The organism is Actinoallomurus soli, assembly GCF_024055715.1.
Classification (GTDB): Bacteria; Actinomycetota; Actinomycetes; order Streptosporangiales; family Streptosporangiaceae; genus Actinoallomurus; species Actinoallomurus soli.
The window spans coordinates 171315-286657 of record NZ_JAMXMV010000011.1; the positions used below are offsets into that span (position 1 = coordinate 171315).

41 protein-coding genes (2 of these 41 cut by a window edge) are annotated in these 115343 nt (G+C 72.3%); 16 read left to right on the forward strand and 25 right to left on the reverse strand.

The window, feature by feature from the left end:
* The 4 genes in view from NDW01_RS26230 to NDW01_RS26245 are tightly spaced (at most 55 nt apart) and all read left to right on the forward strand, a layout consistent with a single transcriptional unit that may run on beyond the window.
* Nucleotides 1-938, forward strand: the 3' portion of a protein-coding gene (locus tag NDW01_RS26230) for an ABC transporter permease (protein WP_252824902.1). The gene continues 79 nt to the left of window position 1, outside the view; only the last 938 of its 1017 coding nucleotides appear in the window; its start codon lies off the left edge, out of view; it ends in the stop codon at nt 936-938.
* Nucleotides 935-1978, forward strand: coding sequence for a phosphotriesterase family protein (locus NDW01_RS26235; RefSeq protein WP_252824905.1), 1044 nt, complete (start codon nt 935-937; stop codon nt 1976-1978). Before NDW01_RS26230 ends, NDW01_RS26235 begins: the two co-directional genes overlap by 4 nt.
* Nucleotides 1979-2021: 43 nt before the next feature.
* Nucleotides 2022-2768, forward strand: a complete 747-nt coding sequence (locus tag NDW01_RS26240) for a glutamine amidotransferase (protein ID WP_252824908.1) — start codon at nt 2022-2024, stop codon at nt 2766-2768.
* Nucleotides 2769-2823: 55 nt separating this feature from the next.
* Nucleotides 2824-3525 carry a TenA family protein gene (locus NDW01_RS26245; RefSeq protein WP_252824910.1) on the forward strand — a complete coding sequence of 234 codons (702 nt, stop codon included), beginning with the start codon at nt 2824-2826 and terminating at the stop codon, nt 3523-3525.
* Between the two features lie 258 nt (nt 3526-3783).
* On the opposite strand, the gene NDW01_RS26250 is transcribed toward NDW01_RS26245, so the two are convergent.
* On the reverse strand, nt 3784-4683 hold the full coding sequence (locus tag NDW01_RS26250) for a LysR family transcriptional regulator (RefSeq protein WP_252824912.1): 900 nt from the start codon (nt 4681-4683) through the stop codon (nt 3784-3786).
* 134 nt (nt 4684-4817) lie between these two features.
* Between NDW01_RS26250 and NDW01_RS26255 the strand changes: the two genes are divergently transcribed.
* Both NDW01_RS26255 and NDW01_RS26260 read left to right on the forward strand, forming a co-directional pair.
* Nucleotides 4818-5645, forward strand: a complete 828-nt coding sequence (locus tag NDW01_RS26255) for an inositol monophosphatase family protein (RefSeq protein ID WP_252824914.1) — start codon at nt 4818-4820, stop codon at nt 5643-5645.
* A 41-nt stretch (nt 5646-5686) separates the two neighbouring features.
* On the forward strand, nt 5687-6283 hold the full coding sequence (locus NDW01_RS26260; protein ID WP_252824917.1) for an NADPH-dependent F420 reductase: 597 nt from the start codon (nt 5687-5689) through the stop codon (nt 6281-6283).
* Between the two features lie 44 nt (nt 6284-6327).
* Here NDW01_RS26260 and NDW01_RS26265 read toward each other — a convergent pair whose 3' ends face one another.
* The gene (locus NDW01_RS26265) at nt 6328-7746 is read right to left on the reverse strand and encodes a sialidase family protein (RefSeq protein ID WP_252824920.1); all 1419 of its coding nucleotides are present in this window, start codon (nt 7744-7746) and stop codon (nt 6328-6330) included.
* 290 nt (nt 7747-8036) lie between these two features.
* On the opposite strand from NDW01_RS26265, the gene NDW01_RS26270 reads away from it, so the two are divergent.
* The gene (locus NDW01_RS26270; RefSeq protein WP_252824933.1) at nt 8037-9929 is read left to right on the forward strand and encodes an exo-alpha-sialidase; all 1893 of its coding nucleotides are present in this window, start codon (nt 8037-8039) and stop codon (nt 9927-9929) included.
* Between the two features lie 47 nt (nt 9930-9976).
* Here NDW01_RS26270 and NDW01_RS26275 read toward each other — a convergent pair whose 3' ends face one another.
* From NDW01_RS26275 to NDW01_RS26295, 5 genes are all read right to left on the reverse strand, one after another.
* Nucleotides 9977-10417, reverse strand: a complete 441-nt coding sequence (locus NDW01_RS26275; RefSeq protein WP_252824935.1) for a YybH family protein — start codon at nt 10415-10417, stop codon at nt 9977-9979.
* A 71-nt stretch (nt 10418-10488) separates the two neighbouring features.
* On the reverse strand, nt 10489-11904 hold the full coding sequence (locus NDW01_RS26280) for a hypothetical protein (protein ID WP_252824946.1): 1416 nt from the start codon (nt 11902-11904) through the stop codon (nt 10489-10491).
* Nucleotides 11905-12459: a hypothetical protein gene (locus NDW01_RS26285; protein WP_252779285.1), complete on the reverse strand. Its 555-nt coding sequence runs from the start codon at nt 12457-12459 to the stop codon at nt 11905-11907.
* Nucleotides 12456-16751: a CHAT domain-containing protein gene (locus tag NDW01_RS26290; protein WP_252824948.1), complete on the reverse strand. Its 4296-nt coding sequence runs from the start codon at nt 16749-16751 to the stop codon at nt 12456-12458. Before NDW01_RS26290 ends, NDW01_RS26285 begins: the two co-directional genes overlap by 4 nt.
* A 165-nt stretch (nt 16752-16916) precedes the next feature.
* Complete coding sequence (locus NDW01_RS26295; RefSeq protein WP_252824950.1) at nt 16917-17618, reverse strand: GNAT family N-acetyltransferase; 702 nt, start codon at nt 17616-17618, stop codon at nt 16917-16919.
* Nucleotides 17619-17853: 235 nt separating this feature from the next.
* On the opposite strand from NDW01_RS26295, the gene NDW01_RS26300 reads away from it, so the two are divergent.
* Complete coding sequence (locus NDW01_RS26300) at nt 17854-20697, forward strand: acyltransferase family protein (protein WP_252824953.1); 2844 nt, start codon at nt 17854-17856, stop codon at nt 20695-20697.
* A gap of 8 nt (nt 20698-20705) precedes the next feature.
* Here the strand turns inward: NDW01_RS26300 and NDW01_RS26305 are convergent, their stop codons facing one another.
* From NDW01_RS26305 to NDW01_RS26315, 3 genes are read right to left on the reverse strand one after another with little or no spacing between them, the layout of a single operon-like run.
* Nucleotides 20706-21179 carry a hypothetical protein gene (locus NDW01_RS26305; RefSeq protein ID WP_252824955.1) on the reverse strand — a complete coding sequence of 158 codons (474 nt, stop codon included), beginning with the start codon at nt 21177-21179 and terminating at the stop codon, nt 20706-20708.
* Nucleotides 21176-22588 carry a sensor histidine kinase gene (locus NDW01_RS26310; protein WP_252824957.1) on the reverse strand — a complete coding sequence of 471 codons (1413 nt, stop codon included), beginning with the start codon at nt 22586-22588 and terminating at the stop codon, nt 21176-21178. The genes NDW01_RS26305 and NDW01_RS26310 overlap by 4 nt, the downstream gene beginning before the upstream one ends.
* Nucleotides 22585-23259, reverse strand: a complete 675-nt coding sequence (locus NDW01_RS26315) for a response regulator transcription factor (protein ID WP_252824959.1) — start codon at nt 23257-23259, stop codon at nt 22585-22587. Before NDW01_RS26315 ends, NDW01_RS26310 begins: the two co-directional genes overlap by 4 nt.
* A gap of 113 nt (nt 23260-23372) precedes the next feature.
* On the opposite strand from NDW01_RS26315, the gene NDW01_RS26320 reads away from it, so the two are divergent.
* Nucleotides 23373-24197, forward strand: coding sequence for an SGNH/GDSL hydrolase family protein (locus NDW01_RS26320; protein WP_252824962.1), 825 nt, complete (start codon nt 23373-23375; stop codon nt 24195-24197).
* Between the two features lie 195 nt (nt 24198-24392).
* Here the strand turns inward: NDW01_RS26320 and pruA are convergent, their stop codons facing one another.
* Nucleotides 24393-26018 carry an L-glutamate gamma-semialdehyde dehydrogenase gene (gene pruA, locus NDW01_RS26325; protein WP_252824964.1) on the reverse strand — a complete coding sequence of 542 codons (1626 nt, stop codon included), beginning with the start codon at nt 26016-26018 and terminating at the stop codon, nt 24393-24395.
* A 39-nt stretch (nt 26019-26057) separates the two neighbouring features.
* Nucleotides 26058-26984: a proline dehydrogenase family protein gene (locus NDW01_RS26330; protein ID WP_252824966.1), complete on the reverse strand. Its 927-nt coding sequence runs from the start codon at nt 26982-26984 to the stop codon at nt 26058-26060.
* Between the two features lie 118 nt (nt 26985-27102).
* On the opposite strand from NDW01_RS26330, the gene NDW01_RS26335 reads away from it, so the two are divergent.
* The 5 genes from NDW01_RS26335 (at nt 27103) to NDW01_RS26355 (ending at nt 34359) form a co-directional block, all read left to right on the forward strand.
* Nucleotides 27103-28269, forward strand: coding sequence for a PucR family transcriptional regulator (locus NDW01_RS26335; RefSeq protein ID WP_252824968.1), 1167 nt, complete (start codon nt 27103-27105; stop codon nt 28267-28269).
* A gap of 164 nt (nt 28270-28433) precedes the next feature.
* On the forward strand, nt 28434-29990 hold the full coding sequence (locus tag NDW01_RS26340; protein WP_252824970.1) for an alpha-L-arabinofuranosidase B: 1557 nt from the start codon (nt 28434-28436) through the stop codon (nt 29988-29990).
* A 238-nt stretch (nt 29991-30228) separates the two neighbouring features.
* Entirely contained in the window at nt 30229-31665 is a 1437-nt protein-coding gene (locus NDW01_RS26345) for an arabinofuranosidase catalytic domain-containing protein (protein WP_252824972.1), read from the forward strand.
* Between the two features lie 85 nt (nt 31666-31750).
* Nucleotides 31751-33046 (forward strand): poly(ethylene terephthalate) hydrolase family protein, encoded by a 1296-nt coding sequence (locus NDW01_RS26350; protein WP_252824975.1) that lies wholly within the window; start codon nt 31751-31753, stop codon nt 33044-33046.
* 128 nt (nt 33047-33174) lie between these two features.
* Nucleotides 33175-34359 (forward strand): cytochrome P450, encoded by a 1185-nt coding sequence (locus NDW01_RS26355; RefSeq protein WP_252824978.1) that lies wholly within the window; start codon nt 33175-33177, stop codon nt 34357-34359.
* 72 nt (nt 34360-34431) lie between these two features.
* On the opposite strand, the gene NDW01_RS26360 is transcribed toward NDW01_RS26355, so the two are convergent.
* Nucleotides 34432-35397 (reverse strand): quinone oxidoreductase family protein, encoded by a 966-nt coding sequence (locus NDW01_RS26360; RefSeq protein ID WP_252824982.1) that lies wholly within the window; start codon nt 35395-35397, stop codon nt 34432-34434.
* A 79-nt stretch (nt 35398-35476) separates the two neighbouring features.
* Between NDW01_RS26360 and NDW01_RS26365 the strand changes: the two genes are divergently transcribed.
* Entirely contained in the window at nt 35477-36073 is a 597-nt protein-coding gene (locus NDW01_RS26365; RefSeq protein WP_252824984.1) for a TetR/AcrR family transcriptional regulator, read from the forward strand.
* 30 nt (nt 36074-36103) lie between these two features.
* Here NDW01_RS26365 and NDW01_RS26370 read toward each other — a convergent pair whose 3' ends face one another.
* From NDW01_RS26370 to NDW01_RS26390, 5 genes are all read right to left on the reverse strand, one after another.
* On the reverse strand, nt 36104-36847 hold the full coding sequence (locus tag NDW01_RS26370; RefSeq protein WP_252824986.1) for a ferredoxin reductase: 744 nt from the start codon (nt 36845-36847) through the stop codon (nt 36104-36106).
* On the reverse strand, nt 36817-37416 hold the full coding sequence (locus NDW01_RS26375; protein WP_252824989.1) for a sulfite oxidase-like oxidoreductase: 600 nt from the start codon (nt 37414-37416) through the stop codon (nt 36817-36819). The genes NDW01_RS26370 and NDW01_RS26375 overlap by 31 nt, the downstream gene beginning before the upstream one ends.
* A gap of 42 nt (nt 37417-37458) precedes the next feature.
* Nucleotides 37459-38256: a family 1 encapsulin nanocompartment shell protein gene (locus NDW01_RS26380; RefSeq protein WP_252824991.1), complete on the reverse strand. Its 798-nt coding sequence runs from the start codon at nt 38254-38256 to the stop codon at nt 37459-37461.
* Entirely contained in the window at nt 38253-39335 is a 1083-nt protein-coding gene (locus NDW01_RS26385) for a Dyp-type peroxidase (protein WP_252824993.1), read from the reverse strand. The genes NDW01_RS26380 and NDW01_RS26385 overlap by 4 nt, the downstream gene beginning before the upstream one ends.
* A gap of 106 nt (nt 39336-39441) precedes the next feature.
* On the reverse strand, nt 39442-39891 hold the full coding sequence (locus tag NDW01_RS26390) for a luciferase domain-containing protein (protein WP_252824995.1): 450 nt from the start codon (nt 39889-39891) through the stop codon (nt 39442-39444).
* A gap of 264 nt (nt 39892-40155) precedes the next feature.
* Between NDW01_RS26390 and NDW01_RS26395 the strand changes: the two genes are divergently transcribed.
* Nucleotides 40156-42192, forward strand: coding sequence for a substrate-binding domain-containing protein (locus NDW01_RS26395; RefSeq protein WP_252824997.1), 2037 nt, complete (start codon nt 40156-40158; stop codon nt 42190-42192).
* A 96-nt stretch (nt 42193-42288) separates the two neighbouring features.
* On the opposite strand, the gene NDW01_RS26400 is transcribed toward NDW01_RS26395, so the two are convergent.
* The 7 genes from NDW01_RS26400 to NDW01_RS26430 form a co-directional block, all read right to left on the reverse strand.
* Complete coding sequence (locus NDW01_RS26400) at nt 42289-44484, reverse strand: BTAD domain-containing putative transcriptional regulator (RefSeq protein WP_252825000.1); 2196 nt, start codon at nt 44482-44484, stop codon at nt 42289-42291.
* 87 nt (nt 44485-44571) lie between these two features.
* On the reverse strand, nt 44572-45969 hold the full coding sequence (locus NDW01_RS43970) for an RICIN domain-containing protein (RefSeq protein ID WP_308211782.1): 1398 nt from the start codon (nt 45967-45969) through the stop codon (nt 44572-44574).
* A 24-nt stretch (nt 45970-45993) separates the two neighbouring features.
* The gene (locus NDW01_RS26410) at nt 45994-49374 is read right to left on the reverse strand and encodes a thioesterase domain-containing protein (protein ID WP_252825002.1); all 3381 of its coding nucleotides are present in this window, start codon (nt 49372-49374) and stop codon (nt 45994-45996) included.
* A gap of 395 nt (nt 49375-49769) precedes the next feature.
* Complete coding sequence (locus tag NDW01_RS26415; RefSeq protein WP_252825004.1) at nt 49770-50504, reverse strand: type VII secretion system-associated protein; 735 nt, start codon at nt 50502-50504, stop codon at nt 49770-49772.
* Nucleotides 50505-50689: 185 nt separating this feature from the next.
* Nucleotides 50690-114535, reverse strand: coding sequence for a protein-glutamine glutaminase family protein (locus tag NDW01_RS26420; RefSeq protein ID WP_252825018.1), 63846 nt, complete (start codon nt 114533-114535; stop codon nt 50690-50692).
* A 9-nt stretch (nt 114536-114544) separates the two neighbouring features.
* On the reverse strand, nt 114545-114907 hold the full coding sequence (locus NDW01_RS26425) for a hypothetical protein (protein WP_252825020.1): 363 nt from the start codon (nt 114905-114907) through the stop codon (nt 114545-114547).
* Nucleotides 114900-115343 carry the 3' portion of a YbaB/EbfC family nucleoid-associated protein gene (locus tag NDW01_RS26430; RefSeq protein WP_252825022.1) on the reverse strand. The gene runs 33 nt beyond the window's last position, so only the last 444 of its 477 coding nucleotides appear in the window; its start codon lies off the right edge, out of view; it ends in the stop codon at nt 114900-114902. The genes NDW01_RS26425 and NDW01_RS26430 overlap by 8 nt, the downstream gene beginning before the upstream one ends.

A 115343-nucleotide genomic window follows, 5' to 3' on the forward strand; every position in this document is an offset into this window, starting at 1 on the left:
TGGCCATGGCCGGCGTCACCGTCGTGCTGTTCCTCTGTTTCGGGATCGCCGCACCCAACTTCCTGACCTTCGGCAACATCTCCAACCTGGCCACGCAGGTGGCGATCACCCTGATCGTCGCGGTGGCCATGACCTTCGTGATCACCACCGGGCAGATCGACCTGTCGGTGGGCTCCACGGTCGCGTTCGTCGCCACCCTCACCGCCGAGATGCTCCGCGCCGGATGGGACTCCTCCCTGGTGATCATCGCGGCGCTGCTGGCCGGGCTCCTCTGGGGCGCCGTCAACGGCTGGCTGTCGGCGTACCAGAAGATCCCCCCGTTCATCGTCACCCTCGCCACCATGTCGGTGATCCGCGGCCTGGCGCAGCTGTGGACGAAGGGGTTCTCCGTGCCGATCGACCGGCGGCTGTACGTCGCCAGGATCGGTGCGGCGAAGTTCCTCGGTTTCTCCGCGCTGGCCTGGATCGCGCTGGCCGCGGTCGTGCTCGGAGCGGTGATGCTGTCCACGATGCGGTTCGGCAACTACGTCAACGGCATCGGCTCCCAGGAGGAGTCGGTCCGCCGCGCCGGCGTGAACACCGACCGAATCAAGATGATCACGCTGATGCTGGCCGGTCTGGCGGCCGGAGTGGCGGGTCTGCTCACCGCTGCCCGGCTGGGCTCCGGCTCGGCCAACTCCGGGCAGGGCTTCGAGCTGACCGTGATCGCCGCGGTCGTCCTCGGCGGCACGAACCTGTTCGGCGGCCGGGGGACAATGGTCGGCACGATCATCGGAGCGGTCATCACCGGTGTGATCGCGAACGGCCTGACCCTGCTCGGCGTGAGCCCGTTCCTGACCCCGATCGTGACCGGTCTGGTGCTGCTCGCCGCGATCTGGATCAACCTGCGGGGCCGTACCATCGCCGACCTGTTCGCCCACCTGACCCGCAGGCCATGACCGGCACCACGGTGACGACGGTGACCGGGCCCGTACCCAGCGCGGAACTCGGCCTCACCCTCACCCACGAGCACCTGCGCAACGACGTGCGCAAGGCGGTCACGGCACCGGACGACCCGCGGCTGGGCTTCCTGCGCGACGCCCGGACCACCCCGGCTCTGGCCTGGCTGCTGCGTGAGCAGCCGTACGCCTGCCTCGACCACTGCGTACTCGACGACCTCGACGCGATGCTGGCCGACCTACGCGCGTTCGCCTCCGCCGGGGGAGGCACGATCGTCGACGTCACACCAGGCGGCCTCGGTCGCGACCCGCTGGCGCTGCGTTCGCTCGCCGAGCGCAGCGGCCTGCGGATCGTCATGGGCTCCGGCTGGTACCTGCAGGCGCACCACCCGGCGCACCTGTCATCGGCCGGGGAACGCCGCCTCGCCAGGGAACTGGTGGCCGAGTTCACCGGAGGGGCCGACGGCACCGGGATCCTCCCGGGCGTCATCGGGGAGATCGGTGTGTCACCGGACTTCACCGAGGACGAGCACACGGCGTTGCGCGCCGCCGCGCGCGCCCAGCGCGAGACCGGAGTCCCTCTCTACGTCCACCTGCCCGGCTGGCAGCGCCGGGCGCATGAGGTCCTCGACATCGTGCTGGGCGACTACGGGGTACCGCCCGGCGCCGTGGTGCTCTGCCACATGGATCCCTCGCACGACGCCCCCGACTACCAGTACGCGGTCGCCGACCGTGGTGTCTGGCTTGAGTTCGACATGATCGGAATGCCGTTCCGGTATCCGGGAGAGGGACAGTCCCCGGCACCGCACGAGACCGCGCGCGCCATCGCGCGGCTCATCGGACGCGGGCACGGCGAACGCCTGCTGCTCAGCCACGACGTGTTCCTCAAGAGCATGCTCACCACGTACGGCGGCAACGGTTTCCGGTACGTCCCGACCCTCTTCATCCCCCGGCTGGTCGAACACGGCATCGCCCCCGAGGTCGCCGAAGACCTCCTGCGAGCCAACCCCGCCCGGCTGTTCGACCATGCGGCGTCCTGACCGAGCACCGGTCCCGAACCACAAGAAATAAGGAGTACACACAGTGAGTCGCGTGCTGATCGCGGGCGAGAGCTGGATCACCCATTCCATCCACGTCAAGGGGGTGGACTCGTTCACCACGAGTTCCTACGCCGAGGGCGTCGGGCCGCTGCGCCGCGCGCTGGAGAGCCGCGGACATGAGGTCGTGCATCTGCCGGCCCACCTGGTGCCCGCGCAGTTCCCCGGTGACGCCGCCGCGCTCGCCGAGTACGACGTGGTCGTGCTCTCCGACATCGGTGCGAACTCTCTGCAACTCTCCCCGGAGGTGTTCGAGCGGGCACGGCCGGGCGCCGACCGGATCGACGCGCTACGCGGCTGGGTCGGCGACGGCGGTGGCCTGCTGATGATCGGCGGCTACCTCTCCTTCACCGGTTTCGAGGCCAAGGCCGCCTACCGCAACACCGTGCTGCACGACGTACTGCCGGTCGAACTGCTCCCCGAGGACGACCGCGTCGAACTGCCCGCGGGTGCGCGTCCGCAGGTCACCGGCGCGGGCCACCCCGCGCTCGGCGGAGTCACCGGCGACTGGCCGTCGCTCCTGGGCTACAACCGCGTCCGGACCCGGCCCTGGGCGGAGATCCTGGCCACGCTCAACGGCGACCCCCTGGTCGCCGTCGGCGACCACCTCTCGGGGCGTGTGGCCGTGTTCACCTCCGACTGCTCGCCGCATTGGGCGCCGACGTCCTTCTGCGAGGAGTGGGACGGCTACGCCGACCTGTTCGGTGGCCTCATCGAGTGGCTCGCCCAGTGAGTGAGCGAGACGAAGGCGCAGTGCCTCCGACCACCTCCCCGAGGAAGGAAGGCTCGTGACCGAGCAGAGCCGGCGGATCGACGAGCGGAACACCCGCGGTCACTCCCGCGACGGGATGATGAGCCGATCCCGGCGGCTGCTCGGCTCGTGCGCCGAGACCATGGAACGGGCGCTCGGCATGCGGTTCGTCGAGGAGGTCGCCGCCGGAACCATCGGCGACGCGGCCTACGCCGACTACCTGGCGATCGAGGAGTCCTTCGTCGAGACGGCCGCCCGCCTGCACGGCCTGGCCGTGTGGGACGCCCCGGACCGGACGGCGATCGAACGCAACGCGCGGGCGGTCCACGCACTGACGACCGAGCAGGCGGACTACTTCCGCGCGGCCCGCGCCGCCTGGCCCGTCCCGGCCCGCCCTGACGCGGTCTGGCGGGCGGGCGTGCTGTCGGAGTTCGCGCTGGCCGCCGCGCGTGAGGGCGGGTACCCGGCCGTGATGACCGTCCTCTTCGCCGCGGAGAGCTTGTATTCGACCTGGTGCACCCGCGCGCACGAGCAGGGCGATGTCCCGTCCGGACCGATCGGCGAGTGGGTGTCCCTTCACGCCGACGCGGAGTTCCGCGCCGGCGTGGACGCGCTCGCCGCACAGGTCGACGCGTTGCCCGACGACGTCCCGGACGAGTGCCTGGCCCGCTGGTTCAACGGAATGCTCGAAGCCGAGATCGCCTTCCACGACGCCGTGTTCCTCCACGAATCGGGGTGAGACGGCCCGCCGCCCGGCGGCGGCACGCTGCGACGGGAATGGGTCGTGCACGGACCTGTCGGCGGCCGGGAAGCCGGCGTTCTCGACCGGGGCGCCGGTGGTGGAGGAGGCGGGCATGCTGGATCTCGGATTCGGCGACGGCGGCGACGCGCTCTGGCTCGCCGGCCAGGGGTGGCAGGTCACCGCCACCACGTCCTGCTCATCCGCCGCACCGTTGGTGACCGGACGGTCGTCGCCGCCGGAGGCGCGGACGAGCAATCACCCTGGAGTCGCCAGCGCGGTCCGTGCCAGGTCGCGTAGCCAGACGTGGGCGCGGTCGGTGTCGTAGCGCTGATGCCACGACAGGTACACCGGGGCCGGCGGCAGTTCGAGGGGCAGTGGGAGCAGGGCCACGCCGAGGTCCGCGGCCGCTGAGCGCGCGGTGGATTCGGGGGCTGTGGCAAGGAGGTCGGACCCGCGCACGAACTCGAACGCGGCCGCCTGGGTGGGCGCGGTCGCCACCACGCGCCGGGTGAGGCCGAGCCGCGTGAGAGCGTCGTCGAAGGCGTTGCCGAGCGTTCCGCGCCGCGAGATGGTGATGTGCTCGGCCGCGGCGTACTGCTCGGCGGTGACGGCCTCGACACGGGTGAGCGGGTGCCCCCGCCGCACGACGATGACGTGGGGGCTCTCGGCCACCCGCTCGGCACGGATGTCGGACTCGGTACGGGGGTTCGCGTTGGCCTCGAGGTCGACCTCGCCGCGACGCAGTTCGGGAGTGTCGATGCTCGACTCCGCGATGAAGCGCAATCGCACGCCCGGCGCCTGCTCGCGTACCGCCGCGAGTAGGGCGGGGCCGCCGCGGGCGACGAGTGAATCGTGCCAGCGGAGTGTGAAGGTGCGCTCCAGCGTGGTCAGGTCGAGGTCGCGGCTCGGCGCCAGCACGCCCTGGACCTGCTGCAGCAGTTCGTGCACCTGTTCCCGGACGGCGATCGCGTACGGCGTCGGGGTCATCGTGCGCCCGGTGCGCACCAGGATCTGATCCCCCGTCGTGCGCCGGATCCGGCCGAGGCTTCGGCTCATCGCGGGGGCGGTGACGTGCAGGCGCTCGGCCGCTCCCGCCACGCTGCCCTCCTCGAGAAGCGCGTCGAGCGCGGCGAGCAGGTTCAGATCCAATTGCACGCGAGTCATCCTAGCCGTGCTTTACATGCAGTTGTGGTTAACGATGGGCCGGGCATACCGTCGAGAACACGGGCGCAACGAGCACGGTTCCGCCCGAACCACCTCCTCTCCTCTGCTCTGACGGGAGTACCGCCATGCCCGAATCGATCCAGGACACCGCCACCGCCGCCGGGCCCGCGTCCGACGCCGACCTGCTCGCGCAGACCGCGGCCGCCGTGCGCGCGGCCGGCTCGGTGCTGCGAGAGCGCTTCGGCGACGTGGTCCGCCACCAGACCCGGGACGAGCTGATGAGCGCGCTCGCCGCCAATGACGACGCGGCCCTCGACGTCCTTCGCCCCCGCCTCTCGCGCCTGCGCCCGGACGCCCGCTGGGTGGAGGAGGAGCTCGAGGGCGGGGCCCTGCCTCCCGGCGAATGGTGGGTCGTGGATCCGGCCGAGGGCAACGTCAACCATCTGCACGGCCTGCCGGAATGGGCGGTGACCGCCACCCTGGTGCGCGACAACCAGCCGGTGCTCACCGCGGTCCACCTGCCGCTGACCGGCCAGACCTACACCGCGCTCGCGGGCGCCGGCGCTCACCTCGACGGCCTGCCGCTGCGCGTGTCCGAGACCACGACCCTCGGCCTGGGCATCGTGGCCACGAGCCAGGCCAGGCCGGACGAGGACGAGGCGACCGTACGGCGCGTCGGCGCCTCGATCACCGCCATGCTCCTCGACGCGCTCGTGGTGCGGACGTCCGTACCCGCGACCCTGCACCTGCTGAACGTGGCCGCCGGCCGGATCGACGCCTTCTGGCAGTTCGCCGGGGCCCGCGCGGACCTGCTCCCCGGCGCGCTGCTCGTCACCGAGGCCGGCGGACGGATCTCCGACGCCGAGGGCCGCCCCTGGACACCGGAGAGCGGGAGCCTCCTGGCCGCCGCGCCCGGCGTGCACGCCGAAGCCGTCGCCACGCTCTCCCGCTGACCGCCCACGAGGACCACGAACACCGGAAGGACCGGATCACCATGACCACGATCGCCGTTCTCGGAAACGGCCGCGTCGGCGGCACCCTGGCCAGCGGCCTCACCCGGGCCGGGCATGAGGTGAGAGTGGCGGACCGCACGCCGGGCTCCGCCGCCGACGCGGCCCGGACGGCGCGGATCGTCATCAACGCCACGCCGGGCGACGGCTCGCTGGAACGGCTCGTCGCACTGCGCGAGGACCTGCGGGGAAAGATCCTCATAGACGTCTCCAACCCCACCGCCGACGGACCGGACGGGCTGCCCGCCGGCCTGCTCTACCCCGGTTCGAGCCTCGCCGAGCAACTTCAGCAGGCGCTCCCCGGCACGCGCGTCGTCAAGACGCTCAACACGATGCTCTACCCGGTCATGACCGCGCCCGCCGCGCTCGGCAGGCCGCCCACCGCCTTCCTCTCCGGCGAGGACCCGGAGGCCAAGCAGGTCGTCCGGGGAATCCTCGCGGACCTCGGCTGGCACCAGGAGTGGATCATCGATCTCGGCGGCATCGCGACCGCGCGGGCGACCGAGGCCGCGATCCTGTTCGTACCGCACGTGATCCGCTCCAGCGGATTCGCGCCCTTCGCGGTCTCGATCGCCCGCTGACGGCCCGATGCTCCTCTTCCTGACTCAGGTCCGTATTGGAGCCGTTACCTGGCGGTCGGCGGTGTGACGGCGGCGCCGGGGTGGACGCCGGTGGAGTAGACGGGTCCGGTGACGGCGCGGACGGGGCCGCCGGTGATGGGCAGGCCGCCGTTGGGTACGTACGTGGCCTCGTCGAAGGTGCTGCCGGAGGGCGCGTTCGCGACCTCGACGGCCGGCCAGGCGCGTCCGCCGGTGACGGAGGTGGAGATGTAGTCGCCGACCATGCGGCCCTGGCTGGTGTCGGCGATCCACGACAGCGTCATCGGCCCGGCGACCTGGATGGGGGTGCTCCAGGTCGAGCCGCCGTTGGTGGAGGAGGTGTATCCGACGGTGAGCCCGCAGGTGGCGGCGGTGCAGTTCGCGGTCGGATAGCGGTAGTAGGTGAGGCCGAGCCTGGCGGTCGATCCGGAGGTCGCGCCGTCGACGCCGATGCCGGGGATGAAGTGGTCGCCCCCGTCGCTGGTGACGCGGGTGACGGGTCCCCAGGTGGTCTCGCTGGTCGACTTGCTCATCACGATGTCGTTGGCGGGGCAGCCGGACTGGAACCGGCAGTCCTGCCAGGCCACGTACGCGGTTCCGGCCGCGTCGATCTCGGCGGAGGGCAGCGTCTCGGAGCGCAGGTCCCCGGCGACCTGATGGTCCTGAGCCGTGGCGACCAGCACCGTGGAGCTCCAGTTCGAGCCGCCGTTGGTGGAGCGGAACGAGCGGATCTGACCGCTGTTGCTCAGATACGGCACCAGAACGGTGCCGTTGGGGCGTACGACGGGCTGACCGCCGAGGCCGGTGGCGCTGGTGGAGTGGACGGTCCAGGACGCGCCGCCGTTGCCGGAGGTCGCCATCTTGACGGCGTTACCGGCGCCGTTGTCGTCGAACTCGGTGTAGCAGGTGCCGTAGTACGGGCTGGAGGCGGTGTTGTCGCAGGCGATCCAGTTCTTGTCCAGGCTTCCGCCGGTGGCCGTGGTGACCGGGTTGGTCCAGGTCAGGCCGCCGTCGGTGGACCGGCTCGTCACGACGGCCGCGCCGGTGACGCCACCGCTGTCGGTGAGCGCGAGCGAGGAGATCATCCAGGTGTTGTGCCTGGCGTCGTAGGCGACGGACTCGTCACTCGTCCGGTCGTACGGGCCGTTGCCCTGGAACTTGGTGAGGCCGGGCAGGAACCCGTGGGTCCACGTGGAGCCGCCGTTGGTGGAGGTGGCGAATCCGGCTCCGGAGGCTCCTCCGTCGTAGAACCTGCCGACCTGGAACGCGGAGACGATGGTGCTGCCCGCGGAGAACGTGTCCGGCTCGACCTCGGTCCGGTGCTGGCTCGTGGTGTTGGTGTACGGGTCGGTGCTCACCTGGGTGAGCGCGACGTTCGCCGACGCCGGTCCACCGCCGAGAAGTAAGACCGCTGCCGCGATCGGGGCGGCGAGAGGGAGAGTCACGACTTTACGCGTGCGGAAACGCCGGCTCACGGCAACCTCCTGAACGCTGCGGCGCTGAGGCCGGCACGGGGCGGGGCCGGCGGGGTCACTCAGGCCGAGCGCCCCCAAATGTGAATCGCACCGGGTTTCGTGTCAATGGCCGACATCGGGGCCGAGGCTTCCTTTCCTTCTTTGACCACAGGCGGCCATTGGGGAACTCCGGGATTGTCCGTCCCTCACTGGTGGATCTACGTTCCGCCCGGGTGCGAATCTCGCGCCCCTCAGGCGAAGGAGCCTGATCGGAGGTAGGGATGCGAAAACGTGGTGCCTTGAGCCTGGTCGCCGCAGGCGGCCTGCTCATCGGCGGGCTGACCATGCTCATGCCGGGAGCGAACGCCGAGCCGTTCGGCTACGCGAAACTCAGCGCGGTCCAGAGACGACATGTCTCAGGGGCCCTGGCCGATGCGCTGGGCCCGCAAAGGCTGAAGAACAACGCGGTCACCGCCGCGAAGGCGACGGCCGCGTCCGGCTGCTACGGCAACCACGGCGACAACGTCAAGGTCAACCAGAACTGCATGAACATCTCCGACCCCGACCTGGCCGGGCGCGGGCAGGCACAGAACGAGACGTGGGTCGCGGTCAATCCGAACAACTCCAAGCAGGTCATCGCGACCTACAACGACTATCGCCGCGGTGACGGCACCTGTGGTGTCACCTACTCCCGCGACGGCGGACGTACGTGGGTGGACGCGACGGCCCCGAACGGGTTCGTCCGCGGCACGGCCTACGGCGACAAGCCCCGTGAATACTTCCAGTCCGGCGGGGACACTTCAGTGGCCTGGGACACGCGCGGGAACGCCTACCTGTCGTGCCAGGAGTTCAAACGCGGCAACGGCGTCTCCCCGGACGCCGACCAGTCCAGCGGCTTCTACGTCTACCGCTCGACCGGATCCGGCGGGGCCTCGTTCAACTTCGCGGGCCGTCCGGTCGCCGAGCACGACGACACCGCCGGCGCGGGGAACTTCCTGCTCGACAAGCAGTTGCTGACGGTCGACGACCACGTCCGCAGCCCCTACCGGGACCGCGTCTACGTGACCTGGACGACCTACCCCGAGGACGGCACCGCCTACATCTACGAGGCGTATTCCAGCGACTACGGCGAGCACTTCAGCGCCCCCGTGCTGGTCAGCTCCGACTCGGCGCTGTGCCCGCAGGGCTATGGCATCCCGACCCCGCACGGGCGCTGCAACGACAACCAGTTCTCCCAGCCGGTGACCGCTCCGGACGGGAGCCTGTACGTCGCGTGGGCGAACTACAACACCGCGAATCCCGGCAAGGACAATCGCTTCCAGGTCCTGCTCGCACGCTCGGTCGACGGAGGCAGGACCTTCTCCGCCCCCGTCAAGGCCACCGACTACTACGAGTTGCCCGACTGCGACACCTACCAGGGCGACGGCAAGGACCCCGGCCGCGACTGCGTGCCGGAGAAGGGAGCCGGGACCGACTCGGTCTTCCGCGCCACCAACTATCCCAACGTCACGGTCGACCCGGCGGATCCCAAACGCGTGGTCGTCACCACCGGCTCCTACATCAACCGCGACTCCAACGAGGCGGTCGGCTGCACGCCCGCCGGACTCACTCCCGCCGAGGAAGGTCTGGGCAGCCTGTACGACGGCGTCAAGAGCGGCGGATGCAACAACGGGATCGTGATCTCCAGTTCCACCGACGGTGGCGCCTCGTTCACCGGCACCGCCACCGACGTACGGAGACTGCCCGTCATCGGCGACAACACCGCACAGGCCCGCAGCGACCAGTACTGGCAGGGCACCGTCTTCAGTCCCCGCGGCACGCTCGTGACCGCCTACTACGACCGGGAGTACGGCTCGGACGAGAGCACCGGCTTCTCCGACGTCACCGTGACGACGTCCACGGATCTGACCCACTTCGCCAGCAGGCGGGTGACCTCCTCCAGCATGCCGCCGCCGAGCCAGTTCAACGGTCAGTTCTACGGCGACTACATCATGGTCGACGCCACCGCCACGACCGCCTACCCGGTCTGGTCCGACACCCGTAACGCCGCCCTGTTCCCGTGCCCCGGGACCGGCACCCCCGGCAACCCGCCGAGGCTGTGCCGAGCCTCGGCCACCAACGCCTCGATCGCCAACGACGAGGACATCTACACCGCCGCGGTCCCCATCCACTGACCGGGCATCCGGGCGGGGCCGGCCGGCCCCGCCCGAGCCCCCGCCCTTCAGGGCCGAAGGTCCGTCACTCCCCTGCCGCTCACCACTTCGAGCGGCACGGAGACCTGGTCGTGTGCGATCAACCAAGTGCCGTCGACCTTCCGGAAGCAGAAGGTGGCCCGGACCCACATGCCGCTCGTCGCCGTCCCGTTCTTCAGCGTGCCGCTGAGCCGGCCGAAACCGTGCCCGAACGCGACGTCATCGCCCACGGTGATCGCCAGGTCGCGGACCTCATAAGTCACGTCCTGGAAGAAGGCGAAGACGTTCGCCCAGTTCCTCATCTTCGCCGCGGTCCCTACGTGCTGCAGCGGCGGATCGATGTCGAAGGACACGACGTCCGTTGCGTAGAGTCGCTGCAGAGTTCCGAGATCCTTGGCCCGGATCCCGTCGACGATCTCGTCGACCCGCCGCCTGATCTCGGCTTCGTCCGCCTCGCGTTGCGTCGGCATCTCCGCCGTCCCTTCCCTCCGGTGTGCGGTTTCGGCTGCTCACCGGTACGACGACGCAGCGCTGCGGAATGTCAGGCCTGCGGCTGCTGGCCTTCAGGCCGGTACCGGTAGGCGGGTGACAGCGGCAGGTCGCCTCGATAGAGGAAGAGACCGATCTCGTGCCAGAGCTCCCGTTCGGCGTGCAGGCTCTCCGGCGCCTGGAGCCCCATCGCCTGGATGACGAGACGCCGGTGAAGGTCGAATGCCGACCTGAGCTGGTCGGCGTAGGTGAGTGCGGCTTCGCAGGCGCCGGCGTATGCGCCGACGGACAGAGTAGTGATCCCGACAACGATCGCGATGGCCATCGCAGTACGCCTGACGATGGACTCGACGCCCGCCGCGTCGGTGAGCGGTTCGCAGATCAACACCAACGCGATGGCGAGGAGTGCTGTCATCGCGGTCGCCGCGATGATGCGATGACGCAGGCGAAGGAGGCCGCAGGCGCCGATGAGAACGGCCGCGCATGCCGTCCAGAGCAGTGGACGCCCACTCAGTGACGCGTGGACGGCCGTCCAGATCGCCATCGGCAGCCCGGCCACCAGCAGGTAGGTGGCGAGGGTGAGCATCAGGTCCACTGATGCCTTGGCATCTTTGAGACTGGCGGCGAACGCGTCGGGCAGCAGAGGCTGGAGCCGGGACCAGATGACGACCGGGTCAAGGCCGTATCGGATGCGGGGATGCTGCTCTGCGGCCAGCAGGATGTTGCCGATCCTCGTGGGAACGACGTCGACGGGTTCGTCGGGGTACAGCAGGAACAGGCGCTGCTGGATGAGCGCACGGCGCGTGCGCACCTCCCGCAGGCGTTGCTCCACGAGTTCCGTGGCGGTCGTGACCAGCGCCGTGAACCGGCGAAGGCTCGTATCGGTCTCCGTGCCGGCCAGCAGTGCTGCGAGAGCGGACAGGCGCGCGCCGATCTCCGGAAGAGCGGCCGCTGCCTCTTCCACGGGCAGGAGCGCCGTTCGGGCGAGGGCGTCCTCGATCGCCTGGAGCTCGTTCTCGGCGTCCCCCGCGTACGGTCTCCCGGTCACCTGTGGCCGTGGCAGCGCTTCGGCGGCCTGGCCGAGCATGGCCTCGATCTCCTCGAGACGATCATCGGCGTCCATGTCCTCCGCCCGCCGTTCGCGGTGCCGGCCCGCGAAGGCCCGGGCGATGACGGCGATGGGGCCCGTCCTGCTCCACCGTCCCTGGAAGACCTGATCCAGTCCTGGTCGCAGGTTGGTGAGGACGAACGACCAGAAGGCCACGGCGATGAGAAGTCCGGCGATCAGGACCGCCTGGGCGACCCCCGTCTGGCCGCTCCAGAGTTTCACAGCGCCCCCCATGCCGCGACCGGTCGACGCAACGATCACGATCACCGTCGTGAGGGTGACCAGGGTCGGCAGAAAGGTCGAAAGCAGGGCGCGCTTGTCGAAGTACCCGGTTACTTCTTTCAGGATGCTCGCGAACATTCAGCCGCCGTCCAGCTCCATGGCGCCGTGGAACCACACGCGCCGGCAGTCGGGGGGCCGGTCACCGGTCGAGCGCGGCAGCCGATACGAAGGTGGTGCACATTTACGGCAGACATAGCGGCGTGACGGCAGACTGGGCGCTGCGCCCAGGCGTTCCGATGTCTCGCCGAGCAGTTCGAGCGGCAGGGCGGCGGCGGCCTCCCTCCGGGTCAGAACGCCGTACGGCCGGCCGTCTCGTTCGACCAGCGCCCCGGGAATCCCCGGCAGGAGGCCGAGGAGCTCCGCCAGGTCCAGAAGCATGGACTCCTCCATCAGTTCACCGTCCGGTTCGACGGTGAGCAGGTGAGGGAGACGCCCGGCCTGGTCGGCCAAGGAGCCCGGGTGTTCGGCGAGGGACTCCAGTTCCGCCCGGGTCACGACGCTGAGGGGCCGATCCTCGGACAGGAGAACCGTCAGCGGCCGCAGGTCCGGCCTGCGCAGAATGAGGGAGGCCGGATCGGCTGCGGACGTACAGGAGACGCTGTCGGGGATCACAGCGATTCGTACAGGGATCATTTCGCCTGCCAATCTCCTACGAGGATGAAGGCGGCCCAGTGATAGGGGTCCGCGAACGGGCGACGTCCGTAGTCGATGACGGGCGGGGCTTCCGCTTTGAGCCGCAACAGTCGCAGCCGCCGCTCGATGGCGGCCGGCCGGGCGTCCGGCTCGGAGGCCAGGAGGTCCTCATAGCAGCCGATGGCGCGTGCCAGGTCACCGGCGCGTACGGACAACTGGGCGATGGCGAGGCGGGACTCACCGGGGTCGTTGTCCATGCGCGCCGCAACGCGTTCGATGGCTTCACCGATGGTGAGGTCCCTGATCCACAGCTGAGCCGCGCGCAGTGCCGCTGCGGCCTGCTCGGAGGAGTTGAGGAGCCGGTCGTAGAACTCCTCCATGAGCAGCCCGGTGGACAGGTCGTCGACCGCCCACAGGCTGACCACGAGGGATACCGCGCCGGCCGTCATGAAGGCCCGGGCGAGTCCCATCACCTCCTCGCCGGGCCAGTGCTCGCCCAGCCCGCTCTCGCACGCGCTGAGGGTGACGAGGCGTGCGTTGAGCCGGAGATCGTAGACCTCTTCGGCGGTGAGCCAGGTCGCGGAGGTGTCGCCGAAGGCCACACCCGACAGGTTCGAGTATCCCTGGTCGAAATAGGCGTGGCAGGCGAGATGGATCACGTCGTGGTCGGGCCCGCCGGTCGCGGTGAGAAGGGCCTTGGTGGCGGACGCTCCGAGGTACGGCCGGGTGCCCAGCAATGCCGCCACCGCCCGTGCCTCGCTACGGGCATGGACGAGGTCGCTCCGGGAGTCGCCCACAACCAGTGCGGCCGACGTGCTCGATGGAGAACGCTGCGCGTTGCGGGCCCGGCACTGGGCGAGGACCGACGCGCTCGGCAGATAACAGGTCGGGTTACGCTCGATCAGCGGCACGCCGTCCACGGTCACGGCGTGCAACGGCAGATGGTGCAATGGCCCGGCCGGCACGAAACAGACCAGGTCGCCGGGCTCGGAGGCGTCGCGGATCGCGTTGCTCAGCGGTGCCAGCAGCTCGCTGAGGCGGGTACCGGTCGTGGGCGTGCCGACGAGATCACGGGCCGCCGCGAGCAGATCCTGGTCAGGGGCGTCGAAGACCTCGGCCCGGACTCCCCCGTCCGCGGTCACCAGGAGAGCGAGATAGGCCTCATCCGCCAACGCCGCCATTTCGACGAGCAGGACTCGTGGCCCGCCGGGGTCCGTCTCCAGGAGCCGCCGGATCTCCTCCACCGTGCTCACCCGTCCGGCGACCGACTCGCGGGACCCGAGCGTGTGCTGCATGAGCCGCTGCTCCAATCCGCGCAGCGCCTGGCTCTCCTGGGATATCTCATCCGCGATGCGCTGGGAAGAGACCGGACGCTCGTCCCCGAGGTCGCGTCCCAGAGCCGCCAGCTCCCGCAGCGTCTCCGTCTCAGAACCGTTACCCGTGACCAGCGACAGCAGCAGTCTTCGGCGTTCGCGAGAGGCTTTCACGGCGGCGGCGAGTTCGGCGGCCCGCGCACCGTACAGGGGGTGTCCCACGGACAGGGTGTCCACGAACGCCCTGGCCCGGCCCCGTTCCATCAGCTCCAGCGCGGTGTCGATCCGGCCGGTCAACACCGCCGACGACACCGCCGTCCGGAGGAGGTGGAGGTGCCTCATCTGCCAGCCGATCCGGTCCTCTTCCGCCCGAAGCCGGCCGCGTACCCCGTCGTAGAGGTCGATCGCGTGAACCAGCGCGTCCAGGGCCGCGGCGTGCCGGTCGAGGTGGGCCAGGCTGACACCGCGCAACCCGTGCCAAGCGGCGTGTTGCGCCAGCTGGCCGTCTGGGCCCGGAGGGTGATCGCTCAGTACCCGCAACGCCTCCTCATGCGCTTGACGAGTCTGCAGTGTGCTCGCCAGGTTGGCCGCGTTGATCGCTTTGTACCTGACCGGGACATTGTCCATCTGCAGCGTTTCTCGCAGGATCTGCTCCGCCCTGCCTTGATCTCCTTGGAGCAGCCTGATCGTGGCTTCGAGATTGGCGATCTCTACCGCCTCGATCGTATCGTCCGGTTTCCGTACTCCTTTCAGCACTTCAAGGGCCTGCTCGTACTCCCCGGTGTCCCGAAGCAGTTTCACCGCGAGGATCTGGGAACTCCGCCGATGGACATCCACCATGATGTCTTCGACGCTTCGGAGCTGCTCGAGCGCCATCCGCTGATCACCGATACGGGCCGTGATATCGGCCCGTAGAACGCCGGCGAATGAACGTACGCTCTTCTGCACGGCCACAGAAAGCTCCATGTGGTCCATGTCGATGCCGATGAAGTCGCGGCCATCGCGCTCCACCTCTTCAGCCCGTCGCCGGGTCAGCTCGCTGCTGCTCCAGTTCGGCAGGTCCGCCAGATAGGGGAACACGGACTCGGCGGCCAAGAGGTGGTCCATCGCGCGTTGCACCTCTGAGCGGCGCAGGAGAACGTCCGCCAGCAACAGATCGACGTGGGCCGCGAATATCGGCAACTTCAAGGGAGTGAGCATCGCCCGTGCCGCCTCCAGCACCGTAGTGCTCTCCTCGAACATTTGGCGCGGATTCAGTTCGGCGTGATACCGCACGATACGGTCAAGGACCGGCTGCAGACCTGGGATGATCTGCAGCATCCGCACGAATGGCTCTGAGCCGGAATGGGTCACGGTCAGGAGCGCCTGCGATAGGTCCAGAATGCAGACCGCTTGCTGGAACAACCAGCGCAGTGCGTTCAGCGGCCGATCGTTACCCGGGGGCGCCGCCTCGACGGCGGCGATGAGATCGCGGAGACCGTCCAAGATCCGGCCCCCACTGAACGACCGGTTCCAGCCCTGCTCCTCGTCGCCATAAGCAGTGGTGACGTAGGCCATGCCGTGCAGCATCAACGCATGCCAGTCGTCGGGCCGTTGAGCCAGTACCCGCTCCAACTCCTCCATGGCGGCGACCGGGCTGGCCTGATCCAGCAGCACGTGCGCCAGCACTCGCCGTGCCCGCGGATCGCCCGGATGCCGGGCGGTGAGCTCCCTCAGCAGCCGAGCCGCCGCGTCGAGACCTTCCTGGTCGAGGCCACCGGCCCGCATTCGTTCCAGAACGTCCACGGCAGGGCCGACCCGGTCGAGCGAGACCAGACATCCGGCCAGGGGCAGGTGGATCAGACGCTCGTCGAGCCCTGCCTCAACAGCCCTCGTGAACGCGCCCAGAGCCGTTCGGTGATCGCCTGCTTCGGACAGGCGCATGCCAAGGACGGCCTGGAGGTCGGCGAACTGCGACAGCCGCTCGTCGGCGACGGCATCGCGCGCCGCCTGCAGAGCCCGCTCGGGGCCTTCCGTCTGTTCGAGCAGAGCCAGCCGTTCGACGACGACCGTGGTCATCAGATCGTCTGTCGGAACCTCCTCAAGGTAGGCCTCCTGCCTGCTCGTCGCGGGCCTCTCGGCCAGCCGGTCCTTCTCGGAGAGTGTCAGCTCCACGCAGGCGTCCATGTCCCTGAGAGCGTCCTGGAGCCGACCGACCTCGCGACGTATGCGGGCCCGGCTGACAAGATGTCGCGGCTCCTGCGGCTCCAGGCGTATCGCCTCGTCCACCGCTTGGAGCGCATCCTCGCGCTGCCCGAGCTCCAGCAGTGCCGCCGCCTTGATGACGTGGCTTGTCGCCCGCTCCGGGAGAACGGCGATGAAGCGGTCGAACAGGTCGACGGTCTCAGCGAACCGTCCCAGCCGGAAGGCCGCATAGGCGCCGGCGAACAAGGCGGACTTGTCTTCGGGGACGATGCGGAGAGTGAGGTCTGCCATCGCGGCGGCCTGTTCGTACTGCTTCTCCTGATAGGCGGCGAGCGCGGTCGATCCGAGGGCGGCGGCCACGTCCTCCGGGGCCAAGGACTCCTCGATCTTCGGTAGCCCTCGATCCGCGTGCTCGAATTCGCACCATATCTGGACGAATTCCCGTGCGTGCTCGACCGCGCCCTCGAAGTCGGCCGATCTGCGGTCGAGCAGGACCAGGTTGACCAAGGCCAGAAGTTCGCCGTGGGCCACACCGGCTGCGCGTGACGTGTCGCGCAGCAGCTCGAATGTCGCCCGGTATCCGGTCGCGTCTCCCACGTGGCCCTGGAGGTATCCCAACAGGGTGCTCAGCTCGGCGTGGACCACCACATCTTCGAACGTCCGGTCTTCACCGGACGCGACGAGCTCTTGGACGCCTTGCCGCAGAAGCGCTATCGCGGCGTCGATCCGGCCTTCCTGCACCAATGAGCGCGCCCGGCCGACATACGCCGTCGCTATCGGGTGAGGCTCGCCCATCGCCGTATCCCATCGCCGACTCCTTGGTTGGACGCGAACCGCGGCCCTTTGGTTGCGCACGGGTTCGGCGGCTCTGCGCTGAGCTTGGGCGCCTCGGTGAACAGGCCGGGGGCCTCCGCGACGATGGTTACGGCGCCTCCGTGCGGACCAGCGTGTCCGAGGCCGTCACGGCGTGCGGAACCCGCGGAAGGTCACGTGTCTGCGGACCTCGAAGCCGAGCCGCTCGTACAGTGCGATCGCACCGGTGTTCGCCTCGGCCACGTGGAGGAAGGGGCGTTCGCTCCGCGCCAGGATGCGGGCCACCAGCGCGCGGACGAGGCGGGCGGCGTGGCCGCGCCCGCGCGCGTCGGGGGCGGTGCAGACGGCGCTGATCTCCGTCCATCCCGGAGGCCGGAGCCGTTCGCCCGCCATCGCCACCAGCCTGCCGCCGTCGCGGATGCCGAGATAGGTGCCGAGTTCGCGGGTGCGCGGCCAGAACGGCCCCGGTCGCGTCCGCTCGACGAGGTCGAGCATCTCGGGCACGTCGTCCGCGCCGAGTTCGACCACGCCGGTGTCGGTCTCGGCGGGGCGATCGGGGCTGCCGCCGTCGGGCCAGAGCAGCTGGAGGCCGTCGAGGACGAAGACCGGCTCCCAGTCCGGCGGCGGGAGGACCGGGCAGCTGAACAGGTCGGCGAACTCACCACGGCCGAGCAGCCGGGCGAGATCGGCCCACTCCCCCGGATCCGGGTCGGTGGACACCGCGGAGAAGGTGGCGACTCCCGGCAGATAGGTGGCGGCCCCGCCGCGCCGTCGGGCGAGGTGGGCGTGATGACCGCGGAGTGACTCGCCCACCGGGTCGTCGAGTACGGCGGCGTCGCGGTCGGCCATCGTGCGGTGCCTCTCGTGGGTCGTGTCCGGAGATCAGACGACCAGGATGCCACCGGGTGCCGCTACGTCCTCGACTCGCCCCGACGGCGGCGTGAGGGCCGTCCCTTTCCGGAGAAACGGACACCGGCGTAGGTCTTGACAGGAGCCGACGCGGAGCCGACTCGGTGACAACGTTGTCATCTGCGCTGCGCGCCTTAGCTCCTCCGGTCGCTCGCCGGGGATTGGAACTCCGTTCATGGCAGATCAGCCGAATGTTCGTACGCCCTCACGACGATCCTTCCTCGCCGCCGGATCGACGCTCCTGGGCGGCTTCGGCCTCGGGCTCCTGAACCCCGGGACGAGCTCCGCCGCCGAGCGCGCCGGCGCCCCCGCCGGGCGTACGGCGGAGGAGCTCGCCGCGTACCGTCCCGTCGCGGTCTCCTCGACGGCCTACGCCCCCACGCCCGGCGCGTTCGTCGTGGACAGGCTCGCCTCCCCCGGGGTGCGGGGCACCGGATGGCGGGCCGCGGACGGCGACCCGCAGTTGATCGCGGTCGACCTGCAGGCGGAGTGCCAGGTCACGTCGATCCGCCTGACGTTCGAGGCGGCGGACGGCGACCCGGTGTTCGTTCCGCCCTCCACGGGCAACCCGAACGAGGGCACCACCGGCAAGGAGATCCTGTCGAGCTACGCGCGCGACTTCGTCGTCGAGACCTCACGGGACAACCGGTCGTGGACGACCGTGCACCACGCGACCGACGGCACCGGCGGCGTGGTGAACATCGACCTGGCCGCGCCGGTCGCCGCGCGGTGGGTGCGGATGACGGCGCGCAAGCGTTCCGGCTCCAACCCGCTCGGCCTCAACGGCTTCGAGGTGTACGGCGTCGAGCCGGGGCACCGGCCCTCGGCCACCGGGTGGACCGGCTGGGGCACGCACCACCATGAGGCTCCGGCCTTGGAGGTCGCCGCGGACGGCACGGTCCCGCTGGAGTCGGGCTGGACGCTGACCCTGGACGACTGGGCCGGCGGCGAGGGCGCGGACCTGTCCCGTACCTCCGTGGACACCAGCGGATGGCTGCCCGCCACCGTGCCCGGCACGGTCCTCGCCTCGCTGGTCGAGCAGGGACACCTGCCCGACCCGGTCGCCGGGCTGAACAACCTGCGCGTCCCCGAGGCGCTGTCGCGCCACTCCTGGTGGTACAAACGCGACTTCGACCTGCCGCGCGGCCTGCGCACCGGGCCGGGACGCCGCGTCTGGCTGGAGTTCGACGGCGTCAACCACCAGGCCGACATCTGGCTCAACGGACAGCACGTCGGCGGGTTGACCTACCCGTTCGCCCGGTCGGCCCACGACGTGACGTCACTGCTCGCCGAGCGCGGCGGGCAGGCGCTGGCGGTGAAGATCACGCCGATGCCCGTCCCCGGCAGCCCCGGGGACAAGGGCCCGGCCGGGAGTTCCTGGGTCGACGCCGGCGCCCAGATGATGAACCTCAACTCCCCGACGTACCTCGCCTCCTCCGGCTGGCGCTGTCCTCCGGCAGCCCGCTGCTGCGGGTGGAGCCGTACAACGGCCCGCGGACCCTGGCCCGGTGACGGCCGCGCCCCGGAACGCCGGCGGAGCGGGCGGTTACGACACGACTGCGACCTGACGGGGACGGCGCCTCCACACGGGTCCGGCACGGTCGGCGCCATGACGCGAGTTCAGCCGACCGGAGATGCCAGGCCTTCCAGGGACGCCCGGCCGACCAAAGGCGCTCGGGCGACCCGGGACGCTGAGCCATCCAACGGCGCTCAGCCATCCAAGGGTGCTCAGCCATCCAAGGGTGCTCGGCCATCCAAGGGTGCTCGGCCGACCGGAGACGCTCGGCCGTCCGAGGGCGCTCGGCCGTACGGCGCGGGCAGGCCGCACCTGCCCGCGCTGGACGGGCTGCGGGGTGTCGCGATCGCCGGAGTGCTGCTGTTCCACACCGGGCACCTGTCCGGCGGCTTCCTCGGGGTGGACCTGTTCTTCGCTCTGTCCGGCCACCTCATCACGGACCTGCTGCTGCGGGAGATCGAGGCGACCGGCACCGTGTCGCCGGCCGCGTTCTGGGGCAGGCGGATCCGCCGGCTGCTGCCCGCGCTGGCGGCCATGCTGGCCGGCGTCACCGTGCTGGTCCGCGTGGTGGGGCCGCCCGACCTGGTGCGCACCACGCTCGCGGACGGCCCATGGGTGCAGGTGAACCTGGTCAACTGGCACCTGCTCGCGGAGTCGGCGAGCTACTGGGACCGGTTCGGCGCGGCCCGCGTGTTCGAGCACCTGTGGAGCATCGCGGTCGAGGAGCAGTTCTACCTGGTGTGGCCGCTGCTCCTGCTGCTCATCGCCCGACGCGGGCGGCGGGCCGGTGACCGGGCCGCGGTGGCCGCACGACGGGTGGGCCACCGGGTGGCGGTGACCGCGGCCGTGGGCTCGGCCGTCTCCCTGGCGCTGATGGTCGCGCTCGCCGACCCGGCGGACCCGACCCGCGTGTACACCGGCACCGACACCCGGGCGTTCTCTCTGCTGCTGGGCGCCCTCGTCGCCACTCCCCCGGCGCGCGCCGTCGTGGCCCGCGCGGCCGGCCGGTGGGCGGGCGCGGCGTCGGCGGCCCTGGCGGCCGGGCTGGGCACGGCGTGGTGGCTCGTCGACGGCGTGACGGCGCCCTGGCTGTTCACCGGCGGGCTCTTCGCGCACTCGTTGGCCTCGGCGCTGCTGGTCGGGCTGTGCGTACGGGCGCCGCGGACGCCGGTCGCCAGAATCCTCGCCCTGCGACCGCTGCGGTGGCTCGGGCTGATCTCCTACAGCCTGTACCTGTGGCACTGGCCCGTCTTCGTGCTGCTCTCCCCGCAGCGGACCGGCCTCGGCGGGTGGGCCCGTACGGGGGTGGTGTGCGCCGTCTCGATCGGCCTGGCCGCGCTGTCGAAGTACCTGGTCGAGGACCCGATCCGGTTCCGCGTCACGTGGGCCGGGGGGCGAAGGGGGGTGCTCGCCTTCGCCGCGGTCATGGCGGGGCTGGCGGTGCTGTGGTCGGCGCCGCCCGCCCCGGCCCCGGCGCCCATCGACGTCACCGACCTGGGCTGATCACCTGATCACCTGATCAGCGGGCAGGTCCGGAGCCGGTCCGACTCGGGGGTGGGCAGGGTGAAGCGGACCTGCACCTTCGTGTTCCTCGACCCGCCGCCCTGTACGTGGACGCCCAGCACGGTGCACACGATCTGGTCGATGCCCAGGGGCGTCACGTCCCGGATCGTCAACGGCACCATCAGCCGGATCAGGGCGGGCCCGGTGCTCACCACGACCGTCATCGTCGAGCTCGACGCGATCTCCGTGTGCAGGCCGGACTCGCCGGGTCCGAACAGCAGCAGCGACAGGGCCTCGGGGATCGTGCCCAGGCGGCCGGTCCGCCGCAGCTGCGGCCGGAGCCGCTCGTGCCCGTCGACGAAGTACAGCGTCACGCCGGGCGCCACGCCCGTGGGCGCCCGGCCCGCGTCGGCGGGCCCGGACGGCCGGACGCCGCAGGCGCCGAGCAGCAGGACCATCACCGCCGGCCAGATCCGCTTCACGCGTCCTCCAGGTTCCGCGGCAGTCGCAGGACGAACCGCGCACCGCCGCCGCTCGTGTTGCCCGCGGTCAGGTCGCCGCCGTGCAGGCGGGCGTTCTCCAGCGCGATCGCCAGGCCGAGTCCGCTGCCCGGCGTCCGTGCGCGGGCGGCGTCGGCCTTGTAGAACCGGTCGAACACGCGCGGCATCACATGCTCGGGCAGGCCCGGTCCGCCGTCGGTGACCTCGATCCGTACCTGCTCCGGTGACACCGAGACGGCCACGCGCACCGGCGGTCCGCCGTGCCGCAACGCGTTCCCGACCAGGTTGGCGACGATGACGTCGAGCCGGCGCCGGTCCAGCCTGAGCAGGACCTCCTCCGGCGCCGCCAGGTCGACCCGGTCCAGCCAGCCCCGGGCGCGCAGGCAGTCCCGTACGGCGCCGGCCACGTCGACCTCCTCCGGCCGCAGCCGGGCGGTGCCGGCGTCGAAGCGGGACACCTCCATCAGGTCCTCCACCAGCCGGACCAGCCGGTGGGTCTCGGTGATCGCCAGCTTCGCGGACTCGCGGGCGTCCGCCTCCATGCCGGCGGTCGCGGTCGCCAGCACCTCCACCACCGCCGTCAGCGTGCTCAGCGGGGTGCGCAGCTCGTGGGAGACGTCCGCGGCGAACCTCCTCGCGTCCGCCTGCAGCCGCCGCATCGTGGCCATGGACGTCTGCACCGACTCGGCCATCTCGTTGATGGTGACGGTCAGCTCGGCCAGTTCGTCGGCGCCCTGGGGCGGTGACCGCGCGGCGAGGTCACCGGCGGCCAGCCGGCGCGCGGTGTCGCGGAGCTCGCGCACCGGGCGCAGCACGCTGCGCGCGGCCAGCAGCGCCAGCAGCACCGCCGGCGGCAGCGCGAGCGCGGCGGTACCGGCCGCCGACCAGGCGAGGCCGTCGATCTGCCGGTCGACGCCGGTGAGGTCGCGCACGGCGTACACCTCGATGCCGGACGGAGTGCGCGCGCCGTCCGGCCCGGTGATCTCGATGGGGATGCCGACCAGCAGCCACGGCCTGCCGCCCGCGCTGATCCGCTGCGTGACGAGGCGGTTCCGGGTGCGCACGGCGGCGCGCAGCGCCGCGGTGACCAGGCCGGTGTCGGCGCCGTCCGCGGACCGCAGGTTCCGGTAGGTCACCAGGGTGTCCGGGCCGACGGCCGCACGCAGCCGGTCGAGCGCGTCCTGGTCCGGCGGATAGGTCAGCTGAGGGGTGATCGCGCCGATCTGGCCGGCGATGCTCTCGGTGAGGCGCCGCTGGGTCGAGGTGACCAGCGCGGTGCTCGCCGAGCCGGCACTCGACCAGGCCGCCGCCGCGGCACCGAGCACGGTGACCAGCACGAAGGTGAGCAGCAGCCGGGCGCGCAGACCGCGCGGCCACAGCCGCCCGGTCATACCGGTCCGAACCTGTAGCCGAAGCCGCGTACGGTCTGCACGTACTCCGGGCTCGCCGGATCGGCCTCGATCTTCGCCCGGAGCCGCTGCACGCAGTTGTCGACCAGCCGGGAGTCGCCGAGGTAGTCCTGCTCCCACACCTCCTCCAGCAGCCGCTGCCGGGTGAACACCCGCCCGGGCGCCCGCGACAGGGTCAGCAGCAGCCGCAGCTCGGTCGGCGTCAGCGTCACCGGGTCGCCGTGCAGCGAGACCGTCAGTGCCGTGGTGTCGATGGACAGGTCGCGGTGTACGCGTACGCCGTCGGGAGCGCCGGTGCTGCGGCGCAGCACCGCGCGGATCCGCGCGTCGAGCACGGTCGGCCGCGCCGGCTTGACGACGTAGTCGTCCGCGCCGGCCTCCAGGCCGCCGACGACGTCGAAGTCGTCACCACGCGCGGTGAGGATGATCACGGGCACCGCGCCGACCGCCCGGATGCGGCGGCACACCTCGATTCCGTCGATGCCCGGCAGCATGAGGTCGAGCACCACCAGGTCCGGCGTCGCCGACCGCAGCGCGCGCAGACCGTCCTCGCCGGTGCCCGCGGTGCGGACGTCATGGCCGTGCCGGCACAGCGCGAGCTGGAGCCCGCGCCGGACCAGAGGATCGTCCTCGATGAGCAGAATCGCCGCCACCCGTCCAGAATGGACGATGCCGGGCGGACTCGGCGGCGGCGACGGACTCCTGCGACACGATCGCGACACGACGGCGGAGGCGCCGGGACACCGCCGCGGCATCGTTCGGACCCATGACCAAAACGCGGACTCCTCTCCTCGGCCTGACCAAGACGACAGGCGCCGCCCTCGGCCTGGCCAAGACGGCAGGTGCCATCCTCACCCTGACCGGTCTGCTCCTGCCGGCCGCCGCCTGTTCCAGCGGTACGCCCAGGGCGACCGGCACGCCCCGGCCGGCCGGCGCGACCGCCCGCCCGGCCCTGTCCAAGGTCCTGTTCCTCGGCGACTCCATCGCCGCGGGTGAGGCGCTGCCCCTGACCGCCGCGTTCAAGGCCGGCGGCGTCGGGTTCCAGTCGATCGCCGCCGACGGCGGCGGGAACGTCGTAGGACCGTTCTCCGAACACAACTGGACGAAGCTGCCCGGACAGATCGCCTCCGCCGCGCCCACCGTGCTCGTCTACCAGATCACCACCTACGACTGGGGCGGCCCACGGACGCAGCAGGCCGCCTACGAGAAGCTGCTGACCACCGTGACCGGGGCGGGCGCGAGACTCGTCTTCGTCACCGCGCCGCCGATCAGGCCCGACGACTTCTACCGGCCGCACCTGGCCGACCTGGCCCGCGCCCCGGGCGCCGCCCGGGCGGTCGCGGCCCGGGCCTCGGGCCGGGCCACCGTCCTCGACGCCGGCGCGGTGTGGGGCCACACCTACCAGCGGATCGAAGACGGCAGAACCTACCGCAGCACCGACGGCATCCACACCTGCCCGCAGGGCGCCGCGCGCTTCACCGGCTGGCTGCTCACCGAACTGGCCAAGCTGTTCCCCGGCTTCACCCCGCCGGCTCCGCAGTCCTGGGCCAACACGGGCTGGTCCGGCAACGCCCGCTTCCACGGCTGCTGATCCCCGGCCCGTCCCCGCGGATTCGACGGCCGACGCCTCTCTAGACGGTGCGTTCAGGCCGGTGATGCGACCGGTAGGTCAGACGTTGCACCGGGTCTTCCGGTACCGGCCGGCTTCCGGTACCGGCCGGCGGATGTACGGCCGCCGGCGCAGGTCCCGCACGTCGTTGGGCGGGACCTGCGGGCTCGGCGAGGGTCAGCCCATGTGCGGGTAGCGGTGACCGGTCGGCGGGACGAAGGTCTCCTTGATGGTCCGGGTGGACGTCCAGCGCAGCAGGTTCTGCGCGGAGCCGGCCTTGTCGTTGGTGCCCGAGGCGCGTCCGCCGCCGAAGGGCTGCTGGCCGACGACCGCGCCGGTGGGCTTGTCGTTGATGTAGAAGTTGCCGGCGGCGAACCGCAGCGCCTCGGTGGCGCGGGCGATGGCGACCCGGTCCCGGGCGAAGATCGCGCCGGTCAGGGCGTACGGGCTGACCGACTCCATCTGGGCGAGCATCGGCTCGTAGGCGGCGTCGTCGTAGACGTGGACGGCCAGGATCGGGCCGAAGAACTCGGTGCGGAACACCTCGTCCCCCGGGTCGTCGCAGACCAGCACGGTCGGGCGGACGAAGTAGCCCTCGGTGTCATCGCAGGTCCCACCCGCCAGGACGTCGATGGCGGGATCCTTGGCCGCGCGTTCCAGGACGTCCTTGAGCCGGCCGAAGGACCGGGCGTCGATCACCGCGCCGCCGAAGTTGCGCAGGTCCCGTACGTCTCCCATGGTGAGCGCCTCGGTCTCGGCGACCAGTTCGTCCCTGATCCGCTCCCAGAGGGAGCGCGGGACGTAGGCGCGGGAGGCCGCGGAGCACTTCTGCCCCTGGTACTCGAACGCGCCGCGGATCAGCGCGGTGACCAGCGCCGCCGGGTCCGCCGAGGAGTGCGCGACGACGAAGTCCTTGCCGCCGGTCTCGCCGACCAGACGCGGATAGGAGCGGTAGCCGGAGAGGTGCTCCCCGACGGTGCGCCACAGGTGCTGGAAGGTCGCGGTCGAGCCGGTGAAGTGCACGCCCGCCAGGTCGGGGTCGGTCAGGACGACGTCGGAGACGGCGCGGCCGTCCCCGGTGACCATGTTGATCACGCCGGGCGGCAGCCCGGCCTCCTCCAGCAGCCGCAGGGTGAAGTGCGCGGCGAACTGCTGGGTGGGCGACGGCTTCCAGATCACGGTGTTGCCCATCAGGGCGGGCGCGGTCGGCAGGTTCGCGGCGATCGCGGTGAAGTTGAACGGGGTGACCGCGTAGACGAAGCCCTCCAGCGGCCGGTGGTCGGCGCGGTTCCACACGCCGGGCGACGAGACGGGCTGTTCGGCCAGGATCTGGCGGGCGTAGTGAACGTTGAACCGCCAGAAGTCGGCCAGCTCGCAGGGCGCGTCGATCTCGGCCTGCTGGGCGGTCTTGGACTGGCCCAGCATGGTCGCGGCGGCGATCGTCTCCCGCCAGGGCCCCGACAGCAGGTCGGCGGCGCGCAGGAGGATCGCCGCCCGGTCGTCGAAGTCGAGCGCCCGCCAGCCGGGGGCGGCCCGGCGGGCGGCGTCCAGGGCGTCCCGCGCGTCGGCGTGGTCGGCGTTGGCGGTGGTGCCCAGCACCTCACGGTGGCTGTGCGGCTGGACGACCGGGATCCGTTCGCCGCCGCCCATTCGTTCCCGGCCGTCGATCGTGCAGGTCAGCTCGGCGCCGCCGGCCGACAGCTCGGCCAGCCGGGCCTCCAGCCGGGCGCGCTCGGGGCTGCCGGGCCGGTAGTCGTGCACCGGCTCGTTGGCCGGGGCGGGGACGCAGGTGATGGCGTCCATCGAACCTCCTGGGTCAGTGGCGGGTGAAGGAGTGCAGGATCAGTGGCGGGTGGTGAAGGAGCGCAGGAAGAAGGCGAGATTCGCCGGCCGCTCGGCCAGCCGGCGCATGAAGTAGCCGTACCAGTCGGCGCCGTAGGGGACGTACGCGCGGATCCGCCGTCCCTCGGCGGCCAGCCGCCGCTGCTCGGCGTCGCGGATGCCGTACAGCATCTGGAACTCGTAGGTGTCGGCTGAGCGGCCGTGCCTCTCGGCGAGCCGGAGGGCCAGCTCGATCATCCGGGGGTCGTGCGAGGCGACCATCGGGTAGCCGTCTCCGGCCATGAGGATCCGCAGGCAGCGCGCGTAGGCCAGGTCCACGTCCCGCTTGCTCTGGTAGGCCACGGAGGCGGGTTCCTTGTAGGCGCCCTTGACCAGGCGCACCCGCGATCCCTCGACGGCCAGGGCACGTACGTCGTCCTCGGTGCGCAGCAGGTACGCCTGCAGGACGGCGCCCGTACGCGGGAAGTCGCGGCGCAGCTCCGCGAGGATCCCCAGGGTGGAGTCGACGGTGGTGTGGTCCTCCATGTCGAGCGTGACGGTGGTGCCGATCGCCTCGGCGGCCTCGCACACCCGGCGGGCGCCCGTCAGGGCGAGGTCGTGGCCGCCGGGCAGACCCTGACCGAACGCCGAGAGTTTGACCGAGACCTCGGCACGCCCGCCCAGCCCCGTGCCGCCGAGCGCGTCCAGCAGCGCGAGGTAGGCGTCGCGGTTGCGGTGGGCCTGCGCGACCTCGGTGATGTCCTCGCCCAGGTGGTCGAGGGTGACCTCGATGCCGTCGGCGGTCAGCGCCTCGACGACCTGCAGCGCCTCGGGCAGCCCGTCCCCGGCGATGAAACGGTCGACGACCGGCCGGGTCACGGGGGTCCGGCTCACGAGCCGGTGCATCCGGTCACTGCGCGAGGCGGCGAGCAAGACAGGGCCCAGCACTGGCGACCTCCCAGGTCAAGCAGGGGTTATCGATGCCTCGAAGGTAGGAGCCGCGCGGTGCGGTCGCCATCGACAGCGGTCACGATCTCGGGCACCGCGCCTTGTACATTTGTATGAAATGAGCGATTACCAGAGCCTGGTGGACGAGGTGTCGGCGCTTCTCCAGGCACCGGTGACGCTGGAGGACCGGGAGTTCACCCTCATCGCCTTCAGCTCCCACGAGGACGACCTGGACCCGGTCCGTACCCGCTCGATCCTGCGCCGTCGCTCCACCCCGGCGGTACGCGCCTGGTTCGAGGGCTTCGGGATCGCGCACGCGACCGGCCCGACCCGCACCCCCGCGGACCCCGCCGCGGGGATCCGCGCCCGGTTGTGCCTGCCGGCCCGGCACGAGGGCGCCCTGTACGGCTACCTGTGGCTGCTGGACGACGGCGCCGTCGACCCCGCCGATCCCCGCATGACCCGCGTGATGGCCCTGGCGACCCGGGCCGGACGGCTGCTGGCCGCCGACACCTGGCAGGGAGAGGCCGCGCCGCGGGCCTTCGCGCAGCTGCTGTCGGGCTCGGCCGCGGAGCGCGCCGAGGCCGCCCGGACCCTCGGCGCCCTGCGGCATCCGGCCTCCACGTCCGCGTCCGTCACCGTCGTCTGGGTGAGCCCCGCCCCGTACCTCGCCGCCCGGCTTCCGTACGGCGTGCCGGCCCATCGGAGCGAGGGCGGCCTGGCGCTTCTCGTGCCGCTGCCGGACCGCACCGGCACCGCCTCCGCTCGGGCGATCGCCGCCGCGCTGCTCGATCCGGGAACCGGCTCACACCGGGCGCTCGCGGGCGTGGGCGGCGCCAGGACGGACCTGCTCGATGTACCGCACTCCTGGCGGGAGGCCCGGTCGGCCGTACGGGCGGCCTGCGCCGAACCGCGGCTCGGGCCCGTGGCGTGCTGGGACGAGCTGGGCGCCTACCGGCTGATCGCCGCGCCCCCGATGGCGACACCCGTGGCGCCGCCCGCCGACCCGGTACTGATCCCGCTCCTGGGCCCCGCGCGCGCCGAACTGCTGCGCACCGCCGAGACGTACCTGGACCACGCCGGCCATGCCCAGCGCACCGCCGAGGCCCTGTCGGTGCACCGGCAGACCCTGTACTACCGGCTGTCCAGGATCAAGGCGCTGACCGGCCTGGACCTGGACTCCGGAGCGGACCGTCTCCTGCTGCACCTGGCCATCAAGACCTTCCGCCTGGCCACCGCGCCCGAGGCCCCGGCCGGCGCCCGGGACCCGGACGCCGAGAACTGAAAACGGCGCCCGGGCGGAGAAGACGGGGGCGCTGACGCTTTGACCGGAAAAGCGTCAAGTAAGCGGTGAAAGGTCGTTGACACCCCGAAAGCCGCGATTTACCGTCCATGCGATCACTTCCGAACACGGTTCGGTATTTCGAACAGTGGAGGCGACGTCGCGAAATGAAGGTTCTGTCACAACTTCGCCGTGCGCGAAAAGCACTGATCTCGGCGGGCGCGGCGGTCGCGCTCGCCGGCGGCCTCCAGGCCGGCATACCCGCCTCCTCACAGGCCGCGACGTCGCAGCCCTGTGACATCTACGCGAGCGGCGGCACGCCCTGCGTCGCGGCGCACAGCACGACCCGTGCGCTGTACGCGTCCTACAACGGGCCGCTCTACCAGGTGCGCCGCTCCTCGGACAACACCACGCGCGACATCGGCGTGCTGAGCGCCGGCGGGGTCGCCGACGCCGCCGCACAGGACTCGTTCTGTTCCGGCACGAGCTGCGTCATCACCGTCATCTACGACCAGTCCGGCCGGGGCAACAACCTCACCCAGGCACCCGGCGGCGGCGCGGCCGGCGGGCCGGACAACCTCGCGAACGCCACGGCGGCGCCGACCACGGTGGGCGGCCACAAGGCCTACGGCGTCTACGTCGCGCCCGGCACCGGCTACCGCAACAACCACACCAACGGCATCGCGACCGGTGACCAGCCGGAGGGGATGTACGCCATCTTCGACGGCACCCACTACAACGGCGGCTGCTGCTTCGACTACGGCAACGCCGAGACCAGCAGCAACGACACCGGCAACGGCCACATGGAGGCCATCTACTTCGGCAACATCAAGGTCTGGGGTTACGGCGCGGGCAACGGCCCGTGGATCATGGCGGACCTGGAGAACGGCCTGTTCTCCGGCGTGAACCAGCACTACAACGCCAACGACCCGACGATCAACTACCGGTACACCACCGCCATCATCAAGGGCGAGCCGAACCACTGGGCCATCCGGGGCGGCAACGCCCAGTCGGGCGGGCTGTCGACCTTCTACAACGGCGTACGGCCCAACGTCTCCGGCTACAACCCGATGCACAAGGAAGGCGCCATCATCCTCGGAATCGGCGGCGACAACAGCAAGGGCGCCGCCGGCACGTTCTACGAGGGCGTCATGACCTCCGGCTACCCCTCGGACACCACCGAGAACGCGGTACAGGCCAACATCACGGCCGCCGGTTACGCGACGTCGAGCGGCGGCGGTGGCACGGGCGGAACGCTCACCCCCGGCTCGTCGGTCTCCCTGCGCGCGACGACGGCCTGCTGCACGGACCGCTACATCCGGCACCAGAACGACCAGGCCGTCACGTCGGTGATCAACTCGTCCAGCTCGTCCCTGGACAAGAACGACGCCACGTGGATCGTGCACAGCGGACTGGCCAGCAGCTCGTGCGTGTCGTTCGAGTCGAAGAACTACCCCGGTGACTACCTGCGGCACCAGAACTTCCAGGTGTACCGGCAGACCAACGACGGGAGCGCGCAGTTCGCCGCGGACGCCACCTTCTGCCCGCAGAGCGGCAAGAACGGCCAGGGCGTCTCGCTGGCCTCCTACAACTACCCGGACCGGTTCATCCGGCACTACAACAACACCGTCTACGTGGCCAGCAACGGCGGCTCGCACACCTTCGACAGCTCGACCTCCTGGACCGACGACGTGAGCTGGGTCGTCGAGGCCCCCTGGGCCTAGACACCGGCCGCTCGAACGGAGCCGTCCCCGGTCCCCGGGGGCGGCTCCGCGCCGTTGAAAGACGGATGAAAGGCCACGCCCGCTCGCCGGCGGCGTCCGTCCGCCGCGACCAGCGGCATCGGCGGGCGTCCCTCGTGGGGCGTTCACGGCACCTTGACACCGTTCGCCCGGCACTCATACTCCCGCTCAGATATCCAGTATCTCGGCATGTGTTCGAGATATCGAACAGGGAGCATACGTGCGACAGGGCAACTCTCCACCTCGCCGGTGGTGGCGCGCCACGGCCACGGCCGCCGGCGCCGTCACGCTCGCGCTCGCCGGCGCCGCGGCGGTCGGAACGCAGATGGCATCGTCGGCCACGACAGGCTGCCGGGTCGACTACTCGATCAGCTCGCAGTGGTCCGGAGGCTTCACCGCCGCCGTGACGGTCACCAACCTCGGCGAGGCGGTCAACGGCTGGCGACTCACGTGGAGCTTCCCGGCCGGGCAGACCATCAGCCAGCTGTGGAACGGGTCCTCCACCCAGTCGGGTGCGCAGGTGACCGTCACCAACGCCTCGTACAACGGCGCCATCGCGAGCGGCGCCGGCGTCGACCTCGGGTTCAACGGCACGTGGACCGGCAGCAACCCGGTCCCGACCTCGTTCGCCCTCAACGGCACGACGTGCACGGGCAGTGTCACCGGAACGCCCACGGACACGCCCACCCCGCCGCCGTCCTCCCAGCTGCCGTGCGACATCTACGCGAGCGGCGGCACGCCGTGCGTCGCGGCGCACAGCACGACCCGTGCGCTGTACGCGTCGTACAACGGGCCGCTCTACCAGGTGCGCCGTTCCTCGGACAACACCACCCGCACCATCGGCGTGCTGAGCGCCGGCGGAGTCGCCGACGCCGCCGCGCAGGACTCGTTCTGCTCCGGCACGACCTGCCTCATCACCGTCATCTACGACCAGTCCGGCCGGGGCAACAACCTCACCCAGGCGCCTCCCGGCGGGTTCTCCGGCCCGGCCGCGGGCGGCTACGACAACCTCGCGAACGCCACCGCCGCACCGACCACGGTGAACGGCCACAAGGCCTACGGCGTCTACGTCGCGCCCGGCACCGGCTACCGCGACAACACCACGAACGGCATCGCGAAGGGCGACCAGCCGGAGGGGATGTACGCCGTCTTCGACGGCACCCACTACAACGGCGGCTGCTGCTTCGACTACGGCAACGCCGAGACCAACAGCCGGGACAACGGCAACGGGACGATGGAGGCCATCTACTTCGGCAACATCAAGGTCTGGGGCTACGGCACCGGCAACGGGCCCTGGATCATGGCCGACCTGGAGAACGGCCTGTACTCCGGCCGGAACGCCGGTTACAACGCGAACGACCCCACCATCGGCCACCGGTACACGACCGCCATCGTCAAGGGCGAGCCGAACCACTGGGCCATCCGGGGCGGCGACGCCCAGTCGGGCGGGCTGTCCACGTTCTACGACGGGCAGCGCCCCAACGTCTCGGGCTACAACCCGATGAAGAAGGAAGGCGCCATCATCCTCGGAATCGGCGGCGACAACAGCCACGGTTCCGCGGGGACCTTCTACGAGGGCGTCATGACCTCCGGCTACCCCTCGGACGCCACCGAGAACGCGGTGCAGGCCGACATCACGGCCGCCGGTTACCGCTGACCCCGCCGCGGCCCGCCGTCCCGTACGCGCCGGGGGCGGGCCGCGCGCCCTCTCCACCCACGGCACCGACGAGGAGATCTCCCTCATGGCAGAACAGACCCCACCACCTCAGGCACCGGCGGGCGCCCCGGCCCGCCGGATCCGGTCCGGCTCCCGCGCCCGGACGCTGCGGTCGGCCGTCGCCGCGATCGCCGCCCTGGCGGCGATGATCGCGCTGACGGTCGCCACCTGGCCCGCGTCCGCCGCCGGCAATCCGTACCAGCGAGGTCCGGACCCCACCTTGGCCAGTGTCGCGGCGAGCCGGGGGACCTTCGCCACCGCGCAGGTCAGCGTGCCGGCCGGCAACGGCTTCAACGGCGGCACGATCTACTACCCGACCGACAGCAGCCAGGGGACCTGGGGCGCGGTCGCGATCGTGCCCGGCTACACCGCGCTGTTCGCCAACGAAGAGGCCTGGATGGGGCCCTGGCTGGCGTCCTTCGGGTTCGTCGTCATCGGCATCGAGACCAACAGCCGCACCGACTTCGACACCGCGCGGGGCACCCAGCTGCTGGCCGCGCTGGACTACCTCACCCAGAAGAGTCCCGTACGGGACCGGGTCGACTCCGCCCGGCTGGGCGTGATCGGGCACTCCATGGGAGGCGGCGGCGTCGTCTACGCCACCGAGCACCGGCCGTCGCTGAAGGCCGCGGTCGCTCTCGCGCCCTTCTCCCCCTCGCAGGACATGTCGACCGACCACGTGCCGACGATGGTCATGGGCGGGCAGAACGACACGGTGGTCACCCCGTCCTACCTCGACGGCCTGTACGCGACCATGCCCGCCTCGACGCAGAGCGACTTCGTCCAGCTGGCCGGCGCCGACCACGTGGCCTACACGCACCCGAACACCACCGAGATGCGGCTGCTCATCCCCTGGCTGAAGATCTTCCTCGACGACGACACGCGCTACACGCAGTTCCTGTGCCCGCTGATGGACTCGACGGGCGTCTCGGCGTACCACAGCAAGTGCCCGTACGTTCCGCCGGGTGGATCGACGTCCACGCCCACGCCCACTCCGACGATCACTCCGACGCCGCCGCCCTCCGGCGGGGCCTGCAGCGCGACCTACCGCACCGTCAACTCCTGGTCCGGCGGATACCAGGGTGAGGTCACGGTGACGGCGGGCGACGCGGCGATCAACGGGTGGACCGTCCGGTGGAACCTCGGCGGAGGCCAGACCGTCACCCAGGTCTGGAACGGCACGCTGAGTACGAGCGGCTCCACCGCCACCGTGGCGAACGCGTCGTACAACGGCTCGCTCCAGGCGTCCGCGTCGACCACGTTCGGGTTCCTCGCGAACGGAACGCCGTCGACGCCGGCGCTCGCCTGCACGAGTCCCTGAGGACGACCGTCACACCGCCGGTTGCGGCCATCCTTTTTGGCCGCAACCGGCCGAAAGATCCGTCTCGTCCGTATTTGAGCCTTACGATCCGGCGCGTCGAAAGACTCAACAGCGCGAACGGGAGGGTCATGACTGCGGAGTTGACGGACGAGGATCTCCTCCGGATGGACCGGCTGCCGATGGCCGACGACCGCGGCGAGGGCTACGCGATCCTGCGCGCGGCCGGGCCCGTGGTGCGGTCCGACGCCGGGTATCTCGTCACCACACGCGAACTGGCCGAGCACGTGTTCAAGCACCCCGGGACGTTCTCGTCGCAGCAGGCGTTCGACACGCTCGGCAGCCCCGTTCCGCTGGTGCCCATCGCCTTCGACCCGCCGGACCACACCCGCTACCGCCGCCTGCTCCAGCCGTTCTTCACGCCCCGCGCGGCGGCGTCCCTGGAGCAGGCCGTACGTGACCAGGTGACCGCGCTCGTCGACGCCGTCGCCGGACGCGGCTCCTGCGACGTGGTCGCCGAGCTCGCGCGGCCGGTGCCGGCGGCGGTGTTCCTCACGCTGTTCGGGATGCCCGCCCGCGACCTCGACCGCCTCCTCACCTGGCGCGAGGTCATCATCCAGATGGCCGACCTGTCCGGTACGGCCGAGGCGCCCCCCGAGGTGACACGGTCGGCGGGCGAGTTGTTCGCCTACGTCAGCGCGCACGTCGCCGAGTGCCGGGCGGGCCGGGCCGGCGGCCTCCTGCGGGACCTGTTCGACGACGACTCGGCGGACGAACCGCTCACCGACCAGGAGGCCGTCGGCCTCTGCTTCCTCTTCGTCCTGGCGGGCATCGACTCCGTGACCAACGCGCTGAGCCTGATGTTCGCCAAGCTGGCGACGCGCCCGGAACTGCGCCGCCGGCTCGCCGGGGACCCGGCCGCGATCCCGGCGGCGATCGAGGAGATGCTGCGGATCGACCCGGCCAACGCCGTCGTCCCCCGGGTGGCCACCAGGGACGTCGTCCTCGATGGCGTGCACATCCCGGCGGGCTCCCCCGTCGGAGTGGCCGTCGGCGCCGCCAACCGCGACCCCGGGGAACTGGCCGACCCGGACGCCTTCGACCCGGGCCGCGAGTACAACAACCTCACCTGGGGCAGCGGACCGCACCGGTGCCTCGGCGTCCATCTGGCCCGGACCGAGCTGCGGGTCGTCCTGGAGGAGTGGCACCGGCGGATTCCCGAGTACGAACTCGCTCCCGGCGCCCGGCCGCAGGTGGTCTGGCCGACCGGGGTCATCGGCATCGACAGCGTTCCCCTGGTCTTCCCGGCCGGGTAGGCGCCCGACCACGGCCCGGTACGGCGGTGGTGAGCCTCCGTACCGGGCCGGGCGCGGACCGCGGACCGGAGTTCAGGGGACGAGGAGGAGCTTGCCGGTGGTCGCGCGGGACTCGATGTCGCGGTGCGCCCGCGCGGCGTCCTTCAGCGGGTAGCGCCTGCCGATCTCGACCCGGAGCCGTCCCTCCCGCACCAGGTCGAAGATCTCCGCGCTGTGGCGCAGCAGCGCCTCACGGGTCGGGATGTGGTCGTGGAAGACCGGATAGCAGATCTTGATGCTGTTGGGCAGATCGGTGATGGTCACGACGGGGAGCGAGCCGATGAGGACGCCGTAGTACAGCAGCGTGCCGTTCCTGCGCACGACCCGCATCGACGCGCGGAACGTCGTCTCTCCCCCTCCCTCGAACACGGTGTGCACGCCCTCACCGCCGGTCAGCTCCAGGACCGGTTCGACGAAGGCGCCGCCGGTGGAGACCACGACGTGGTCCGCCCCGATCCGGCGGGCCAGGTCCGCCTTCTCGGCGGTCGAGGTCACCCCGATCACGCTCCCGCCGCGCGCCTTGATGAGCTGGATCAGCTTCTGGCCGAGCCCGCCCGCCGCCGCGTGGACCAGCGTCACCTGCCCCGGCTCGACCGGCGCGGCCTCGGTGACGAAGTGGTGCGCGGTGATGCCCTGCATCATCACGCTCGCCGCCACCTCGTCGGAGATGTCATCCGGTACGGGCACTGCGCTCGCGGCCGGCAGCACCAACTGCTCGGCGTACGAGCCGTAGGCGTAGACCCAGGCGACCCGGTCGCCGACGCGGACCCCGGTCACGCCCTCGCCCAGCGCACTGACCCGTCCGGCCCCCTCCACACCCGGGACGAACGGCGCCGGGCCCACCGCCGTACCGCTCCGCCGCGTGCCGGTGTCCATGAAGTTGACCCCGGCCACCGCGACGTCGACGCGGATCTCACCGGGACCCGGAACCGGTGTCGGGCGCTCCCCGATCCGCAGTTCCTCCGGGCCGCCGAGCCGTTCAACGATGATCGCCTGCATTGTCCTGCACCTTCCTGTCGGTTCGGCGCCCACACTCGCCCGAATAAAATGGACCGGCAAGTCCAGAACCGGGGGTGCCATGCTGACCGCCAAGGGAGCCGCGACCCGGCGCCGCATCATCGAGGGCGCGGCCGCCGAGATCCGGGAGAACGGCATCGCCGGACTGACGCTGGACGACGTCCGCGCCCGCACCGCGACCAGCAAGAGCCAGATCTTCCACTACTTCCCCGGCGGCAAGGAGGAGCTCCTGCTCGCCGTCGCCGCCCGCGAGGCGGACCAGGTCATCGAGGACCAGCAGCCGCACCTCGGCGACCTGACCACCTGGCAGGCATGGCAGGACTGGCGCGACGCGGTGGTCCGGCGGTACGAGCAGCAGGGCGTCGACTGCCCGCTGGGAATGCTGATCACCGAGCTCGGCCGTACGACTCCGGCGGCGCAGGCGCTCACCGCACGGCTGCTCGACCGGTGGCAGGCGGCCCTGCGGGCGGGGGTCGCGCGCATGCAGGAGACCGGCGAGGTCGACCGGCGGCTGGACGCCGACCGCACCGCCGCCGCGCTGGTCGCCGCGGTGCAGGGCGGGGTGGTCATCCTGATGTCGACCGGCCGGATCACCCACCTGGAGGCCGCCCTGGACACCTCTCTGGCGCTGCTGCGCCACAGCGCCGTCCAGGTGTGACCGCGGCCGGCGGCCGGGAGGACGCGGGAGTCAGGCTCCCGTGGGGCCGAATCGCTCGGTCTTGATCTTGCGTGCGTCGTGGCCGAGCGCCAGGAGGATGTCGGCGGCGGACTCGACGAACCCGGTCGGTCCGCAGACGAAGCAGTCCGGCGCGAACTCCGCGGGCCAGCCGCCGGAGTTCAGGTCGGCGACGGTGAGTCTCCCCGGCGGGCGGGACGAGCCCTCGGGCGTCGCACGGGTATAGATGGGGGTGACGTCGACGCCGGGGTCGGGCCGGCGCAGCTCCGCCGCGTAGTACCGGTCGGCGGGCGTGCGCACCGAGTAGACGAGGCGGAACGGCGTACTGCTGCCGGCCTGGCGGCGGGCCCGGATCATCGCCATGAGCGGCACGATCCCCGACCCGCCGGCCACCAGCAGCACCGGATTCGTCTCGGCGGGCCGCCAGACGAACCACCCGCCGATGGGACCGCGGAGCTCCACCGGATCGCCTGGGGACAGTCCCTCGGTGAGGTAGGAGGACACCTCGCCGTCGGCGATGTCCTGCACGGTCAGCTCGACCCGGTCACCGTCGGCGGGCGCGGCCAGCGAGTAGCTGCGCTGGGCGCTGTAGCCGTCCTCGGCGGTGAGCCGTACGTCGACGTGCTGCCCGGCCAGGTGACCGGGCCAGCCGGGCACGTCGAACACCAGGGTCCGGGCCGTCGCCGTCTCCGCGCGCGTCTCGGCGAGCCGGGCGACGCGCCAGGTCAGTCGCCCTGGTACCGCTGCTCGCGCCATGGGTCTCCGTAGTCGTGGTAACCGGCCGTCTCCCAGAAGCCCGGCTCGTCCTCGTCGAGCAGCCGGATGCCGCGCACCCACTTGGCGGACTTCCAGAAGTACAGGTGGGGGACGAGCAGCCGGGCCGGGCCGCCGTGCTCGGAGGCGAGGTCCGCGCCGTCGTAGCGGTACGCGATCCACGCCTGCCCGTCCAGCAGGTCCTCCAGCGGGAGGTTGGTGGTGTAGCCGCCGTAGCAGTGGATCAGCGCGTAGTCGGCCGCGGTGTCGACGTCGGCCAGCAGGGTGTCCAGTGAGACGCCCTCCCACCGGGTGCCGAGCTTGGACCACTTGGTGACGCAGTGGATGTCCACCGTCGGCGTCTCACTGGGCAGCGCCATCAGTTCCCGCCAGTCCCAGCGGTGCTCCTCCCCCGTCTCGGTCGTGACGGTGAACTCCCACTCCTCCCGGCGCACCCGGGGCGTCGGACCGGCCGACAGGACCGGGAAGTCCTCGGTCAGATACTGCCCCGGCGGAAGCTCGACCTCCGCCCGCCGGCCCCGGCCGTGGAATCCCGGTGACACGATGCCCATCATCGGCTCCTCTCGCTGGTTCCCCCGTGACGCGTCCGGCGGCTACGCCGTCAGCGTCACCACGGCCTCGCCGGTGTACGCCAGGAACGTCAGGGTCTCCTGGAAGTACAGCTGGACGGTGTCCGCGTCGTGGGACAGGTAGCCGATGGACAGGTCCTCGCCGATGCGCAGTTCGAAGTCGCCGCCGCGCGTCGACAGCAGGAACGCTCCATCGATTGCGGGCGCCCAGACGATCTCCCCGTCCAGGACGCGGGCGATGTGCTCGTGGATCGGGTAGCCGTGGTCGGAGGTCTCGTTGACGGCGGTGTAGGCGTCGGCGCTGAGCACCAGCGCGTACGGCCCGCCGACGCCCGCCAGCCGCAGGGCGCTCACCGCCCGGCTGACGGCGTCCGGGTACTCGCGCACGTCACCGGGCAGGGCCAGCACCGGATTCGCGGAGGTCTCGCGGAGCCCGGTGATGCCCCCGGCGGCGTAGCCCTGGAAGATCGCCCGGTCCTCGGCGAACGCGATCCGCCGGGCGGCGTCCTTCACCGGCTGCCAGTCGGCGTCACGCGCGCCGCGCTCGACCGCGTCGACCTCCCGGCGGTCGACGGTGAACGGCACCCGCAGCTCGATGAGCGGCTGGGACCGCCGGGTGTACGCGGCGATGCCCTCGGCGGGCGCGGCGATCGGGTCGAGGTGCCCGGTGGAGACGGCGGACAACTCGATCCCGCCCGGGTCCGGGACGTCGACCACGCGGCGACCGGCGACGTGCCGGCGGAAGGTCCGCCGCGCCTCCTCTTCCAGGTCGGCCCACGCGGCGTCGGAGATGGGCGCGAGTTCGCGGTGCAGGTTGTTCAACGGAAGGTGCTCCTGTTCAGACCGCCGATTCCCAGCGAACCGTCGGAGGGGCTGTGCGGCCCGTCGGGGGCCGTGTCCGCCGTGACCGCGGCGGCGTCCGTACCGAAGTCCTCGGTCGCGGCGGCGCCTTCGGTGGCCTCCGGCGGGAGGTCTTCGAGGAAGTCGGAGGTCGGCACGAAGAAGAGCGTGCCGGTCACCGGGGTGGAGAAGTCGAGGATCCGGTCGTGGTTCCCCGGCGGGTCGCCGATGAACATGTTCTGGAGCATCTTCTCGGTGACCGACGGCGTGCGGGCGTAGCCGATGAAGTAGGTGCCGAACTCCCCGCGGCCGGCGTTCCCGAACGGCATGTTGTCGCGCAGGATCTGGCGTTCGGTGCCGTCGGGGTCGGTGATGGTGGTCAGGGCGACGTGGGAGTTGGACGGCTTGACGTCGTCGTCCAGCTCGACGTTCTCCAGCTTCGTACGGCCGATGATCCGCTCCTGCGCCTCCACCGGCAGGGCGTTCCATCCCTCCAGGTCGTGCAGGTACTTCTGCACGATCACGTAGCTCCCGCCGGCGAAGGCGGGGTCCTCGTCGCCGATCAGGACCGCGGTCGCCGCGGCGGGGCCCACCGGGTTCTCGGTGCCGTCGACGAAGCCGAGCAGATCGCGCACGTCGAAGTACATGAACCCCTGCACCTCGTCCTGGACCGTGACGGCGCCGCGCAGCCGGTTCATGATCTGGGACGCCAGTTCGAAGCACAGGTCGAGCTTCTCGGCGCGGAGGTGGAAGAGCAGGTCGCCCGGGGTCGCGACCGCGCGGTGCACGGCCCCGGCCACCTCGCGGAACGGGTGCAGCTCGGCGGGCCGTGGACCGTCGAACAGGCGGTCCCAGGCGTCCGCCCCGATGCCGGCGACGCAGCTCAGCCTGCCGTCCGGCACCCGGAAACCCACCGACCGCGTCAGCCCCGCCAGGTCGGCCAGCAGGTCCCGTACCTTCGGCTCACCGCCGGGATCGACCGTCAGCACGAGGAAGACGGCGGCGGTCGTCAGCGGACTCAGCACCGGCTGCGGCACGCCGGCCCCCTCGGACTCCGCCATCCGGTTCCCCCCTTTTACGCACGCTTCGCGAAGCTTCAGACGCTTCGCCAAAGCGTGCCATGGGGAGACTCGCCCCCGCTCCCCGGGGTGGCTCGTACGGCGCCGGTCAGGCGGGTGTGTTCGCTCTGCGGCGCACCACCCGGCGATGCCGTCGCCGGGACGGTCCGGAATCGCGCTCCGTGACGTACAGGGGGCAGGTCGTGATCGTACGGCGGAGCGGGCCGGTTCCCGGATCGTTGGCCTGGATCGCCAGGCTGACCAGGGACTGCAACAGGAAGAGATCGCCGTCGGTGTCCAGGCGGACCTGCACCCAGCCGGTGACCGTGGGGAGGTCGACGCGGCCCGAGGCGGTCAGAGCGGTGCCGAGCCTGGAGATGACCTCCTGAGTGAGGAGGACCTCCGCCAGGCCCTCCCGGTGAAGATGAACGATCTGCAGGCCGCGCAGGGCCAGGGCACGGCCGGGCGGACAGTCGGCGCGGCACTCCGTCAGCGGCCAGTCCCGGAATCGGTCGATCACCAGGTCGGCGTACGAGATGGTGCGGTGTCCTGGGCTCATGGATGCCAGAGTGACGGAATACCCGACGGTAGAGCGGATCAGCGGATGACCTGGTGCGATCCGCCCTTTCCTGGTTCTCTCCCAGAATTCCTGGTGCCTTCCTGGAATCCTCCCGGGCGACGCCTTCGACCGTACAGCCGGGGACGAGTATGCGAACTTTCGGATAACTGGCGGTTCCAGCACCGATTCCGGCGGGATCTTTTAGCGGGGACGCCGCGTGACGCGCGCCCGCGGCGAGAAGGTGCGAGACGGACGGAGCGGGCGTTGGACTCCCATGTCGGCCGGAAGGCGGAGTTCACCCGCGACCTGGCCGCCCGTCTGGACGGGACCGATCCGGGCGTGCTGGCGGACCGCACCGGGCTGCTCGAGGCGACGGTCCGCACGATGCTGGCCGGCGACGGTGAGCTGATGTCCTGGGAGGTCGTCAGCGCGTGCCTGGCCGCGGCGGGCGCCGACGGCGTCGAGGTGGGCGGGCTGCGCGGCCGGTGGGCCGCGGCCGAGGACGCTCTGTGGGAGGAATGGGGCGAGGAACTCCGCGCGGCGTTCGAACGGAACGGGCACGGCAAACCCTCGAAGGCGGTCGAGGCGTACCGGGAGAAGGTCCCGTGGCGGCAGCTGACCGAGCGGTATCCGGTGACCTTCAAGCCCTGGACCGAGCCCGCGTTCGCCGCGGACCGGCGGCTGCCCGACCCGTCGACGGCGGGTGACATCCGCGACTTCTACGCGCTCCTGGCGAAGCTGCGGGAGTGGGCGGGCGCGCCCCGGCAGACGGAGATCGAGAAACGCTCGTGGGGCACGCTCCCCGACGCCACGATCAGCGCGATGCTCCAGAAGGACCGCTGGCGCTCGACCAGCGACCGGGAACGCGCCAGAATCGGCCACTTCGCGCGGGCCTGCGGGTTGCCCGCCGCCGAGGTCGCGCGCTGGGACGAGGCGTACGAACGGCTCCGGCACGTGCCTCCGACGGACGACCTGGCCCGCGCCCGCGCCGAAGCGACCGAGCTGCGGCGGCGGCTCGCCGCCGCTCAGGCCGAGGCGAACGAGCTCCGGGAACGCCTGTCCGAGACCGAACGACCCGGGGAACACCCGGCCGGGGCGGAGGAGCCCCGCGAACGCCCGGCCGAAGCGCACGAATTGCGGGAACATCCCGCCGAAGCGGGCGAGCTCCGGGGACGCCCGGCGGAAGCGGACGGACTGCGGGAACGCCCGGCCGGGGCCGAGGCGCTCTCGGAACCTCCGGCGGCCGGCGGTCGGCGAGACGCGGAACGGGAGCCCGGCCCGGAGACGGAGGGGCGGCCGCGGCCGCGATGGTCCTCGCGCAGGCGGCGAACGCTGTCGGCCGCCGCCGCGGTGCTGGTGTTCGGCGCCGGCGCCGGGGCGGGCCGGCTGGCGGGTGACGGCACGTCGGCGGCGGAACGGCCCGAGTGCTTCTCCGGAACGCTCCACCTGGTCGGCTCCACCGCCTTCGAGCGGACGGCCGACATCCTCCGGCGGGGGTACGAGGCCCGCTGCCGGGACGCCCGGATCGAGGTGAGCGCGATCGGGTCCAACGAGGGAGTACGCGCCCTCACCGCGGACAACGCCGCCTCGACCATCGCGATGCACGACGGCTACCTCGAATCCGACTCCGACGAGATCAGGCTCCGGGGATTCCGGGGGTACCCCGTCGCGCTGGTGGCGTTCGCCGTCATCGCGAACAAGGACACCGGCGTGACCGGCCTGTCCCTGCGGGACCTGCGCTCCATCTACGCGCCGGACGGCCCCACGAGCTGGAAGTCGATCAAGGGCGGCGGCGACCTGCCGATCCGGCTGGTCAGCAGGACCGAGGGGTCGGGGACGCGCGGCATCTTCGAGGAGCACGTCCTGCGCGGGCCCGAGCCGGACCTGTCGTCCAGCGACTGCCGGCGCAAGGACGACCTCCGAGCGTCGATGCACGTCATACGGTGCGAACGCAGCACGCAGGGCCAGGTCCTCGACACGGTCGACACGGTCCCCGGTACGATCGGCTACGCCGAGGTGCACGTCGCCTCGGACGCCCGCCGTTACCCCAACGTGCGCATGCTCGCCCTGGACGGCAGGATGCCGACGGCGTCGCCGACGATGGACCGTTACCCGTTCGTCGCCCCGGAGATCTTCTACACCGACGGTCCGCCCCCCAACGGCAGCTCCGCGGCGGCGTTCCTCACCTTCCTCACCGGCGACGACGCGAGGAGGCTGCTCCGCCAGGCGGGCGCACCCGTCTGCGTCGGCCCCGGCTCGCTGATCTCGGCTCCCTGTCAGTTGACGTCCTCCCCCGCCTGAAGGCCGGGGATTCCAACCGCTCTACCTCCACGCCGAGAAGCCGATGAACTGAGTTCGCAGGTCACCGCCGGGCGAGGCGGAGACAACGTTGTCACATCAGCCGGCACGGGGTTCGGGGTCCGTCGGCCACGCGGGGTCGCGGGGCAGGCCGGCGGGATCGCCCGGATGGCCGATCCACCGCTCGAGCTGATCGAGCTGCAGGCGCGCCGTGTCCGCCGCGTGCCGGGCCTCCGCCCGTACGCCGGGATCGTCCGCGAGCGCCGCGGCGTGGTCGAACCAGAGCGCCGCCTCGGCGTGCTGGTCGTCCTCGGCACAGCGGTTGCCGGCCGCGAAGGCCGCGTCGATCAGGTCCTCGCGCGCGATGAGCGGGCCGGCGGCCATGAGGTGACGGGCGATGTGGACGGGATGCCGGTGCGTCAACTCGGTCAGCGCGCGGGCCGCGGCGGCGTGCAGCAGCTGACGGCGCGCCGGCGTGAGGTCCTGCAGCACCAGCTCGCGCACGAGATCGGGCATGATGTACCGCCCCGTGCGGCCGGGGGCGATCCCGTCCTCCCAGTTCAGCACCCGGGCGGTGACGGCCGCGTCGATCAGGGACAGCAGCTCCTCGCGGCTGATCGTCCGGATCCGGAGAAGGAGCTCGGGGTCGAGCTCCCCGCCCGTCACCGCGATGGCCTGCAGCATCGTGAGCACGCGGTCGTCCAGCAGGTCCATGCGCGCGCGCAGCACCCGGCTGATGGACGCGGGAAGCCGCGCCCCCGGGCCCGTACGTTCCTCGCTGGGCAGCTCGAGAATCTCGGTGATGAGGAAGGGGTTCCCCTCGCCGCGCCGGTGCAGCGCGGCCGCCTCCCGCTGATGCAGCTCGCTGCCCGGCACGCTCGGATTGAACGGGGTCGACCGGCTCTGCATCAGCTCGTGGACGTCCGCGACGGTGAGCGGGTCCAGCGGCATGAGCGTGGCGCGGGTCTGCCGGACGAGCAGGGCCAGGAGCTCGCGCAGGCCCGCGTCGTCGGTGTCCTGCGTCGTGCAGACGACGATGAGCGGCACGTCCCGCAGCACCGCGGCGTAGCTGCCGAGCAGGCGCCGGAAACGAGGGCCGGCCCGGTGCAGGTCCTCGATGAGGCAGATGGTGGGCTGCCGGGTCAGTCGCTCCGTCAGCTCACCGGCGATCGCCTCGGAGCCGCCCTCCAGCCCGATGTCCGGGTACGCCATCGAGATCAGCCGGCCGATGGGGTCCGGCCCGTCCCCGCCGTCCGCCTCGCCGCCGATGTCGATGCCGCACCGGACCCACACGGTCTTGAACCCGGCGTCCGCGGCGCGGGAGGCGAACTCCTCGGCCAGCCGCGTCTTGCCGATGCCCCCTTCGCCGGAGAGCACCACCCAGCGGGTACGGCCCCCGCCCGCGTCGCTCAGGATCTCGTCGAACCGGGTCAGTTCGGCGGCCCGGCCGACGATGGACGAGGGCGTGCCCGCCGGGCGCGCCACGAGCGGGACGGGTGTCGTGTGCGACCGGAAGGGCGCCAGGGCCGTCAGGTCCTGGCGGAGCACCGCCACGTGAACGTCGCTGAGCTCGGGCCCCGGCACGGTGCCCAGCTCCTCGGCGAGCAGCGTACGGATCGCCTCGAAACGCTGCAGCGCCTCCGCGGGCCGGCCCGCCAGGTACAGGGCGCGCAGCAGCAACGCCCACGCGGCCTCGCGCAGCGGAGCCCGCGTGGTCAGCTCCTCCGCGATGACGGCCGCCTTGTCGGGCTCGCCCTCGTGGAGGAGGACGGTGGCGTGGAGTTCACCGGCCGCCAGCCGGATCTCCTCCAGCCGCGCGATCTCCCTCTCGGCGAAGGCGTAGTTGGCGGCGTCGGCCAGAGCGGTGCCACGCCACAGGGTCAGTCCGCGCTGCACCTCCCGGCGGGCCTCGGCGAGCCGGCCACGCGTCAGCAGCCCGCGCGCGTGGTTGACCGCCTCCTCGAACCGCGTCGAGTCCCGGGTCTGGGGCGGGGCGTGGAGCGTGTACCCCGCCGACCCGCTGAGCAGGACGGTCTGCCCTCCCCGCCGCGTACGATCCGGCTCCAGCACGGCGCGCAGCCGGCTGATGTGCGAGTGGATGGAGGACATGGCGCCCGCAGGCGGGCTCCCCTCCCACAGGTCCTCGCCCAGGCGGTCCGCCGAGACCGGACGGCTGTCCGCGATCAGCAGCCGGGCAAGGAGAACACGGCGTTTGGGCGGGCCCAGGTCCAGCCGAACGTCACCCGACCAGACCTCCAGCGGACCCAACAGCACGAACCTGAGGTGATCGCTCAATCGTTCGCCTTCCACAGCACGGGCGCGTTTGCCTGCTCGGCCGGCTCAGGGCATGGTTCGCCGGGGACCGGCAAGCCCGCTCGCCGATCAGCCGAACGACCAGACGTGGTCGTCCTTGGGGTCGCACGGGAAGAGGGTGAGCCGGGCGTCCTTCCCCCCGGACCCGTAGTAGCCGGACACGTCGAGGCACAGGCCGCTGGCGTAGTTGCGGATCCAGAAGTGGCGGCTGTACCTCTTCTGGAGGTACCACATCTGGTTGTCGCCCTTTCCGGGTGAGCAGTTGTTCTCCGACAGAGGAGTGGTGGCGTCGTCGGCGCCCCGGCCCGGCGGGTCGAAGCAGAGATCGTCCTTGCTGTTGCGAATGGTGAACAGGTCGGCCCCGTGCGGCCCGGCCCCCTTCATGTTGACCACGAGGTCCCAGAGCTGGTTGTCGCCGTTCGACCGGGTGCAGACGAACTGGTTGATCGGGGTGTTCGGGCTGCCGTTGCCGTAGCCGGGGACGTCGGCGCACAGGCCGGTCATCGTGTTGTGCAGCAGGACGCGCGGTGTCGTGGAGAACTTCGGGCCGGTCGGGCCGCGCCCGCCGCTGCCCGCCGCGCTGACCTTGCCGTCGCCTCCCCCCTTGCTCTTGTGCGCGCCCGCGGCGCCGGCGGCGGCCTTGGCCACGGACTTGCCGGCCTTGGCCGCGCCCTTCTTCGGGCTCGCGGACGCCGACGGTGACGCTGACGCGGTGGGGGTCGGCGAGGCGGGGACGTACGCGCCCGGTGCCGCCTGCCCATCGCCGGTCATCACCCTGTCCGCCGCCGCGGTGGTGCGTTCCCTCCTACCGTCGTGGGAACCCCTGCCGACCAGCAGGATCGGGATCGCGAGCAGGACGACCCCGCCGATCGCCACGGCGGCGAGCACGGGTTTGCGCGGCCGGTCCGGCGGCATCTCGTCGCCGTCCGTCGCGGTGGCGCGGTTCGGTGCCGCGGGCGCCACCGCGACGTTCCGCAGCCACGAGGTGCGCTTCTCCTTCTTGGCGGCCGTGGCGTCCTTCTCGCCCGCCTCGTCGCCGGGCTTGTCACCGGCCCTTCCGTCGGCCGTCGGCTCCGTGGCCGCGTCCGGGGACGCCGGTCCTCCGGCGCCTTCGGAGCCTTCCGCCGGCACGGCCGATCCGGCCTCGCCGGCGCCGGCGGCCTCCCCTCCGGTGGAGGCGGACTCCTCGGCCTCTCCCTCGGGCCTGGAATCGGAGGCCGGAACCCGATCCTCGGCGGGCGTCGAAGGCGAGTCCGAGGTCCGCCCCTCCGCGGGCGTCGAAGCGGAGGCGGACGTCTGCTCCTCCGCGGACGCGGAACCGGAGTCCGACGCCGGCTCGTCCGCGGACGCGGCGCCGGAGGCCGGCGCCAGGTCCTCTGCCGCCTCCACGTCCGTCGCGGGCATCTCGACCGGCCGGCGGATGCCGAGCGGCTTCGTGCGGTCGCCGGATCCCGACTGGGAAGACACGATGTTTCTCCTTCGATTTCCGTTTCAGAACGCCGATGGGGCCGGGGGTTCGCCGGGTCTCGAGGCGGCCTCCCGCCATCCCACGGCTTCCCCCAGTGGCGCGGCGCAGCGGACGGGCCAGGCGGCCGGAGACGCCGCTCCGGCCGTGGGCGCCTGCCGGCGCAGCGCTTCGTCGAGCCGTTCCAGAGCGGCCCGGTCCGCGTCACCGAGCACCCCGGGCCTGTCGCCGGTCCCCGACCCCGCGCGGATGATCTCGCTGAGGAGGACGATCGGAGCCTGACCGGCGGACCGTACGCCGAGCACGCGGAAAGCGGCTCCCGGCGGGAACACGATCTCCTCCGGCCCGGTGCCGGATCCCGAACCGGCCAGCGGGCGTACCCGCCGCCCGGTCGAGGACCAGATGACGTATCCCCCCACCGCCGGCAGACCCGCGGCGTCCCCGATCGGCAGCGCGCTGACCGGCCCGGGGTCGTGCAGCACGGTTCCCGGTACGAACCGCTCCAGGTCGCCGTCGGCGGGCAGGCCGCCGCGCGCGGCGGCCCCCCGGTACGACGGCAGACGGCTCAGACCGGAGGCGAGGCAGGCGAGGTACGCGTCCGGGAGTGCGCGTCCGCCCGGTGATCCCGGCTCGTGGCCGTCCGGTTCACTCAGCCCGCCCGACAGGTGGACGTGCACCGCGACGAGATCGATCCGTGCCGCGTCCACCTGCCCGCCGCGCAGCGCCGGCATCCGCGTCATCGCGCGGTTCACCGCGGCGCTGTGCCGCTCCCAGATCGGCTGCACGAGGGACCGGAACTCCGTTCGTTCCGCCTCGGTGCTGCGGCGGAGAGGCTTCACGGCAGGTCCGGACCGCGCTCCTCCGACGACGGTCGCGGCCGGACCGGCCCGATGCTCGGCAGGCGAGAGCGGACGTGTGGCCTGGGCCTCCGAAGCGGCCGGAGCCTGTGGGGCCGCAGGAGGTTCCGGAAGGGCCGGGACCCCGCCGGGGGCCGGAGCGTCGGCCGCAGTCGAGGGCTGGGACGTGGGCAGAGGCTGCGACGTCGCCGGGGACGAGGGCAGGGTCGCGGGTCCGGAGGCGACCAGGGACCCGGGCGCGACCGGAGGCTCCGGCATGGCCGCAATCTCCGGCGCTGCCGGCGAATCCGGCGACGCCGGAGATCCCGAGGCGGCGGGAGGATGCGCCGTGCTCGGCGTAGCAGGATCCTGCGACACGGCCGGAGGCTCCGGAGCGGCCGGGGGATGCGGTGTACCCGGGAGATCTGCGGCGGCGGAGGGCTGCGGCGAGGTCGGCGTGGCCGGGGTCTGCGGCACCGCCGGAGACCCGAAGGCGGCCGGGGCTCGCAGCCCGGCCGGGGGCTCCGGAGCGGCAGGAGGCTCCGGGGCCGCAGGAGGCTCCGGGGCGGACGCCGGTTCGGCGGGCGCTTCGGGGCCTTCGGGTGCGGCCGGTTCCCTTGGAGTGACGGGAGTCATCGGGATCCTCGGCAGGCGCGGCGGGAGCGGCCTCTCGCCGCTCCCCTGCCCCGACCGGGTCGGCGCCGGCGGATCGGCACGCGTCGGGTCCTGGACCGTGGAGGTGGGGGGGACCCGCGGCTCCGGCCTGAGGGACGGGCCGTCACCCGGGAGTGGTGCGGAGCGCTCGGCGACGCGCGCCGGAGGATTCGCCCGCCCGGGGATCGGGAGGTCTCCGCGCACGCGCACAGGCCCGAGTGGCCTCGCCTGCTCGGCCGGCGGGCCGGGAGAGTCCGCCTGCGCGGACTGCGAGGAGGTCATGAGATCGGGAAGAGTCACCGGCGCGGGCGGAGCGAACTCGTCGGCGGCCGGCCCGGCGGCGTTCACCGGCGCGGATGCGGGTCCGGGGCCTCCGGCGGCGGATGCGGGGTGCGCGGCGGCGGCGGATGCGGGGCGTCCGGCGGCGGGTGCGGGGTACGCGGCCGCGGCGGCGGGAGCCTCCGCTCTCGCCACCGGCTGGGACGCGGTCGGCCCCGCCTGGGACACGGTCGGCCCCGGCTGGGACACGGTCGTCTCCGCCTTGGGCGCGGCGGCGCGCGGGGTCGCGACGGTCCGTACGGTGGGCGGCGCGGAAGCGGGCACCGCCTCGACCGGTTTCGGCTCCACGAGCGAGACGTTGTGCTCGATGGCCAGCCGGAGCAGGCGGAATCCCGCGTCGTCCGATCCCGCCGGCGGCGCGACCCGGTGCAGGGAGACGAACTCACGTACGCCGGTGCCCAGGTCGGAGAGCAGCCGGGACAGACCGGCGAACAGCGCGTCATCCGCCGTCGCGCCGCGGAGGTCCACCTCGATCGCCAGTTGTTCCGGGGACACCGGCCGCCCGGCGACGGCGGGCGGCTCGCCGTGCGGCCCCACCACCAGCCCGGACCTCGTCACGGCGACCTGCCAGCGATCCGAGAGGCGGACGACGCCACCGTTCGTACGGGCGCCTTCGGCCAGGGGCGAGCGCCAGCGGAGCAGCCGGGGCGTGGCCGGGCCGTCCGTGCCGTCGGCGCCGTACGGCCGGCAGGCGACGGCCTCGACGAACGGCGCCCAGGTGGGTTCGGCGTCGGCGCCGATGAGTACCGGCCGGACGACGGGCTCGGCCTCGGAGCCGACGACCAGCGGGAGGCCGGTCCACACCTCCACGTCGGCGCCCAGCATCTCGGCGGTGTCCTGAGCGAGGGACAACAGGTCCACGGGGCCACACGGGGCCAGACGGACCGTCGAACGGGTCGAAGCGGGCAGGGCCGTCAGCAGGGAGGCGATCTCCTCGGCCGGCACCTCCGCGTCGCCGCTGAGCCGGGACGCGCAGACCAGGACGGTGAGGTGCGCGCCGTCCACGGGAACCGAGTAGCAGAGGTCCGCCGCCCAGTCCCTCGGCTCCCGCGCCGACCGCACGAGGATTCCGGCGGGAACCTGCTCCACGACGTAACCACCGGCGGTGCGGCCGGGCAGCCGCGTCAGCGCGGCCTGCCAGGCCGGCGCCGGGCTGCGCGGCCCGAGGGGTGACGGTTCGGCGCCGGGCGCGAACGACTGCCAGCCGTGTCCGGGCCCGCCGCCACCACGGGCGAGCAGGGAGCCACCGGGCAGGATGAGGACGCCCGCGTCCGGAGCGATCACCTCGATGCCCCAGGCGTCGGCGATCCGCTGCGCGAGGGCGGGGCGGCCTGCGCGCCGAGCGCCCGCTCCCGACAACACCAGCCGGACCCCGGTGACACCCTTGGCACGCAGGGAGTCGAGCACGGCGCCGAGGCGCGCCCAGAGTTCGCCGCCCGCGCCGTCCGCACCGACGACCAGGGTGAAGTACCCGTCTCCACAGACAAGGGCGCGGGCGAGTTCGGCGACATCCTCGGGGCGCGGCGCCGCGTCCGGCGAGGAGCGCAGCAGTATCAGCTCGTCGTACTCATCGACCACGACCGCTGCGCGGCTGTTCGCGCGGGCGGCGCCGTGGTTCCCCGGCCCGGTCCGGGCGGCGGCATCATCCCGCCCGCCCTGTCCGGACCGGCGAGTGGGCGATCTTCTCCAGCGGGTCACGAATCACCTCCCGCGACGGCTGCGGTCGCGGTGAAGGGCCGCCAGGTCACCGGATCCGTCACCGCGCACCTCCTTCGCGTTACGCACAGCGAACCGAGGTCACCTCTCAGTCGTACGGAGGCGCTTCGGCGAGAGGTGGCCTCGCATACGCATACGGACGCCATGACGCTTTCGGTTCACCACGGACGACCGTATTTTTCCGATCGTGACCGTTTCTACCGCCACTAAGTCCCGAACTGGGTGGATTCAGGTCTTTTCGCGTGTCGAAACCGGGATCAGCCTCGCTCGGGGGCCGGGCCGCCGCCGACGGTGGCCGGACGCGCCGGCGGTTCGACGTCGTCGGCCTGAGCACCGGCCTCGCCGGCGTCCGCGCCGGCCCGTTCCAGGGCTTCCACGAGCACGGCGGTCTCCACCGTCATGCTCACCGGAGCCGAGGGGTTGAGGTAGAGGACGTGGTCCTCGGGGAGTGCGTCGAGCAGTTCCCACAGGTCCATCAGCTCGAACGCCAGCCGGCCCGCGGCGTGAAGGTAGACCGGCGAGGTGAAGACGGGGATCACCGGGGTCTTCCCGTCCGGCGCCACCGCGGCCAACGGGTCGCCGCCGCGGGTGACGAAGACCGCCACCTCCTTCGCGGCGGCCAGCGCCTCGGTCACCGCGTCGCCGGGTCCATAACCGGTCGCCGCCAACTGCACCGCCGCGTCGACGTCATCGGCCGGCTCGGGCCAGCCGAGGGCCTCCGGCGACGGCCGGTACTCCTCGTTCTCGCGCCACTCGACGATCTCGCCCTCGGGGCTCGAACGCCACTGGCCGACCACCGCCCACGAGGGAGGTTCGCCCTCCTCGTTCCACGCCGGGTCGACCATGCCGAGCCAGTGGTCGGGCGCGAGCCGGGCCGCCTCACGGATGGAGTCCGGGACCGGAGGCATCCTCTCCCCGGCGCCCTGGATCGTCTCCGTGCCCGGGATCGCCGCGGCCGGCTGCTCGGGCACGCCGCCTTGTTCGGTCGTCACTCTTGCTCACTCCATGTCCGGTGAAGGCGGCGCCATCCGACCTTGGCCGGCGCAACGGTCCGATCCGCGCGCCGGAATGTCCACACGGTCGAGTCGACGTAGATCAGTCCGAAGTTACCGATGGCGGTGTTCCGCTGTCGACCGTGCTGCCGGCGAATCTCCTCGATCGCCATGGATCACGCTGGTCAGGACGTCACCGATCCACGATGGGGCGGCGTCAGGGCGGCGAGCGACTGCGGATCGACGATCAGGTCGCGCGGCCGGAACATCGCATCGGCCCATTCGTACAGGTCGGCCGCCTCGGTCAGCAGCACCGCCTCCGGCACCGCGTGCGCGGGATCGTCGCCGAGCCCCGCGGAGCGCCACGCCGTGAGGACCTCGTACAGCGCGGTTCCCCTGGTCATCGCCGCGCGGAGGAACAGGGCACGGTCCTCGGGTCCGAAGCCCAGGTGCGCGTAGACCCGGAACGTCCACTCCAGACGGTCGAGCGGCCTGCGGTGAACTTCATAGCCACGTGCGATCTGCTCGTCACGCCAGTCGCCGGACCGCGGACGGGATCGGGGCACGCGCTCGTCCCACAGTGAGGCGAGTTCCCTCTCCCATCTCGACACCGCCTGGTTGAACGCGGTCAGATGCTCGTCCAGCGACCACGACGCGTCGTCGCCGAGCAGACGTTCCAACTCGGCGGCCGGGCTCCGCCCGAGCCCGGGGGCGAAGCTTCGCGCGGCGTCGTCGGCCGGCGTGTGCTGGGCGATGGTCGTGTACAGACGGTGGTTGGCCCGGCGGACGACGTCGGGCAGGCGTGGATCCCGGCCGAGCGCCCGGGAGAAATTCTGCTCATAGACTCGGCGACCGCTGATCCAGCGTTGCCCCTCGTAGAAGTCCGGCCCGTAGCGGGAAGGCGCGCCGGCCGGACGGACATCGCCGGCGGCGGCCGCCACGTGCCGTACCTCGGGAGCGCGCGTCGCCCGGGGCGCCACCGTCCACGACGGCCACCCCGGCGGCGCGACGGGCCGCGTCCGGCCGGCCGCGGGAGACGGCGCCTGCGCGGCGAGCGTCCGTGCGTCGCCCCGGTCGCCGGGGAACAGACGCGCGACGAGGTCCGGAACGGAGTCGCCGAGGACCTCGTGGACGAGCCGGTCCAGGTCGGGGTACCGGCGCAGCGTCCCGCGCTCGGGGCTGGGGCCCGCCAGTTCGGTCTCCAGACGGCGCGCGACGCTCTGCGGGGCCTCACCGCGCGTCTCCCGCAGGACGTGGGCGGCGCGGCGCGCGTAGGTGAGCTCCTCCATCGCGTGGGCGTGCTCGACGAGGTCGCCGGTCTGGTCCCGGATCACGGAGTCGACGCTCCGCAGGGGCTCGGGCCGTCTCAGCAGGACGCCGGTGTGTTCGACGCCCGTGATGGCCGCGACGGCCCGGCCGACCGGGTGCTGGGTCTCGTAGTCGAAATGCGAGGTCGACGGGGCTTTGGCGAACTCCGCCTCGACGGCCGCATGCACGTCTTCCACCGTGCCGGTCAGGAACACGTTGCGGGAGTCGGCCGGGTCCACCCCGATCACCGTCAGCCACTCCCCCGGGCTGAGCGGTCCGCGTCCGAGCGCCGTGTCGATGACGACCCAGCCGGGCCGTCCATCGGCGTCGCGCGCCCACACGACCGGGGCGACGTGACGCAGCCACTCGACGAGCGTCGGTTCGAGAGAGCCCGGCATGTTGCCCTCGAGCACGCCCAGCTCCGGCGCCGCCCGCCCCGCGACGATCTTGCCTACCGGCGCGCCCCACTGCAGGAGCCGCAACGCCGTCAGGTGGGCCCGCAGGACACAGCCGTCGTAGTGATACGCGGCGGGGAGGCGGACGGCACCGAGTTCGTGGTGGTCGAAGCTCAGCTCGGTCAGCAGTTCGTACCAGCGGCCGACCTGCGCGTACGACACCGGTTCCGGGCGGGCCCCGTCGAACAGACCATCCCCGGAGGTCGGCAGCACCTCGCTCCAGCGGTGCGCCGGATCGGTGCCGTACTGCCGCTCCCACAGGGCGTTCACACGCTCGACGAGCGGCACCCCGTACTCGTTCTCGTACGCCTCCTCGACGGCCCAGAACCGGCGCGGGTCCCCCTCCAGGAGGCGTAGGCGGGCGAACACCTTCTCCACGTCGTCGCCCCGTACGAGAGCGTCGTGCAGGTCACGCGTGAACGGCAGGACACCCGGTGACGCCGTGGCCGGCTCTCCCGGAGCGACGGAGATCGGACCGGGCGGCGGGGTCTCCGTGGTCGCCTCTCGCTCCAGGCCGAGGTGCCGCCGGACGTCCACGGCGAGAGCCGCCGAGGCCCGCTGCCCGGCGACGGCGGCGTTCACCGCCTCGGCCAGCGGCCTGCCGGTCTGCGCCTGGAAGGCGGCGTCCAGCGTCTCCGCCGTACGGCCGTCGGCCAGCGAAGCGCGGAACCGCAACTGCCGCAGCACTTCGGCGTGGTCCACCGGCACCGCCGCCAGCAGTACGGCGAGCCGGCCGGCGTACTCCTCCTCGGGAGGGGACGTCACCGACTGCTGCCCGCCGTTCCCTCCGCCCCGGAGCCGGGGCAGCGGCCGGCCCATCATCAGGTCGGCGATCCCCTCGGCCCGGACCCTCAGCGAACGCGGCACCACCGGCCCGCGCCAGTTCCTCGGCAGCATCTCGTGCCAGTGGGCCACCTCCTCCGCGGACACCACACGCGTCCACTGCGGCCTGCCGTCCAGGATCCTGTTCACCTCGGACACCAGCTCCGGATCCCAGCCGAGGCCGTCACCCGGCACGACCTCGCCCTGACTCGAAGCCGCATCGGCCGCCTCCACGACCTCGATGACGTCCTCTTCCGCCGCGCTCGGCCGGGTGGTGGTGACGGGCCGCACCAGGGCGCCGGCCTCCGACGTGAGGGCGCCCTCGACCGCGGGCAGGTCGAGTCGACCCAGGTATTGGTCTCTGGTGAAACTGTCGATCAGCGTCAACTCGTCACCGAGTTTCCTGAAGATCTCAACACCGACGACGTACTTGGGCCTGACACCTTTCCAGAAGACCACCTCCTGCTGGCCCCAAAGGGAGCTGACATTCAAGGTGGCGACCATGTCGATACCGCCGGGAGCGTTCACCGAGTATCGATAGATAAGGCCGGATTCGGTATTGAGAAGCGGAACGGCATCGAGTGCACGACTGCGCGTGGTACCGACCAGACCAGACGTGAGAAGCTCATTCTGATAGAGCCGGAGACTCTTCGGCAACGTCCGCCCACGCGGCCGGAAACCCTCCACGAAGATGATCTCGGGCCCCCGAGTATCCCAGCGATACAAGAGTTCGTCGTCTTCGCGATAGACGACCCGCCCGTTCGCACTCGGCCCGCCTCTGGCGACGACGATCGTCGCCGGGTGAGGCCCGTGAACACTGGTTCCGAAGCCGGCCGTCGGCTGCGGCTCATAGGTCGTGATCCGGGGATGCGCGAAGTAGAACTGCTCGAACCACGCCCGATGCTCCTCGGGCGACAAGGGCTCCTCTTCAGGTTCGGAAGAGGAGTCATCGTTCTCAGAATCGGTGGTGGCGTACTCGGCATCGGAGTACACCGGCCGCACCCCCGCGAGGAAGCGACCGTCGGCCTCTTGCACCAGCAACATCGGAGCCGGCCCAGCGGTCCCGAACCGATGAACTCTCCCATTCGGCCCCACCACGGCGATCGGCACACCGAAGGCTCGCGCGACGACCGAAGCGACGATCCTCTGCACCGCTATGCTCCGGTCGCCGCCCTCCAACGCCGCGCGGAAACCATCAACCGATAGGTCCGGCGGCAGATCCTCCGGTATCACCTGCTGCCCGGCCCACTGGTGCAAGGCGTCCGCCGAGCCGAGCGGAAGGGATTCGGGCACCCGGTGGTGGAGCGCGTACACCAGGGCCTCGCCGAATCCCGCTCCCCATAGCCGGTGCAGCTCATACGCGGTGTCCTCGAGATCCGCCGTGCCCGGGCCCGTCCGCTGATAGGAATCAGTGGGGAGGTCCCGCTGCTCCCTGCCGCCCGCTCCGCCCCCGAGCCGGGGCAGCGGCCGGCCCATCATCAGGGCGGCGATCCCCTCGGCCCGGTCCCTCAGCAGACGCGGCACCGGCCCACGCCAGTGCTTCGGCAGCATCCCGTGCCAGTAGGCCACTTCCTCCGCGGACACGACGCGGGTCCACTGCGGCCTGCCATCCAGGATCCTGTTCACCGCGGACACCAGGTCCGGATCCCGGCCGAGGTCGTCACCCGGCACGACCTCGTTCTGGGCCGCCGTCGCATCGGCCGCGTCCACGACCTCGATGACGTCTTCGTCCGCCGCGCTCGGCCGGGTGGTGGTGACGGGCCGCACCGGGGCGCCGGCCTCCGACGTGACGGTGCCCTCGACCCGCGGCTCGACGTGCTCTTCCTCCGGAGCGTCGTGGGAGGCCGGGTCCGGGAAGGTCTGCCGGGGGGTGATGGTGGGGGCGTCGTCGAGGACGATCGTCATGCCCAGAGCCCGGGCGGCGGACGTCAGGGCCTCGATCATCTCCGCCGGCGCCCCGGACCTCACCGGCTCGGTTCTCACCGCCAGTTGGAAACGCTGGACGCGGGTGAGGTCCGCGCCGCGCAGGCCGCCGCTCAGGATGGCCTGGCTCCGTTGTGCGAGCGTCAGGTCGATCTCGGCGCGTTCGAGGTCGGCGAGCGGAACCTGCCGATCCTCGTCGATGAGCGGCGCGGAGGCCGGCAGGTTCTCCTCCGTCAGACCCGCCATGAGCCGGCCGTAGAGGGGTTTCGTGGCATCGCCCTGCTCGCCCGGGGTCTCGCCGAGGCGGGCCGGGAGGGACGGGTCGTCGTTCAGCGCGCGGGCCAGCGCCTCACCGAGCGGTTCCGAAGCGCGGGGAGCGACCGGCACCTCGACCAGCGCCGTCAGATCGGTCTGTGCCGCAGGAGCCGCGTCGGCCCTCTCCCCCTGCTCGGTCACGTCCTCGACGCCCTGCGGAGCCGGTTCCATCGCCTGCTCGTCGGGGGATGTCGCCCGCTCGTCGGGGGATGTCGCCCGCTCGTCGGGGGATGTCGCCCGCTCGTCGGGGGACGTGGTCGTCGATCGCAGGGCGGGACGCGCGCTCTCCGGGTACCGGCCGATCGTTCCGTCGGCGTCCCGGGTGAGCAGTTCGACCGGTAGGCCGGTCTGGGCGGTGATCCGGTCCGCCGTCGCGGCGGCCGCCTTCAGGTGGTCGGCGCTGGTCCACAGCCGCAGGGTCCGGCCGCGGAGTGCCGCCATGCCTCCGGCCCGGTCGATGACCTCGGCCGTGGCCTCGGGAGGAAGGGTGCCGCTCTCGGCCCACTGGGCCGGTAGCTCGGCGTCGCCCAGAGGCGGTCGTTCCAGGTCCAGGCCGAGGTCGGTGATCAGCCGCCGGACCACCGTGGCCGGGAGCATGCCGATGAAGCCGTCGGGGGCGTCCAGGACGACGTAGTGCCCGTGCGGGCCGCTGACGTGGAATCGGGCGTCGAAGACGTAGTAGTCGTAGTCGTCGTCGCGTTGCCGGTTGGACTCGACGTAATCGCCGGCCGAGTTCTTGTGCATGCGAGCGGTCCGGTTGCCCTTGCCGGAGGACATTCCGGGGTCGAGCAGAGGCTGGTCGGCGCCCTCCTCCAGCGGCCGGGCGAACGCGTGGCCGAGGTCGAATTCGCCGTCGACGCTCCACCCGCGCTCGGCCTCGTGTTCCCGCGCCGGTTCCTGGGAGTGCTCAGGGAAGTTGAGACCGGTGAAACCGCCCCGGGTCAGCCATCGTCCCCGGGTGGGCACCATCTGCACGGTGAGGTACTCGCGGCCGACCAGCGGGATGCGGTACGTGCCGTTCAGCAGCTTGTCGATGTTGGCGGTGGCGTCGCGTTCGTCCAGGGCGATGTCGCCGGTCACGCCGTCCTGGTGGGCCGGGCCGAACTCCTCGACCGTCGGTGCGACACCGCGCGCCACCGCCGCTCCGTCGATCCGGCGCCAGGGTGTCGCGGCGGCCGGCGCCCAGTCCACCAGGTGCTCGATACCCGGCAGCGCCATGGCGTGCACATGCTCGGCGAGCGAGGTGGCCAGTGTCGTGGGAGCCGGAGGCGGCGTGCGCGTGATCGCCGGCTGTACCGGGACCGACGCCGGCGCCGACGCGGCGGCCGAGGCATGACCCGACGCGGTCGAGGTCGCACCGGCCGGCGCCTCGACCGCCGCGGTCGGGGCCGGCCGCGGGCCGGCCGCGGTCAGGTGGGTGGGCACGAGGAGCGTGGCCCGGCCGCGTACCTCGTCGGTGGCGGCCGCCGGGGTGGTGGCGGGGAACAGGCGCCGCCACATCCGCCGGCTCTCCCCCCGGGAGAGGATGTCCACGAGCGCGGGCACGGCCTTCGCCACCTGCGCGCTCCGCCGGGCGAACTCGCTCGGCGAGTACCGGTGGAACACCTCGACGCGGAACCGCACGCCGTGCCGGAACTCCTGCGAGGTGTCCTTGGCCGTGGCGCGCCGGACGTCGCGCGCGGTGGACTCGACGCCGACCTTCAGCCCGTGTCTGCGCTCGTACTTGACGCTCACGCCACCGGCCGGCCGCAGACCCGCCGGCGCGGTCGCCCACCGGCCGTGGAAGAAGCCGCCGGCGCGCCAGGCATGGCCGCGGCTGCGGTGCTTGCCGATCTGTACGAACGCCTGGCCGCCGGTCGTCACCTTCACGTCGGGCCTGGGCCGCCGGTAGGTGACCGAGTCCTCGATGGCGGTGACGCGGATTCCGGTGTGCAGCGTGCCGCCCGTGCGGGCGGGCATCTTCAGGTAGTCCCAGATACGGCCCTCTCCCCACGTCTGGGCGGGGGTGGTGACGACGCGGTGGATCCCGCCTCGGCGGGCGCCCCCGTACTGGCCGCGGATCGCCTCCTCGTCGAAGGCCGTCTCGATCACGCCGAGCACGTCCGGATCCAGGTCACCGCCGAGCAGGGCCTCGATCGTGTCGACCACGTCGGCCGCGTCGACGCTCTCGACGTGCGCGGCGGCCACGGCCAGATCGTCGTTGACGTAGTGGCGTTCGCCCTGCGTCGACGGCAGGTCCTCCCGGGCCGGCACGGGCAGGCCGTGGTCGGCGGCACGGACGTACGGGACGAGGAGCTCGGCCCCCCGGGCGATCTTCACGTGCCGTTCGACGCGGTAGGAGGCCCGAGTTCCCGGGCCCCGGCGGAAGGCGCGGCTGAGCTTGCGCGCCCCGCTCACGTGGCGCCAGCGCCGGTACTGGATGGTGTAGACGGGATCGGCGCCGAGCTGCTCGCTGTCGCCCGAGTAGGTGCCCAGGTTCAGGTCCAGCGCACCGCCCATGTCGGTCACGCTGCGGCTCGGGAAGGAGACGTCGCCGCCGCCCATGAAACCGCCGGAGATCTGGTTGCCCACCTTCTGGCTGGTCGTCTGGTGGCCTTCGCCCTCGTTGTGGCTCTCCGCAGCGGGCAGGCCGAGCCGCACCACACCGCCCGGGCCGGCGGAGGTGTCGAGGCCGTAACCGGACGCCCTCTCCTCGCCGAACCGCAGATCGGCCTCGGTGTACTGCTCCAGGGTGGCGCCCTTGACCGTCTGCTCATGGCGGACGTTGAACGTCCGCAGCCGGATCCTGATCTCCTGCCGCCAGCCGCCGGCGGTCGAGGGCAGCGGAATCCGCAGGCCACGGCGGCTCAGCAGGCGCCGGGCGTTGGACTCCAGGAACGTGTGCGTGCCGGTGCGCAGGATCCGCTCCGCGGCGCCGTACCTGCGGCCGGACGGCACGAGCGCGGTCAGCACCTGCTTGAACGCGTCGGCCTGGGGCCTGGGCCGGGGCGTCTTGTTGTGCGCGGCCACCAGCTCGGCCATGTGCGCCGAGATCTCGTTGACGCCGGTCAGGTTGACCTGGATGCCGGTCAGGCCCTCCTTGGTGAGGTCGAACTCCTCGCCCCTGTCCTTTCCGAGCGGGGCGGCCAGCCGCTGGAGGCCCTCATCGTCCATCGGCCCGGTCTTCACCGTGACCTCGCCGTACGCCAGGATCTCGTCGGCGGGGAGCGGTTCGGCGGGCAGGTGCGCGTCGGAGACGGTGACGGCGGTCCAGTACTCGTCACCGGACTGCTCCCACACGCGGGCCGCGACCAGGTCTCCGGACCTGCGGCTCGTCGTGACCGCCGAGGTGTACGCGGTCTCGTACTCGAAGCGAGTGACGTTCCCGTTCGTCCGCTCGCGGCGGTACTCCTTGACCCCCGTGCTGTTGCCGATCTTCTGGTGCCGGGAGCGCTCACCCTTCAGTTCGAGCACGTGCAGGTCCAGGCTGAACAGCCGGGCCAGCTTGACCCGGAAGCTGAGCTTGAACCCGGCCCCGATGGAGAAGCCCTTCTTGTCCTCGGTGTCCAGGCCCGCGACGTTCTTCCGCTGGGTGTCCAGGCTGACGTTCACCTCGGCCACCGGGTCCCGGCGCAGCCCTCGCAGTTCGGTGTAGAGCACGGCGGTGAACGTGTATCCGCCGATCGTCACCTCGTGGCCGATGTCGCCGTCGATGCCGTCCTGGAACGTGCCGCGGCCGCCGGGCACCCCGAACTTCATCGCCAGCGCCCGCGCCAGGTGCTGACGAGCGGCGGCGGACATCTTGCCCACGACGCCGGCCTGGCGCATCTGCCGTGCGAGCTCGTCCGCCAGTTCCCGGTAGACCTTCTCGCGGCCCGGCATCTCCCGGACGATGCCCCGGCCCAGGCCGGTACGGGCGGCCAGCCCGAGCGGCTCACGGGGGTGCACCACGTGATGCCAGGTCCGCAGCGGACCGTGGACCTGACCGCGCTCGTCGAGGACGAACCGCCTCTCCCCGGCCTTCTCCCCGCCTTCCTGGTCCTGGACCCGTCTGCCGTCGGCGGTCACGACCTGGATCCGCGGCTCCGCCTTCAGCGCGTCGACGGCCTCGCTCAGGGTCCGGTCCTCACCCGGTTGCTCCAGCCGGCTCCGCAGGGCCTCGGTCACCTGGATCTGCGGGACGCCTCCTGAGGTCAGGAAGTCGGTGACGGCCGTCAGCCCCGCCGCGCGCAGCGGCGACAGCAGATCCTCGTACCACGGCCGCGGCGCCTCGGCCGTCATCGGTTCCCGGGCCGGGTTGGGGACGTACCAGCGCGGCTCCCGCTCGCCCTCGCGCTCGTCCATGAGGAGGGCGCCGACCACCCGGGCGTCCTCGTCCAGCACGTACCGCCACACCGGGCCGCCGGAGGCATGGGAGTCCGTACTCGAGACCAGGAACGCGTGCTCGTCCGTCGACAGCACCCAGGTGATGCCGGGATGCGCGTACAGGGCCCGCCAGCCCTCCTGCGCGTCGAGCCAGTGGGGGACGAGCGCGTCGTGCAGCGCGGGCGGAAGAACGATCTCGATCGGCCCTCGGTCGGCCAGCGCGGCGAGGTCGCCGGCGTCCCGTACGCCGCCATCGAGGAAGGGCTCGGGCGGGCGTCCATCCGTGAACCGCGCCCTCAGCCGCCGCGCGAAGTCGGCCCAGAAGGGCTCCGAACGCCCTGCCGCGAGCTCGTCGGGCGTCCCGCCCGCGACCGTCGTCGGCTCCTGCGGTTCCGGCCCGGCGGGCGTCTCCGACCGGACCGGCGCGCCCTCGTCGAGCGCCTTCGACCCTGCCGGCAGGCCCTCATCGAGCGCCTTCGACCCTGCCGGCAGGCCCTCATCGAGCGCCTTCGACCCGGCGGGCAGGACCTCGTCCAGGCCCTCGTCGAGCGTCTTCGACCCGGCCGGGGCTTCGAGGCCTTCCGGCTTCTCCGGTTCCTCGGGCTTCTCCGCGGGGATGAGGCCGGAGCCGGTGGGCACCCCACCCAGAGCGTGGCGCTCGAAGTCCTTGGCGTGCGCGAGGCCGATCCCCAGCTCGCCGGTGACCGGGAGGGTGAACGGGACATCGCCGTGGTCGGACTTGACCCAGATCGTCACCGCGAACTCGGTCTGGTAGCGGACCAGACGGTCCTTGCGCATGGTTGCGTTCTTGAGCTGGCCTCCGGAGGTCAGGGAGCGCCCGTACTCGCGCGAGGAGCCCAGCTTCGGCAGGTCGATGCTGGGCGTGGCCAGATGGGAGCCGAGCTCGACCCCGAAGGCGACGCCCGGCGTGGCGCTCGCCCCGGTGCTGTGCTTCTGGCCGTCGCCGATCCGCACCGTGTCCGCGATGTCGTTACGGAGCAGGACCTCCTTGTCGGTCGTCGTCACGTAACGCACGGTCTGCGGCCGGCCGCTGAACTCCAGATGTCCCTGGAACGTGGACAGGGCGGACAGCCTCTTGTCGATCAGGCCCGTGACCCAGCTGTCGGTCAGCCACCACTGGCTGCGGTCCTTGAACGTCTTCTCGTTGACGTACTCCTCGGCGACGTCCTGCACGATCTCGTCGACGTCCTTCGCCGGGAGCCCGAGGAAGTCGAGGACGCTGCGCAGGCCGGCCAGCAGCGGCTCCGGCACGATCGCGGTGACCGCGTGATCGAGGCCGTGCAGCACGGCCGGGTCCACGACCCGCACCACCGGGTGCCCGCCGCTCCCGGGCGGCGCCGTGAGGGCGGCTTCGGCGGCGGAGGAGTAGACCGTGGGGAACGCCAGGCGCGCCTCCCCGGGGAGAAGGAGTTCCGGCCGCTCGGCCCGGTCGACGGTGGCCCGCACCCGGATCCGTGCCGCGTACCCGTGTGCGGCGTTGGCGATGACCCGGTTCCCCGACTGGACCTCCATCAGGATGGTCTGCCAGGAACCGGTGCCGCGCTCCGTCCCGACCTTGAACACCGGCGAGACGTGCGACAGCCCCGCCTGCAGCCCCACCGAGAGGAACAGGATCGGCTCGACGGACGCGTTCCTCCCGCTCAGATTCTGCCGCATGACCTCCTCGGCGTACGTCGTGTCGCCGTACTTGCTGAAGTACGTCTGGTAGCCCGGATCGGCCCCCGCGTCCTCCGGCGGCGCGAACTCCGTCTGTTCCACCGAGAAGGACAGCCTGACCCGTGTGCTCTTCTCGACGATCAGCTTGCCGTGAAGCAGCAGCCGCTCCCACCGCACGGGGTCCTTCTCGGCCAGCAGCGCGAGGATCTTCTTGCGGACCGCGCGCGCAACGGACGATGACAGGCCGGCGGTGACGGCGTCGATCCAGCGGGTCACCGACTCGTCGGGGCGGCCGTCCGGCAGCGAGCTGTCCACCACCTCGGCGACCGACGACACGGAGCCGTCGCCGAGCCCGCCCTGCTCCACGTACCACGGGACGATCGGCGCCGCGTCGGAGTCTCGTGCCTCCGTGTCGCCGGTCTCTTCGAGCGCATCCCAGAAGGTCCGGTAAGCGGCGTACACCTCGTCGTTCATCTGCGGCTGGTCGGCGAGTGCGCCGGACCGCGGGGCCTGGTCCTTCAGCGGGATGCGGACCGCCCTACCGCTCTCATCGAGCGGCACCAGGTACATCGCGCCCTTGCCCACCGTCAGCCGGTACGGCCGGGCCTCCGGGTCCAGGGAGGTCAGCGTCTCCAGGAGCGTGTCGTGATTGTCGACCCGGCCGAGCCAGCCGTTGTCCCCCCGCAGGTAGGCGCCGGTCGGCTCGTGAATGAAGTCGTCCCCGAACCTCGTCCAGTCGAAGGGCGACAGCTCCTCGCCGGAGAGCCTGATCACGCCCGTGCGTTCGATCTCGTAGGTGAACGGCGTCGAACGGGACGGATGCGGGCGCTCGTACACCAGAGGGTTCCCGGAAACCGTGCCGACGGCGGGCACCTCGTCCAGGGGCACCTCGGTCAGGTCATCGGGGTCGCCGAAGCGCGGTTCCATGACCGTCAGCCGGCGGCCGATCGGCCACTGCTCCGCCAGCGGGTTCCTGTCGTGGTCCGGGGATCCACCGAGCAGGCCGCCGAACCGGCGGCGCCGCGTCTGCGTGCCGGACGGGCCGGGGGTCGCACGCTGGGCACCCCGGATGGCGACCTGACGCGGCCCCCCGCGGCGATCGTCGAACGAGATCGTGACGTCGTCGCCCGTGGTCTTCGCCGCCACCCGCCCGATCTCGAAGTCCCCGGCGGTGAGGTGGGGCAGCGGGGTACCGGCCTGGCGCCGCCGCAGCTCATCGTCCAGGTGCTCGCGGAAGGTCTCCTCAACGGCCTTCGTGCGTTTCGCCGCGAGACTCCTGCCGCCGGTCGCCGCCCGGGCGTGACCGGTGATGGTGACGGGCGGCAGAGGAAGGCCGTGGTCGGCGTTCCACAGGCCGACCGTGGCCACCATCTCGACCGGAGACTTGAGGTAGCGCGCTTCGAAGCGGTCGGTGCCCTCGTCGAACCTGATGGGCGAAGGCCCGCCGTGGTGCCCGAAGAGCACCACCGCGGTGAGCGGATTGGCCACGGTCGCGGGTCCCGGTTCCAGCAGTCCCGCGCTGAGGTCGTGCATGCTCTCGCCGGGGCGCTGGGAGATCATCCGCATGTACCACTGGCGCTTGGCCGGAATGATCGAGTCGACCGCCTCCAGACCGCGCATGGCGCGCCTGATGTGCTTGTCCAGCTCCGCTTCCGCCGCAGCGCGTTCCGGGGACCCCTCGGCCTGCTCCAGCACCTCCGTCTGGGCCTGCTTCGCCCTGGTCAGCGCCCCCGCCAGGTTCTGGTAACCGCGGAGTTCCGCGAGGCCGTCCGTGCGACCGGCGTTGTTCAGCCGGTCGAGATTCGCGCGCAGATCCTCCGTGATCTGCTGCAACTCGCTCAGCGAGTAGTCCCTCAGGTTCGTCTCGACGGCTTCCCGGCGCGCGGCCTCCCACATCGGTGAGGCCCTTCGCGCGTGATTCTCCAGGGTGATCTGGTGGGTGCCGTCCTCGCTGGCGAGCACGACCATCGCGAAGTGGTAACCGAGGTGTTTGCCGGGCTCGGAGCCCGGTTTGGCGAAGTTGCGGGTCAGGTCCGGCCGTCCGCCTTCGTCCGGCGCGGCGACCAACTGGACCATGTAGCCCTCGCCGACGTCGGCCCACGCCCTCTCGTTGATGCCGAGGAGACGCGCGGCGTAGGACAGGGCACCGCGGCGTGGACTGGGCGTGTCGGACAGGGCCAGCGCACCGCCGTAGCCCTCGCCGGGCAACGGGCCGCCGCCCCCGCCGCTCGGCCGGTCGTCCCGGCGGATCTGGGCCGCCGCCCACTCGGGGTTCACGTCGGTCGGCGGGATCTCCCCGTCGGCCATCCGCGTCAGGGCCTCGGCGAGGTAGTGGGTACCGGTGACCTCGATGGCGTCCGACGCGTTGACCGGGGCGGTGGTCACCGGACCGCCCTTCGGGTCGCCGAACACCAGGTGCGACAAGCGGTGGTCGCCGGCCAGGAACTCGACGAAGGGCCGGGAGCCCTCATCGGGGGACTGCCCGGGACGCGTCCTGAACTCCGGCGTGACGCGGTACAGCCGCCGGCTTCCCCCGTTCTGGGTCGGGACGACGATGGCCACGTCATCCTCGACCTGGAGCCACACGATGTCGTCCCAGCGCGCGTGTTTCGCCCGCGCACGCGCGATGGCCTGGTCCGACGCGAAGATCTGCTGCCCGGAGACGCCGTCCTGGACGGCGAGCGTACGGTCCGCGGAGATCCGCAGCCTCGGCCGATCGGAGCCGGCCGTCTCCACGTAGTCCTGGGTCAGCGTGGTGAAGCCCGGGGCGGCGGACTCCCCTTCCCACGCCTGCGGGGATCGCCGTTCGAGAACGGGATCACCGGGCCGGCGGAACAGCACCCCCGTACCGCGCTCGTCGATGACCTCGTACTCGGTCGTGGTCAGCGGCCTGGCCCGCCGCGCCTCCGTCGGACCGACCACCCCGGACGGGTCCACCGCCGGGCCTCCGGCATCGCCTGAGGACCGCGTGCCCTCCTCCGCGCCGCTCTCCGTGCCGTCGTACAGGTCGAGAACGCTGAGGGCCGGTTCCACGGCGCTCTCCGCGTCGTCGTACAGGTCGAGGATGCTGAGAGCGGATTGCGCGTCGTCCGGTTCGGCCACCGCCCAGACGGCGTCCGCGCCGGCGGGGACCGGGCCGATCGCGAGCCGTTCGATGCCCGTCGTCGGGTCCAGGAGCGAACGGACGTCGTGGCGGACGTACCAGGTGCGGGCTCCCGTCAGGCCGGCGATCCGCCCGGCCAGGGCCGGGGTGACCCTGCCGAACGCCAGGACGATCTCGGCTCCTTCCGGACGCGCCGAGTCCTGCGCGATCATCCAGATGAGCTCTTCGGGGTCCGTCACGCTGAACCGCCCGCGCGGCGTGATCACCGTCCAGCCGGTACCGGTCCCCGCCATGATCGCGTACGGGTTGGACCATGGCGCCCGCAACGTGCCGACCTGACCGGCGGCGTCCGACACGGCGTAGGAGGAGAGGTCGAGCCGCTGGTTGCCCGTGCCCGTCCAGTTCCGCGCGATGGCACCGCCCTGGTCGTCCGTCAGCAGCGTCTCGGGAGCCAGCGCGGTGGCCGCCAGGCGCTCCGGGTCCAGAGCGCGCTGGACTCCGCCGCCGCGGCCCCTCGTCCCCCCGAAAATCCACTCCGCGGGGGCGGCAGCGGTGTCGGCGGCCGACGACCCGGATGCCTCGCCCGGCCGCTCGGCCAGCGGCGCGCGGCCAGGCGCGCCGCCCCGCAGCCTGGGCTTCTCACCGAAGGCGATGTAATGCGCGGCGAAACCGGCCAGCCCCCGGGCGGAACTCTTGGAAATGCCTTCCGGGAGTTCACGGAGCGCCTGTTCGATCTCTCCTCGGTCGACCCGGCCACCGAGCCACGCGCCGCCCATGCGGGCCAGCAGGGAGTTGACCTCGGTCTCGAGGTAATCGGAGATCCCGGTGTCCGCTCCTTCGCCCCGACTCGACGGTCCGGTGGCCGGGGGGTCGCCCAGTTGCCGGTGGAGGTTCGCGGTCAGGCCTTCGAGCTGGGCCGCCGCGCGCCGCATCGTGTCGAGCCGGGCCTGCGCGCGGCGGTGCGCCGGCACGTCCGCGTGGCCGTTCGCCGCGTGGGCGTCACGGAAGCGGTCGACCATCGCCTGCGCTTCGGCGTCGATCTCGGACCTGACGTCCGGATCGAGACGCTCACGGAGTTCCTGATAGTCGGTTCCCGCACGCTCGACCCGCCGTTCCAGGGACCCGCGGATCAGCTGGAACTGGCGGGCCGACCGGTCCGCGGGCGTCGGCGGAGCCGGGTGGAGCTGCTCCCAGGAGATCTCCGGCGCGTCCTCGTCCGTGCTCTCGGCGCCCATGAAGTGGCCCGGGGTGCGGATGAAGTTGACCCGCGCGGCGCCCGCCGGCCCGAGCTGGGTGACGTACCGGTCCTGGATGAGCGTGAGGGGCAGGCCGAGCTCGTTGGCCGCCAGGTGGGCGACGAGGTCGCCCACCTCGTTGCGCCAGCTGTCCATGCGGCGGATCTGGTCGACGAGCGCACGGCCCCAGTCCGCGAAGGAGATGCCGTCTCCCGACTCGTGGAAGAAGCCGGCGTACCGCGAGAGCAGGCCCTGGCCCGCGACCGCAAGGTCGGCCGCCAGCCGGTCCGCCAGCCAGTTCCGTACGACCTGCACGGCCTCGCGGCTGCCGGGCCGGGTGTTCCTCAGGCCGGGTATCACCCGGGCGAGGTACGGACCGGCGATGGCGATGAGGCTCTGGTAGAAGCAGTTGTCGTCGGCCGCGACGTCGATCGGCCGCAGGCGACGCGCGCTGAGCGCCGCGTCCAGCCGCTCCTGGTCGAACGCCACCGCCTCGGCCTCGAGCGCCCGCGCGGCCGCTCGCTCGACCTCGTTCCCGCCGACGGCTCGGGAGCCCGACCGGTCGGCGACCGGAACCGTTCGCGTCGTCCGGAGGACCGGATCGACCGTGCCGGCCCCGAGGCCGGGTTCGCTCCGGCCGATCCCGGAGGCCGGCTCCGTCCCGCCGGTCCCGGTCGCTCGCTGCTTCCCCATGGCACGGGTGGCCGGCTCCGACCGGCCGCTGCCGGCGACGACGCTCGTCGTGCCGGAGGCCGGGATCGTCCCGCCGGTTCCGGCGACCGGATCCGTCGTGCCGGTTCCGAGAACCGGATTCGTGCCGGTTCCGAGGACCGGCGTCCGGGTGTCCGCACCGGTCGCGGCTCGCTGGGCGGCGGCCAGCTCGGCGAGTCGGTCGCCGATCTCCGCCACCTCCTCCGGAGTCCAGGCGCGCTCGCCGGGTCCGCCGCGGGCGGCGGTCCGCAGCGACTCGACGATCCGGGCGGCGTCCTCCTCGTTCCACTCGGCCTCGTGGACCCGCTCGGACAGCTCCAGGAGCCCGCCGAGCGGATCGTCCTCGTTCTGCCGCCGCCGGCGCGTCTCCGTCTCCTGCCGCCAGAACGCGTGGACGGCCGCCGCGTCGTGCAGCAGCCCCGGCAGGGCGGGGTTCAGTTCGGCCAGGCGATCCCGGCGGGCCCTGATCTCGGCGTTGAACGCCTGCTCGAACGTCTGCTGACGGACGGGGGCGGTCAGGTAGATCCGGCCCATGTCACTGCGGTCCAGCCCGTACACGTCCGCCTCGGCCCGCTGGGCGGACGACAGCATCCCGTGGGTCTCGGCCACGGCGGCGCTGAAGAAGTGGGTCCGCGAGGTGACCGGCGAGAAGATCCGCGTCGCGCGGGTCCCCCAGTCCGGGCGCGTGAGGACCGGGTCGAAGGCGTACATGCCGCCGTTCGGGTCGATCCAGGTCTGATGCACCGAGCCGTCGGCGCGGATGATGTCCACGCGGACGTGCGCGGCGAGCGCGTAGGCGGTGTCGCGCCCGACGTAGACCGGGTGCAGGCCCAGGTCCGCGACCTCCGATGGGAGCCCCGCGGGCCGCCCCGTGGGGTTGTCCGGCCGCTGGGCGTGCAGCGCGTTGACGGTCTTGATGACCTCGGTGGTGGCCTGCTGGATGGAGTCGACCGAACCGGTGAGCCGCGTGGCCCTTTCGACCTGCTCCTCGTAGCGGGCGAGTGCGGCGGGCTTCTCGACGGTCGGGTCGGTCTGCCGGATGTGGGCCAGGTCGGCGGTCATCGTCCGCACCGCCCAGCGCAGCATCGCCTCGTGCGTCTGTGCGGCCAGGGCGAGCGCGTCCGCGGTGAGGACGACCGGGCGTCCGCCGCCGACCTGCCGGCGGATGTGGCGGGCGACGGTCTGGTAGGCCCGGATCGGGTCGGTGTGCCGGCTCGCCGCGTCGGTCAGGAGCGGGGCGAGGTCGAACCGCGGCGCCTGGCCCATCGGAGGCCAGTTCAGCGACTCCGGCCGGGCCTGAAGACGGACTCGTATCTCCTCGCGCTGGGCGAGCAGGTCCTCGACCTGCGCCTGCGAGATCTCCGCGTAGACGTCACCGAAGAACGGGTCGCTGACGAACCGCCCCGTCGGCGTCGCCCTGCGGAACAGGTGGTGGTCCGCCCGGTCGGCGAACAGGCGGCCCCGGAAGCGCATCCGTACGAGGAAGAGCGGACTGCGTTCCTTGCCGTGCTGCTCGCGGCGGTAGTTCTCGGTGCCCGCCATGGCGTCGTCGAACGAGGTGACGCGGTTGTTCGAGGTCCCCAGATCCCATGAGTGGGCGGGGGTGTGGTCCCCCATCGGGCCGTGCGTGTCGAGCGAGGCGTCTCCGACGACCCGCGCGTGGTCGCTGCTCCCGCTGATGGTGGTGCCGCTCTGGTGCTTGTTGTAGCGGCCGGTCCCGGTCCCCTCCTTCATCCGCCCGATCACGTCGAGCCCGCTCAGGTCGCCGTGCAGCCACATCTCGGCCCGCTCCTCGGAGTGGCCGGGCACGAAGAGGTTCTCGGCCAGTTTCAGCGGTTCCTCGCCGGACGCCTCGCGGATGTTGTTCACGATGTGCACGCGGGACAGCAGCACGGGCAGCGACAGGCTCTTGCGGGTCCGGGGGTCGTCGGCGGTGGCGCCCAGGAGCAGCTCGATCCGGCTCGGCCGGAAGATCTCGTTCAGCAGGTTCAGGCCGATCGGCAGGGCGTCGTCGATCATCGCCTCGGTGATGTAGGCATTGACCGGCAGTTCCGGGAGCCGCCCCAGGTCGGGCAGCGGATGCGGGCCCCGCAGGCGGCGGCCCTCGGCGAGGGAGCGCGGCATCTGGATCACCAGGGTGCCCGGCTCGGTGACGGTGTCGGCCGCGCTGTGCCGGGTCAGGTCGTCGAACTTCCTGTTCAGCGCCCTGACCAGCGGACGGCCGGTCGGGTCCAGCCGCCGGACCGTCACGGTCAGCTCGTGCTCCATCCCGACGAGATAGTGCGCGCCCCCGTAGACGGTCTGCTCGACGACTCCCTGGTCGGCCCGGGTCGTCCCGCGGTGGTGGCCCTCGGAGGTCTTCGCGTCGACGGCGTCCCCGCCGGTGGTCTGCTGCTGCCCGCCGGTGCCGAGCTTGGCGAAGGTGAAGGACTGCGATCCGTCCCGGGAGTTGGACTTGGCCGTCGTGCGGTACTGGTGCTCGTACACCTCGGCCGCGGTGTTCGGCACGAAGTCCTGCACCTTCGGCGACGCGATGCGCAGGTCGAGGTTGATCTCGACGATGTCCGACAGCAGCCAGCCGATCGGGTTCACCAGGTAGAAGGAGTACCCGTCCTCGGCCGACGTCGATCCCAGGAGGGCCTGGTCCCGGCCCTTGGCGAGCAGGTTCGCCAGCAGGGCGTGGTCCCGGCCCTTGCCGAGCATCCCCTGCAGGGCATCGACTCCGCCCTGCATCCGCCCGATGACCCGGCGCTTGGCGTCCCAGAGCGCGGCGCCGGCCGTCAGCAGGCCGGGGGCGACCTTGTCGACCTGCTCCCTGACGATCTGGTAGGTCGACTTGCCGTTGGCGAAGCGGAAGCTCTCGACGCCGTGGAAGCCGAGGCCGGGGTCCTCCCGCTCCAGGTACTCCGGCAGCTCGATCTCCTCGAACGGGATCGGCGGCTCCCCCAGCTCCTGCCCGGCGGTCTCCTTGAACCACTTCCGCAGGTCGCCGTCCCGTACGGGCGCGGCCCCCTGGGTGTGCAGGAAGGTCACCGTCCGGACCAGTTCGTCGCCGTCCACCCCCGGCAGCGTCCTCGGGGGACGAGATCCGCCGGCCGTCCAGCGCCGCAGGATTCCCACGGCCACGTCCCCGCTGAGCGCGAGGTCACCCGCCTGCCAGTCGTTCAGCGCCTCGGCCAGGCGCTCGTCGGGCAGCGCCGGACCGCCCTCCGCGTAGGCGACCAGGTCGTCGGGCATCGCGAAGTACGGGTCGGAGGCCCGGGGTTCGGCCAGCGCCAGGCCGAACGCCCTGGTGAAGGTGCGCCGTACGGCCGGGTCCGTCACCCGGACCCCGCCGCGGTCGTGCACCTGGGCCAGCTCGGCGGCCCGCGCGTCGACGAAGTCCAGACGGTCCTTCGGAGGGGTCGGCCGGCCGGTCAGATCGGTCTTCCAGCGGGTCAGCACGCCGGCGGCGACGTCACCGGGCAGCCGCAGCTCGCCCTTGCTCCACCGGGTGAGGGAGTCAGTGAGCTGGGCGTCGGACACGGGCAGGACCGCGTCGGCGTACTGGGCCAGTCCATCCGGCTCGATCAGGATGAAGATGGCGTCGCGGCCGCCCACCTGGCGCGGGGCCGGCCGGTGGCGGCTGGAGGGCAGGAGCTTGCCGTGCGCCTCCTGCCGCGCCCGCACGGTGAAGTTCGCGGGCGCCTGGTAGAGGAACGCGCGGCCGACCTTGATCTGGATGAGCTCCTTGGCGGCGCCGCGGCCGAACCCTCGTGCGGTGTTCCACTGCCAGCTGCGGCTGAAGTCCCACTCGCCGGTGAGGCTCGCCTCGCCCGCGATGTCCCCGAACGCCAGGTCCAGCTGCTCCCAGCTCAGACCGTGGGAGTCCTTGTTGCTGAGCCTGTTCTCCAGCAGGAACAGGTAGATGAGGCCGAGCACGAACGGATCGGAGGTGGAACCCATGAACAGGGACGGGCCGAGGTCGCCGCGCAGGTCCAGGGCGCCGAAGACGTCGCGGAGCCACCCCGGATCGAACGGCCCGTCGGTGGTGTACTCGCCGTTCAGGATCTCCTTCAGGTGCGCCTTGACCATGAAGAGGCCGGTGAACGCGCTCATCTCGCGGTCCGCGGCTCCCGCCGGACCGGCGAAGTCCTTCAGCATCGCGGACGCCGCCGGCGTCAGGCCTGTCGTGTCCAGGTGGAAGACCACGGCCTGCTCCAGGGCCTCGGCCGGCGTCCACTTCTCGCGGAGCATCACCTCCCGTGGCGACAGGTCCGCCGCCGAGGGCTGTTCGGCCTCCGTGAACGGCATCAGGTACGCCGTGGCCTTCTGCCCGCGCATCGTCGGGAGCGTGACGTCGCGCCGCCCCTTGGCGATGTTCCCCGTCCGGCCGGAGTGCTGGAACTCGATCCTCGCGTGGAGGTCGTAGGTCACCCCCCACACGTCCAGCAGCCCGGGGATCTCGAGGAGCTGCGGGACGTTGCTGAGGAAGCTCACCGAGTCGGTGGCCCCGACGGTGCGCTGGTACTCCACCCCCAGGAGAGCCGTCTTCAGGAATTTGAACAGCGTCTTGAACTTGACACCGATCGCGATCTTGCGCGTGTGGGTCGCCGACTGCCCGGCGGTGTCCATGCCCATCGGCAGGTTCGCCGTCGTGTAGGCGTCCGTCGACCGGAGGTACTCCGGCGGCTCCTCCACGCGCTCGGTGATCCGGATCGTCACCTTGGCCGAGTCGATGTCGACGTCCACGCCCGCGCCGCCGCGGCGCAGGCGCAGGGTGAAGGTGTACCCGTCCTGGTGGGCCACGTCCCAGTAGGAGCTCAGGCCCCACAGCGAGATCCACTTGCGGAGCTGGTCCTCGTTGTCCAGCCTGCTGAGCACCTTGTTGCCGTGCGTGTAGAAGTGCTCCCCGGCGAACGGGTCGTCGTCGTTCTCCGGCAGGAAACCGTGGGCCTTGAGCCGCGTCTCGAGCGCGTCGTACAGCGCCTCGACGGTCGACTCCTCGGGCTGCGCCCAGCCGGTGCCGATGCCCTTGCCTTTCAGCAGGTACGCCGGCGGCTGCTTGGTGTCGGGGTCCTCCGCCCGCCGGCCGGTGTCGCGGAGCGCCTCCGCGTCGTAAGGCACCGTCGTGCCCTCGGGGGCCTTCTTGAAGGCCTCCTTGTCGACCGGCAGCCCGTGTTCGAACGCCTCAGCCTCGGTGGCCCGGATGAGCGCGCGGCTACGGACCACCGGCGTCCTGGTCCGGCTCGAGGACGACGTCTTGGCGTCGCGGACGTAGGCCACGCTGTAGACACCGAGCTGCACGTCGTTGCCGGTCGTGTGGCCCGTGGCCCTCGGCACCACCACGTTCAGGCCCACGCGGCCGCCCGAGAGCGACTCGGAGTTCGCGGTCGTATACGGCGCCGCCACGCTGATCCCCAGACCGAAGTCGTCGGCCTGCAGAGGGATCGGCGCCAGGTCGAACTCGACGCTCGGCACCGTCCACTTGGTCGAGTTGGAGATGCTGTGGCCGCTGCTCATGCCACGGATTCCGGTGCGGACGTTCTCGACGTGGACCTTGTTGCTCGTCGCGCCGACCCGGCGTGCCTGCGGCAGCCGGTCGGCGTGGAGCCGTACGACTGCCAGCACCTTGCCGCGCTTGTCGTGCAGCGTGAACGAATAGCCGCGCCTCCGGTCGTTGATCGCCTTGTCGAGGTGGGTGTTCAGGTTCCACAGCTTCTGCAGCAGCTCCGCGCGGGGCACACTGCCGATCTTCAGCCGCAGCCCCTGGGAGGCCAGCACGCCGACGACCTCGTCGAACAGCTTCGGCAGGTTCGTCAGGCCCGAGGCGTAGAAGTGCGGTGGCAGTTTGGTGGACTTCACGCCCGCACCGGTCGCGGTCACCAGGTCGGCCGACGGCGCCTTCAGGTACGGCTCGGGCATCCACAGCAGCAGCTTCTCGGTGCCCGGGTCCTGGATCCGGAACGGCCGGATGTGCTCCCAGTCCTGTGCCATCCCCTCCTTCGGGTTGGCCCGGATCTTGAGCGCGATGTTCGGCGTGTACGCCACCAGGCTCGACTCGATTCGGGCGTCCTCGACGTGGCCGCCCTCGGCGTCGGCGATGTGGCTCGTGCTGCGGTTCGACTGGTTGGCGGTGCCCGACACCCCGACGCCGACCTTGACGACCTGCAGCACGAGGTACGGCGCCGCGCCGATCCCGAACGTCAGCGACAGCGCGCCCCGCGTCGCCCCCGTCTGGCCGGCGTGGGTCTCGACGTGCGCGCCCGTCGCGTACGCGGCGTTGATCGTCTCGTAGCCGACGTTCTCGCCCTCGGGCGCGGGCCGGGTCGAGGGGCGGACCGTGGAGCCCGCCATGTTGTCGACGGTGTACGGATCCGTGGGGTCGAACGTCACCAGCAGCTCGACGTCCCCGAACGGCACCATCAGGCCGCTGGTGTTGGCGTCGTCACCGCTGTCGCCGAGCGTGTAGGTGAAGTTGCTGACCAGCCGCTGCACCAGCCCCGCCATGTCCCGCTCGGACGGGGCGAACCCGGCGGCGGTCAGGGCGCGGCGGACCGCGGTCAGCACCTGCCCCATGTACGGCAGACCCACCCGCGGCACCCCGATGGACCGGGCCGCCGGATCCACCATCACCGGCCGCATCACCGCCCGCTCCGGCGGGGCGGGCGGCGTACCGTGCCCCTCGGCCGCCGTGCGGGTCAGCACGGAGTGGATCGGCGTGCTCGCGGGCTCGCCCGGCAGGTGCATCCGGAACCGCCCGACGTAGTCCCCGTCCCGCGAGGAGGACGCCGGCCCCGTGATCGCGTCCTTGCCGCTGCCGATGGCGGTCAGGGTGCCCTCGGCCGGGTCGAGGCGCACGCCGCGCGGCGCGGCCAGCACCGGCCCGCCGCTCAGGTCCGCCAAGGACGTGGCGGCCTCCCCGGACCCGGGCATCAGCAGGAACGGCTGATGACCCGCGGCGCGGGCGGTCAGCAGCCCCATCAGCGTGGCCGGCTCGATCGGCCGGTCACCGGCCATCAGCGTGCCGTTCTCCACCCGCCCCAGAACGAACACCGTCTGCGGCGGCACCAGGTCGCCGAGCAGCGCGACCGTCGCCTCGTCGAAGGCCACGTCCCCGCGCGCCCCGGGCAGCCAGAGCGCCACCGGGCGGTCGTCCACCACACCCACCCGCGTCTGCCCGAGCAGCTCTTCCAGGGACAGCGGCTCCGGCGCGTCGTCCTCGGACTCCTCCGACTCGGGCTCCGAGCCGCTCTCCTCATCGGTGGTGTCGCCCTGCTGGTCGGCCCACCGGACACGTTTGGCGGGAGCGGGCGGCGCGACCTCCCGGTGCTCGCCGGTAACGCTCTCGGCCTCGTCCTCGGAGGACTCGGAGGACTCGGAGGAGGACTCCTCCTCCGGCTCTTCCTCGGAGAGCTCCTCGACCGGGCCTCGTGCCACCGTCACCGGCATGGGGTTGCTGCTCGACGCCCCCGACATCCCGGTCAGGCCCGGGATGCTCCCCGCGGCGTCCGAGCCGCCGCGCAGCCGGGGCATCTTCGCCAGGTCCTTGTCGAAGGCGATCCAGTGCGCGAGGTCGTTCGCCAGGCCCCTCGGGTCCGTCGGACCGGGCGGCAGCTCGGGATCGCGCAGCGCCTCCTCGACCCGGGCACGATCCACCGGGCCGCCCCGGTAGCCGAGGGTCCGCAGGACCGCGTTGACCTCGATGACGTGGAAGTCCGACACCTCGGTCCGCTGCCGCAGACTCCGGTACGGCGCCGAAAGCCGGGCATCACCATCGGTGCGAGGCCGCGAGACGATGAGCGTGTGCCGGCCGTCGTCCAGCGGCGCCAGGCCGATACGGGAACGCGCCTCCCGCGGGGCGGCCGCCCCGGCCAGCAGAACGCGATACCTGATCTCACCTGCCGGATTCGCGACCACCGACACGGCCCCGGTGCGGGAGGGACCGGTGAACCAGATCCACGTGCCGGGCGGCAGGTCGTCCGGAAGCCGGTCGACCTCCTCGACCACCCTGTCGGGACTCTCCTCGAGCGCCCGCAGGACGTCTTCCTCAAGGGTCCGGACGCCGGCCCCGGACAGGAACCGGACCGCGGCGCCCAGGCCGCCGCCCACGATGTCCTCGACGGTCACGGGCCGGTCCGGTGTGCCATGGGTGAGCCAGAAGATCTCGGTGAAGTCCGCCAGCGGACCCACCGGCGTCCAGCCCTGCACCTCCGCGTCCGACGGCCCGATCCCGTGGTGACCTTGCTCGTCCTGGAAGACGTGCGCGTCGTCCGGTAGGTCGCCGCGCCGCGCGGTGTCCAGGCTCACGATGGGCGGCCGGGGCGTGTCCGTGAGCTCGGCGATGCGCGCGCTGCGCTCGACGAGCCGGTCCTCGAACGCGAGGAGGGCCTGGTCGAGCGTGGGCCGCGACTGGACCTGCGTGCGCCGCGCGACCTGCCCGGCCAGGTCGGCGCCGAGGTGGTCCACCACTGCGGCGAGCGCCAGGTCGCGCACCTGGGCGAAGGACCTGGTCTGCGGTCGCGCCCCGTCCAGCCCGGCGGGCGGGGCGAGCAGCAGGCCGTCTAGGCCGAGGTCCAGGGAGTACAGCCGCCCGCCACTCGGGGGTCGCACCGGGAGGCTGGACACGGCCTCGAACCACCGGATCTCGCCCTCGTCGGCGACCACGGTGAACCGTTCGGCGGTGCCGTCCGCGTGAGTCACGACCGCAAGAGAGACCGCGCCGTCCCCGGCCGCCGACAGCGTGTCGTGCAGCCCCTGGACCGCCTGCTCGATCGACGGCGCCTCCCGCCGCCGATACGCCAGATCCACCCGCCGCTCGTCCAGGGCCGACTCCGACGCGGTGAGGAGGTCCGTGGCCTCCTGGACATCGGCAGCCGTCCACGGCGCCGCTTCGCCGGTTCCGGTGTCGCCGGTGGCGCGCAGGTCGGTGAGGAGGGTCTCCGTCTCCCGGATCGCGCGACGCACGTCATCCAGGCGCGGCGTCAGGTAGGCCGTCGACTCCTCGTAGCGCTCGAGCCGCGCCCGCTGCTCGGTCTGCGCGGTCTCCAGGTCCAGGATTCGCCGTTCCAGGCCGTCCACTGCGGTCCGGTCCGGGGACAGGTCCAGGATGAGCCGCGTCCGCTGCGTGTACAGGTCGTCGAGGGCGCGCCGGAGGTCGTCGAGCTCTCGCTGGGCCCGGCTCGTCTGGGCGGCGGCCGCGGCGTGCTCCGCCTCGATCCGAAGGACGATCTCCCGCCACGCGGCGGCGGCCTGGACGGTGCGGCCGAACAGGCCGGGCAGCGCCTCGTGCGCCGCGCCCAACCGGTCGAGGCGCTCGGCGATCTCGGCCAGGACCGCCTGCTCGAAGGTCCGCTGCTGCGACCAGGAGGTGCGGTAAAGCCGGGCGAGGTCGATCGGGTCGAGCCCGTGGTCGGCGGCGAGCCGCCGGGTCTCCTCGCTCCACAGCCCAGCACGTGACGCGTCGTCAGGGGTCACCGTGAGGTCGTCGAAGGCGGTGGGGTCGAAGGCGTAGATCCGGCCGCTGGGGTCGGCCCAGTGGCTGCGCACCGTGCCGTCCGGCCGGGTGACGTCCAGCCGGACGTGCGTGCTCAGCTCGCGCGCGACGTCACGCGCCAGGTAGAGCGGGTCGAGCGCGAGCAGCGCCGCCTCCGGCGGCAGCTCGGCAGGGGCACCGAGGGGATTGTCCGGGCGGAGCCCGTGGACCCGGTTGACCTCGTTGATGATCGCGGTGATCTCGTCGTCGAGGGACCCGGTCAGACCGTCGAACAGCCGGGCGTCCGGCCGGGCGCGCCGCGCGTCGTAGACGCCGGGATCGGCCGGCGACGGCAGGTACGGGTCCTCCACGCGGGCGGCGGCCAGGTCGGCGCGGATCGTCCGCGCGGCCCAGTCCAGGATCGCCCGGTACTCCAGCACCCGCGTGTTCGCGCCGTGGGTGAGCACGACCGGGCCATGAGCGCCACCCTGCTCCCGGATGTGCTCCACCAGAGCGTGGTGCGCCCTGGAGGCGTCGTATTTCGGGCGCGGGCCGGGCTGGGGATGGGTGGGGTCCGGGCGGTACACGGCCGCGCCGGCCAGCAGCGGGGCCAGGTCGAAACGCGGGGCGCTACCCAGCGCCGCCCAGGCCGTCGGGTCCACCCGATCGCGCAGCGCCTGCCGGGCCTGCTGCTCGTTGGCGGCCAGCTCCGCGAGCAGCTCCTCGTACTGCGCCTCGAACATCTCCACGTAGACGTCACCGGTGACCGGGTCGCTGCGGACCGGCGCGCCGACGGGCTTGGCCTTGTTGGGGCGGAGGAGGTGGTGGCGCGTCTTCTGCGCCTCGAGCCAGAACTGCCCGCGCAGGCGTACCAGCAGCGTCGAGCCGTACTCCTTGACGTCCTGCTCACGCCGGTAGTTCTCGGTACCGGCACTGCTCTGGTTCGCCGACGTGACCCGGCTGTCCCCGTGACTCACCGTCCAGGAGTGGTCCGGGCGGTGCGGCGGCGCCTCGGTGCCCGGCGGCGCGGGGGGCTGCGGGTTGATCGTGTCGGTGCCGTTGACGGCGTACTCGGCGGTGCCGCGCATCTGGTCGCTGCTGTTGCTGGCGGTGGTGCCGCTCTGGTGCTTGATGTAGCGGCCCACGCCGGTGCCGTCCACCATCCGCATGATCACCTGCGCGTCGAACAGCTCGGCTCGCAGCGTCACCTGTGCGCGCAGGTCGGAGTCGCCGGCCCGGAACAGGTTGGAGGGCAGCCGGTACCCGTCGGTTCCGATGGCCTCGAGCAGGTGGTTGATCAGGTGCGACCGCGACAGCAGGAACGGCAGTGACTGGAAGGACCGAACGCCCGGGTCGCCCGCCTGGGCCCCGAGCGCCTTCTCGTACCAGCGCGGCCCCAGCAGCTGGTCCAGCAGCTTCCGCGCGGCGGGCAGCAGGCCGTCCGCGGTCACGCCGACGACGGCCAGGTTGCGGTTCAGCTTCGGCAGCGGGAGCAGGTTCCGCAACTGCTCCGGGCCGTGCAGGGTGCCCGCCTCGGCGAGGGCGTGCGGGATCTGCAGGTCCAGTAGTCCGTCGACGGTCGTCCGGGAGGTCGCGTCGTGGTTCGTCCACGTCTCGAACCGGCTGAGGAGCAGGTTGTTCAGGGGACGGCCGGACATGTCGAGCCGGTCGATCTCCACGATCAGCCGCATGGGGACCCGTACGGCGTAGTGGTTCGCCCAGTCGTACCCGGTCATCTCACTGACCGCGTTCTCCGCCCGGGTCGTGCTCCGGTGGTGCCCTTCGCCCGTCTTGAGGTCGACCGGGCCGCTGGCGTTGGTACCGCCGGCCGTGAACTTCGGCAGCACGAGGGCCTGCGACCCGTCCCGCGATTTCGACTGGGCGGTGCCGGTGTAGTTGTGCCAGTAATTCGCGAGACCGGTGTTCCACCGGTAGTCGTACACCTCCGGCGCGCCGATGCGCTCGGCCCGCAGCCTGACCCTGACGACGTCGGTCAGCACCGGGCCGACGGGGTTGGCCAGGTGGAAGCTGAAGCCGTTCCGCGAGGGCAGCTCCTCCCACAGCATCTGGTCGCGGCCCTCGGCCAGGATCGCCTGCAGCAGGTCCGTCCCGCCCTGCATCCGGCCGATCCGGCGGCCCTTGCCGTCCCACAGGAGCGGGTCGGACCCCAGCAGCCCCGGAGCGGCCGCCTCGATCTGCTGCCGGACGATCTGCTCGGTCGTCCGGCCGTCGTCATGGGTCCAGCGGTGGACGCCGTGGTGGCCGAGGAAGGAGCCGCCCGGGTCGGTCCTGGTGAGGTACTCCGGCAGCGTCATCCGGTCGAACGGCAGGCGCGGGTGCGACAGCTTCTGGCGGAACGTCGCGTTGAACCGGTCGCGGATCTCCAGGTTCATGACCGGTACGGCGCCGACGGTGTGCAGCTCGGCCAGGATGCCCACGAGCGGCGCGCGGTTCACCGGCAGGCCGGTGGGCGGCTCGGGGACCTCGGCGTGCCAGCGCATCAGCAGGCCCGCCACGACGTCACCGCTCAGCCGCAGTCTCCCGTCGAGCCAGCTCCGCATCACCTCGCCCAGCCGCCGGTCGGACAGCGGCTCCCGGCCCTCGGCGTACGCGACGACGTCCGCGGGCATGTCGGGGACGGCGAACGGGTCGTGCGGCGCGCCGAGCGACCGCCCGAAGGCGGTGTTGAACCGGTCCCGGACCTTCTCGTCCAGGATCGGGGCCGCGCCCATCTCGTGCAGGCGGATGAGCGTGTTGATGAGCTTCCCGCGCTGGACCCTCGGTGCGTCCTTCGGGAGGGCCGGCCGTTCGCCGGTCCAGCGCATCAAGATCTTCGCCGCGAGGTCACCGCTGAGCTTCAGCCTGCCGATGTGCCAGCGGAGCATCGCGTCCCGGAGCTGGCCGTCGGAGATCGGCAGGTGACCGTCGGCGTACTGCGCCAGGGCCTCCGGCTCGGGCAGCGCGAACTCCACCATGCGGGGTCCGACCGTCTGGGTGCGCTGCGCGCTGCTGCTCGGCAGGAACTTGGCGTGCTTCTCCAGACGGCTCCGCACATCGAAGGACACCGTGCTCCGGAAGAAGTACACCCGGTTGAAATCGAGCTGAAGGAGCTCCTTGCCACCCGTGCGGCCGCTCGTGCGGGACCGGTTGAACTGCCAGTGCCGGTTGAGATCGCTCTCCCCGGTCAGGTGCGCCGGCCCCGCGTCCCCGCCGAGCGCCACGTCGAGCTGGTCCCAGCTCCACCCGTGGGAGCTCGTGTCGGACGCGCGGCCCTCCATCAGCTGGAGCTTGATGATGCCGGTGACCGCCTTGTGAGCGCTGGCCCCCACGAAGGTGCTGCGGCCCAGGCCGCCGCGGATGTCGATCGCGCCGAGCCGGTCGCGGGTCAGACGCGACTCGAACGCGTTCTCGGTCGTGTACTGGCCGCCGAGGATCTCCTTGAAGTACGACCGCATGGAGTCCGTGCCGGCGAAGGTGTCCCGCAGCGAGGACGCCGTCCCGGCCGGATCGGTCAGGTGACCGAGCGCCTGCACCGCGCCACGGACGCCGGTGGTGTCGAGGAACGTGACGACGCCCTGCTCGAGCGCGCTCGCCGGTGTCGGGCGGCTCGAGGTGGGACCGTCCTTCTCGATGGTCGGCAGCGTGAAGACGCGGGCGGTCTCGCCGGGGAGGTGTACGGACGGCGGGTTACGCCGGCCCGCGAGGACCCGCCCCTGCCTGCCCGAGTGCTGGAGCTCGAACTTGATCTCCAGATCCCGCGACACCTCGAACTCATGGGTCGGGCCATCGAACTCCATCAGCTGCGGCAGGTTCGTCAGGACGCTCAGCGCGTCGCTCGCACCCGCGATCCGCTGATATTCCAGCCCCGTGATGGCGCCCTTGAGCACCTGGTAGAGGCCGCGCACCTTGACACCGAGTGCGATCTTGCGCGAGTGGGAGACGGACATGCCGGCGCTGCTCATGCCCATCACCAGGTTGACGATCCGAAGGTCCTCCGCGGCGCCGAGGTAGCGCGGCGCGGTGCCGTTCGCCCGGGCGGTAATGGTGATCCTCATGGAGTCGATGTCCCAGTCGACTCCCAGGCCGCCACGCCGCTTCTTCAGCGTGAAGACCATCCCGTCCTGGTGGATCTGGTCGAAGTGCGAGCTCAAGCCCCGGTCGGAGGCGAACTTCTCGATCTGCCGCCGGATGTCCGCGAGGCTGTCGAGCTTGTTGCCGTGCCCGAACCGGGAGTAGTCCGCGAACGGATGGTCGTCCTTGGCGGGCAGGAACCCGTACTGCCGCGCCGTCGTCTTGACCGCGTCCTGCACCCGCCGGATCGTGTCGTCGGACCAGAAGGGCAGGCCCGTGCCGAGCCCCTTGCCCTGCGCGAGCGCCGGCGGCGGCGCCGGATGCTTCGCCGGGTCCGCCGGCATCTCCTGCTTGCCGAGGCGGCGGATGTCGCCCTCGGCGTACGGCCGGGTGCCGCCCGTCTGCGCGCCCTTCAGCGCCTCTGCGTCGACCGGCAGACCGTGCTCGTACGCCATCGGCTCCGGGATCCGGAGGACCGCCTCGCTGTCGATCGCCGGAGTGGTCGCGGTCTGGGCGCTGCCGCGGACGCTGACCGTGACCCGGTGCCGGAACGACATCGCGTACGCGCCGGTGTAACCGACGTAGCGCGGCACCACGACGTACAGCCCGACCTTGCCCGCCGAGATGGAGTCCACGTTCGACGACGTGTACGACAGGTTGAAGGACACGCCCATGCCGGCGTCGTGGTTGTGGAACGGCTGCAGGCCGAAGTCGACGCTGGGAAGTGTCAGGGTGCTGCTGTTCGTGATGCTGTGGCCGCCGCTGGAGCCGGAGATCAGGGTCCGTACGTTCTCGACGTTGGAGTCCTTGCTGGTGGTGCCGACCCGCTCCGTGCCGTCCAGGATCTCGATCCGGTCCGACACCGTGGCCACCGGCCGCCCGTACTCGTTGTGCAGGTCGAACTGGTACCCCGTGTCGGCGTTGTTGACTGCGGCGTCCAGGTGCATGTTCACCTGCCACAGCTTCTGGAGCAGCTCCTTGTGGATCTGGCTGCCCACCGGAATCTCCAGGCCGCGCCGCCGCAACTGCGCGACCGTCGCGTCGAAGACCTTGGGCAGGTTCGACAGACCGGCCGCGAAGAAGAACGCCGGCAGCCGCCCCGCCTTGACCCCGTCGCCGACCGCGGTGACCTGGGCCGGCGCGGTTCCGAGATAGTTGTCGGGGAACCAGAGGAGCAGTTTCTCGTCGGTCGGGTCGTCGACCCGGTGCACCGGGAGCGTGTCCCAGTCCCCGCCGGACCCCTTGCGGACCTGGAACGACCAGTGCCCGGTGTAGGCGAGCAGCGTATGACCACCGCCGGCGACCTCGACGTGACCGCCCTCCGCGTCGGCGATATGGGTCAGCGACCGGTTGGACTGGTTCGCGGTGCCGGACAGCGACGCGCCCACCCGGACGACCTGCAGCGCGAAGGGCGTCGCACCGATCCCGAACGACAGCGAGATCGCCCCGCGCGTCGCACCCGTCTGCCCGGAGACGCTCTGGGTGTGCGCACCGGTCGCGAACACCGAATTCACCGTGCCACCGGCCGTGTGCTCACCCTCCACCGGCGGCAGCTCCGACACCGTCCGCGTCGAACCACCCGGGTTCTCCACCTTCTGCGGATCGGTCGCGTCAAGCCGGACCAGCACCTCGGCGTCACCCATCGGCACCTGCAGGCCGTGGAGCAGATGCGGGAAGTTCGCCAGCAGCCGCTGCGGGAGGAGGTCGACGTCCTCCTGCGTGTACCGCGCCCCGATCCGGTCCAGCTCCTGCCGGATACGGGCGACGACCGTCAGGATCTGCGGCAGATCCTCGCGCGGGATGCCGAGCCGGGCGATCGCCGGATGCACGTCGACCGGTGTCAGCTCCGGCGGCCCTGACGGCTCCGGCGGCGTCACGGGCGCTCCCGGAGGCGCGGGCGGCGTCTCCGGCTCGGTCTCCGTGCTGCTCGGATGGAACGGCAGGGGATCCCGCTCTGCGGGGGGCGCCGTCGCGCGCTCGCCCGGCGTGAGCAGGCCCGGGGTGATCGGCAGGCCCTCCCGGTCCCCCGGCATGAACATCCGGAACCACGCGTCCTGGACGGGTTCCTCCGTCCCGTCGGCGCCGGAGGGACGCGAGACCAGGTCACCGGTCCGCCGGTCGAACACCGCGTCGTACGGGGTGGCCACCACTGGCGCGTTCAACGCCCGCGCCACGGGCTCGGCGACACTCGCGCCGTTGGTCATCGCCAGCAGCGGATGCAGGCCCGGTGACAGCCTCTCGATGGTCCTCGCCATCGCGTACGCCTGGGTCCCCCGCTCGCGGACCGGAACCAGGCCGTCCTGGGCGTCACCGATGACGAGGACCATCCCCTCGGGGACGACCTCGCTCAGGAGGGCGAGCGTCTCGGTGTCCTGCGGTACGGCGGGCTCGCCCCGGCCGGGCAGCCACAGTGCCACGATCCGGCCACCGGCCTGACCCCACCTGGTGTTCGCGAACATCGTGGCGGTCGCCTGCTCGCGCAGGACGAGGTCGCGCGCGAGGTCCTCGCCGGCGGTGTGACCGGAACGGGCGATCTCAGCGGCGATCAGCTCCCGCCAGGCCCGCGGCGCCCGGTCCAGGGACGAACCGCCGAGCGCCGACCGTACGATCGCATCGGTCTCCCGCCGGAACTGCTCCTGCCGGACGTCGGACAGCAGGCCAAGGGTCGCGCGAGCCCGGCTCGGATCGAGCCGGGCGGCGTCCGTGATCTCGTCGAGGAGGCGGGAGTACGGGAGGCGCGGCCGGCCGAGGATGTCGGCCGCGAGGTCGGCGGCGGCCCGGTGACCGGCCCAGGCGATCTCCGCCTCCGTCACCAGGAGGACGCGCTGGAGTCCCGGCGCATCGATCCGCTCGTCGTTCGGGGCGAGCCCGGTGAGCGCCCGGACGATGTCCCGCGCCTCGTGACGGATCTGCGCGTAGTCGGCCTCGGGGTTGTTCCGCAGCATGCCGACCGTGGTCCGGGCGGCGTTCTCCCGTGCCTCGTCGATGAGGACCCGCGGCACGAGCGGCTCGTCGAGATCGTGCATCACGCTGCGGGCGAGCGCCTCGCCGGCGTCCGCGCCCGAACGGGCGATCTCGGCCGCCACCAGCAGCCCCGCCTGATCGACCCGCGACACGTCCCCGCCGGGGTCCTCCACCGACGGGACCCGGCCGCTCAGGTCGCCCACGAACGTCGCGGCCTGCCCCATCACCTCGGCGCGGCGCTGCTCCGTCAGCCCGGCCAGGACCTGCCGCGCCCGGCCGAGCGGCGTCGAAGGCACGATCTCCCCGTGGACCAGCGCCTGCCGGGTGCGCTCACGATGCGCGGCGACCAAGGTCCGGGCGAGGTCCTCACCGGCCGCCGAACCCGACCGGGCGATCTCGGCCGCGACGCGCAACCCGGCCCAGTCCGCCCACACCACCCGGCCGCCGGGATCCCGGAGGGACGGCACCCGGCCGCTGAGATCGCCGACGAACAGCGCGGCCTGTTCCATCACCTCGGCGCGCCGCTCCTCCGTCAGCCCCGCCAGGACCTCCCGGGCCCGGCCGAGCGCCGTCGTCGGCGTGGACGGAGTGACGGACTCGGGGGATACCGGGGTGGTCGCGGTCGTGATCGTTCGCCCAGGCGCGGTCTCTTCGGCCGCCGGAACGGTGACCGGCGTCTCGGGCTCGTTCCTCGTCTGCTCGGCCGCCGGAACGGTGACCGCCTGTCCGGGTTCATCCGTGACCTGCCCGGTCGTGGTGGCCGTGGCCGTCGCGGGCTCTTCTACCGTCCGCCCGGTCTCCGGGAGGGCGACCGGGGCCGACGGCTCCTCCGTGGTGCGCTGTGGCGCGGGCGGCCGCTCGGTCACGGAGGCGTCCGGTTCCGTCACCGTCGCCGGCGGGGACGCCGACCGCGCCGGCTGCTGGAGCATCGTGACGGTGCCGTCGCCGGAACGGGTCTCCAGCAGTCCGCCGGCGCCGCCCCTGCCCGACGGCCCGCGGCCGCCCTCCTCGGTCCGCGCGTCGGTGACCTCTCCGAGGGTGACGATCCGAGGCCTGGAAGGAAGCACGCGGGGCCGGACCGTCGACGGCCCGCGTTCCGCCCGCAACCGCTGAGACTCGGCGCGAATGCCGTTGTCCAGGCCCGGAATGCCCGCGCCCCTGCCGTCACCCGCGCCCAGCACGTGACCGGAGCCCGCGAACGGGCCCTGCGGCGCCCGGGGCGACCGGGTGATCAGCGGGTCCGTGAAGATCCTGGCCAGGCTCGTGAGGGCATCATCGTCGTCGTCACCGCCGAGTCTGCGGCCGGGTGAGGAGAACACGCCGGGCCTCGCGGCCTGCTCCGGCCCGTACAGGTCGGCGAATGTCATCGCGTTGCCGGCCCCGTACCCCCGTCGGCCCCCCGCCGCCGAGCGTGCGGTTCCTTCGGACGGCTCCTCCGCACGTGCCGGAACGACGACCTGCCCAGTGCCCAGCCGGTATCCACGAGCGGCGAGCGGGTCTCTCGGCCGGGCCGCCGGCGAAGTCACAGGGGAGGCGGTGAGCGTGTCCCGGTGCGCGAGCGCCCACGCCGCACGAGCACCCCTCTCGAAGCCGGGAATCCCCGTGCCTTCGCCCTGGCCCAGCCGGCGTCCGGCGAACCGGGGCTCACCGGACTCGTCGGTCCAGCTCAGCAGCGTTTCCCGGCCCGCGTCCACGGGGACGGGGGGCTGCCCGGAATTACTGCTGCCGACCCCGCCGACCGGCCCCTCGGACACCGAGGCGAAGCCGGCCGGTATCCCGTACCCCCCGACGTCGCCGAACGATCCCAGACCGCCGGGTGCCGCCGCGTTGCCGGACATCCCGCCTCGCAGCCGGATGGGCCTGCCGATGCGGAGGATCTCCTCCAGCGTCTCTCCACCGGCCAGCTGTCCGGTCCAGTAGATCTGCGCGATGGTCTCGCCGGTCTGCCGCAGCGTGAGCTTCCCTCGAGGGTTCAGCTGCTGGTGCAGCTCAGGTAGCCGCCCCCGCAGCTCGGCCGCGTCCTCCGCATCGATCTGCGCACGAAGCTCCGTGAGCTCGTGCAGAACGTCCGTCCACAGCGCCTGCTCGTCGAGCCGGTCGAGCCACGGCGCTTCCCCACCCTGCGGCTCGGCCTGAGGGAGGGCCGACGCTCGCCGAACGGCTTGCGCGTACGCCGAAGCGTCCTCCGGAATCCACGGCGCGGCGTAGCCGTGGTCGCCGGTCAGGCCCGGGATGCCTCCCGCGGCGTCCGAGCCGCCGCGCAGCCGGGGCATCTTCGCCAGGTCCCCGTCGAAGGCGATCCAGTGCGCGAGGTCGTTCGCCAGGCCCCTCGGGTCCGTCGGACCGGGCGGCAGCTCGGGATCGCGCAGCGCCTCCTCGACCCGGGCACGATCCACCGGGCCGCCCCGGTAGCCGAGGGTCCGCAGGACCGCGTTGACCTCGATGACGTGGAAGTCCGACACCTCGGTCCGCTGCCGCAGACTCCGGTACGGCGCCGAAGGCCGGGCATCACCATCGGTGCGAGGCCGCGAGACGATGAGCGTGTGCCGGCCGTCGTCGAGCGGCGCCAGGCCGATACGGGAACGCGCCTCGCGTGGGGCTTCCGCGTCGGCCAGCAGGACGCGATACCTGGTCTCGCCCGCCGCGTTCTCGACGACCGCCACCGCCCCCATACGGGCCGGCCCGATGAACCAGATCCACGTCCCGGACGGCAGATCGTCCGGCAGCCGGTCCACCTCCTCGGCCACCCGGTCGGGACGTTCCTCGAGCGCCCGCAGGACGTCGTCCTCCAGGGTCCGGACGCCGAACCCCGACTGGAACCGCACCACCGCGCCCAGCCCGGAGCGTGCGACGTCCTGAACGGTCAGGGCCCGGTCCGGCGCGCCGTTGGTGAGCCAGAAGATCGGCAAGAAGCCCGCGAGCGGGCCCATCCGCGTCCAGCCCGGGACCTCCGCGTCGGCCGGCCCGACCCCGTGGTGGCCCTGCTCGTTCCGGTAGACGTGCGCGTCGTCCGGTAGGTCGCCGCGCCGCGCGGTGTCCAGGCTCACGATGGGCGGCCGGCGGGTGTCCGTCAGCTCGGCGATGCTCGCACTCCGGTCGACGAGCCGGTTCTCGAACGCGAGCACAGCTTGGTCGAGCGTCGGCCGTGACCGGGCCTCCGTCCGCCGCGCGACCTGCCCGGCCAGATCGGGGCCGAGGTGGTCCACGACGGAGGCGAGCGCGAGGTCGCGCACCGAGGTGAAGGACCTGGCCTGCGGCCGCGTCCCGTCCAGCCCGGCAGGCGGGGCGAGCAGCAGGCCGTCTAGGCCGAGGTCCAGGGAGTACAACCGCCCGGCGTTCTCCGGGGGCCGGACCGGGAGCCCGGACACCGCCTCGAACCACCGGATCTCGCCCTCGTCGGCGACCACGGTGAACCGTTCGGCGGTGCCGTCCGCACGGGTGACGACGGCCAGGGAGACCGCGCCGTCCCCGGCCGCCGACAGCGTGTCGTGCAGCCCCTGGACCGCCTGCTCGATCGACGGCGCCTGCCGCTGCCGGTACGCCAGGTTCACCCGGCGCCGGTCCAGGGCGGACTCCGACGCGGTGAGGCGGTCCACGGCCTCCTGCACCTCATCCGCCGTCCAGCGCGCCGCGTCGCCGGCCCCGGTGTCCCGCCCGCTGACCCGAAGGTCGGCGAGGACCTCGTCCGTCTCCTGGAGCCCGCGACGCGCGTCTGCCAGGAGCGACGTCAGGTGGGCCGTCGACTCCTCGTGCAGCTCCAGCAGCTCCTGCTGCTCGGTCTGCCGGGCCTCCAGGTCCACGATCCGGTTCCGCAGGTCGTTCAGCGCGGTCCGGTCCGGGGACAGGTCCAGGATGAGCCGCGTCCGCTGCGTGTACAGGTCGTCGAGGGCACGCCGGAGGTCATCGAGCTCCCGCTCGATCCGGGTCGTCTCCGCGGCGGCCGCAGCGTGCTCCGCCTCGATCCGGGCGACGATGCCCCGCCACGCGGCGGCGGCCTGGACGGTGCGGCCGAACAGGCCGGGCAGCGCCTCGTGCGCCGCGCCCAACCGGTCGAGGCGCTCGCCGGCCTCGGCCAGCACCGCCTGCTCGAAGGTCCGCTGCTGCGACCAGGAGGTGCGGTAAAGCCGGGCGAGGTCGATCGGGTCGAGCCCGTGGTCGGCGGCGACCTGCCGGGTCTCCTCGCTCCACAGCCCGGCGTTCGACGCCTGGTCGGCGGTCAGCGTCAGGTCGTCGAAGGCGGCCGGGTCGAAGGCGTACAACCGGCCGCTCGGGTCGGCCCAGTGGCTGCGCACCGTGCCGTCCGGCTGCGTGACGTCCAGCCGGACGTGCGTGCTCAGCTCCCGGGCGACGTCACGGGCCAGGTGGACCGGATCGAGCGCGAGCAGCGCCGCCTCCGGCGGCAGCTCGGCGGGGGCACCGAGAGGGTTGTCCGGGCGCAACTCGTGGACCCGGTTGACCTCGTTGATGATCGCGGTGATCTCGTCGTCGAGGGATCCGGTCAGACCGTCGAACAGCCGGGCGTCCGGCCGGGCACGCCGCTCCTCATAGACGCCAGGGTCGGCCGGTGACGGCAGGTAGGGATCCTCCGCGCGTGCGGCGGCCAGATCGGCGCGGATCGTCCGCGCGGCCCAGTCCAGGATCGCCCGGTACTGCAGCACCCGCGTGTTCGCGCCGTGGGTGAGCACGAGCGGGCCGCGGCCACCGCCCTGCTCCCGGATGTGGCTCACCAGGGCGTGGTGGGCCTGGGAGGCGGCGTACTTCGGCCGCGGTCCCGGCTGCGGGTGGGTCGGGTCCGGGCGGTACACCGCCGCGTCGGCCAGCAGCGGGGCCAGGTCGAAGCGGGGCGCGGTGCTCAGGCCGGCCCAAGCCTGCGGGTCGACACGGTCGCGCAGCGCCTGCCGGGCCTGCTGCTCGTTGGCGGCCAGCTCCGCGAGCAGCTCCTGGTACTGCGCCTCGAACATCTCCACATAGACGTCACCGGTGACCGGGTCGCTGCGGACCGGCGCGCCGACGGGCTTCGGCTTGTCGGGCGTGAGGAGGTGGTGGCGCATCTTCTGCGCCTCCAGCCAGAACTGCCCGCGCAGGCGGACCAGCAGCTTTGAACCGTACTCCTTGACGTCCTGCTCACGGCGGTAGTTCTCGGTACCGGCGCTGTTCTGGTTGGCGGACGTGACGCGGCTGCCGCCGTGGTTCAGCGCCCACGAGTCGTCCGGGCGGTGCGGCGGCACCTGGGTGCCGGGCGGCGCGGGGGGCTGCGGGTTGATCGTGTCGGTGCCGCCGAGGCCGTAGTCGCCGGTGGCGCGCGTCAGGTCGCTGCTGTTGTTCGCGGTCGTCCCGCTCTGGTGCTTGATGTAGCGGCCGACGCCGCTGCCGTCCACCATCCGCATGACGACCTGCGCGTCGAACAGCTCCCCCCGCAGCGACATCTGCGCGCGCAGGTCGGAGTCGCCGGCCCGGAACAGGTCCGGGGGCAGCCGGTACGTGCCACCGCCGGTGGCCTCCAGCACGTGGTTGACCAGGTGCGACCGCGACAGCAGGAACGGCAGCGACTGGAAGGACCGTACGCCCGGGTCGCCGGCCTCGGCACCGAGCGCCTTCTCGTACCAGCGCGGCCCCAGCAGCTGGTCCAGCAGCTTCCGCGCGGCGGGCAGCAGGCCGTCCGCCGTCACGCCGACGACGGCCAGGTTGCGATTCAGCTTGGGCAACGGCAGGACGTTGCGCAGCTGCTGCGGGCCGTTCAGCGTGCCCGCCTCGGCGAGGGCGTGCGGGAGCTGGATGTCCAGCGTCCCGTCCACGGTGGTCCGGGAGGTCGCGCTGTGGTGCGTCCACTTGTCCAGGGCGCCGAGGAGCAGGTTGTCCAGGGGGCGGCCGGCCATGTCGAGCCGGTCGACCTCCACGATCAGCCGCTGGCGGATCCGTAGGCCGTAGTGGTTCGCCCAGTCGTAGTCGGTCATCTCGCTGACCGCGTTCTCCGCGCGGGTCGTGCCGCGGTGGTGCCCTTCGGCCACCTTGATGTCGGCCGAGCCGCTGGCGTTGGTGCCGCCGGCGCTGAACTTGGGCAGGACGAGGGCCTGCGACCCGTCCCGGGACCGGGACTGGGCGGTGCCGATGTAGCCGTGCGAGTAGACCGCGAGGCCGGTGTTCCACCGGTAGTCGTACACCTCCGGCATGGCGATGCGCTCGGCCCGCAGCCTGACCCTGACGACGTCGGTCAGCACCGGGCCGACGGGGTTCACCAGGTAGAAGGTGAAGCCGTTCTGGGAGGGCAGCTCCTCCCAGAGCATCTGGTCGCGTCCCTCCGCCAGGACCGACTGGAGCAGGTCCACACCGCCCTGCATACGGCCGATCCGGCGGCCCTTGCCGTCCCACAGCGACGGGTCGGCGCCCAGCAGGCCCGGCGCCACCCGGTCGATCTGCTGCCGGACGATCTGCTCGGTCGTCCGGCCGTCGTCGTGCGTCCAGCGGTCGACGCCGTGGTGGCCGAGGAAGAACCCGCCCGGGTCCGTCCGGGTCAGGTACTCCGGCAGCGTCATCCGGTCGAACGGCAGGCGCGGGTGCGACAGCTTCTGGCGGAACGTCGCGTTGAACGAGTCGCGGATTCCCAGAGACGTGATCGGCACCGCGCCGACCGTGTGCAGCTCGGCCAGGATGCCCACGAGCGGCGCCCGGTTCACCGGCAGGCCGGTGGGCGGCTCGGGGACCTCGGCGTGCCAGCGCATCAGCAGGCCCGCCACCACATCACCGCTCAGCCGCAGATTCCCGTCGAGCCAGCCCCGCAACACCTCGCCCAGCCGCCGGTCGGACAGCGGCTCCCGGCCCTCGGCGTACGCGACCACGTCCGCGGGCATGTCGGGCACGGCGAACGGGTCGTGCGGTGCGCCGAGCGACCGCCCGAAGGCGGTGTTGAACCGGTCCCGGACCTTCTCGTCCAGGACCGGGGCCGCGCCCATCTCGTGGAGCCGGACCAGCGTGCGGACCAGCTTGTCGCGTTTGACTCGCGTGTCCTTCGGGAGGGTGGGCACCTCGCTCTGCCAGCGCATCAAGATCTTCGCCGCGAGATTCCCGCTGAGCTTGAGCCGGCCGATGTGCCAGCGGAGCATGGCGTCCCGGAGCTGGCGATCGGAGATCGGCAGGTGACCGTCGGCGTACTGCGCCAGAGCCTCCGGCTCGGGCAGGGCGAACTCAACCAGGTTCGGACCCACGGTCTCACTGTGGTGCGCCCGACCGCTGGGCAGGAACTTGGCGTGCTTCTCCAGACGGCTCCGCACATCGAAGGACACCGTGCTCCGGAAGTAGTACACCCGGTTGAAATCGAGCTGCAGAAGCTCCTTGCCGCCCGTACGGCCGCTGCTACGGGACCGGTTGAACTGCCAGTGCCGGTTGAGATCGCTCTCCCCGGTCAGATGCGCCGGCCCCACGTCGCCGCCGAGCGCGACGTCGAGCTGGTCCCACGTCCACCCGTGCGAGCTCGTGCCGGTGGCGCGCCCCTCCATCAGCTGGAGCTTGATGATGCCGGTGACCGCCTTGTGAGCGCTGGCACCCGCGAAACTGGTGGGTCCGAGATCGCCGCGGATGTCGATCGCGCCGAGCCGGTCACGGGTCAGACGCGACTCGAACGCGTTCTCGGTCGTGTACTGACCGCCGAGGATCTCCTTGAAGTACGACCGCATGGACTCGGTGCCGGCGAAGGTGTCCCGCAGCGAGGACGCCGTTCCCGCCGGATCGGTCAGGTGACCGAGTCCCTGGACCGCCTTACGGACGCCGGTGGTGTCGAGGAAGGTCACGACGCCCTGCTCCAGCACGCGCGCCGGCGTCGGACCGCTCGACGTGGGGCCGCCCTCCTCGGAGACCGGCAGCACGAACACCCGGGCGGTCTCTCCCGGCAGCGAGATCGGCGGCGGGTTACGCCGGCCCGCGCGGACCCGCCCCTGCCTGCCCGAGTGCTGGAGCTCGAACTTGATCTCCAGATCCCGCGACACCTCGAACTCGTGCGTCGGCCCGTCGAACTCCATGAGCTGCGGCAGGTTGGTCAGGACGCTCAGCGCGTCACTCGCACCGGCACTCCGCTGGTACTCCAAGCCCATGACGGCGCTCTTGAGCACCTGGTAGAGGCCCCGCACCTTGACACCCAGCGCGATCTTCCGCGAGTGGGAGACGGACATGCCCGCGCTGCTCATGCCCATCACCAGATTGACGATCCGGTAGTCCTCCGCGCTGCCGAGGTATTTCGGGGCGCTGCCGTTCCCGCGCGCCGTGACCGTGATCTTCATCGAGTCGACGTCCCAGTCGACCCCCAGGCCGCCACGCCGCTTCTTCAGCGTGAAGACCATGCCATCCTGGTGGATCTGGTCGAAGTGCGAGCTCAAACCCCGGTCGGAGGCGAACTTCTCGATCTGCCGCCGGATGTCGGCGAGGCTGTCGAGCTTGTTCCCGTGGCCGAACCGGGAGTAGTCGGCGAACGGATGGTCGGCCCGTGCGGGCAGGAACCCGTGCGCGCGCGCCACCGTCTTGATCGCGTTCTGGACCCGCTGGATGGTGCCCTCGGACCAGAAGGGCAGGCCCGTCCCGACGCCCTTGGCGTCCTTCAGCCACGGCGGCGGCGCCGGGTGATCGGCCGGGTCCGCCGGCACCTCGCGCTTGCCGAGGCGGCGGATGTCGCCCTCGGCGTACGGCCGGGTGCCGCCCGTCTGCGCACCCTTCAGCGCCTCCGCGTCGACCGGCAGACCGTGCTCGTACGCCATCGGCTCCGGGATCCGGAGGACCGCCTCGCTGTCGATCGCCGGAGTGGTCGCGGTCTGGGCGCTGCCGCGGACGCTGACCGTGACCCGGTGCCGGAACGACATCGCGTACGCGCCGGTGTAACCGACGTAGCGCGGCACCACGACGTACAGCCCGACCTTGCCCGCCGAGATGGAGTCCACGTTCGACGACGTGTACGACAGGTTGAAGGACACGCCCATGCCGGCGTCGTGGTTGTGGAACGGCTGCAGGCCGAAGTCGAGGCTCGGGAACGTCAGCGTGCTGCTGTTCGTGATGCTGTGGCCGCCGCTGGAGCCGGAGATCAGGGTCCGGACGTTCTCGATGTTGGAGTCTTTGCTGGTGGTGCCGACCCGAGCCGCGCCGGCCAGCAGCTCGGACCGGACCGACACCGTCGCGACCGGCCGCCCGTACTCGTTGTGCAGGTCGAACTGGTACCCGCCGTCGGCGTTGTTGACGGCCGCGTCCAGATGCATGTTGAGGTTCCACAGCTTCTGGAGCAGCTCCTTGTGGATCTGGCCGCCCGCCGGCATCTCCAGGCCGTGCCGCCGCAGCTCCGCCACCGTCGCGTCGAACACCCTGGGAAGGTTCGACAGGCCGGAGGCGAAGAAGAACGCCGGCAGCCGCCCCGCCTTGACCCCGTCGCCGACCGCGGTGACCTGGGCCGGCGCGGTTCCGAGATAGTTGTCGGGGAACCAGAGGAGCAGTTTCTCGTCGGTCGGGTCGTCGACCCGGTGCACCGGGAGCGTGTCCCAGTCCCCGCCGGACCCCTTGCGGACCTGGAACGACCAGTGCCCGGTGTAGGCGAGCAGCGTATGACCACCGCCGGCGACCTCGACGTGACCGCCCTCCGCGTCGGCGATATGGGTCAGCGACCGGTTGGACTGGTTCGCGGTGCCGGACAGCGACGCGCCCACCCGGACGACCTGCAGCGCGAAGGGCGTCGCACCGATCCCGAACGACAGCGAGATCGCCCCGCGCGTCGCACCCGTCTGCCCGGAGACGCTCTGGGTGTGCGCACCGGTCGCGAACACCGAATTCACCGTGCCACCGGCCGTGTGCTCACCCTCGACCGGCGGCAGCTCCGACACCGTCCGCGTCGAACCACCCGGGTTCTCCACCTTCTGCGGATCGGTCGCGTCAAGCCGGACCAGCACCTCGGCGTCACCCATCGGCACCTGCAGGCCGTGGAGCAGATGCGGGAAGTTCGCCAGCAGCCGCTGCGGGAGGAGGTCGACGTCCTCCTGCGTGTACCGCGCCCCGATCCGGTCCAGCTCCTGCCGGATGCGAGCGACGACCGTCACGATCTGCGGCAGATCCTCGCGCGGAACACCGGCCCGGACGACCATCGGGTCCACGGCGACCGGGGCCGTCTCCGCCGACGGCGCCGACACCGGCTCCGGCGACTCCGGCGGTTCCGTCGACGCGGGTGCTCCCGGAGGAGCCGGCGGCGCCTCGCTCTCGGCCTCGACTTCGGCGTCCGGGGGGAACGGCAGGGGATCCGGTTCCGACTCCACCCGGGGCTCCGTGACGGCGCGGGACTCCGTCGCGAGCTCGCCGCCGCTCGACGTGAGCAGCCCCGAGGTGAGCGGCAGGCCCTCCCGGTCTCCCGGGATGAACATCCGGAACCACGCGTCCCGGCCGGGTTCGTCCGACCCGGTGTCCCCGGAGGGGCGGGAGAGCAGGTCGCCGGTCCGCCGGTCGAGCACCGCCTCGTACGGGGTCGCCACCACCGGCCCGTTCAGTGCCCGCGACACGGGCTCGGCGACGCTCGCGCCGTTGGTCATCGCCAGGAGCGGGTGCAGGCCGGGCGCCAGGCTCTCGACGACCTTCGCCATCGCGTAGGCCTTGAGGTCCTGCTCGCGGGCCGTGGCCCGGCCGTCCTGGGCGTCACCGATGATGAGGACCATCCCCTCGGGAACGACCTCGCTGAGCCGGGCGAGCGTCTCGGGGGCCCGTGGCAGGGCGGGCTCGGCCCGGCCGGGCAGCCACAGCGCCACCGTCCGGTCCCCGGCCTTGCCCCACTGGGTCTTGGCGACCATCTCGGCCGCCGCCTCCTCGCGCGACACGAGGTCGCGCGCGAGGTCCTCGCCGGCGGTGTGACCGGAACGGGCGATCTCAGCGGCGACCAGCTCCCGCCAGATGCGCGGTGCCCGTTCCAGGGACGAACCGCCGAGCGCCGTGCGGACGATGGCGTCGGTCTCCCGCCGGAGCTGCTCCTGGCGGACACTGGACAGCAGGCCGAGCGTCGCGCGGGCCCGGCCCAGGTCGAAGCGGGCGGCACTGGCCATCTCGTCGAGGAAGCGCGACTCGGGGAGGCGCGGCCGGCCGAGGACGTCGGCCGCGAGGTCGGCGGCGGCCCGGTGACCGGCCCAGGCGATCTCCGCCTCCGTCACCAGCAGAAGCCGGTGGAGGCCACGCGCCTCCGCGCTCTCGTCGTCCAGGGTGAGCCCGGTGAGTTGCCGGATGATGCCCCTGGCCTCGTGGCGGATCCGCGGGTGGTCCTCCTCCGCCAGGTCCCGCAGCGAGTCGATCGTGGTCCGGGCGACATTCTCCCGGGCCTCGTCGATGAAGGCCCTCGGTACGAGCGGCTCGTCGAGGTCGTGCATCAGGCTCCGGGCGAGCGCCTCACCGGCCTCCGTGTCCCGGCGGGCGATCTCGGCCGCCACCAGCAGCCCCGCCTGGTCCACCCGCGTGGCCTCGTCACCGGGGTCCTGCAGCGAGGGCACCCGGCCGCTCAGGTCGCCCACGAACATCGCGGCCTGCCCCATCACCTCGGCGCGGCGCTGCTCCGGCAGCCCGGCCAGGACCTGCCGCGCCCGGCCGAGCGGGGTCGAGGGCACGATCTCCCCCGCGCCGACCGCCCGCCGGGCCCGTTGGCGCTGCGCGGCGACCAGGTCGCGGGCGAGGTGCTCACCGGCCTCCGAACCCGACCGGGCGATCTCGGCCGCGACGCGCAGCCCGGCCCAGTCCTCCCAGTGCACCCGGCCGCCGGGGTCCTGCGGCGAGGGCACCCGGCCGCTCAGGTCGCCCACGAACATCGCGGCCTGCGCCATGACCTCGGCGCGGCGCTGCTCCGGCAGCCCGGCCAGGACCTGCCGCGCCCGGCCGAGCGCGGTGGTGGGCGCGGGCGAGGTGACGGGCTCCGGATGCGCCGGGGTCGTCTCGGTCCCCCGCTCCACGTCCGGGGTGACCGCGGGAGCGGTGACGGCCTCCTCGGCCGCGGGAGGAGCGACCGTCTCCTCGTGCGCGGGAGGCGTGAGCGTCTCCTCGTGCGCGGGAGGCGTGAGCGTCTCCTCGGGCGCGGGAGCGGTGACCGTCTCCTCGTGCGCCGGAGGGGTGACCGTCTCCTCGGGCGCGGTCCTCTCGGCCGGCGGGACGGTGGCCGGCGGTCCGGCCTCGTTCCCGGCCTGCTCGGTCGCCGGAACGGTGACCGAGGGGTCGGTCTCGTCGCCGGTCTCCTGAGGCGCGGATGGGCGCTCGGTCACGGAGGCGTCCGCCTCGGTGACCGAGGAGGACGCCGGCCGCACCGGCTGCTGGAGCATCGTGACGGTGCCGTCACCGGAGCGCGATTCGAGCAGCCCGCCGGTGCCGCCCGCCGACGGCGCGCGGCCGCCGCCCTCGGTCCGCGTGTCGGTGACCTGTCCGAGGGTGACGACCTTGGCCCTGGAGAACGGCTCGGGGGGCCGCACCCTCGCAGGCCCGCGTTCCTGCCGCAGCCGCCGGGACTCGGCACGGACGTCGTTGTCCAGCCCCGGGATGCCCGCGCCCCTGCCGTCACCCCGGCCGAGCACGTGGCCGGTGCCCGCGAACGGATCCCTCGGCCGGGGCGGCTCGGCGACCACCGGATCGGTGAAGATCTTGTTCAGGCCCGCGAGGTGAACGTTCGCGTCGTCGTTCCCGCCGAGTCTCCGGCCGGGTGAGGAGAATGCGCCGGTCTCCGGCGTCTGCTCGCGCGTGTACAGGTCGGCGAACGTCATGGCGTTGCCGGCCCCGTAGCCCTTGCGGGTCCCGGCCGCCGGGCGCGCGGTCGTGCCGGACGACTCGCCCTCGTGGACCGGCGTGGCCTCGCCGGACCGGACCTCCTCATGCGCCGTCAGGCCCTCACCGGGCGACTCGACGTCGCGGGCGGGCACGACCCGGCCGGTGCGCAGCCGGTATCCCGGGCCCGCCAGCGGGTTCTTCGGCCCGGCCTGCCGCGGGCTCTCGTCCGAGGCGGTGAGCGTGTCCCGGTGCGCGGCCGCCCACGCCGCACGGGCGCCCCTCGCGAACCCGGGGATCCCCGCGCCCTCGCCCGCACCCAGCTCACCGCGGAAGAACCGGTGCCCGCCGGCCGGGTCGGTCCAGCTCACCAGCGGTCCCCGGCCGATCTCGGCGGGTACCTGGGGCGACGACGAAAGACCACCGTCGTCGGTGGGGATGGGGGGCGGCGCGAGCCCACCGTCGCCGACCGGCCCCTCGGACCCCGAGGGGATTCCGACCGGCGGCCCGTACGTCCCCACACCGCCGGGTGCGGCGCCGCCCGTGTTGAAGTAGGGCGCGTCCGGATACTCCGACGCCGGTACGTCCCAGGTCAGCGTCTCCTGTGCGGGGAACTCCTCCGTACGGCCGTCGGGGTGGACGACCCGCCAGACGCTGGGCCGGCCGTCGGCCTGCGGCGCGAGGTGGAAGTGCCCCGACGCCGTCACCGCGACGGCGTGGGTCACCCGGTGCATGACCATGCCGGTCTCGTGGGCCGTCGAGCCGAGATCGTCCTGGCCCGTCCGCACGGGCGTGCAGACCAGGATCACGTTGTCGGTGTAGCCCAGGCTCGCGAACCACCGCGCCGCCGCCTTGATGAGGTCCGCGCGCCGCGCCAGGTCGACGCCGTGGCCCGCGGTGAACGCGGTCCCCGCCGTGTTCGTGAGCGGCAGGGTGAACCGCGCTCCCCGCAGCCGCCCCTCCGACCAGCGCCAGACGATGCCGGTCATCTCGCGCAGCCCGCCGTAGAACGGCGCGCGCAGGGACCAGTCGAACGACGGGAAGAGGTGCACCCCGACGAGGTCCCCACCGGAGTCCGTGAAGCGCCGCCCCGGCGCCTCGCCCTGCACGGCGGTGAAGATCCGCCTGCGCGAGGCCGGCGACCACGGCGCCCGCGTCGTCAGGTCCCGCTCGCCGGCGCCTTGGGCCGGGGCGGGAGCCGGTTCGTCGTACTCCAGCAGGTGAGGCGGTGTCAGGTCGGCGAGCAGCTCCCGGTCGCCGGTGCGCTCGCGCGGGCGGAACTCCTCGTCGAACCAGGCGTACAGGTCCGCCGCCTCGCCGGCCAGCACCTCCTTGGGCACCCTGGAGCGGAGGTCACCGCCGAGCCCCGCCCAGCGCCATGCCCGCAGCACGTCGAACAGCGGCTGCGACGTGGCCGTGCCCCAGGAGATCGCCGCCTGGAGGAACAACCGTTGGTGGTCCGGTCCAAAACCGAGACGCCCGTACACGCGCAGCAGCCACTCGGTCTGGTCGGGCGGCAGCAGATGCACCTGGTAGCCGCGAACGTCGCGCATCTCGGTGCGCCACTCGTCGCTCCGCTGCTCCCGGGAGTGCGGGACGTCCTGCCACAGCTCGGTCAGGGCCGCGTGATGGTAGTGGACCGCCTCGTACATCCCGGTCATGACGTCCTGGAGGTTCCACTCCGAGTCCTCGCCGAGCAGCCGCTCCAGCTCCGCGCCCGAGGCCACGCGGAATCCGCGGGCGGCGGCGTCGGCCCCCATGCGGCGGGCGAGCGTGACGTACAGGCGGCGGGCGGCGTCGCTAGCGGCGTGGAACACCTCCAGATCCGACCCCAGCACCCGCCCGGAGGCACGCTCGTAGACGTTGCGCGCCGGGGCCCACGCGGGAGAGTCGTAGACATGCCCGAGCCTGACCGGCGGTTCGGGGAGGTTGTCGGCGTCCTCCGGACGCGTCAGATCCGCCGGGAGGTGATCGGTGGTCGCGGGCCGGGCCTGCGGGGCGCTCGTCCACTGCGGCCAGTCGTGCGGCGGAGCCGACACCGGTGCGGGCTCTTCCAGCGCCGCCGTCTCGGACGGCACGGTCGCCTCGCCCGGCGTCGCGGACAGGGAGGTACGGGCGAGCGCCTCGGCGAGTTCGTCCACCGAGGGCTCCCGGCCGTCCTCCTCCGGCGGGAACAGTCTCCGGGCCAGCTCCTCGTACCGCTCGCCGAGCAGGTCACGGAGCGACCCGTCGAGGTCGGCGTAGCGCGTGAGAGTGCCGCGCCTCGGGCTGGCGCCGCCGAGCTCGGTCCCCAGCCGGAGTGCCGCCTCCTCGGCCGGTGTGCCCGCGCTCCGTAGCTCCTCCAGGACGCGTGCCGCGTGCCGGGCGTACCGGAGTTCCCGCATCGCCACGGCGTGCTCGACGAGAGTCCCGGTCCGCTCGCGCATGTTCGCGTCGGCCTGTGCCAGATTGCGCGCGTTGTAGTGCAGGGGATGCGACTCGGCGTGCGCCTCCGTGATCACCGCGACGGCCCGGCCGATCGGATTCGAGAGCCCCGCGGAGAACCACCAGGAGGCCGGGGCCTTGTCGAACTCCTCCCACAGGGCCCTCTGAACGTCGTCCAGCGCGCCGGTCAGGAAGAGATTGCGGTCGTTGCCGGGTTCGACGCCGATGGCGGCGAGCCACTCGCCGGCGGTCAGCGGCCCGCGACCGAGCGCCGTGTCCAGGACCATCCACTGCGGACGGCCCTCCGCGTCATGGGCCCACACCACCGCGGCGATGTGGTACTGCCAGGGAACCCGCGCCGGGTCGAGGGAGCCCGGCAGGTCACCGGAGCTCAGCCCCAGCCCCCACCCGTCGGTGCCGGCGGCGGTGACCGCGATCTTGCCGACGGGCGCGCCCCACTGCAGGAGCCGCAGCGTGATCAGATGGGCCCGGATGAAGCAGCCGTCGGCGACGTGGTCGTTCGGCATCCGGACGGCGCCGAGCTCGTGGTGCTGGAAGCTCAGCTCGCTCAGCAGGTCGTACCACCGCGCGACCTGCGCGTACGACACCGGGTCGGGCCGGGTCTCACCGAACAGGTTGTGGGCGGCGGCCAGCGGCCAGATCTCGTTCCAGCGGTGCCAGGGAACGCCGTCGTGCTCCCGGTCCCACAGGTCGTTCAGATGCCGCTCGATGGACGCGCCGTAGCGGGCCTGATAGGCCTCCTGAACGGCCCACGCCTGGGGCAGGTCCTCCCCGAGGAGACGCAGCAGGGCGAACGCGCCCTCCGCGTCCTCATGCTCCACCAGCACCGTGTGCAGGTTCTCGGCGAAGGCCTGGACCTGCGGCAGTGCGGACGGCGCCGCCTTCGGCGCGACCGCGACCGGACCGGGCGGCGGAGCTCCCAAAGTGAACTCCGAGACCAGGCCGATCATCCGGAGGACGTCCTCGACCAGCGTCTCCGGCGCGCGCCCCTCCGCGACCGCGTCGTCCATCGCCTCGGCCAGTGAGGCTCCCTCGGTTCGCGCCTGGAACGCGGCGTCCAGGGACTCGGCCGTCCGGCCGTCCGCGAGCGAGCGGCGCAGGCGAAGCTGCTCCACCACCGCGGACTGGTCGACCGGGTCGCCGCTCAGCAGCGAGACGAGGCGATCGGCGTACTCTCCCTCGGACGGGCCGGTCGAGGCGACGGGCCCGGTCCGGGCCGGCTCGGTGGCGGGCGGGGCGGAGAGCGGTGCGCCGTGGTCCGCGAGCGGGATCCAGACGGCCGGGCCTTCCTCCGCTCCCGCCGGTGTCAGGTGGATGCCCGACGGCCCGCCGACGAGCGTGTACGGCGTGACCTCGAAGCCCGGTGTGCCGAGGACGTCGCGCAGCTGGTCCTCGTTGGCCACCTGGCCGACCCATCCGCTGTCGCCCCGCAGCAACGCGCCCGTCGGAGCGTGGAAGAAGTCGTCGCCGAACCGGAGCCAGCCGTCCGGAGAGAGCATCCGGCCGTCCGGGAGCCGGATCCGGCCCGTGTCGCCGACCTCGTAACGGAGCGGCGCGGACCGGGACTCGAGCACACGCTCGTACGTGAACCACCGCTCCGCGGACTTGCCCCTGCCCGCCGGGGCCGGGGCGGGCACTTCGGTGAGACCACCCTCACGTGGCCCCTCGACCGTGAACTCCCGGCCGATCGGCCAGCCCGCCCGCAGCGGATCGACCCCGGTGTCCCGCGACCCGCCGCGGAGACCGCCCGCCGGCCCGCCGAACCGGCCATCGGGCGCGAACCCGGTCCGTGAGAGGAGGCGCGGCTTGCCCAACTTCTCGTGAAGGAGCAGGTGGGGAGCCTGCAACGCCATCTTCGCCCGCGCGTCGGTGATACCGGTGAGGGGGGTGAACGCGGCCTGGATCCATTCGTAGAAGTCCCCGGCCTCGCTGTTCAGCGCCCACCGCGCCCTCACGGTGCCGAATCCGGCGCGCTCCCAGGCGAGCACGATGTCGTACAGCGGTTCCCCCAGCGGCACCCGCCAGGCGATCATCGCCGCGAGGATCCCCCGGCCGAGATCGGACTCCGGCATCGAACCCGGGTGGGCGGACACCAGACTCCGGTACGCGGAGAACAGCTTTTCGACGTGGCCGAGCGGCGCGTCGCCCAGACGGTAGCCGCGCACCTGCTGCATCTGCGCGCGCCACGACGCTTCACGGGGCGCGGACCCCTCGGCGAGGTTCGGCGGAGCCTGCCGTTGCACCGCGGCGGCGAAGGCGGCCATCGTCTCGGGCACGCGCCAGTCCGGGGCGATCAGGAGGGCTTCGAGTTCCGCCCGCGAGCCGACCGGTCGCCCTTCCGTCGCGAACCACGACGCGGTGTCCTCCCCCCGCGTGGCCGACAGGTCCCCGCTCAGCATCCGTACGGCGCTGCGAGCGGCGCTGTACGCGGCCGCGCGCCCCGCCAGGATCGAGGCCAGGGCCTTCTCGTGGCCTTCGCGCAGAACGGCCCAGCCCGCGTGGCGATAGGCCACGCCGAAGAGGACGGGTGGTGGGGAGGTCAGCGGGTCCGCGGGTGGTGGGGCGGTCAGCGGGTCGGCGGGCGGGCGGGGCTGCTGCGACGACGCCGGGCCCGCCTCACTCTGACGGGCGTGTCCGGCCGGCGGCTGGAGGCCGGTCGGCCGGCCGGCCATCGCACCCGGCGCTTCCGCAGGCCCGGCCGCCCCGGGTCGAGGGCCGCCACCGGCCCGAGCGACCGTCCACGCCGGCAGCGCGGACACGACCTTGAAACCGACCGGGGGGAGGAAGCGGTACAGCTCCTCCACCGTGGTCTTCTGCAGGTACCCCGGGACGGTCCCCTGCCGGAGGTTCGGCCGCCCGGGCTCGCCTTCCGGGTAGACCCAATGGCTCAGGACCTCCTGGCGGCCCTGGGCGTCGCGGGTGCCGAGCGCCAGCGCGACGTGAGTCAGAGGGCCGTACACCACGAGATGCCCGGCCGGGACCTCCGGCGTCATCAGGCCGGTCCGGGGATCGACCTGATGCGTCGTGAGATCGCCGGCGATCATCGACCGCGCGAACGCCTCGGCGTACGCGTAGTCCGCCTCCCACATCGCGCGGGAAGGCGACACCACGGCCGCCTGCGTACGGAAGACCTCGGCCGTCACCCGGGTGGCCTCCTGGTGGATCCCCACCAGCCAGGCCTTGTCGACGGCCCCGGACCGGTGGGCCGTGAACAGCAACGCCTCCCAGCAGTTCATCGCGCTCTGCGCCGACGGCATGGGGCCCTCATCGCGGAGCCATTTGGCGAAGTCGTTCGCGCCGCGCGGCGTCGTCGTGGCGAGCGCGAAGCCGTCCTTCGCGGAGAACGACGAGGACACCCACTTGTAGAAGCCGACGGATATCAGCCCGGCCTGCAGGACGCGGTGCGTCCAGAACCGCACGACCGCCGGATCGAACGCGTAGGCGTTCGCCGCCGGACCACGCGAAGCCTGACCCCGCTCCTCTTCCGTCACACCGGCGGTGATCCGTCCGGCCCGGACCGGCGGTGACCATCCGGCCTGTGACCTCGCGCCCCGCTCGGGCGCCGTCTCGGATCCCCGCGTGCGCCGGGCCGGGGGCCGGGGCCCGTCGTCCTCATCGGCGGGCCGCTTCGATCCCGAACCGCCCGGTGCGGAGGGGGCGGGGTACGACGAGCCGGCGTCCCGATCGCCGAGGACCTCGTAGATCGAGGAGGCCGCGACGGTGTCCGCGGCGCCGCTCTGCTCGGTGGTCACCACCATCGCGAAGGCCGGCGCGCCGGACGCCTTCAGCGGGTGGTCCACGAGAAGGGCGGTGGCGTCCACCGCCTCGATGATCTCCAGGTACCGCGCGGGCATCTCCTGGGCGGGGTCGAACGGGCCGCCCGCCATGAGCCCGTCGTACCCGACCGCCGAACGCGGCTCCGTACGCCGGACCCCGTCGCTTCCCACGACGGTCAGCGTCGCCAGGCGGCGGAACAACGACTCCGCGTCCAGGTTCTCGTCCGGCAGCCCACCGCCGTGCGACGACTCATGCGCGAGCACGATCAGGAGGTCCCGCATGCCCCAGTGCCGGGCGTCCGGACGCGTCAGCTTCAGGTCCGGCGCGTCCGCGGTGCGTCCGGGGCGTATCTCGACGGCCTCGCCGTGACCGGGGTCGACGACCAGCTTCACCGCCATGAACAGCTGGTCACCCGACCGCGGAAGCCTGTATCCCCGGTTCACGTGCTTGTCGTACAGACGGTTCAAAGACGCCTGCAGAGCCCGGACGTCGGCCTCGGTCACCCCGAACATGGGCTTGACCGGCAGCGTGACGACGCGGACGCGGACCCAGGTGCCGTTCTCCGCCTGGATGCGCTGCACGTTGACCCGGATCAGCGTCTCCCACGAGGAGGTCTTCCCGGCCTTGCCCGCGAAGAAGCTCACCTTCGGGTCGTAGCGCTCGGTCGCGACCTTGGCCACCGGCGCGTCGAACCGCCGATCCAGCCACTGCTCCGGACTCGCCGGCCGCTCGACCTTCGCGCCCGGCTCCCGCACCGGATTCGGTGTGCCGTTCCGGGGGTCGGCGTTCGTACGGGTCACCGGCCACGCCGGCGCCGCGGAGGTCACGGTCGCGGGGTGGCCGGAGAGGGACAGCGCCTCCTGGATCTCCTCCACCGTGGTCCGCTGCAGGAACCCCGGACCGGACGGCACGGTCGTCGGCCGCCCCGGCCTGCTCTCGGGGAAGTTCCAGTTGCTCAGGACCTCCTGGCGTCCCTCGGCGTCCCGGGTCCCCAGCGCCATCGCGGCGTGGTTCATGTCGCCGAACACCACGAGACGGCCCGGCGGGATGTCCGGGGTGGTCAGCCCGGTCCGGGGATCGACGTCGTGACGGGTGAAGTCACCGGACGTCATCGAACTCTGCAGCGTGCCGAAGTACGTCTCATCCAGCGCGTCCGCCAACGCACCGCGATCCGTCTCACCGGCCCGCCGTGCCCGGTAGACCACCCCGATCGCCGCCCGCGCCGCCTGGTCGTGGATCCCCTCCAGCCAGGCCCGGTCGACCGCGCCGGTCCAGTAGGCCGTGTGAAGGAACACCTCCCAGCAGTTCATCGCGCTCTGCGACGACAGGACCGGCCCCTTACCGCGCAGCCACCGGGCGAAGTCGTTCGTGCGGCCCTCCCACTCCATGAGGAGCGCGAAGGCGTCTTCCGAGTCGGGCCCCGATCGCGTCCACTCATAGAGGCCGGCCGACTGCAGCGTGGCCTCCAGGACCCGCTGTCTCCAGTCCAGGTCCGTGGCCGGGATGAGCGGATAGAGGTCCTCGTCCGCGACGCTCTCGGCGGGCCGCAGGTCCACCGGAGCGGACGGACCGGCGTGGGTCTCCCCGCCCGCGCCCCGGCCGCGCAGCTCCCGGGCGTGCTCGTCGGGGAACCTTCCCTCGTAGGCCACGGACGTGCGGAGTTCGTCCTCGCCGAAGGGGGCCAGGTGCTGGTACCGGTCCCAGCCGTCCACGTAGTCCAGCTTCGGGTCGTGGCCCGATATCTCGTTCAGGGCGAGCTGGAAGCCGCGCATCACCTCGTGGAAGCTGTGGTGCTTCTGCTGCAGCATCGCGCCGATCAGCGCCGCGCGCAGGAGCCCGAGGTCGATCGTCACGCCCCGCCAGCGGCGGGGCATCCGGAAGAGGTTGTGCGCGAACAGGTACGCGGAGCCCGACGTGCCGGTCATGACCAGCCCTCCGCCGGCCTCCGACCGCTGCTGGAAATCGCTCTTCATCAGCAGCTCGTGGTTGCGCGAGGCGGGGATCCAGGGGAGGGACTCGCCTTCTCCGACGAACGACCGTTCGGCGTCGCTGAGCGGCGGCCGTACCTGTGACGCGGGCTGATCGGTGCTCAGGAGCTCTCTCATCGCGGCCGTGATGGCGGCCGCCTTGGCATCGGGATCCAGGTTCGAGGTCTGGATCTCGGCGAGCCGTCTCTCGTACTCCACGCGGGCCGGGGTGTCGACCCGGTCGGCGCGCTCGGTGACGATGTCGGGATGCTGCAGGTTGTCGCCCCTCAGCAGGTCCGGGATCAGGCCCTTGCTCACCCCGTTGAACAGGAACGTCACCCGTTCGCGCAGGTTGCCCGAGTCGACCACCTCCTGCAGCCGCTCTGGGGACAACCCCACGGCGCCGGCCAGCCAGATGTCGTCGGAGCCGTACTCCGCCCGGCGGTCCTCCTTCGTGCGATTCCAGATGTCCTTGACGATCTTGCCGAGCTCCTCGTTGACCAGAGGATGCTCCGACAGGTAGGCCGCCAGGCGCTGCTCGTACCGGAGCGCCTCCTCGAGGTACCGGATCCGGGCCAGGATCGGTCTCGGGGCGTCCTCGGGAACGAAGCGCTCTCCGCTCGACGACGGGTAGAGGTCCTCCTCCGAGACGCTCGCGGCCGGCCGCAGGTCGCCGGGGGCGGACGGCGGCGCGTAGGACGACAGACCCTCCATACCGTCGTCGCCGGTGTACTGCTCGCGCAGCCAGGCGTACGCCGCCCGGACCGCCTCGAGGTCCTCGGGGGTCGGGTTGTGCAGCCGCTCCGCGTACGGGTACAGCGACCGCAGTTTCCCGGCGAAGTGCTCGTACTGCTGTTCCGACTCCGTCGCCGTCTTGTACCGCTTGCCCGCCGAGCGCACCTCCCACACCGCCTGCCGGAGGGTCCGCCCGCCGTCGGTGTCGAACTCGTCGAAGACGTTCATCTCGGTGAGGTCGTCCAGACCGACCCGCCGTGCGCCCGGTACCAGGCCGGCGAGCAGGAAGTCTCTGAGGACGCCGCTCTCCTCGTTCCGCAGCGGAAGGTCCAGCAGGTCGCTCTCCTCGAGGGCCTGGTTCAGATCTCCGTCGCGGGCGCGTATCCGCGTCGACGATTCCGTCAGGAAGTTCACGTGGTCGGCCTGCAGGAACCGCTGGACCGGGCCGGGGAGGTCGGCGAGGAGGTCGTACGGCTCATGCCGCGGCAAGGCGGCGGCGTGAACCTTGTCCAGGCCCGGCGTCACGTAGCCGCTGCCGTACATGGCGGCCGGGAGGTAGAGCGCGGCCGCGTGGTGGCGAAGCTCCTGCACCGCGCGGTCCGGGGTGTCCAGCAAGGTGTACGCGTGGGTCAGGTCGGCCGGGACGTGGCCCAGTGCCGTCCACGCGATGAACCGTGCCGCCACCTGGTCGGCGAAGTCCAGGGCGTCGGCCAGATGACCACGGGTGACCTCGCTGTAGAGCTCGCTCTGGAAGGTGTTGTCGAGGACGTCCCGCAGGAAGGGATGGCCGACCGCAGGCACCACGCCGAAGTTGTCGTGGTCATGGCCGCCCCGCGGCGGGGCGTCGACCGGCCGGGGACCGATCAGCCAGCCCTGCCCCTCCTCGGTCAGCGACCAGCCCCTCGGCAGGTGGCCCTGCAGCGGGCTGAGGTCCTCCCGGCCGGGCCGCCCCGGGACCTTCTCCAGCTCGGTCTCGAGGCCTCGGGCCACGGGGAACATCTCGCTGGACTCGGCGTAGTCCTCGAATGGGTGGACCTTCATCACGCCGAAGATGGGTTCGGTGATTCCGACCTGCACGCTCTCCGCAGACTCGACCGGGTTCTCCGGATCCGCGGCGTTCAGCGCCGCGACCGCGTTCTCCTCCTCGAGGTAGTACTCACCCTCCGGCCCCAGGAAGACATCCCACACATCGAGCGTGAGAATGGCGCCGTGCGGACCGGTCGCCAGGGTCACGCCGCCGTAGTCGTTCGGATCCTCGACGTCGGGGTGCTTGAGGATGTACGGGAACTCCCGCTCCTTGCCACCCCCCTCTCCGTGCAGCCCGGACACACGCCCGTCGACGACGAGTTGCGCGATCGCCTCACCGGCCCGCCGGAGCGGACGCTTCAGCGTCGAATCGAGCTCCTCGTACAGCACGGGCAACCGCTCCCGCAACTCCTTCGCGGCATCGCCCGTGACCTCCGAATGATTGCGCGCCAGCTCCCTGCGCACCTCCTGCCACAACACCTGCAGCTCATGCCGGTCCAGCCCCGCCGCCCCATCGGCGGGCCAGAGCCCGGCGGTCTCCTCCGTCCGCTCGGCGACGGCGGAGACCGGGTGTTCCGGCTCCGACTCGGTATCGGTGCTGAGGACCGACTCTGTATCGATGCTGAGGACCGACTCTGTATCGATGCTGAAGATCGATTCGGTGTCGGTGCTGAGGACCGACTCGGTATCGATGCTGACGGTCGACTGCTCTTCGGCGAGGGCCTCAGCGCGGCCGGTGTCGAACAGGCCCGCGGTGGTCTCGTCCTCCGAGGAGACCGTTGCGCGGTCGACCGGCGCCCACCACAGGCGGTACTCGTCGAAGAAGTCCTCGCGGAAGGACGCGGCGGTCCGGTCCACCCACTCGGTGTCGTCGAGGTCGTGGCCCTCCCCGACGGTCTGGAACGACCGGCCCGCGGTCCGGAGCGCGGCCGGGACGGTGGCCTCGAAGGCGAGGTGGGCGGGGAGCTCGGTTGTGAGGCGCTCGACCCTCCGATCCCAGGAGGCGGTCCGCTCGGTCAGGTCCTCCGGTGTCTCGGCGCCGCCGAAGATCTCGTCGTAGGCGTCCGTCATCCGGTCGGTCAGGCCCGTACGGGTCCGGCCGGCGTCGTCCTCGGACAGCGCCGTCTCGGGGTGGTCCTGCCGCCACTGCCCGTAGGCCGAGGCGAAGACCTCCGCGGCCTTCGCGGCAACACCCTGCTTGGCCGTCTCGCGCGCGAACAGGGTGTGCAGCCGGGGCGTGCCGGTGGTCTCGCCGTACCAGGACCGCCACTGTTCGAGCCGCTCGGCCTGCGTTCCGCTCTGCTCGCCGGTGAACAGTGCGCCGAACCGGTCGTTCACGGACCGGGCGATGGACTGCTCCGCCGACCGCCGCACGCCGCCGGGCGGTTCGCCGCCGAACTCGACGCCGAACCGCTGCCGGAACGCCTCGAGCGCCTCCGGCGGCGCGGTCCGCCACGCCTCGATCGCGGTGTTCACGTCGGCGAGGGTGCGGGTCAGCGCGCTCTCGCGGGCGGTCTGCCGGGCCAGCGCCGACGGCACGGACGCGGCCACCGTGGCGAACCTCGCCTGCCAGCGCTGCCGCATCTCGGCGGTGACCTCGGTGCCGGGCGGGAAGATCTCCTCGTACGCGGTGTCGAGCTCCCGCCACCCGTCGAACACGACCTGGGTGCGGCCGGGCTCCGACGGCACGGCGTCCTCGGGGGCGAAAGCGGCGAGCAGGTCCCGGTCGGGCTCGGACAGGGTGTCCCGGAAGGACTCGGCGGCGGAGAAGACGAGCTCGGTGAACCGCTCCTGCTCGGACGCGTGACCGGCGCGCCGGTCGAAGGACTCCCACAGGCCGCCGCCGATCAGCTCCCGCAGGCGGCGTTCGGCCGTGCGCCGGATCTCCGGCAGGGCGGCGCGGATACCGGAGACACCGGTGAGGAGCTCATCGACGGCGCTCTCCCACTTCTCCTGGAAGTCCGCGCGCTGCCCCTCGCGTACGGATTCGGCCACGGTCTCGGTCAGCGCGATGGGCAGGGCGTCGTCCGCGTCCCCCAGGCGCCGGCCGCGGTCCTCGTACCAGCTCTGGAAGGCCCGCTCGTACGCGTCCCGGCCGGCCTGCAGGGCGACCTGCCGGGCGGCCTCCCGGTCCAGCTCGTCCGTCAGGCCGTCCAGGATCTCCTGGCGCTCTTCGTCACCGGCGAGGATGCGACGTTCGAACGTCTTCAGGGCCCGGTCGCGGATCGCGTCGAGTCGCTCACCGGCCGTCTCGCGGGCGCCCTCCGGGACCCACGCATCGAAGATCTCATCGAACGCCTGCCGGTCGGCGGCGGTGGCCGCCTGCCCGGCGGTCTCGGCGTCGTGCCGGCGGAAAGTCGCCTCGAGGTTCTCGTACAGGCGCGCCTGCGCGGTGTGCCACGCGGGGGTGCGCCAGTCGCCGGGTTCGGCGTAGGACGGCTCGGCGACGGGCGTCCACCCGGGCTCCTCCGCGTCCTGTGCGGCGGAGGCGGCCAGGTACTCGTCGATGAAGGGGGTGCTCAGGTCGTCGACACGGCGGCGGAGGTCCTCGATGTTGCGGCGGACCCAGTTCGCCGTGGCTCCGGACCGGAGCGTCACCTTGCCGTCGCTCTGCGCATCGAGGAAGCGGGTGAACTCCCGCTGCGCGACGTCGCGGCGCTCGGCGATCTCGTGCAGCGCGTCGAGCTGCCGGGCGTGGTCGGACGCCAGCCGGGCCTGCGTGGCCGGGTCGAGCGTCCGGCCGCCCACGAAGTCGGTGATCCGCCTGGCGATCTCGGCCTGCTCCCGCCGATACCAGGACGTCACCTCCGGCGTCCACCCCTCGTGGGGCGGACGTTCGGTGATCAGCGTCTGGGCCTGAGGTTCCGGCGCCACCTCGCCCTGCGAAGTTTCGCCGCCCAGGGGCGCGGTGCCCTGTTCGTCCTGGGGCGTCGGCGTGGTCTGGGACGACCGCTCGAGCAACTGCTGCCGCCGGTAGGCGGTGGCCGCGGCGTCGTACCGTCCGCGGAAGTCCTCCACCAATCGGGTCCGCGCGTCCTCCGTCGGGGCGGGGCCCTCGGTCATCGCCTGGACGAACTCGTCTCGCACCGCGGTGGCCTGGGGGCTGTGGTGGAAGGCGGGGTCGACGATGCGCACCGCCGGCCGCGAGTAGGAGACGACCTCCCACGCGAACACGTGCCGCGCGTCGGCGACCGCCCGCGCCTCGTCCAGCCGCCGGACGAGCTCGCCCTTCAGCCCGCTGCGGCTTCCCGGGTCCGTGGCGGCCCACTCGTGGACGAACCACTCGCGCGCGCTCTGGACCTGTTCGATCGCCCCGATCGTGAAGCCGCGGTTCGGCTGCTCGTCGAGCACCGCGTCGAACGCCCGGTGCGCCTCGTCGCGCTGCTCGATCTCGGTGCGCAGGCGGGCGAGTTCCTCGGCGGCCCGGGCCTCGGCCGCGAGCCTCGCCGGACTCGGCGCCGACGGGGTCTCCCGGACCTCCGGCGGCGCCTCCCGCACCTCCAGAGGCGCGTCCTCGAGAAGGACCTGGGCCTGCTCGAGGACCTCGACCGGCGTCTCGGCCTCGTCCGGGACCTCCTCGAAGTGCGCCCGCCGGTCCACCGGCGGCTCCGGGTCCGTGGACGCGGACCTCACCTCCGAACCCGTGGGCGCGGACCTCGCCTCCGAGCCGGCGGGCGCGGACTCCGTCTCCGGCATGAGCCCGGCGCGCCGCTCGTACTCCTCGAGCGGGGTACGGGTCAGCTCCAGCCGCCGGAGGTCCAGGGTCCACTCCGGGTTCTGGCTCCAGTCCCGGTAGACCTGCTCTTTGGCCTCGACCTGCTCGCGGAGGGCGGCGAGGCCCTCGCGTGCCTCGGCCAGCACCGAGGCACGCCCCTCCTCGCCGTCGGCCGCGTCCATCTCGGTGCGGAGGCGGCTCCGGAGCGCCTCCTGGCCGGCGCGGTAGTCGGCGAACGCGTGCGGGGACCGCAGATCCGGGCGGCCCTCATCGAACACCCGGTCCAGATTCTCCAGCGCGTTGGCCCTGCGGGTCATGTCGGCGAACATGTCCAGCAGCCGCTGCCGGTCCCGGGCGTTCTCCTCCGCGGCCTGCTCGCGCAGCCGGGCCAGCCGCGGCGCGTCGGTCTCGGCCTGGAACGCCTCCCAGCTCTCCCGGAGCGTGACGCCGAAGACGTCGCCCTGGGATCGTTCCAGCTCCAGCCAGTCCGCCACGTTCCGATCGGCCGGGCCGAGGTGCTCGTGGATGAGCATCGCCGAGTCGGTACGAAAGTCGTTCTTGAACTCCTCGAACCTCTCCTCGCTCATCGCGTGGCGCCGCTGCGCCCGGCCGGTGAGCTCGCTCGCCTCGGCGGTCAGCTCGTTGAACCGGCCGGCCGCCTCGCCGAGCAGGTCCTCCGCCCTCGCCTCGAATCGCAGGCGCTCGTTCAGCGAGTAGAGGTAGGGCAGGAAGTGGTCGTGGTAGAACGCCTCCTCCCGGCTGATCAGCTCCTCGCGGGACCAGAGGCCCTCCCCGGGGCGGCCGACCACCGACTTGTACGCGTCGGTCATGGCGGTACGGAAGTCCGCGCCGACCCGCTGGACGTGCGTGTCCGACCGGCCGGTGCCCTCCAGCGCCCGGTCCACCCGGCGCAGCATCGCCGCCCGGCCCGCCTGCTCGTCGAGCCGCGCGGGCAGTTCGGCGGCCAGGCGCTCGAACGCGGTGGTCAGCCGGCGGGTGTGCTGCTCCCAGTCGCGGGCGCCCGGCTCCCCGGCGGAACGGCCGCCGAGGAGCCGGGTGCTCTCGGCCCGCAGGTCGGTCCGGAACTCCGCCAGGACCGCGCCGTAGTCCACGCCGTCGATCTCGGCGCGAGGGCGGTCCGACATCTCCCGCCAGGAGAACTCCCGGTCACCCAGCTCGTCTTCGGCGCGGGCCAGAAGGGCGTCCTCGGCCATTTCGGCGCGGATCCGGGCGGTGAAGAGCTCGTTCAGTTCGCGCACCGCCGGTCCGAGTTCCGTTGTGCGCCGTTCGAACTCCTCGACGGGGAGGGTGCGCGTCTCCCGGCCTCCGGGCAGGGTCCGCGTGTAGGCCTCGAAGTACGCGTGGTACTCGGCCCGCAGGTCCCGGGCGCGGTCGGACGCGGGATCCAGGCCCGTCTCCCCCGTCAGGCGGCGGAACTCGAAGTTCGCCTCGTACTCGAGCTCGAGCCGGGTCGCCAGCCCGCGGGCCAGCTCGCCGGTACGCGCGGCGGCCCGGTCCGCGAAGTCGTACAGGGCGTCCTCGCGGTGCGCCCCGCCGCGCAGGCCCACGTTCTCGGCGATGCGGCGGACCTCGGCCTCGTTCGCCTCGAGGAACCGCGTCAGCGCCCGCGCCTCCTCATCCGGCGAGAGCCGGTCCCGGTCGACGACCGCGTCGAAGGCCTCCTCGGCGCTCACCCGCGCCGAACGCACGGCGGCCTCCAGCTCGAGCTCGTCGTGCAGACCGTCGGTCAGCTCCTGGAACGACCGTTCGAACCGATCCCGCGTCAGCTCGCCGCGCAGGTGACGGTCGAACAGCGGCTTCCACCGCGCGTCGAACCGGTCCCGTACGTCGAAGGTCCACGGCCGCGTCCGGTCGGCGTCGAGCCGCGCCTGCTCGCGGATCATCCGGTCGGTCACCTCGGGGAGGGACAGGTCGTGCCGCAGGCCGTACAGCCGGGACTCCAGCACGCCGGCCAGGCGCTCCTCGAAGGACCGCGTCTCGTCCGCCGGAGCCTGGTTGTGCTCGGCACGGGCCGTGCGGTACGCATCGGCGACCGTCTCGACGAGATCGTCCGGCACGCCGGCCTTCCGCGCCCAGCCCTCCGGCTCGGACAGCGGGTCCCGCCGGAGCAGCAGTTCGGCCACCTCGTGCGGCGACGCGGAGTACTCGTTGTCCCCGAGCACCGGCTCCAGCTTGGCGATGAGCCGCTGCTGCAGCGTCGGTGGTCTGTCGACGAGCTCCTGCTCTCCGCCGACCATGGTCTTGGGGGGCTTCGCTCGCGCCCTGTCGTCCTCGGCCAGAGCGGCCCGGTAGGCCTCGGTGATCGGGCGGGTGAGCCGGTCGGGGAAGCCCGCCTCGCGGAGCCGGATCGCCGGGTCGGTGTTCGCTCCGCGGTCGGGCACCCCGAAGGTGGTCGGGCCCTCGTGGTACGCGGCGATCGCCGCGTTCACCCGGTCGTCGGCCTCCCGCTGCCGCCAGAACCGGCGGTCCTCGTCGCCGAGCAGTCCGTCGTACCGCTCCGTCAGCCTCGCCTGGTCGAGGTTCAGCCGGCCCTGCGCGATCGGGTCGCCGGGGTCGAACCGGAAGTTCGGCGTGACGTCCCCGTGGTCGAGGGCCAGGGGGTCCACCAGGACGTCGTCCGGCCGGTGGCCGCCGGGCGCGGCGTCGTCCGTGACGGTCCCGTGGTGCTCGGACGGCGGAGGCGGATCCTGCGGAGACCGGTCGGAGCGCGCCGAGTCCTCGGGGGCGGACTCCGTTCGTACGGGCGTCGCGGGCCGCTCGCCGGCGGGGGTGTTCCCGCGGGTCGCCGTGGGCGTCTCGCCCTCGTCGGGAGCATCCTCCACGTACGCGCGCCGGTCCGTCTGGTCCCGCCGAGACGCCGGCTCGGGCGTCTCCGTCGCGGGGCGCTCCCGGCCGGCCGGCGCGGGCGGGTCCTGCGGCCTCTCGTCGGGAGCCGCCGGCCTCGTGGTGGATCCGGTCCCGGTCCGTGCGGGCGCGGGAGGCGTCTGCTCAGCGGGCCTCGAGCCGTTGTTCGCGGGCGTGCCCGGACCCCTGCCGAGCTCGGCCGGGGGCTCACCGGACGCGGGCGGCCTGCCGGACTCCGTCCGCACCGGCACGGCGGGCGACTCGGCGGGCGGGACCGTGGTCGACTCGGAAGGCGGCTCGGTGGTCGACTCGGCGGGCGGCTCCGTCGGCTCTTCCGTGGGCGTCCGGGAGTCGCCCGTACGCGTCGTCGTCTCGTTGGGCCGTACGGTCTCGGGTCCCGTGCGGGTGGCGCCGGGGGCCGCGTTCCGTACGGAGGCGGGCGGCTCGGTGACGCGCCCGTTGGGCTCCGAGCGCGGTGCCGTCTCGGGCGGTGTCGTCGACGTGGTCTGCGGCCGGGACGGCGGGGTCACGGCCTCCTCGGTGCCCGGCGCGTTGCGCTGCGCCCCCTCGGGCTGTCGCGCCGGGGTCTCGGTGCCCGCGGAGCGGGGCGGGAGCGCGCCGTTGGCGCCCGGTTCGACACGCCCGCCGCCGGGCGCGGGATTCGTGACCTCGGTGTGCGAGGGCGCCGGAACCTCGGCCTCCGGCGACGTGAGGTTCCGCGGGCCCGGCGATTCGGCGGGCGGCGCCGAAGTCGGGCGGAACGCGGGCCGCTCGACCGGGGACACCGGCTCCGAGTCCGACGTGAAGCTCTCCACCGGGGACACCGGCCGCGAGTCCGACGTGAAGCTCTCCACCGGGGACACCGGCTCCGGGCCGACCTCGACGTTCTCCCGCGGCGTGGTGACCGGCGTGGAGCGGACCGGGGAACTCGGCGCGGGGGGCGCGGGCCGTACCGGCGGAGCCGTGGTGATCGGCGTGTGCTCGCCCACCGGGGCCGACAGGGGCGGCGGGAGCGGTTCGCCGTTCTCGCCGATCGGGCGGCTCTCGGGGAGCGGCGTCTCGACGGACGGCGAGAGGTTACGGCTCGGCGGCGGTGGCGTGACCTCGCCGAGGCTCTCCGGGCCGTGGGAACCGTTCAGGGACAGCGGGTCGCCGAGGCCGGTCCGCAGGAGCGGGTCGTCCTCCCCGACCGTCCCGATCCGCTCGGGAGGCTCGACGGTCGTCGGACGCTGCGGCGGCGCGGAACGCACGGTCTGCGGCGGTGGCTCCTCCAGGGAGGACTCCGGCACGGGCGTCGACCGTCCGCCCCCGCCCGGACCGTCGCCGCCGGGTCCGCCGCCCGGCTTGACCTCGGCGGAGGAGATATCGAGATGTTCCTGCGCGAGCAGCTCGGAGATACCGCCGCCGATCTTCTGCGTGCGGTACCCGTTGGCGCTCAGCTGGACACCCCGCGCGAACGCGCCGAACGCGGCGCCGCCGATGCCGCCGCCGACGACCATCATCGGGTCGAAGTGCCAGTAGTTCTCCACGAGGCCGGGGGCCATCGTCCCGGCGATCCCCGCGCCGGCGCCCATCTTGACGAAGTCGCCGCCGATGTTCCGCAGTTCGTCGACGATGTTGTTGTCGAGGAACTTCGCGAAGTTTCCGGTGGCCAGCCCGTCGAACCACTTGCCCAGGCCGCCGAGTCCGGCGCCCACGCCGCGGATTCCCAGATCGGCGAGAGCGCCGCCGACCGCGCCCTCGGCGACCCAGGTCCCGTTGATCGGCTTGTCCGGGTCGCCGTAGCCCAGCGCGGTGGAGATCAGGCTCGCCGCCATCATGATCAGCGCGCCGATGGCCGCCTGGATGGCGGTCGGCACGATGAACTCGATGAGGCCCGCCAGCCGCTGCAGGATCATGTTCAGGGTCAGGCGCGCGGTGTTGTAGGCGATCGCCTCCTCACCGAGGGAGGCCCCGCCGGTGAAGAAGGCCATCGCCGACATGATCGCCAGCTGGATCTGCATGGCGATCAGCGTCGAGATGATCTGGATCTGCGCCTGGCCCAGGCTCCGCGCCCAGTTGCCGAACTGCGTCGCGGTGGCGAGGGCGCCGTCCCTGATCTCGTTGATGTGGCTGCCGTAGCCGCCCTCGCCCGTGAGCTCCCGGAGCATCGCCTTGTACTGGGCGATGACCTCTTCCGGCAGCGCGCCGTCGACCTTGCTCAGCGTGTCCTCGATCATCCGCGACAGGCCGTCCAGCTCGGCCGCCAGATCGGTCGGGGCCTGGCCGAGATGGAAGACCTGGCCGGGGTTGGCCTCGGGCGGCTCCATTCCCATCAGGAACAGGAACATCCGCCGTTCGTCCTCGTTGAAGACGAACCCGCCCCACGGCTCATCGGACACGGTGGGTGACTACTCCCTGCCGCCGAAGGAACCCGGCGTCCGCCAGCCGCCCCCGGACTTGGCGTCGTGCACGGCCGTGAGCGCACGGCCCTGCTGGTTCACGACGCTCTTCTGGTTCGCCCGCAGCGCCATCGGAACGGCCAGCAGCATCCGGCTGGCCGCCTCGGTGCCCGTCGCGATCTCGTCGACGAGCCTGATCGCCGCCTCCGTGGCCGGAGCTCCGAAGGCCTTGTCGTTGCCGAGCACGTCGAAGTTGACGCCGTTACGGAACCGCGCGGCCAGGTTGAACACGTAATTGCCGAGTTCCTCCATGGCCTCGACGGCCGCTTGGGCCTTCGCCGGGTCGGCCGTGTACTTGCCCGTCTCACCCATCGTTGCCGTCCTCCACTATCTCGTCGCGCAGTTTCGCGGACGGCCGGGCGCCACGCCCGGACGCGCCGGTGCCCCGTCCGCGCCGTCCGGCCGCCAGGGCGGACCCGAAGATCTCCTCAAAGTCGATCTTAAAGCCGGGAAGGCCGTCAATGTCCGGTTCCGACGGAGTCAACGCGGAGAAGGTGTCGATCACCCGCCGGGCCATGGTCGCCCGGCCCTTGTTCGCGGCCTCGACGATCGAAGCGGCCAACTGCGCCGCCTCCATCGTCCGGAACTTCTCATCCAGGAACTTGACCCGCTGCAGCTCGCCCTGCGGGCCGACGGTCACCTCGACGGAACGGTCCTTGGACCGCGCGGTCGACGACGAACTGCTGAGGTCGGCCCGTGCCCGGGCCACCGCCGCCCTGGTCGACTCGAGACGCGCCCTCGCCTCCGC

Excerpts from the sequence above, each read along its gene's own strand:
- NDW01_RS26390 (WP_252824995.1), bottom strand. The coding sequence starts at position 39,891 with ATGAGCCCAGGACACCGCACCATCTCGTACGCCGACCTGGTGATCGAC.
- NDW01_RS26335 (WP_252824968.1), top strand. The coding sequence starts at position 27,103 with ATGAGCGATTACCAGAGCCTGGTGGACGAGGTGTCGGCGCTTCTCCAG.
- NDW01_RS26425 (WP_252825020.1), bottom strand. The coding sequence starts at position 114,907 with ATGGGTGAGACGGGCAAGTACACGGCCGACCCGGCGAAGGCCCAAGCG.
- NDW01_RS26270 (WP_252824933.1), top strand. The coding sequence starts at position 8,037 with ATGCGAAAACGTGGTGCCTTGAGCCTGGTCGCCGCAGGCGGCCTGCTC.
- NDW01_RS26235 (WP_252824905.1), top strand. The coding sequence starts at position 935 with ATGACCGGCACCACGGTGACGACGGTGACCGGGCCCGTACCCAGCGCG.
- NDW01_RS26375 (WP_252824989.1), bottom strand. The coding sequence starts at position 37,416 with ATGGGCATCGTGTCACCGGGATTCCACGGCCGGGGCCGGCGGGCGGAG.
- pruA (WP_252824964.1), bottom strand. The coding sequence starts at position 26,018 with ATGGACGCCATCACCTGCGTCCCCGCCCCGGCCAACGAGCCGGTGCAC.
- NDW01_RS26255 (WP_252824914.1), top strand. The coding sequence starts at position 4,818 with ATGCCCGAATCGATCCAGGACACCGCCACCGCCGCCGGGCCCGCGTCC.
- NDW01_RS26365 (WP_252824984.1), top strand. The coding sequence starts at position 35,477 with ATGCTGACCGCCAAGGGAGCCGCGACCCGGCGCCGCATCATCGAGGGC.
- NDW01_RS26350 (WP_252824975.1), top strand. The coding sequence starts at position 31,751 with ATGGCAGAACAGACCCCACCACCTCAGGCACCGGCGGGCGCCCCGGCC.
- NDW01_RS26370 (WP_252824986.1), bottom strand. The coding sequence starts at position 36,847 with ATGGCGCGAGCAGCGGTACCAGGGCGACTGACCTGGCGCGTCGCCCGG.
- NDW01_RS26340 (WP_252824970.1), top strand. The coding sequence starts at position 28,434 with ATGAAGGTTCTGTCACAACTTCGCCGTGCGCGAAAAGCACTGATCTCG.
- NDW01_RS26285 (WP_252779285.1), bottom strand. The coding sequence starts at position 12,459 with ATGATCCCTGTACGAATCGCTGTGATCCCCGACAGCGTCTCCTGTACG.
- NDW01_RS26360 (WP_252824982.1), bottom strand. The coding sequence starts at position 35,397 with ATGCAGGCGATCATCGTTGAACGGCTCGGCGGCCCGGAGGAACTGCGG.
- NDW01_RS26290 (WP_252824948.1), bottom strand. The coding sequence starts at position 16,751 with ATGGGCGAGCCTCACCCGATAGCGACGGCGTATGTCGGCCGGGCGCGC.
- NDW01_RS26320 (WP_252824962.1), top strand. The coding sequence starts at position 23,373 with ATGACCAAAACGCGGACTCCTCTCCTCGGCCTGACCAAGACGACAGGC.
- NDW01_RS26260 (WP_252824917.1), top strand. The coding sequence starts at position 5,687 with ATGACCACGATCGCCGTTCTCGGAAACGGCCGCGTCGGCGGCACCCTG.
- NDW01_RS26310 (WP_252824957.1), bottom strand. The coding sequence starts at position 22,588 with ATGACCGGGCGGCTGTGGCCGCGCGGTCTGCGCGCCCGGCTGCTGCTC.
- NDW01_RS26280 (WP_252824946.1), bottom strand. The coding sequence starts at position 11,904 with ATGTTCGCGAGCATCCTGAAAGAAGTAACCGGGTACTTCGACAAGCGC.
- NDW01_RS26295 (WP_252824950.1), bottom strand. The coding sequence starts at position 17,618 with ATGGCCGACCGCGACGCCGCCGTACTCGACGACCCGGTGGGCGAGTCA.
- NDW01_RS26275 (WP_252824935.1), bottom strand. The coding sequence starts at position 10,417 with ATGCCGACGCAACGCGAGGCGGACGAAGCCGAGATCAGGCGGCGGGTC.
- NDW01_RS26300 (WP_252824953.1), top strand. The coding sequence starts at position 17,854 with ATGGCAGATCAGCCGAATGTTCGTACGCCCTCACGACGATCCTTCCTC.
- NDW01_RS26385 (WP_252824993.1), bottom strand. The coding sequence starts at position 39,335 with ATGGCGGAGTCCGAGGGGGCCGGCGTGCCGCAGCCGGTGCTGAGTCCG.
- NDW01_RS26355 (WP_252824978.1), top strand. The coding sequence starts at position 33,175 with ATGACTGCGGAGTTGACGGACGAGGATCTCCTCCGGATGGACCGGCTG.